Origin of the sequence: Streptomyces griseoluteus (assembly GCF_004784465.1) — a bacterium.
In the GTDB taxonomy this organism is placed as follows: domain Bacteria; phylum Actinomycetota; class Actinomycetes; order Streptomycetales; family Streptomycetaceae; genus Streptomyces; species Streptomyces griseoluteus.
On record NZ_SRRU01000001.1, the window covers coordinates 335110 to 449202 of the forward strand.

General features: G+C 71.8%; 103 protein-coding genes and 2 pseudogenes (2 of these 105 cut by a window edge). 57 read left to right on the forward strand and 48 right to left on the reverse strand.

Annotated features, from left to right (window positions below; translation table 11 throughout):
- A protein-coding gene (locus E5082_RS01715; protein WP_135789514.1) for an alpha-2,8-polysialyltransferase family protein crosses the window boundary here: on the reverse strand, positions 1-837 show its 5' portion. Its footprint begins 498 nt before the window's first position; only the first 837 of its 1335 coding nucleotides appear in the window; it begins with the start codon at positions 835-837; its stop codon lies beyond the left edge, outside the window.
- Positions 834-1811, reverse strand: coding sequence for a glycosyltransferase family 2 protein (locus E5082_RS01720; protein WP_135789515.1), 978 nt, complete (start codon positions 1809-1811; stop codon positions 834-836). Before E5082_RS01720 ends, E5082_RS01715 begins: the two co-directional genes overlap by 4 nt.
- 198 nt (positions 1812-2009) lie before the next feature.
- On the opposite strand from E5082_RS01720, the gene E5082_RS01725 reads away from it, so the two are divergent.
- The 4 genes from E5082_RS01725 to E5082_RS01740 are packed head-to-tail and all read left to right on the forward strand — an operon-like array spanning position 2010 to position 6720.
- Positions 2010-3344 (forward strand): DUF6716 putative glycosyltransferase, encoded by a 1335-nt coding sequence (locus E5082_RS01725; RefSeq protein ID WP_135789516.1) that lies wholly within the window; start codon positions 2010-2012, stop codon positions 3342-3344.
- Between the two features lie 35 nt (positions 3345-3379).
- The gene (locus tag E5082_RS01730) at positions 3380-4633 is read left to right on the forward strand and encodes an acylneuraminate cytidylyltransferase (RefSeq protein ID WP_135789517.1); all 1254 of its coding nucleotides are present in this window, start codon (positions 3380-3382) and stop codon (positions 4631-4633) included.
- A gap of 11 nt (positions 4634-4644) precedes the next feature.
- Positions 4645-5583 (forward strand): N-acetylneuraminate synthase family protein, encoded by a 939-nt coding sequence (locus tag E5082_RS01735; RefSeq protein WP_135789518.1) that lies wholly within the window; start codon positions 4645-4647, stop codon positions 5581-5583.
- Positions 5584-5628: 45 nt separating this feature from the next.
- Positions 5629-6720, forward strand: coding sequence for a hypothetical protein (locus E5082_RS01740; protein ID WP_135789519.1), 1092 nt, complete (start codon positions 5629-5631; stop codon positions 6718-6720).
- 4 nt (positions 6721-6724) lie between these two features.
- On the opposite strand, the gene E5082_RS01745 is transcribed toward E5082_RS01740, so the two are convergent.
- Positions 6725-7375: a class I SAM-dependent DNA methyltransferase gene (locus E5082_RS01745; RefSeq protein ID WP_135789520.1), complete on the reverse strand. Its 651-nt coding sequence runs from the start codon at positions 7373-7375 to the stop codon at positions 6725-6727.
- 233 nt (positions 7376-7608) lie between these two features.
- Between E5082_RS01745 and E5082_RS01750 the strand changes: the two genes are divergently transcribed.
- Positions 7609-8835 carry a M20 family metallopeptidase gene (locus E5082_RS01750; protein WP_135789521.1) on the forward strand — a complete coding sequence of 409 codons (1227 nt, stop codon included), beginning with the start codon at positions 7609-7611 and terminating at the stop codon, positions 8833-8835.
- 75 nt (positions 8836-8910) lie between these two features.
- On the opposite strand, the gene E5082_RS01755 is transcribed toward E5082_RS01750, so the two are convergent.
- Together E5082_RS01755 and E5082_RS01760 are read right to left on the reverse strand one after the other, a co-directional pair.
- Entirely contained in the window at positions 8911-9252 is a 342-nt protein-coding gene (locus E5082_RS01755; protein ID WP_135789522.1) for a hypothetical protein, read from the reverse strand.
- 47 nt (positions 9253-9299) lie between these two features.
- Positions 9300-9755 carry a hypothetical protein gene (locus E5082_RS01760; protein WP_135789523.1) on the reverse strand — a complete coding sequence of 152 codons (456 nt, stop codon included), beginning with the start codon at positions 9753-9755 and terminating at the stop codon, positions 9300-9302.
- Positions 9756-10002: 247 nt separating this feature from the next.
- Between E5082_RS01760 and E5082_RS01765 the strand changes: the two genes are divergently transcribed.
- The 8 genes from E5082_RS01765 to E5082_RS01800 all read left to right on the forward strand — a co-directional run bounded on the left by E5082_RS01765 (position 10003) and on the right by E5082_RS01800 (position 18011).
- Positions 10003-11052, forward strand: coding sequence for a BMP family lipoprotein (locus tag E5082_RS01765; protein ID WP_135789524.1), 1050 nt, complete (start codon positions 10003-10005; stop codon positions 11050-11052).
- 203 nt (positions 11053-11255) lie between these two features.
- Complete coding sequence (locus E5082_RS01770) at positions 11256-12782, forward strand: ABC transporter ATP-binding protein (protein WP_229918907.1); 1527 nt, start codon at positions 11256-11258, stop codon at positions 12780-12782.
- The gene (locus E5082_RS01775) at positions 12779-13906 is read left to right on the forward strand and encodes an ABC transporter permease (RefSeq protein WP_135789526.1); all 1128 of its coding nucleotides are present in this window, start codon (positions 12779-12781) and stop codon (positions 13904-13906) included. The genes E5082_RS01770 and E5082_RS01775 overlap by 4 nt, the downstream gene beginning before the upstream one ends.
- Entirely contained in the window at positions 13906-15192 is a 1287-nt protein-coding gene (locus tag E5082_RS01780; RefSeq protein ID WP_135789527.1) for an ABC transporter permease, read from the forward strand. Before E5082_RS01775 ends, E5082_RS01780 begins: the two co-directional genes overlap by 1 nt.
- Positions 15189-15584: a cytidine deaminase gene (locus E5082_RS01785; RefSeq protein ID WP_086695517.1), complete on the forward strand. Its 396-nt coding sequence runs from the start codon at positions 15189-15191 to the stop codon at positions 15582-15584. The genes E5082_RS01780 and E5082_RS01785 overlap by 4 nt, the downstream gene beginning before the upstream one ends.
- A 70-nt stretch (positions 15585-15654) precedes the next feature.
- Complete coding sequence (locus tag E5082_RS01790; RefSeq protein WP_135790097.1) at positions 15655-16938, forward strand: thymidine phosphorylase; 1284 nt, start codon at positions 15655-15657, stop codon at positions 16936-16938.
- Between the two features lie 100 nt (positions 16939-17038).
- Positions 17039-17620, forward strand: a complete 582-nt coding sequence (locus tag E5082_RS01795) for a Uma2 family endonuclease (protein ID WP_135789528.1) — start codon at positions 17039-17041, stop codon at positions 17618-17620.
- A gap of 10 nt (positions 17621-17630) precedes the next feature.
- Entirely contained in the window at positions 17631-18011 is a 381-nt protein-coding gene (locus tag E5082_RS01800) for an STAS domain-containing protein (protein WP_135789529.1), read from the forward strand.
- Here the strand turns inward: E5082_RS01800 and E5082_RS01805 are convergent.
- Complete coding sequence (locus tag E5082_RS01805; RefSeq protein WP_135789530.1) at positions 17895-18908, reverse strand: sigma-70 family RNA polymerase sigma factor; 1014 nt, start codon at positions 18906-18908, stop codon at positions 17895-17897. The genes E5082_RS01800 and E5082_RS01805 overlap by 117 nt on opposite strands.
- Positions 18909-19038: 130 nt before the next feature.
- Complete coding sequence (locus E5082_RS01810; RefSeq protein WP_135789531.1) at positions 19039-20343, reverse strand: MFS transporter; 1305 nt, start codon at positions 20341-20343, stop codon at positions 19039-19041.
- A gap of 63 nt (positions 20344-20406) precedes the next feature.
- On the opposite strand from E5082_RS01810, the gene E5082_RS01815 reads away from it, so the two are divergent.
- Complete coding sequence (locus E5082_RS01815; protein WP_135789532.1) at positions 20407-21360, forward strand: LysR family transcriptional regulator; 954 nt, start codon at positions 20407-20409, stop codon at positions 21358-21360.
- A 6-nt stretch (positions 21361-21366) separates the two neighbouring features.
- Here the strand turns inward: E5082_RS01815 and E5082_RS01820 are convergent, their stop codons facing one another.
- The gene (locus E5082_RS01820) at positions 21367-22128 is read right to left on the reverse strand and encodes an alpha/beta hydrolase (RefSeq protein WP_135789533.1); all 762 of its coding nucleotides are present in this window, start codon (positions 22126-22128) and stop codon (positions 21367-21369) included.
- Positions 22129-22152: 24 nt separating this feature from the next.
- On the opposite strand from E5082_RS01820, the gene E5082_RS01825 reads away from it, so the two are divergent.
- Complete coding sequence (locus E5082_RS01825) at positions 22153-22560, forward strand: hypothetical protein (protein WP_135789534.1); 408 nt, start codon at positions 22153-22155, stop codon at positions 22558-22560.
- A gap of 32 nt (positions 22561-22592) precedes the next feature.
- Entirely contained in the window at positions 22593-22946 is a 354-nt protein-coding gene (locus tag E5082_RS01830) for an ATP-binding protein (protein ID WP_135789535.1), read from the forward strand.
- Between the two features lie 119 nt (positions 22947-23065).
- Here E5082_RS01830 and E5082_RS01835 read toward each other — a convergent pair whose 3' ends face one another.
- From E5082_RS01835 to afsQ1, 5 genes and pseudogenes are all read right to left on the reverse strand, one after another.
- Entirely contained in the window at positions 23066-23269 is a 204-nt protein-coding gene (locus E5082_RS01835; RefSeq protein ID WP_030806720.1) for a PspC domain-containing protein, read from the reverse strand.
- A gap of 298 nt (positions 23270-23567) precedes the next feature.
- Positions 23568-24104: pseudogene (locus E5082_RS32765) on the reverse strand (VanZ family protein); the annotation flags it as partial.
- Between the two features lie 97 nt (positions 24105-24201).
- On the reverse strand, positions 24202-24813 hold the full coding sequence (locus E5082_RS01845) for a hypothetical protein (RefSeq protein ID WP_135789537.1): 612 nt from the start codon (positions 24811-24813) through the stop codon (positions 24202-24204).
- A complete protein-coding gene (locus E5082_RS01850) occupies positions 24810-26393 on the reverse strand; it encodes a sensor histidine kinase (protein WP_167513962.1) in 1584 nt (527 codons plus the stop codon). Before E5082_RS01850 ends, E5082_RS01845 begins: the two co-directional genes overlap by 4 nt.
- Positions 26390-27067, reverse strand: coding sequence for a two-component system response regulator AfsQ1 (afsQ1, locus tag E5082_RS01855; RefSeq protein WP_158707462.1), 678 nt, complete (start codon positions 27065-27067; stop codon positions 26390-26392). The genes E5082_RS01850 and afsQ1 overlap by 4 nt, the downstream gene beginning before the upstream one ends.
- Positions 27068-27339: 272 nt before the next feature.
- Between afsQ1 and E5082_RS01860 the strand changes: the two genes are divergently transcribed.
- Positions 27340-28119 (forward strand): SigE family RNA polymerase sigma factor, encoded by a 780-nt coding sequence (locus E5082_RS01860; protein ID WP_135789538.1) that lies wholly within the window; start codon positions 27340-27342, stop codon positions 28117-28119.
- Between the two features lie 217 nt (positions 28120-28336).
- Here the strand turns inward: E5082_RS01860 and E5082_RS01865 are convergent, their stop codons facing one another.
- Positions 28337-28972 (reverse strand): uridine kinase, encoded by a 636-nt coding sequence (locus E5082_RS01865; protein ID WP_229918900.1) that lies wholly within the window; start codon positions 28970-28972, stop codon positions 28337-28339.
- Positions 28973-29099: 127 nt separating this feature from the next.
- Between E5082_RS01865 and E5082_RS01870 the strand changes: the two genes are divergently transcribed.
- On the forward strand, positions 29100-29522 hold the full coding sequence (locus tag E5082_RS01870; RefSeq protein ID WP_135789539.1) for a hypothetical protein: 423 nt from the start codon (positions 29100-29102) through the stop codon (positions 29520-29522).
- Between the two features lie 59 nt (positions 29523-29581).
- Here E5082_RS01870 and E5082_RS01875 read toward each other — a convergent pair whose 3' ends face one another.
- The 3 genes from E5082_RS01875 to deoC are packed head-to-tail and all read right to left on the reverse strand — an operon-like array spanning position 29582 to position 32920.
- A complete protein-coding gene (locus E5082_RS01875) occupies positions 29582-30487 on the reverse strand; it encodes an aldehyde dehydrogenase family protein (RefSeq protein ID WP_135789540.1) in 906 nt (301 codons plus the stop codon).
- Entirely contained in the window at positions 30480-31916 is a 1437-nt protein-coding gene (locus tag E5082_RS01880; protein ID WP_135789541.1) for an aldehyde dehydrogenase family protein, read from the reverse strand. The genes E5082_RS01875 and E5082_RS01880 overlap by 8 nt, the downstream gene beginning before the upstream one ends.
- Before the next feature lie 5 nt (positions 31917-31921).
- Positions 31922-32920 (reverse strand): deoxyribose-phosphate aldolase, encoded by a 999-nt coding sequence (deoC, locus tag E5082_RS01885; RefSeq protein WP_190045332.1) that lies wholly within the window; start codon positions 32918-32920, stop codon positions 31922-31924.
- Positions 32921-33068: 148 nt separating this feature from the next.
- Between deoC and E5082_RS01890 the strand changes: the two genes are divergently transcribed.
- The 4 genes from E5082_RS01890 (at position 33069) to E5082_RS01905 (ending at position 45813) form a co-directional block, all read left to right on the forward strand.
- Complete coding sequence (locus tag E5082_RS01890) at positions 33069-33767, forward strand: PH domain-containing protein (RefSeq protein ID WP_135789542.1); 699 nt, start codon at positions 33069-33071, stop codon at positions 33765-33767.
- 119 nt (positions 33768-33886) lie between these two features.
- Positions 33887-34507, forward strand: coding sequence for a type 1 periplasmic-binding domain-containing protein (locus E5082_RS01895; protein ID WP_135789543.1), 621 nt, complete (start codon positions 33887-33889; stop codon positions 34505-34507).
- 220 nt (positions 34508-34727) lie between these two features.
- Positions 34728-45260 carry a LamG-like jellyroll fold domain-containing protein gene (locus E5082_RS01900; RefSeq protein ID WP_229918899.1) on the forward strand — a complete coding sequence of 3511 codons (10533 nt, stop codon included), beginning with the start codon at positions 34728-34730 and terminating at the stop codon, positions 45258-45260.
- A 7-nt stretch (positions 45261-45267) separates the two neighbouring features.
- A complete protein-coding gene (locus E5082_RS01905; protein ID WP_135789545.1) occupies positions 45268-45813 on the forward strand; it encodes a hypothetical protein in 546 nt (181 codons plus the stop codon).
- Between the two features lie 153 nt (positions 45814-45966).
- On the opposite strand, the gene E5082_RS01910 is transcribed toward E5082_RS01905, so the two are convergent.
- From E5082_RS01910 to E5082_RS01920, 3 genes are all read right to left on the reverse strand, one after another.
- A complete protein-coding gene (locus tag E5082_RS01910) occupies positions 45967-47106 on the reverse strand; it encodes a hypothetical protein (RefSeq protein WP_135789546.1) in 1140 nt (379 codons plus the stop codon).
- Between the two features lie 78 nt (positions 47107-47184).
- Positions 47185-48816, reverse strand: a complete 1632-nt coding sequence (locus E5082_RS01915; protein WP_135789547.1) for a phospho-sugar mutase — start codon at positions 48814-48816, stop codon at positions 47185-47187.
- Positions 48817-48861: 45 nt separating this feature from the next.
- Complete coding sequence (locus E5082_RS01920) at positions 48862-49686, reverse strand: purine-nucleoside phosphorylase (RefSeq protein ID WP_086694722.1); 825 nt, start codon at positions 49684-49686, stop codon at positions 48862-48864.
- Between the two features lie 232 nt (positions 49687-49918).
- Between E5082_RS01920 and E5082_RS01925 the strand changes: the two genes are divergently transcribed.
- Together E5082_RS01925 and E5082_RS01930 are read left to right on the forward strand one after the other, a co-directional pair.
- Entirely contained in the window at positions 49919-51367 is a 1449-nt protein-coding gene (locus E5082_RS01925) for an NAD(P)H-quinone dehydrogenase (RefSeq protein ID WP_135789548.1), read from the forward strand.
- Between the two features lie 179 nt (positions 51368-51546).
- Positions 51547-52452 carry a DeoR/GlpR family DNA-binding transcription regulator gene (locus E5082_RS01930; protein ID WP_229918905.1) on the forward strand — a complete coding sequence of 302 codons (906 nt, stop codon included), beginning with the start codon at positions 51547-51549 and terminating at the stop codon, positions 52450-52452.
- A gap of 177 nt (positions 52453-52629) precedes the next feature.
- Here E5082_RS01930 and E5082_RS01935 read toward each other — a convergent pair whose 3' ends face one another.
- Positions 52630-54402, reverse strand: a complete 1773-nt coding sequence (locus E5082_RS01935) for an acetyl/propionyl/methylcrotonyl-CoA carboxylase subunit alpha (protein WP_135789550.1) — start codon at positions 54400-54402, stop codon at positions 52630-52632.
- A 366-nt stretch (positions 54403-54768) separates the two neighbouring features.
- On the opposite strand from E5082_RS01935, the gene E5082_RS01940 reads away from it, so the two are divergent.
- Positions 54769-55326 (forward strand): hypothetical protein, encoded by a 558-nt coding sequence (locus tag E5082_RS01940; RefSeq protein WP_229918898.1) that lies wholly within the window; start codon positions 54769-54771, stop codon positions 55324-55326.
- Here the strand turns inward: E5082_RS01940 and E5082_RS01945 are convergent.
- From E5082_RS01945 to E5082_RS01955, 4 genes are read right to left on the reverse strand one after another with little or no spacing between them, the layout of a single operon-like run.
- Positions 55298-55912: a Maf family protein gene (locus tag E5082_RS01945; RefSeq protein WP_086693450.1), complete on the reverse strand. Its 615-nt coding sequence runs from the start codon at positions 55910-55912 to the stop codon at positions 55298-55300. The genes E5082_RS01940 and E5082_RS01945 overlap by 29 nt on opposite strands.
- Before the next feature lie 27 nt (positions 55913-55939).
- On the reverse strand, positions 55940-56068 hold the full coding sequence (gene mmpB / locus E5082_RS33370) for a morphogenic membrane protein MmpB (protein WP_267881259.1): 129 nt from the start codon (positions 56066-56068) through the stop codon (positions 55940-55942).
- Between the two features lie 60 nt (positions 56069-56128).
- A complete protein-coding gene (locus tag E5082_RS01950) occupies positions 56129-56338 on the reverse strand; it encodes an acyl-CoA carboxylase subunit epsilon (protein WP_135789551.1) in 210 nt (69 codons plus the stop codon).
- Between the two features lie 22 nt (positions 56339-56360).
- On the reverse strand, positions 56361-57962 hold the full coding sequence (locus tag E5082_RS01955; protein WP_135789552.1) for an acyl-CoA carboxylase subunit beta: 1602 nt from the start codon (positions 57960-57962) through the stop codon (positions 56361-56363).
- Between the two features lie 110 nt (positions 57963-58072).
- Here E5082_RS01955 and E5082_RS01960 point away from each other — a divergent pair, with 110 nt between their 5' ends.
- The 5 genes from E5082_RS01960 to hutH all read left to right on the forward strand — a co-directional run bounded on the left by E5082_RS01960 (position 58073) and on the right by hutH (position 64964).
- Positions 58073-58933, forward strand: a complete 861-nt coding sequence (locus E5082_RS01960; RefSeq protein ID WP_135789553.1) for a biotin--[acetyl-CoA-carboxylase] ligase — start codon at positions 58073-58075, stop codon at positions 58931-58933.
- A gap of 227 nt (positions 58934-59160) precedes the next feature.
- Positions 59161-60285, forward strand: coding sequence for an adenylate/guanylate cyclase domain-containing protein (locus E5082_RS01965; protein WP_135789554.1), 1125 nt, complete (start codon positions 59161-59163; stop codon positions 60283-60285).
- 1057 nt (positions 60286-61342) lie between these two features.
- On the forward strand, positions 61343-62137 hold the full coding sequence (locus E5082_RS01970; protein WP_135789555.1) for an enoyl-CoA hydratase/isomerase family protein: 795 nt from the start codon (positions 61343-61345) through the stop codon (positions 62135-62137).
- 69 nt (positions 62138-62206) lie between these two features.
- The gene (locus E5082_RS01975; protein ID WP_135789556.1) at positions 62207-63361 is read left to right on the forward strand and encodes a GGDEF domain-containing protein; all 1155 of its coding nucleotides are present in this window, start codon (positions 62207-62209) and stop codon (positions 63359-63361) included.
- Positions 63362-63425: 64 nt separating this feature from the next.
- A complete protein-coding gene (hutH, locus tag E5082_RS01980; protein WP_030806798.1) occupies positions 63426-64964 on the forward strand; it encodes a histidine ammonia-lyase in 1539 nt (512 codons plus the stop codon).
- Positions 64965-65015: 51 nt separating this feature from the next.
- On the opposite strand, the gene E5082_RS01985 is transcribed toward hutH, so the two are convergent.
- Complete coding sequence (locus E5082_RS01985; protein ID WP_135789557.1) at positions 65016-65366, reverse strand: hypothetical protein; 351 nt, start codon at positions 65364-65366, stop codon at positions 65016-65018.
- Positions 65367-65475: 109 nt separating this feature from the next.
- Between E5082_RS01985 and E5082_RS01990 the strand changes: the two genes are divergently transcribed.
- Both E5082_RS01990 and E5082_RS01995 read left to right on the forward strand, forming a co-directional pair.
- Positions 65476-65835 carry a hypothetical protein gene (locus E5082_RS01990; protein WP_135789558.1) on the forward strand — a complete coding sequence of 120 codons (360 nt, stop codon included), beginning with the start codon at positions 65476-65478 and terminating at the stop codon, positions 65833-65835.
- Positions 65836-66082: 247 nt separating this feature from the next.
- Positions 66083-67330, forward strand: coding sequence for a L,D-transpeptidase (locus tag E5082_RS01995; RefSeq protein ID WP_229918897.1), 1248 nt, complete (start codon positions 66083-66085; stop codon positions 67328-67330).
- 65 nt (positions 67331-67395) lie between these two features.
- Here the strand turns inward: E5082_RS01995 and E5082_RS02000 are convergent, their stop codons facing one another.
- The gene (locus E5082_RS02000; protein ID WP_135789560.1) at positions 67396-68283 is read right to left on the reverse strand and encodes a helix-turn-helix domain-containing protein; all 888 of its coding nucleotides are present in this window, start codon (positions 68281-68283) and stop codon (positions 67396-67398) included.
- 178 nt (positions 68284-68461) lie between these two features.
- Here E5082_RS02000 and E5082_RS02005 point away from each other — a divergent pair, with 178 nt between their 5' ends.
- A complete protein-coding gene (locus E5082_RS02005; protein WP_086695583.1) occupies positions 68462-69505 on the forward strand; it encodes an NAD(P)-dependent alcohol dehydrogenase in 1044 nt (347 codons plus the stop codon).
- Positions 69506-69564: 59 nt separating this feature from the next.
- On the opposite strand, the pseudogene E5082_RS02010 reads toward E5082_RS02005, so the two are convergent.
- Positions 69565-69678 (reverse strand): annotated as a pseudogene (locus E5082_RS02010) (peptide-methionine (S)-S-oxide reductase MsrA); the annotation flags it as partial.
- A 225-nt stretch (positions 69679-69903) separates the two neighbouring features.
- On the opposite strand from E5082_RS02010, the gene E5082_RS02015 reads away from it, so the two are divergent.
- Positions 69904-70548: a CBS domain-containing protein gene (locus E5082_RS02015; protein ID WP_135789561.1), complete on the forward strand. Its 645-nt coding sequence runs from the start codon at positions 69904-69906 to the stop codon at positions 70546-70548.
- Between the two features lie 70 nt (positions 70549-70618).
- Here E5082_RS02015 and msrA read toward each other — a convergent pair whose 3' ends face one another.
- From msrA to E5082_RS02035, 4 genes are all read right to left on the reverse strand, one after another.
- Complete coding sequence (gene msrA / locus E5082_RS02020) at positions 70619-71293, reverse strand: peptide-methionine (S)-S-oxide reductase MsrA (RefSeq protein ID WP_135789562.1); 675 nt, start codon at positions 71291-71293, stop codon at positions 70619-70621.
- Positions 71294-71332: 39 nt separating this feature from the next.
- Positions 71333-72484 carry a hypothetical protein gene (locus E5082_RS02025; RefSeq protein WP_135789563.1) on the reverse strand — a complete coding sequence of 384 codons (1152 nt, stop codon included), beginning with the start codon at positions 72482-72484 and terminating at the stop codon, positions 71333-71335.
- Between the two features lie 43 nt (positions 72485-72527).
- A complete protein-coding gene (locus E5082_RS02030; protein WP_135789564.1) occupies positions 72528-74162 on the reverse strand; it encodes a M48 family metallopeptidase in 1635 nt (544 codons plus the stop codon).
- 208 nt (positions 74163-74370) lie between these two features.
- On the reverse strand, positions 74371-75489 hold the full coding sequence (locus tag E5082_RS02035) for a hypothetical protein (protein WP_135789565.1): 1119 nt from the start codon (positions 75487-75489) through the stop codon (positions 74371-74373).
- Between the two features lie 130 nt (positions 75490-75619).
- On the opposite strand from E5082_RS02035, the gene E5082_RS02040 reads away from it, so the two are divergent.
- Positions 75620-76777, forward strand: a complete 1158-nt coding sequence (locus E5082_RS02040) for a cystathionine gamma-synthase (RefSeq protein WP_135789566.1) — start codon at positions 75620-75622, stop codon at positions 76775-76777.
- Here the strand turns inward: E5082_RS02040 and E5082_RS32605 are convergent.
- From E5082_RS32605 to E5082_RS02055, 3 genes are all read right to left on the reverse strand, one after another.
- Positions 76755-77039 (reverse strand): hypothetical protein, encoded by a 285-nt coding sequence (locus E5082_RS32605; RefSeq protein ID WP_135789567.1) that lies wholly within the window; start codon positions 77037-77039, stop codon positions 76755-76757. The two genes, E5082_RS02040 and E5082_RS32605, sit on opposite strands and share 23 nt — an antisense overlap.
- Complete coding sequence (locus tag E5082_RS32610) at positions 77036-77521, reverse strand: sigma factor-like helix-turn-helix DNA-binding protein (protein WP_190045325.1); 486 nt, start codon at positions 77519-77521, stop codon at positions 77036-77038. The genes E5082_RS32605 and E5082_RS32610 overlap by 4 nt, the downstream gene beginning before the upstream one ends.
- 121 nt (positions 77522-77642) lie before the next feature.
- Positions 77643-78137 carry a MarR family winged helix-turn-helix transcriptional regulator gene (locus E5082_RS02055; protein ID WP_190045331.1) on the reverse strand — a complete coding sequence of 165 codons (495 nt, stop codon included), beginning with the start codon at positions 78135-78137 and terminating at the stop codon, positions 77643-77645.
- A gap of 165 nt (positions 78138-78302) precedes the next feature.
- Between E5082_RS02055 and ilvA the strand changes: the two genes are divergently transcribed.
- From ilvA to E5082_RS02070, 3 genes are all read left to right on the forward strand, one after another.
- On the forward strand, positions 78303-79532 hold the full coding sequence (ilvA, locus tag E5082_RS02060; RefSeq protein ID WP_135789568.1) for a threonine ammonia-lyase: 1230 nt from the start codon (positions 78303-78305) through the stop codon (positions 79530-79532).
- A gap of 186 nt (positions 79533-79718) precedes the next feature.
- The gene (locus E5082_RS02065; RefSeq protein WP_135789569.1) at positions 79719-80720 is read left to right on the forward strand and encodes an ATP-binding cassette domain-containing protein; all 1002 of its coding nucleotides are present in this window, start codon (positions 79719-79721) and stop codon (positions 80718-80720) included.
- A complete protein-coding gene (locus E5082_RS02070) occupies positions 80717-81574 on the forward strand; it encodes an ABC transporter permease (RefSeq protein ID WP_135789570.1) in 858 nt (285 codons plus the stop codon). Before E5082_RS02065 ends, E5082_RS02070 begins: the two co-directional genes overlap by 4 nt.
- Before the next feature lie 60 nt (positions 81575-81634).
- Here E5082_RS02070 and greA read toward each other — a convergent pair whose 3' ends face one another.
- Together greA and E5082_RS02080 are read right to left on the reverse strand one after the other, a co-directional pair.
- Positions 81635-82135: a transcription elongation factor GreA gene (gene greA / locus E5082_RS02075; protein WP_086690718.1), complete on the reverse strand. Its 501-nt coding sequence runs from the start codon at positions 82133-82135 to the stop codon at positions 81635-81637.
- Positions 82136-82306: 171 nt separating this feature from the next.
- Positions 82307-82705 (reverse strand): DUF4307 domain-containing protein, encoded by a 399-nt coding sequence (locus E5082_RS02080; protein ID WP_135789571.1) that lies wholly within the window; start codon positions 82703-82705, stop codon positions 82307-82309.
- Positions 82706-82862: 157 nt separating this feature from the next.
- Here E5082_RS02080 and mca point away from each other — a divergent pair, with 157 nt between their 5' ends.
- Positions 82863-83744 (forward strand): mycothiol conjugate amidase Mca, encoded by an 882-nt coding sequence (mca, locus tag E5082_RS02085; protein WP_135789572.1) that lies wholly within the window; start codon positions 82863-82865, stop codon positions 83742-83744.
- Positions 83737-83976 (forward strand): hypothetical protein, encoded by a 240-nt coding sequence (locus E5082_RS02090; protein WP_078873247.1) that lies wholly within the window; start codon positions 83737-83739, stop codon positions 83974-83976. The genes mca and E5082_RS02090 overlap by 8 nt, the downstream gene beginning before the upstream one ends.
- A gap of 66 nt (positions 83977-84042) precedes the next feature.
- Here the strand turns inward: E5082_RS02090 and E5082_RS02095 are convergent, their stop codons facing one another.
- Both E5082_RS02095 and E5082_RS02100 read right to left on the reverse strand, forming a co-directional pair.
- Positions 84043-87246 carry a tetratricopeptide repeat protein gene (locus E5082_RS02095; RefSeq protein ID WP_135789573.1) on the reverse strand — a complete coding sequence of 1068 codons (3204 nt, stop codon included), beginning with the start codon at positions 87244-87246 and terminating at the stop codon, positions 84043-84045.
- Between the two features lie 87 nt (positions 87247-87333).
- Complete coding sequence (locus E5082_RS02100; RefSeq protein WP_135789574.1) at positions 87334-87885, reverse strand: GNAT family N-acetyltransferase; 552 nt, start codon at positions 87883-87885, stop codon at positions 87334-87336.
- 50 nt (positions 87886-87935) lie between these two features.
- Between E5082_RS02100 and E5082_RS02105 the strand changes: the two genes are divergently transcribed.
- Complete coding sequence (locus tag E5082_RS02105) at positions 87936-88529, forward strand: TetR/AcrR family transcriptional regulator (RefSeq protein WP_167513963.1); 594 nt, start codon at positions 87936-87938, stop codon at positions 88527-88529.
- A gap of 54 nt (positions 88530-88583) precedes the next feature.
- Here the strand turns inward: E5082_RS02105 and E5082_RS02110 are convergent, their stop codons facing one another.
- Both E5082_RS02110 and E5082_RS02115 read right to left on the reverse strand, forming a co-directional pair.
- Positions 88584-88991: a type II toxin-antitoxin system VapC family toxin gene (locus tag E5082_RS02110; protein ID WP_135789576.1), complete on the reverse strand. Its 408-nt coding sequence runs from the start codon at positions 88989-88991 to the stop codon at positions 88584-88586.
- On the reverse strand, positions 88988-89251 hold the full coding sequence (locus E5082_RS02115; protein ID WP_135789577.1) for a hypothetical protein: 264 nt from the start codon (positions 89249-89251) through the stop codon (positions 88988-88990). Before E5082_RS02115 ends, E5082_RS02110 begins: the two co-directional genes overlap by 4 nt.
- A gap of 56 nt (positions 89252-89307) precedes the next feature.
- Here E5082_RS02115 and E5082_RS02120 point away from each other — a divergent pair, with 56 nt between their 5' ends.
- Together E5082_RS02120 and E5082_RS02125 are read left to right on the forward strand one after the other, a co-directional pair.
- Positions 89308-91341: a thioredoxin domain-containing protein gene (locus tag E5082_RS02120; RefSeq protein ID WP_135789578.1), complete on the forward strand. Its 2034-nt coding sequence runs from the start codon at positions 89308-89310 to the stop codon at positions 91339-91341.
- Between the two features lie 108 nt (positions 91342-91449).
- Positions 91450-92331, forward strand: coding sequence for a prohibitin family protein (locus E5082_RS02125; RefSeq protein WP_229918896.1), 882 nt, complete (start codon positions 91450-91452; stop codon positions 92329-92331).
- A gap of 25 nt (positions 92332-92356) precedes the next feature.
- Here the strand turns inward: E5082_RS02125 and E5082_RS02130 are convergent, their stop codons facing one another.
- Both E5082_RS02130 and trhA read right to left on the reverse strand, forming a co-directional pair.
- Positions 92357-93094, reverse strand: coding sequence for a Mut7-C RNAse domain-containing protein (locus E5082_RS02130; RefSeq protein ID WP_135789580.1), 738 nt, complete (start codon positions 93092-93094; stop codon positions 92357-92359).
- Positions 93095-93137: 43 nt separating this feature from the next.
- Positions 93138-93821 (reverse strand): PAQR family membrane homeostasis protein TrhA, encoded by a 684-nt coding sequence (gene trhA / locus E5082_RS02135; protein ID WP_135789581.1) that lies wholly within the window; start codon positions 93819-93821, stop codon positions 93138-93140.
- Positions 93822-94190: 369 nt separating this feature from the next.
- On the opposite strand from trhA, the gene E5082_RS02140 reads away from it, so the two are divergent.
- The gene (locus E5082_RS02140; protein WP_135789582.1) at positions 94191-96023 is read left to right on the forward strand and encodes a phosphoenolpyruvate carboxykinase (GTP); all 1833 of its coding nucleotides are present in this window, start codon (positions 94191-94193) and stop codon (positions 96021-96023) included.
- A 6-nt stretch (positions 96024-96029) separates the two neighbouring features.
- Here E5082_RS02140 and E5082_RS02145 read toward each other — a convergent pair whose 3' ends face one another.
- Both E5082_RS02145 and E5082_RS02150 read right to left on the reverse strand, forming a co-directional pair.
- The gene (locus tag E5082_RS02145; protein ID WP_135789583.1) at positions 96030-96443 is read right to left on the reverse strand and encodes an SCO4983 family protein; all 414 of its coding nucleotides are present in this window, start codon (positions 96441-96443) and stop codon (positions 96030-96032) included.
- Between the two features lie 72 nt (positions 96444-96515).
- Complete coding sequence (locus tag E5082_RS02150; RefSeq protein WP_135789584.1) at positions 96516-97727, reverse strand: pyridoxal phosphate-dependent aminotransferase; 1212 nt, start codon at positions 97725-97727, stop codon at positions 96516-96518.
- Between the two features lie 125 nt (positions 97728-97852).
- Here E5082_RS02150 and E5082_RS02155 point away from each other — a divergent pair, with 125 nt between their 5' ends.
- The gene (locus tag E5082_RS02155; RefSeq protein WP_135789585.1) at positions 97853-98581 is read left to right on the forward strand and encodes a hypothetical protein; all 729 of its coding nucleotides are present in this window, start codon (positions 97853-97855) and stop codon (positions 98579-98581) included.
- 136 nt (positions 98582-98717) lie between these two features.
- On the forward strand, positions 98718-99542 hold the full coding sequence (locus tag E5082_RS02160) for a trypsin-like serine peptidase (protein WP_135789586.1): 825 nt from the start codon (positions 98718-98720) through the stop codon (positions 99540-99542).
- Between the two features lie 12 nt (positions 99543-99554).
- Here the strand turns inward: E5082_RS02160 and E5082_RS02165 are convergent, their stop codons facing one another.
- Both E5082_RS02165 and E5082_RS02170 read right to left on the reverse strand, forming a co-directional pair.
- Positions 99555-101165, reverse strand: coding sequence for an N-acyl-D-amino-acid deacylase family protein (locus E5082_RS02165; RefSeq protein WP_135789587.1), 1611 nt, complete (start codon positions 101163-101165; stop codon positions 99555-99557).
- Between the two features lie 12 nt (positions 101166-101177).
- A complete protein-coding gene (locus E5082_RS02170; RefSeq protein ID WP_135789588.1) occupies positions 101178-102455 on the reverse strand; it encodes an alanine racemase in 1278 nt (425 codons plus the stop codon).
- A gap of 136 nt (positions 102456-102591) precedes the next feature.
- On the opposite strand from E5082_RS02170, the gene E5082_RS02175 reads away from it, so the two are divergent.
- The 5 genes from E5082_RS02175 (at position 102592) to E5082_RS02195 (ending at position 107059) form a co-directional block, all read left to right on the forward strand.
- Complete coding sequence (locus E5082_RS02175) at positions 102592-103659, forward strand: sugar kinase (protein ID WP_135789589.1); 1068 nt, start codon at positions 102592-102594, stop codon at positions 103657-103659.
- On the forward strand, positions 103656-104420 hold the full coding sequence (locus E5082_RS02180) for an IclR family transcriptional regulator (RefSeq protein ID WP_030806910.1): 765 nt from the start codon (positions 103656-103658) through the stop codon (positions 104418-104420). The genes E5082_RS02175 and E5082_RS02180 overlap by 4 nt, the downstream gene beginning before the upstream one ends.
- Positions 104417-104827 carry a RidA family protein gene (locus E5082_RS02185; protein ID WP_135783908.1) on the forward strand — a complete coding sequence of 137 codons (411 nt, stop codon included), beginning with the start codon at positions 104417-104419 and terminating at the stop codon, positions 104825-104827. The genes E5082_RS02180 and E5082_RS02185 overlap by 4 nt, the downstream gene beginning before the upstream one ends.
- A 130-nt stretch (positions 104828-104957) precedes the next feature.
- Positions 104958-106439: a GntP family permease gene (locus E5082_RS02190; RefSeq protein WP_135789590.1), complete on the forward strand. Its 1482-nt coding sequence runs from the start codon at positions 104958-104960 to the stop codon at positions 106437-106439.
- A 101-nt stretch (positions 106440-106540) separates the two neighbouring features.
- Positions 106541-107059: a hypothetical protein gene (locus tag E5082_RS02195; RefSeq protein ID WP_135789591.1), complete on the forward strand. Its 519-nt coding sequence runs from the start codon at positions 106541-106543 to the stop codon at positions 107057-107059.
- 61 nt (positions 107060-107120) lie between these two features.
- On the opposite strand, the gene E5082_RS02200 is transcribed toward E5082_RS02195, so the two are convergent.
- Entirely contained in the window at positions 107121-108821 is a 1701-nt protein-coding gene (locus tag E5082_RS02200) for a chitinase (RefSeq protein ID WP_135790101.1), read from the reverse strand.
- 260 nt (positions 108822-109081) lie between these two features.
- Here E5082_RS02200 and E5082_RS02205 point away from each other — a divergent pair, with 260 nt between their 5' ends.
- The 6 genes from E5082_RS02205 to E5082_RS02230 all read left to right on the forward strand — a co-directional run.
- On the forward strand, positions 109082-109999 hold the full coding sequence (locus tag E5082_RS02205; protein ID WP_135789592.1) for a hypothetical protein: 918 nt from the start codon (positions 109082-109084) through the stop codon (positions 109997-109999).
- 61 nt (positions 110000-110060) lie between these two features.
- On the forward strand, positions 110061-110771 hold the full coding sequence (gene cpaB / locus E5082_RS02210) for a Flp pilus assembly protein CpaB (RefSeq protein ID WP_135789593.1): 711 nt from the start codon (positions 110061-110063) through the stop codon (positions 110769-110771).
- 12 nt (positions 110772-110783) lie between these two features.
- Positions 110784-112037 (forward strand): CpaE/TadZ family protein, encoded by a 1254-nt coding sequence (locus E5082_RS02215; protein ID WP_135789594.1) that lies wholly within the window; start codon positions 110784-110786, stop codon positions 112035-112037.
- 2 nt (positions 112038-112039) lie between these two features.
- Positions 112040-112426, forward strand: coding sequence for a pilus assembly protein (locus E5082_RS02220; RefSeq protein ID WP_135789595.1), 387 nt, complete (start codon positions 112040-112042; stop codon positions 112424-112426).
- Positions 112426-112785 (forward strand): TadE/TadG family type IV pilus assembly protein, encoded by a 360-nt coding sequence (locus tag E5082_RS02225; RefSeq protein ID WP_190045324.1) that lies wholly within the window; start codon positions 112426-112428, stop codon positions 112783-112785. Before E5082_RS02220 ends, E5082_RS02225 begins: the two co-directional genes overlap by 1 nt.
- Before the next feature lie 13 nt (positions 112786-112798).
- A protein-coding gene (locus E5082_RS02230; protein WP_135789596.1) for a TadA family conjugal transfer-associated ATPase crosses the window boundary here: on the forward strand, positions 112799-114093 show its 5' portion. 43 nt of this gene lie beyond the right edge of the window; only the first 1295 of its 1338 coding nucleotides appear in the window; it begins with the start codon at positions 112799-112801; its stop codon lies off the right edge, out of view.

Genomic DNA, 114093 nt, shown 5'->3' on the forward strand with positions numbered 1-114093 from the left:
CAGCACCGGGGTGTCCAGCACCGTGAGGTCGGCCCCGAGCCGCTCCGCCTCCTCCTCCAGGGTGCGGGCGTAGCGGGCCGGTGCGGTGGGATGCGGCTTGAACACCAGGCGGGTGTGGCCCAGTTGCACCGCGCCGCGCAGCATGCGGACGTGCAGCGCCTCCTCCTCGTCCGGGGTGAGGATGTCCAGCGCGGAGAGGTACTGGCCCAGCAGCAGCGCGGGTTCCTCGATGGCGGGCAACTTGTCGCCCGTGACCGCGAGTTCCGCCAGCACCTTGGTGAAGGCGGCGGTCGGCACCATCTCGGCCGGCACCCCGAACTCGGTGAGCAGCAAGGGCTGAAGGCCCGGTACGAGGTCGAGGTGGAGCAGCCGGTCCACGCGGGTGCCGACCAGCGGGTCGATCTTGTTGCGGGTGGGGCCGTAGCTCATCAGGCCGTCGGCGTAGACCGTGACCGGGGCGCCGGTGAAGATCTGCGCGAGCGCCAGCGACGGGCTGACCTGGATCGACTCGACCGCCAACTCGACCGGTCCGTCCCCGAGCCGCCACTCGTGGCGGAAGTACCGCTGCCACAGCGGCATGTCGTCCACGCGGGGCAGCCAGCCGCCGGGGTGGAAGGGGTGGATGGTCTCGTTGTAGGACAGCACGTCGTCGAACCGGTCCCGCAGCCGCTCGAAGCCGGGCATCTCGTCCAGCGGGGGCGTGGTCTCCGGGGTCGCCGCGTTGTTGCAGACCAGCAGCAGGCGCCGGTCGGCGGGGGCGAAACAGCCGGAGTCCAGGGCGGCGGCCAGCGTGGCCACGCCGTACAGCGTGGACGCCTGGAAGATCTGGGTGGTCACGCGGCGGCCCCGGCGGGGGAGGGGCGGCGGCGCAGCCGGCGCAGCCGGGTGGCGCGGGCGAGGTCCATCGAGTCCAGCGCCTCGTTCAGCACGTCCTGCGGCATGCGCCTGAGGGCGGCCGCGCTCAGGGATTTCAGTTTTCTCGCCACCGGGGGCTCGAACCTTTCGATGCTTCCCAGATGGTGGGAAATGATCGCGCAATAGGTGCGCACGGCCTTGGGCAGCAGTTCCTTCGCATCCCGGTCGGCGGCTGTTTCCGCTATGACCTGGTCGAAGGCGCGCAGGAAATCGAGCTGGCGGACATCGCCGATCTGGGTCAGCGAGGAGGCGACCCCGCGCCGGTAGAAGACGCCGAGCAGCCCGACCACGGCGAACGACTCCGCCTCCCGGTGCAGGCGCCAGATCCACGGCCGGTCCTCCGCCGTGCGCAGCCCGTCCGTGAAGTGCAGCAGCCCCCGATCCGCGAGCCGCCGGTGGTAGATCCCGGCCCAGGCGTACGCGTAGTCCACCGACGTCGACCGGTCCGCGGGCAGGATGGCCGCCCTCGGGTCCAGGACGACATCGCGCCGGCCGTGCGGCACCCGGTGCACCGACCGGGCCCGCGCGGTGCACTGGACATGGTCGGTGCGCAGGAAGTCGCACCCCAGGTCGTCCATGCGCGCGACCAGCTGGTCGTAGTAGCCGGGGGCGAGCCAGTCGTCGCCGTCGAGGAACGTCAGGTACTCGCCGCGCGCCCGGTCCAGACCGGTGTTGCGGGCGGTCGCCAGGCCGCCGTTGCGCTCGTGCCGGACGACGACGGCGCCCGGCAGTTCGCGTTCGGCGCGCTCGAGGATGTCCGGTGTCCCGTCGCGGGAACAGTCGTCCACGAGAATGAACTCGTAATCGTCCCGCGCGTTCGCACGAAGACTCCTCAATGTGTCCGGCGCGTATTGCTGCACGTTGTAGAACGGCACGATGACCGAGAGCTTGACCACGCCGAGGACGTTAGGGCGGGGCCCGGCATTCGTGTCGACGCTCGCCTTGATACCGGGTGAACGACGCGTGGCGAAGCCGTGAACCGGGTTTTCCCCGAGCCTGATCCGGGCCCGAATCCCCATTCGTCGATGTGCTGTTAACCGTTTGTTGAGTTCGGGTTGGGCCGGGGCTACGAATCGCTTCCTAGCGTCCTCTGCGTGCCAGCAAGTGCAACGAAGTCCCCGCGGATCGCCGTCCTCGCCGATTCCGACACCCGGTGGAAGTGGGGCGCGCTCACCGCGCGCCGTATCGCTCCCGCCGCTGCCGGACGGCTCGACGGCTACCTCCTGCGGGGCCGGGCCACCCCGACACCCCGCCAGCTCGCGGAGACCGGCGCCACCGCCGACTCGCTCCGCGAGGTCACCGGCGCCGAGTTCCTGCGCGCCATGACCGGGGAGTCCTACGACATCCTGGTCCTCGCGCTGGTCGGCGGCGGGGTGCAGGCCATGCTGCACGGCCTGAAGCACGCCTGGGGGAGCGGTCCACGCCCGGTCGTCGTCACCGGTTACGTCGGTGTCGTCTACGAGAAGCTCGCCGACGGCCTGCTGCTGCGGCACGGCGCCGACCTGGTCCTCGCCAACTCGGCCCAGGACGCCGACCGGTTCCGCGCGGTGTACGAGGGGGTCGGGGCGGACGCCGGGGCGGTCACCGAGGTGGCGCTGCCGTTCCTCGGCGGGGAGGCGTACGCGGGTGAAAGGGCGCCCTCCGCGGATCAGGGGCGGGGGCCCTGCACCGTGACGTTCGCCGCGCAGCCCTCCGTACCGGAGAACCGCGCTGACCGGACCTACCTGCTGGACCGGCTCATCGCCCACGCCCGGCGGCACCCCGAGCGCGAGGTGCTGCTCAAGCTGCGCTCCAAGCCCGGTGAACACACCACGCACATCGAGGAGCTGCCGTACCAGAAGCTGGTGCGGGGGCGGGAGCTGCCGGCCAACCTCCGTCTGGTGTACGGGCACATGGGCGAGGTGCTGGACCGGACCGACCTCCTGGTGACCGTCAGCTCCACCGCGGCCCTGGAGTCCCTGCACCGGCGCATTCCGACGGCCGTGCTGACCGACCTCGGGGTGCGGGAGGCGCTGGGCAACCACCACTTCCTGGGCTCCGGGTGCCTCACCTCCTGGGACCGGCTGGACGCCGGGCACCGGCCGGAGCCGGACCCCACGTGGCTGGCCCGGCAGGGGGTCGCCGCCGGGGACGGTTCGTACGAGGGCGCCTTCGACGCGGCCCGCGCCCGGATCGCCACCCTGCTGGAGAGGTCCGGCGCGCTGCCGCCGCTGGAGCCCTACTACACCCCCGGGACCGCGCCCGGCTATCTGCCCGGCATCCTCGCCCGCCACCACCTCGGCCCCGACGGCGCCCCGCTGCCCGGCAGCCCCGCCACCCGCGCGGAGGCCGGACCCGTCCGGCAGATCGTGCGCCGGGCCGCCCGAGGCGCGTACCGGCACGGCGTCCAGCGGGTCGCCCCGGTGATCCGGCGGATGGGCGAGCTGTGAGTACCGCACCTTCTTCCTCTCAAGGAGCTGACCCCATGACCCACTGGCCCGCCGATCCGGGCGACCCGCCGCGCCGGGTGCTCGCCGTGATCCCGGCGCGCGGCGGCTCCAAGGGGGTGCCGGCCAAGAACCTCGCCCCCGTGGGCGGCGTCCCGCTGGTGGCCCGCGCGGTGCGCGCCTGTCTGGCCGCCCCCGCCGTCACCGACGTCGTCGTCTCCACCGACGACGCGGCCGTGGCCGCCGCGGCCCGCGCGGCCGGCGCCGAGGTCGTCACCCGGCCCGCCGCCATCGCCGGCGACACCGCCACCTCCGAGGCCGCCGTCCTGCACGCCCTGGACGCCTTCGAGGAGCGCGCCCGGGCGGCCGTCGACGTGGTGCTGCTCGTGCAGTGCACCAGCCCCTTCCTGCTCGCGGACGACATCGGCCGGGTCGCCGAGGCGGTCGTCCGCGACGGCGCCGACACCGCCGTCACCGTCGCCCCGTTCCACGGCTTCGTCTGGCGCGACGGCGATTCCGACCAGCCCGGCGGCTTCGGCGTCAACCACGACAAGGCCGTACGTCCCCGCCGCCAGGACCGCCCGCAGGACCTGCTGGAGACGGGCGCCGCCTATGCGATGGACGTGACCGGCTTCCGCGCCCACGGCCACCGCTTCTTCGGCCGCACCGAGCTGGTCCGCACCGACCCGGCCCGCGTGCTGGAGATCGACGACCCGCACGACCTGGCCCGCGCCCGCGCCCTGGCCCCGCTGCTCGACACCGTCCCGGCGGGCGCGCTGCCCACCCTCGACGACGTCGACGCCGTCGTCCTCGACTTCGACGGCACCCAGACCGACGACCGGGTGCTGATCGACACGGACGGGCGGGAGTTCGTCTCCGTGCACCGGGGTGACGGGCTCGGCGTCGCCGCGCTGCGCCGCGCCGGGGTGCCGACGCTGATCCTGTCCACCGAGCAGAACCCCGTCGTCGCCGCCCGCGCCCGCAAGCTCCGGCTGCCGGTGCTGCACGGCATCGACCGCAAGGACCTCGCCCTCAAGCAGTGGTGCGAGGAGCAGGGCATCGCCCCCGAGCGGGTGCTCTACGCCGGCAACGACGTCAACGACCTGCCCTGCCTCGCCCTCGTCGGCTGGCCCGTCGCGGTCGCCGACGCCCACGACGCCGTACGCGGCGCCGCCCGCGCCGTCACCACCGTCCCCGGCGGATACGGCGCCGTCCGGGAGATCGCGGGCTGGCTCCTCGGACCCTCCCTCGACACCCCTCCCCACCCCGTCCCCACGTCCCACAGCAAGTAAGGAACACCCTGATGAGCACCAACTCCCGCCTGCGCAGCTTCGGTTCCCGCGAGGCCGGCCCCGGCCGTCCCGTCTACATCACCGGCGAGATCGGCATCAACCACAACGGTGAGCTGGAGAACGCCTTCAAGCTGATCGACGCCGCCGCCGAGGCCGGCTGCGACGCCGTGAAGTTCCAGAAGCGCACCCCGGAGATCTGCACCCCGCGCGACCAGTGGGACATCGAGCGCGACACCCCCTGGGGCCGGATGACCTACATCGACTACCGCCACCGTGTGGAGTTCGGCGAGGACGAGTACCGCGAGATCGACGCGTACTGCAAGGAGAAGGGGATCGACTGGTTCGCCTCCCCGTGGGACACCGAGGCCGTCGCCTTCCTGGAGAAGTTCGACGTCCCCGCCCACAAGGTCGCCTCCGCCTCCCTCACCGACGACGAGCTGCTGCGCGCCCTGCGCGCCACCGGCCGCACGGTGATCCTCTCCACCGGCATGTCCACCCCGAAGCAGATCCGCCACGCGGTCGAGGTGCTGGGCTCGGAGAACATCCTGCTCTGCCACGCCACCTCCACCTACCCGGCCAAGGCCGAGGAGCTGAACCTCCGTGTGATCAACACGCTGGAGAAGGAGTTCCCGAACGTCCCGATCGGCTACTCCGGCCACGAGACGGGCCTGCAGACCACGCTGGCCGCCGTCGCCCTCGGCGCCGTCTTCGTCGAGCGCCACATCACCCTGGACCGCGCCATGTGGGGCTCCGACCAGGCCGCCTCCGTCGAGCCGCAGGGCCTGATCCGCCTGGTCCGCGACATCCGCGCCATCGAGGCGTCCCTCGGCGACGGCGTCAAGAAGGTCTACAACTCCGAGCTGGGCCCGATGAAGAAGCTGCGCCGGGTCTCCGGTGTGGTCGCCGAGGCGGAGATCGCCGCCGCCGCGGGCGAGCCGGTCACGGTCTGACCCGACTCCCCCGACTGCTCTACGACGGGACGGTCACAACCCCCCATGAGCCCTCGCGCCGGACACCCCGGCCCCCCTGCCCGCACGCTCGCCTTCGTGGAGAGCCCGGTGCAACTGCTGAACGTACTGGAGTGGGCCCACGCGGTCGGGGTGCCGGCGCGCGAGGGGGCCGGGGCGGAGCTGACGCTCGTCGTGCTGGCCCCCACCGACCCCATGACCCGGGGCCAGCTGCGCCGCATGGCCGACCTCGCCCGGGACGAGGGGTACGAGGTGCGCTGGGAAGAGGCGCGGGGCGGCGCGAGCGCCCCGTTCCAGACCGTCGGCGCGCTGGCCGGGGCGCTCCGGCGGGCCGGCCGGATCGTCATGGGCGACCCCTTCTCCCGCTACGTACAGCTCCTGCTCACCATCACCCGGGCGCCCGAGCTGGTCGTGGTGGACGACGGCACCGCCACCATGGAGTTCGTCGCCCAGCTGGCCCGCGGGGAACGCCTGGTGCGCTGGCACCGCAAGGGCGGTCCGCCCGGTCCCCGTGACCTGCTCTTCGCCCCGGTCTCCGCCACCGCCCGGCGCCGGCTCACCCCGAGCGGCGGCCGGCGGGTGGAGGTCTTCTCCGCGATGCCGGTGACCGAGACCCCGGACGGCGTCACGGTCACCGCCAACGAGTTCGCCTGGACCCGCGCCCGCTTCGGCCCGCCCCGCGTGACGAAGAGCGCCGACCTGGTCGGCACCTCCCTGGTGGAGACCGGCGTGGTCGACGCCGGCCGCTACCTCGCGGCCGTCCAGGCCCTGGCGAAGGCCCACGGCGCCACCCGGTACTTCGCCCACCGCCGCGAGAGCACCCCGAAGCTGCACCGGCTGGCCGTCGAGACCGGCCTGGAGATCGTCCGCCCCGACCTCCCCCTGGAGCTGATCGCCCGCCGGGGCCCGATCGGCAGCACCGTGCTGAGCTTCCCCTCCACGGTCGTCCACACCCTGCCCCTCGCCCTGAAGGGCACCGGCGTCCGCGTGGCCGTCTGCGACATAGACCCCGCCTGGCTCACCGCCCACGCCTCGCCCCGCGCCCAGGGCTTCCTCTCCGGCGTGACGGGCACGGCCCGCGACACGCACCGGCTGACCACGGTGGTGCCGGGGACCTGAAAGGTCAGTCCTTCCGCGCCAGTACGAACCCCCGCGCCCGCGTCTCCTCGCCCTGCGGCTCGCGGACCACGGACGCGACCAGGGTCAGGCCCGCCTCCGTGAGGCCGGCGGCGATCGCGGCCGGGGAGCGCAGGTAGTAGTCCAGGTCGATCTCGTGGCCGAAGCGTTCCGTCAGGTGCAGGTGGTCGGCCTCGCCGGTCTGGAAGGCCAGCAGGACCGGCGCGCCGGGGCGCAGCGTGCGGTGGAACTCGGCGAAGGCGCGCGGGAGGGTGCCGTCCGGTACGTGGATCGTGGAGTAGAGGGCCAGGATGCCGCCGAGGGTGGCGTCCGGGAGGTCCAGCTCGGTCATCGAGCCCACGTGGAAGCGCAGACGCGGATGGGCCTCCCGGGCCAGAGTGACCATCGCGGGGGAGAGGTCCACCCCGAACACCGGCACGCCCAGGCTGTCCAGCAGGGCGGTGACGTACCCCGGCCCACTGCCCAGGTCTGCCACCGGCGCCGGGCCGTTCTCCTTGACGAGCTCGGCGAAAGCGCTGATCAGGGCGCGGTCCAGGGGGTGGGGGAGGCCCGAGGGGAACCGTTCGGCGTACTCCTTGGCGATGGCGTCGTAGGACGAGCGGGTGGTGTGCAGGAAGTCCGCGTTGCTGTCGGTCACGCCGCCGCACCCTACCGGCGCCGCCGCGCCGCGCGGGTCCGGTCCATGGACAAACCGAGCGCCGGGGCGGCGGGCGTGGTATCCGTGGAGGGAGAAAGAAAGGTTTTACCCAACCCAGTCCGCCGCCATGCGTCCGCCGGTCAAGTTTTCTTCCCTCCAACGGGCTTAACTTTTGTTGATCGAGGGTCAGTTGACCGTCCGGGCGTCCTACCCTTCAGAGGGTGAACCGATTGATGACCCGAGAGACCGTGGCCGACCTCCCCGGTGCTGTGCTCCCCGGCGCGCTCAGCGAGTCACTGCACGCCGAGCTCGTAGCCTTCCGCCGCGACCTGCACATGCACCCCGAGCTGGGCAACCAGGAGTTCCGCACCACCGCCGCCATCAAGGAGCGGCTGGAGCGGGCGGGCCTCAAGCCCCGCGTCCTGGTCACCGGAACCGGGCTCATCTGCGACATCGGGCACACCGAGGGCGAGCGCTCCGGCTTGCCGCTGCTGGCCCTGCGCGCGGACATCGACGCGCTGCCCATCCCGGACACCAAGGACTGCGCCTACCGGTCCACCGTGCCCGACCGCGCCCACGCCTGCGGCCACGACGTGCACACCACCGTCGTGCTCGGCGCCGGCCTGGTCCTCGCCGCGCTGCACGCGCAGGGCCTGCTGTGCCGCCCGGTGCGGCTGATCTTCCAGCCCGCCGAGGAGCAGCTCCCCGGCGGCGCCCTGACCGCCATCGCCGACGGCGCCCTCGAAGGCGTCAGCCGCATCCTCGCCCTGCACTGCGACCCCAGGGTGGAGTGCGGCCGGATCGGCCTGAGGCACGGCCCGATCACCAGCGCCTGCGACCGGCTCGACGTGGCCCTGGACGGCCCCGGCGGCCACACCGCCCGGCCGCACCTGACCACCGACCTGGTCACCGCCGCCGCCCGTGTCGCCACCGACGTGCCCGCGCTGATCGCCCGCCGTGTCGACACCCGCAGCGGACTCGCCCTGACCTGGGGCCGTATCGAGTCGGGCCACGCGGCCAACGTCATCCCGCAGCACGCCGAGCTCTCCGGCACCGTCCGCTGCCTGGACCTGGACGCCTGGCGGGACGCGCCCGACATCGTGCACGCCGCCATCGACGAGGTCGCCACCCTGCACGGCGCCAAGTCGGAGATCACCTACGTGCGCGGGGTGCCGCCGGTGGTCAACGACCGGGAGTCCGCCGAGCTGCTGCGCCGCGCCATGGTCGCCCGCTGCGGGCTGGACTCGGTGGAGAGCACCGAGCAGAGCCTCGGCGGCGAGGACTTCTCCTGGTACCTGGAGCACGTCCCCGGCGCCATGGCACGCCTCGGCGTCCGCCGCCCCGGTGAGCGGACCGTACGCGATCTGCACCAGGGTGACTTCGACGCCGACGAGAACGCGATCACCGTCGGCGTCGAACTCTTCACCGCGGCGGCCCTGATGGAGTGCCCCGAGGTCTGACCCGGCCCTGCCGGGAGGGCACAGCAAGAGGGCGGCACCCGTCGAGACCGGGTGCCGCCCACTTTTACCCCTGGGTCAGATGCGGTAGACGTAAGCCCCGACCTTGTAGACGCCGATGTTCGGGTCGTCGGCGCACTTCTTGCTGGACGTCTCCCCGTTGCCCTTGCCGGGACCGTAGAGGGTCCACTGCTTACCGTCGGGGCCCATGCAGATGACCTTCACTTGCACGCGTTCCACGAGCGGGAGCATTCCCGTGCACCGCGCGTACCCGGTCCAGGGCGCCTTGCTCGACTTCCAGACATCGCAATCGGCCTTCTGCACGCCCGTCTCCGCCGCGGTCGCCGCGGACGCGTTGGGCAGCATGCCGATGGACAGCGCGACACCGATTCCTGTCGCCAGGGAAAGCAGCTTCTTCATCGTTCCTCTTCTGTGTGGCCTGTCGGGGTGACCCCCGCTCCTGACGGTCAGTGGTCGAACGAGATGCCTACCTTGTAGACGCCGATGTTCGGGTCGTCGGCGCACTTCTTCTTCGACGTCCCGGTGTTGCCCGTCCACGGCCCGTAGGCGACCCACGTCTTGCCGTCAGGCCCCATGCAGGTCACCTTGACGCGGAACTTGTCGGTGATGCCCATTTTGCTGCAGTAGGCATAACCGGTCCAAGGAGCGCTGCTGCTTTTCCATGTGTTGCAGTCGCCGGCCGCCGACGCGTTCGGTGCGGAAATGAAGCTTCCGGCCAGCATCGCGAAAGCGAGGCCCGAAACCACACGAACTCTGTTTTTCATTTGTCCCCCGTGAGCGATCTGCTTTGGGCAAAGAATTTCTATCAGCTTCGTAAAGCGCTGGCAATAGGAATTACGTATTCCGCTTACTGGAATAGAGGCGCGAATATGGCCGCCATTTCCTTCGATGGGGAGATTCATCTAAATATGTCGGCTCTGATCGCGCTCCGGCGGGCGCCCCTGGCTCCCCCGCCGGGCGCGCCGGGGTGGTGCGGACGGCGCACCTGGCCCTGCCGTCCGCGCCCGGGCCGGCACCTGATCGTCAAGAACCGTTCGCGTCAAATCGATAACAGCTTCGGAAGGGGGCTGTATCGGGCATCTACGCGCGTTACGATGCGGCGAAACCAGCGCCGGAAGTGGCGCTTAGGTCAGGTTGAAGGAGCCTCCCTTGCGCCGGGTAGCCAAGCTTTCCGCTGCGTGTATAGCCACCGCAGCTCTCGCACTCTCCGCCACCGCGTGCGGCAGCACGTCCTCTGACAATGAGGGCTCGTCGGGTTCCGGTGACAAGGGAACCAAGATCGGCCTCGCCTTCGATGTCGGCGGCCGTGGCGACCAGTCGTTCAACGACTCCGCCGCGCGGGGTGCCGACAAGGCCAAGGATGAGTTCAACGGTTCCATCAAGGAGCTGACCGCGAAGACCTCGGACACCGAGGCCGACCGCGAGCAGCGCCTCTCGGATCTCGCTCAGGCCGGCTACAACCCCGTGATCGGCGTTGGCTTCTCCTACGCTCGCTCGATGAGCAAGGTCGCGGTCAAGTTCCCGAAGACCACCTTCGGTATCGTCGACTCCGCCGTGGATGCCAAGAACGTGGACAGCATCACCTTCACCGAGGAGCAGGGCTCGTACCTGGCCGGTGTCGCCGCCGCACTGAAGACGAAGAAGGGCAACGTCGGTTTCGTCGGCGGTGTCGACACGCCGCTGATCAAGAAGTTCGAAGCCGGCTTCGTTCAGGGTGTCCTTGACACCAACCCGAAGGTCAAGGTCGAGAAGCAGTACCTGAGTCACGGTACCGACCTGTCCGGCTTCTCCAGCCCGGACAAGGGCAAGGAGGCCGCGCAGGGCATGCTCGACCAAGGGGCCGATGTCATCTACACGGCCGCGGGCTCGTCCGGCAACGGTGCGATCGAGGCCGTCCATGGCGCAAAGGGTGCCTGGGCGATCGGCGTCGACTCGGACCAGTACAACGTGCCGGGTCTGGCGGCGTTCAAGAGCTCGATCCTGACCTCTGTGATCAAGAACGTCGACCTTGGCGTCTATGACTTGGTCAAGTCGGTGAAGGAGGGCAAGCCTCTGACGGGCGTCCACGCCTACTCGCTGAAGGAGGATGGCGTGTCGCTGTCCACCAGCGGTGGCTTCACCAAGGACATCCAGCCCAAGCTGGACGCCGCGAAGAAGAAGATCGTCGACGGCTCCATCAAGGTCAAGACCACCCCGTGATCTGACGGGTCCTCAAGGACCCAGGCTCGGCGTGGGGGTGCCGTGAGCGCGCTCCCCGCCGGGCCATAACAATGTGTCAACTCTACGCGTGTAGTACCGAGTTGCCGCGCTAGCGTCGCCGACGCCTGCCCTCCCTCCCCCGCATCCCCCTTCCCCGAGGAGAGTGCGCCATCAACGCGTCCAGCCCTCCCGCTGCCGTCGAACTGCGCGGCATCACCAAGCGTTTCCCCGGCGTCGTGGCCAACCGCGACATCGACATCACCGTCCGCGCGGGCACCGTCCACGCCCTGTGCGGTGAGAACGGCGCCGGCAAGTCCACCCTGATGAAGATCCTCTACGGCATGCAGCAGCCGGACGAGGGCACCATCACCATCCACGGTGAACAGGTCGTCTTCAGCACCCCCGGTGACGCCATCGCGCGCGGCATCGGCATGGTGCACCAGCACTTCATGCTCGCCGACAACCTCACCGTGCTGGAGAACGTCGTCCTCGGCGCGGAGAAGCTGCACGGCATCGGCGGCAAGGCCCGCAAGCGGATCAGGGAGATCTCCGACGCGTACGGCCTCGGCGTCCGCCCCGACGTGCTCGTGGAGCAGCTCGGTGTCGCCGACCGCCAGCGCGTGGAGATCCTCAAGGTCCTCTACCGCGGCGCCAAGACCCTGATCCTGGACGAGCCGACGGCCGTGCTGGTGCCCCAGGAGGTCGACGCCCTCTTCGACAACCTGCGGGAGCTGAAGGCCGAGGGCCTGACCGTCATCTTCATCTCGCACAAGCTGGGCGAGGTGCTGTCGGTCGCCGACGAGATCACCGTCATCCGGCGCGGCACCACGGTCGGCACCGCCGAGCCGAGCACCACCACGCCGAAGCAGCTCGCCGAGCTGATGGTCGGCAGCGAACTGCCCACGCCCGAGACCGAGGAGTCCACGGTCACGGACATCGCTCTCCTGGAGGTCGACGGGCTGCACCTGGCCCAGACCGACCTGGACGGCATCGAGCGCGTCATCCTCGACGAGATCTCCTTCACCATCCACAAGGGCGAGGTCCTGGGCATCGCCGGTGTGGAGGGCAACGGCCAGTCCGAGCTGGTCGAGGCGATCATGGGCATGCGCGACCCGGACGCCGGCACGGTCACGCTCGACGGCGCCGACGTCAGCCACGTCCCCACCCGCCGCCGCCGCGAGGCCGGCATCGGCTACATCCCCGAGGACCGCCACCGCCACGGCCTGCTGCTCGAGGCGCCGCTGTGGGAGAACCGCATCCTCGGCCATGTCACCGAGCGCCCCAACTCCCGCCGGGGCCTGCTGGACCCGAAGGCCGCCCGCACCGACACCGAGCGCATCGTCGCCGACTACGACGTGCGCACCCCGGGCATCGACGTCACCGCGGCCTCGCTGTCCGGCGGCAACCAGCAGAAGCTGATCGTCGGCCGCGAGATGAGCCACAGCCCCAAGCTGCTCATCGCCGCCCACCCCACCCGCGGCGTGGACGTCGGCGCACAGGCAGCGATCTGGGACTACATCCGCGCGGCCCGTCGCGACGGACTCGCGGTCCTGCTGATCTCCGCCGACCTGGACGAGCTGATCGGTCTCTCCGACACCCTGCGGGTGATGTACCGCGGCCGCCTGGTCGCCGACGCCGACCCCCGCACGATCACGCCCGAGGAGCTGGGCTCCGCCATGACGGGAGCGGCCTCCGGCCACCTGGAGCACACAGAGGACGACGCCCGATGAACAAGCTGACCTCACGGATCGACAAGGAGCGGCTGCTCCTCGGCATCGCGGCGCCGCTGCTGGCCATCGTCGCGGCCCTCCTGGTCACCGCCCTGGTGATCCTGGCCACCGGCAAGAGCCCTGGCGCCGCGTTCAGCGACATGGTGACGTACGGCTTCGCCTCCGACAGCCAGGTCTACATCCTGAACAAGGCGACGACGTACTACCTCGCGGGTGTCGCGGTGGCCATCGGCTTCCGCATGAACCTGTTCAACATCGGTGTCGACGGCCAGTACCGCCTCGCCGCGTTCGTCGCCGCCGTCCTCGGCGGCGCGCTGACCGTGCCTGGCTGGCTCGCCATCCCGCTGATCATCCTGGCCGCCATGGTGACCGGCGCCCTGTGGGCGGCCATCGCCGGCATCCTCAAGGTGACCCGCGGTGTCAGCGAGGTCATCGCCACGATCATGCTGAACTCGATCGCCACCGCGATCATCGGCTACCTCCTCCAGCCCAGCCAGCTCGGCCAGCTCGACAAGGCCGGCACCCTGGTCTCCACCAAGCCGCTGCCGGAGTCCTCCTGGTTCTTCCAGATCGACACCGGCCCGGCGGGCGTCCTGTGGGGCTTCATAGTCGTCGCGGTGATCGTCGGCATCGGCTACTGGTTCGTGCTCGGCCGCACCCGGTTCGGCTTCGACCTCCGCACCGTCGGCCAGTCCGAGACGGCAGCCGCCGCGAGCGGTGTGGGCGTGAAGAAGATGATCGCCACCAGCATGATCATCTCCGGTGCGGTCGCCGGTCTCATCGGCATGCCGACCCTGCTCAACGACAGCCACCAGTTCAGCAACGACTTCCCGGCGGGCATCGGCTTCACCGGCATCGCCATCGCGCTGCTGGGCCGCAACAACCCGGTGGGCATCGCGCTGGGCGCCCTTCTGTGGGGCTTCCTGGAGCGCACCACCAACCACCTGGAGTTCCAGGGCTACGACAAGGAGATCCTCGGCGTGATCCAGGGCGTCATCGTCCTGTGCGTCGTGATCGCCTACGAGGTCGTGCGCCGCTACGGCCTCAAGCGCCAGCAGCAGCGCGTCGGCGCCGAGCTGGCCGCCCGCGCCGCCGCCCCCACCGAGATGCAGGAGGTGGCGTGATGACCGCCACGATGACGGACGCGCCGCCGCCCGCGGCGCCCAAGGCGGACGACGCCGCCCGGCCGGCGGGCCGTTCGCTCGCGAAGATTCTTCTGATCGTCGGCGGCGCGCTGCTGCTCGTGGCCGTGGTCCGGGTCATCACCGGGGCCAACCAGCTCACCTCCGAGGGCCAGGTCAACGCCGCTCTCGGGCTCGCCGTGCCGATCGGCCTCGCCGGTCTGGCCGGTCTGTGGTCCGAGCGGGCCGGCGTGGTCAACATCGGCCTCGAGGGCATGATGATCCTCGGCACCTTCGGCGCGGGCTGGATCGGCTGGCAGTCCAGCCCCTGGCTCGGCCTGCTGTGCGGCATCGGCTTCGGCGTCCTCGGCGGTCTGGTGCACGCGGTCGCCACGGTGACCTTCGGGGTCGACCACATCGTCTCCGGTGTGGCGATCAACCTGCTCGCGCTGGGCGCCACCCAGTACCTCGCCAAGCTGTTCTTCGCCGAGGGAACGGCCGCCGAGGCGGGCGGCAACCCGAAGCAGTCCCCGCCGGTGAACTCGCTCGGTGACGTCACGGTGCCCGGCCTCTCCGACGCGCTGCACTCGGTCGAGCAACACCACTGGTTCCTCGTCTCCGACATCGCGGGCATTCTGGGCGGTATCGTCACCGACGTGTCCGTGGTGACGATCCTCGCCGTGCTGCTCTTCGTGGGCAGCTGGTGGGTGCTGTGGCGGACCTCGTTCGGCCTGCGCCTGCGCTCCTGCGGCGAGAACCCGGTCGCGGCGGAGTCGCTCGGCGTGAACGTGTACCAGTACAAGTACGCGGCCGTCGCCATCTCCGGCGGTCTCGCCGGACTCGGCGGCGCCTTCCTCGCGCTGGTCACCTCGCACACGTACCTGGAGGGCCAGACCGGTGGCCGCGGTTACATCGGCCTCGCGGCGATGATCTTCGGCAACTGGCGGCCCGGTGGCCTGGCCATGGGCGCCGCCCTGTTCGGTTACTCCGACGCCCTCCAGCTCCGCAACGGCGGTGTCACCGTGCACGCCCTGCTGCTCCTGCTGGTCGTGCTGCTCGCCGCCCTCGCGGGCTGGAAGCTGTACCGCAAGGCGCTCTGGCAGGGCGTGATCAGCGCGGTCATGGCCGTCCTGGTCCTGGCCTGGTACCTGTTCACCGACGAGGTCCCGAGCGACTTCGTCGGCGCCACCCCGTACGTCGTCACGCTGCTGGTGCTGTCGCTGTCCGCGCAGCGGCTGCGGATGCCGAAGGCGGACGGCATGCGGTACCGGAAGGGGCAGGGCAAGTGACCACCGCGTTCGACTGGGAGGCGCTGCGCGCCGAGGCCCGCGAGGCCATGGCCCACGCCTACGCCCCCTACTCGGGCTATCCGGTCGGTGTGGCCGCCCAGGTCGACGACGGCCGCACGGTCACCGGCTGCAACGTGGAGAACGCCTCCTACGGGATCGGCCTGTGCGCCGAGTGCGGGCTGGTCTCGCACCTCCAGCGCACCGGCGGCGGGCGGCTGACACACTTCACCTGTGTGGACGGCACCGGCGCCCTCCTCGTGCCGTGCGGCCGCTGCCGCCAGCTCCTGTACGAGTTCGGCGGGCCCTCGCTGCTGCTGGACACCCCCGAGGGCGTCCTCCCGCTCTCCGAGATGCTTCCGCAGGCCTTCGGCCCGGACCATCTCACCAAGTAAGTCCGTGCGGCCCCCCTGCCCGATCCGCGAGCAGGGGGGCCGCACATCTGCACCTCCCGGAAGGAACTCCCTGGCCATGGACGCCATCTCCGTCATCCGCAGCAAGCGGGACCGCGCCGCACTGACCGACGAGCAGATCGACTGGGTCATCGACGCGTACACCCGCGGCGAGGTCGCCGACTACCAGATGGCCGCCCTCAACATGGCGATCCTGCTCAACGGGATGGACCGCCGGGAGATCGCCCGCTGGACCGCGGCGATGATCGCCTCCGGCGAGCGCATGGACTTCTCCTCGCTGTCCCGGCCGACCGCCGACAAGCACTCCACGGGCGGCGTCGGCGACAAGATCACGCTTCCGCTGGCCCCGCTGGTCGCCGCCTGCGGCGCGGCCGTGCCGCAGCTCTCCGGGCGCGGCCTCGGCCACACCGGCGGCACCCTGGACAAGCTGGAGTCCATCCCCGGCTGGCGCGCGCTGCTCTCCAACGAGGAGATGCTGTCGGTGCTGGACAGCGTCGGCGCGGTGATCTGCGCGGCGGGCGACGGCCTGGCTCCGGCGGACAAGAAGCTGTACGCCCTGCGCGACGTGACCGGCACGGTGGAGGCGATCCCGCTGATCGCGTCCTCGATCATGTCGAAGAAGATCGCGGAGGGCACCGGCTCCCTGGTCCTGGACGTGAAGGTGGGCTCCGGCGCCTTCATGAAGACCCTGGACGACGCCCGTGAGCTGGCCTCCACCATGGTGGGCCTCGGCACCGACCACGGCGTGAAGACGGTCGCCCTCCTCACCGACATGTCCACCCCGCTCGGCCTCACCGCGGGCAACGCGCTCGAGGTCCGCGAGTCCGTCGAGGTCCTGGCGGGCGGCGGCCCGGCGGACGTCGTCGAGCTGACCCTCGCCCTCGCCCGCGAGATGCTCGACGCGGCCGGCCTCAAGGACGCCGACCCCGCCAAGGCCCTGGCCGACGGCTCCGCGATGGACGTCTGGCGCCGCATGATCGCGGCCCAGGGCGGCGACCCGGACGCGAGCCTCCCCGTGGCCCGCGAGCAGCACGTGGTCGTGGCCCCCACCTCCGGCGTCCTCACCCGCCTCGACGCCTACGACATCGGCATCGCCGCCTGGCGCCTCGGCGCGGGCCGCGCCCGCAAGGAGGACCCGGTGCAGGCCGGGGCGGGCGTGGAGCTCCACGCGAAGCCGGGCGACACGGTGGTCGCCGGCCAGCCCCTGCTGACCCTCCACACGGACACCCCGGACCGCTTCGGCTACGCCCTGGAGGCGACGGAGGGGTCGTACGACATCGCGCCCACGGGCACCGAGTTCACGGCTTCGCCGGTCGTGCTGGAACGTATCGCCTGATCAGGGGACTTCTTCGTTCGGGTGAACGGGATCGGTGGACCTCCGCCGGTCCCGTTCGTCATGCATGCTGGGATCGGTGACGCACTGATTGGAGACCGCCATGAGCGCACTCACCGTGCGCCAGGACCCCGACCGCACCTGGGACGACCTCGTCCGGTTCTGGGGCGAGTCGGACTGGCCCGAGGGCAGCAGCGTGGAGATCATCGAGGGGATCGTCACCGTGTCGCCCATTCCCGCGTACCGCCACAACGTGATGGCGGCGCGCATCCAGCGTCGCCTCTACTCCGTGATCCCCGAGGACTGGGAGATCTTCCAGACACTGTCCATCGCCGTGCCCTCCCGCCTGGGCATGTTCATCCCTGATCTGGTCGTCGCGCCGCTGCAGCCGTCCGAGACGGAGTCGCACATCCCGGCAGCCCTCGCCGAACTCGTCGTCGAGGTGACCTCGCCGTCCAACGCTCGGCACGACCGGATCAGCAAGGCGGCCGCGTACGCCACGGCGGGCATCCCGCTGTATCTGCTCGTGGACCCCTGGGCCCCGGGTGGCCCCACTGTCACCCTCTACGGTGAGCCGAAGGACGAGGTCTACCGGGTGCTCAGCGCGGTGAAGTCCGGTGACACCGTCCACCTGCCCAAGCCGTTCGACGTGGCGATCGACACCAGCGAGTTCCCCGTGGACTGATCACCGGGCGATGAGTTGTGGGGGTGCCCCCGGTCTACCCGACGTGGACCCCAGGACCGACCCCGTGCTCGTGCTGCGTGGCCCCGTCACCCGGGATGAGGTGGCGGGGCTGGCTGATGTGGTGCGGGGGCTGGCCCCCCGCAGCGGGGTTGTCGTCTGTGACGTGTCGGGGCTGGGGCCGCCGGGGCTGGCGCAGGTCGAGCTTCTCGCGCGGCTGGAGCTGGCCGCCCGCCGGGGAGGCGGGCGGACAGCGCTGCGCGGACCGGAGCCCGCGCTACGCGCCCTGCTCGGCCTCGTCGGGCTCGGGATCCAGGTGGAGGGGGAGGTCGAAGAGGGGGAACCAGCGGGGGGTGTCGAGGAAGCAGTGGAAACCGGTGATGCGGCCTCCTGAGATCTCCAGGACCTGGACGGCCCAGGGGGTGAAACCGCCCTTTTCCGGGTCGGGCTTGTAGTGGGCGAAGCCAGGGAGGCCGTTGACCTGGACCGGGAGGAGGCGGGACCCCGCGCAGGAGGCGCCCATGGTGGACATGAAGCCGGTGATGTCGGTCGGGCCGAGCAGCCAGAGGTCGAACGGCGGCATGGTCATCACCGCGTCCTCGTGGAGCAGGGCGGTCAGTGCCGTCATGTCGTACCCCTCGAACGCCTTCACATAGCGCTCCAGGAGCTGCTTCTGCTCCTCGTCCAGCGGGTCGGAGACCGCGGCCTCGGCGCCGGTGTCCGCGCGCTCGGCCAGGGTGGCGCGGGCCCGCTGGAGGGCGCTGTTGACCGAGGCGACCGTGGTGCCGAGCAGCTCGGCCACCTCACTGGCCCGCCAGGCCAGCACCTCGCGCAGGATCAGCACCGCCCGCTGCTTGGGCGGCAGCTGCTGGAGCGCCGCCATGAACGCCAGCCGGATCGACTCGCGGGCCACCGCCGCCTCCGCCGGGTCGGTCACCGCGGGCAGCACCCGGGCGTCCGGCACGGGCTCCAGCCAGGTGTGGTCCGGGCGCGGGGAGAGCGCTGCCTGCGCGAGCGGGGTCGGTTCGGTGAGGTCCATCGGGCGGGCCCGTTTCTTGCCCGCGGCCAGCATGTCCAGGCAGACGTTGGTGGCGATGCGGTACAGCCAGGACCGCAGACTGGACCGGCCCTCGAACTTGTCGTAGCTCCGCCAGGCCCGTACCAGCGTGTCCTGTACCGCGTCCTCGGCCTCGAAGGACGAGCCGAGCATGCGATAGCAGTACCCGGTCAGCTCGGTCCGGTGCTTCTCCAGCGCGACATCGAGGTCCGCCGTCGCCGTGCCGTCACTCATCGTCCACCCACCCCTGTGGCCGTCCCGTACGCGCGCCGTCGCGCCCCAGTACTCCGGAAGCTACCGCAGCCCACTGACAATGGCCCCCGGACTCGGAGAACCCGCAGCTCGGGCAGGCGCGCGCACCGGGTCAGTGCGCCGGTACGGCCTCCTGGCGCGCGGCGGTACGGGCCGCCGCGAGGGTGCCCAGCGCGGTGATCGCGACGACCCCCATGACGGCGAGCAGGCCCACGCCGACCGTGCCCGCCCAGCCGCCGGAGTGGAAGGCGAGCGCGCCGACGGTGCTGCCCGCGCTGGAGCCGATGTAGTACGACGACTGGTACAGGGCGGTCGCCTGGGCGCGGCCGTGCGTGGCCGTCTTGCCGACCGCCGAGGAGGCGACCGCGTGGCCCGCGAAGAAGCCGGCCGTGATCAGCACCAGGCCCAGCAGGACCAGCGGCAGGGACGGCACCAGCGACAGCAGCAGGCCCGCCGCCGTCGTAGCGCCCGCCGTGTACAGCGCGCCCCGGCGGCCGAGGCGGCCCACCAGCCGGCCCGCCGACGACGCGGAGACCGTGCCGACCAGGTAGACCAGGAAGATCGAGCCGATGATGCCCTGCGGCAGGGAGAACGGCGCCTCGGTCAGCCGGTAGCCGATCACCGTGTACACGCCGCCGAACACCGTCATGAACAGCGCGCCGATCGCGTACAGGCGGCGCAGCAGCGGGGAGGAGAGGTGGTCGCGGACCGCCCGGGCCAGCACGCGGGGGCGCAGCGAACCGGCCTCGAAGTGCCGGGGCGCGGGCAGCAGCAGCCGGAACGCCACGGCGCAGCCCACCGCGACCAGGCCGATCACCCCGACGGCGATCCGCCACCCCCACTCCTGCGCGACCCAGCCGGTGATGACCCGGCCGCTCATGCCGCCCACGCTGTTGCCCGCCACGAACAGGCCGATCGCCGTGACCAGCGCCTTCGGCCGGACCTCCTCGGCCAGGTACGCCGTCGCGGAGGCGGGCAGCCCGGCCAGCGCGGCGCCCTGCACGGCCCGCAGCGCGACCAGCGCGCCGATGGACGGCGCGAACGGCACCAGCAGGCCGACGCCGACAGCGACCATCAGGGACGCCGTCATCACGGTCCGGCGGCCGAACCGTTCCGACAGCGCGCTCATCGGCAGCACGAACAACGCCAGCCCGCCGGTGGCCGCCGCCACGGTCCAGCTCGCCTCGCCGGCCGCCACCCCGTAGTCGTCGGAGATCAGCGGCAGCAGGGCCTGCGTGGAGTACAGCAGCGCGAAGGTCGCCACGCCCGCGAGGAAGAGGGCGAAGCTCATCCGGCGGTAGCCGGGGCCGCCGGGCGTCAGCCGCGAGTCGGCCGGGGCCGGAGCGGAGGTCTCGGGGGAGGGGACGGGCGTGCGGGCGTCCACGCTGATGGACGCCCCGGTACTGGCGGGAGACATGCCTCGAAACTACGGACGCGGCCACTCATCCGTCCAATGCATGGAATCGCCATAATCGTTCCCATGGAGCATCAGCGAAGGTCACAGCCGCGCCTATCACCGTCCGGTGACACAGAAGACATGGCGCTGCTGCTCGCGCCCCGCCTCGCCTACTTCGCCGGGGTGGCCCGCACCGAGCACGTCACCCGCGCCGCGCACGAGATGAACGTCCCGCAGTCCACCCTCTCCCGCGCGATGGTCCGGCTGGAGCAGGACCTCGGGGTGGACCTGTTCGCCCGGCACGGCCGCACCGTCTCCCTCACCCCGGCCGGGCGGACCTTCCTCGGGTCGGTGGAACGGGCCCTTGCCGAGGTCGAGCGGGCCGCCGAGGAGGTCCGCGCGGACGCCGACCCGGCCACCGGCAAGGTCGCCTTCGGCTTCCTGCACACCATGGGCCCCGAGACCGTACCCGGTCTGCTGCACGCCTTCCGCGCCGACCATCCCCGGGTGCGCTTCAGCCTGGTGCAGAACTACGGCGAGGCCATGCTGGAGGGGCTCCGGGCGGGCGAGCTGGACCTCTGCCTCACCTCGCCGGTGCCGGACGCGCCCGACCTGGTCGCCCGGCGGCTGGACGAACAGAAGCTGCGCCTGGTCGTCCCGGCCGACCACCGGCTGGCCGGCCGCCGCCGCATCCGGCTCGCGGAGGCGGCCGACGAGACCTTCGTGACCCTGGAGCCCGGCTACGGCCTGCGCCGCATCACCGACGACCTGTGCCGCGAGGCCGGTTTCCGGCCCAGGGTCGCCTTCGAGGGGGAGGAGGCGGAGACGCTGCGCGGGCTGGTGGCCGCGGGCCTCGGGGTCGCCCTGCTGCCGCCGCCCACCGTGCCCCGGCCGGGCGTGGTGGAACTGACGGTGACCGCGCCGAGGGCGGTCCGCGAGATCGGCGTCGCCTGGCTGGCCGACCACACGGACACCCCGCCGGTGGCCGCCTTCAAGAAGTTCCTGCTCTCCAGGCGGGGCAGCCTGCTCCCCTCCTGAACCCGGTTACCTGCGCAGCGACTTCCCGAACCCCGACGCCAGCGGCATCCGCAGCCCTATCGGCGGCGGCGCCGCGAGCGCGTCCTCCACCGGGCGGGACAGCGGGCTGCCGAACAGAGCGCCCAGTGCGAAGTCCACGGTCAGGGCGAGCACTTCGTCCCGGTGCTGGTGCAGCCCGTGCCCGTCGGAGTGCACCTCGAACCGGCACACCTCCCGGTTCACCTTCTTCGCGCGGGCCGCCAGCCGGAACGACAGCTCCGGATCGCACCGTTCGTCGTTCGTGCCGTGCGCGATCAGCACCCGGCGCCCCACCAGCTGCTTGACCGGCTCGTCGGCGTCCGCGCCCTCCCCCGGAAGCCAAGGGGCGATCGTCACCACGGAGTTGACCGCCTCGTGGCCCCCGGCGCCTAGCGCGGCCCGGCCGCCCATGTCCAGCCCGACCAGGCACACCGGCACGTCCCCGTACCGCCGCACCACCTCGTCCGCGGCCCAGTTGGCGTCCGCCGCGAGGTGGGCCTCGGCGCCGTTCCAGCCGCGGTAGCGGTAGTGGACCGGGTGGACGGCGAGCCCTTCCTCCCGGCCGGCGCGGGCCAGGCTGCGGGCCAGGGCGCGGGCGAAGGTGCCGGGCAGGAACGGGGCCGGCCGGCGGGTGGAGACCTCGTCCCCGCCGGGGAGCACCAGTACCGCTCCGCTGACCGCGCCCGGCGCGCGGCCGACCGCCTTTCCGAGCCTGGCCGTCCGGACCGGCGTCGTCGCTTGCTGTCCCATGGCAGAACACTGTCAGAAGGCGCGGTGTACGAAACCCTTCCCGGCGGTCACCATTGCGTATCGACGCGCACGGGGTACGGATCGCGCCACCGCGTGAACGGCCGGAATGCGCGCATCCTGTCGAGGAGTCCGTCCGCACGCTCGATTTCCGGTGCCGGTTGTGAAGTCAATGCGATGAAATCAAGGTTCATTCCTTTCGATGAACGGTCCACTGCAGTCCAGGACTTCACCCACCCTCGGCGTGAAGGGCAGCTGCCCGAACGAGCGTTCCTGCCCGCCGCTGTCACCAGCGCGGATAGGGAAGAGGATGTCTGTATTACTGATCGCACGCCCGGAGAATACGTACAGACATTCCCCGGCCGTCCGCATTTCGGTGATTGCGGTGGGCGACCGGTGATGTTTACGGTCATGAACCGCTCGGATCATCAGTGATCCATGTCTCCGCATTCAAGGACGCATTTACCATGAAGCAGTCTGCTGCCAAGACCCTTGGTGTCGCCGCCCTCGGTGCCGCTTTCGCCGCCGCAGGCGCGGGCGCTGCCGACGCGGCTCCGCTCGCCCCGGACGCCCTCCCCGTCGTGGGTTCCGCCGCCCACACGCTGCCGGCCGCGAACGTCACCCAGGTGCTGCCCGGCGCCGCCGAGGCCGTCTCCCAGGGGCAGGGTGTGATCGGCGGCGGGCTGAACACCGCGCGCCCCGCAGTGCAGAAGGTGCTCGCCCAGGGGCCGACCGCGCCCGTCGCCGGACTGCTCGGCGGGCTGCCGGTGCAGGGCCTGCCCACCCACGGCCTGGGCCTCAACGGCATCCCGCTCGGCTGACACCCGCCCCGCGCGCCGCTCCCCACGCGGCCCACACACGACGCCGCCGAGGCCGTCCGGTGCTCTCCGGGACGACCTCGGCGGCGTTTCGCGTGAGCGGCAACCGGCCGGGGGCTCGCTCACCAGGCGGTGGTGCGGGCCTTGTCCTCGGAGGGCAGCAGTATCCACAGGGCTATGTACAGCAGGAACTGCGGGCCGGGCAGCAGGCAGGACACCAGGAAGATCACCCGCATCGTCCCCGCCGACATACCGAAACGCCGGGCCAGCGCGGCGCAGACGCCGCCGATCATGCGGCCGTTGGTGGGGCGGGCAAGGGCGGTCATGGCGGGCTCCTCCGTCGTCGTCGGCCCGCGACCGGGCCGGCTGCCGGGGCGGGCCGAGTGCGCGCCCCCGTCTGTCGTCGTATGCCCAACGGTACGGAGACGAAGCGGGAGAAGCATCACTCTAAGGGGCGATACCGACCCTGGGAATCGTCGGGGTGCGCCCCTGAGAAAGCTCCCCGCGCACGCTCACCGCACCACCTGCCGGACCCGCGACGCCAGCCCCGGCAACCCGGTCGGCCCCGTGTACCTCCCCGCCCGGATACCCCTCGCAACCCCCGGACGCGCCCTGGGAGATGCCCTCGGGGACACCCCCCAGTCCGCCGCGCCCGCCCCGGTGCCCGTACCCCTCCTCCGGCACACCGCCCCCGCCCAGCCGCCTCCGCAGCCAGGCCCGCCCCGCCGGGACCACCGTCAGATGGGCCAGCAGCACACCCGCCGTGTTCAGCAGCAGCACGTCCACATCCACCACCCGCCCCGGCACCCCCGTCTGCAACAGGGCGATCCCCAGCGAGATCAGGGCACCGGCGGCGGCCGTACGGAACAGGGACGCCAGGCCGGACACCCTGAGCCTGCCGGCAGTCATGGGCAGCAGGACGCCCAGCGGAGCCAGCAGCGCCAGGCCCTCGCCGATGCGGCGCCCCGCCTCGGGCCAGCCCAGCGCCAGGTCGGCACGCAGCCCGGTCAGGGGGTGGAGGTTCGCGGGGCGTACCCACGGCACGTCCAGGGGCCGCAGCGTCAGCCAGGCGACGAGCGCGAGATGCGCGACGAGGAGGATTGCCCCGGTCACTCGGATGCGGTTCGCGGCGCTGCCGCCGATGGAGCCTTGACGCTGCACGTCCCCCAAGACGCCACGCCGCGCTGGAACGGTTCCGCTTCGGCGCCCCCCGCCCCGGTGAGGCGTGCGCCACACGGGCACCGGGCGGTGTCTTGGCTCAGTTCAACGCGACGGAGCTGGACGGGGGCTGGACCCGCCCCGGATGGTCGCGCACGCCCTCCGTGCACTCGTACCGGCGCGGCGCGGCCGGGGCCGGACCCGCCAGGATCACCGAGCCGTCGCCCTCCGCCGCCGCCGAGTCGGAGAAGGTGCACACCACCTGGGCGAGCGCGGGGGAACCCAGCTTGTCCGGGGCGGTGCTCAGGCGCAGCGCCTCCTCGGGCTCCGCGTGGCCCGGCCCGGTCACGGTGATGCCGCCCGGTACCCGCGTCTGGTAGCCCGCAGCGCGTTCCCCGGCGGAGGGCGCCGAGGCGAGCTGGTCCAGCAGACCCTGCGCGACCATGACCCGGCGCCGCGCGTCCGGCGTGCCCTCCGGCACCCGCACCGAACGGTCCACGGTCACCAGCGAGGCCCCGCACAGCAGGAACACCTGCACCGGAACCCCCTCCGGCGACTGGGTGGCCTGCCCGGACCCGGCCGGTGAACAGGGCACCCGCGACGGCGCGCTTCCGAAGTCGGTCGGCACCTCCGTCGGCCGGATGCCGCAGCCGGTGAGCAGCGCGCCCAGCAGCGGCAGCGCCAGCAGCCCTCGTACCGCCCGCCCGCTCACGCGCCCTCCCCGCCGCTGCCCCCGGCCAGGGAGCCGCCCTTCTCGTCGTCGCCGGACTCCTCCGTCAGGCGGGAGGCGTCGCGCGGCAGCCGGAGCGTGAACACCGCGCCGCCGTCGGGAGAGTTGGCGGCCGTGATCTCACCGCCGTGGATGTGGGCGTTCTCCAGCGCGATGGAGAGGCCGAGCCCGCTGCCCTCCGACCGGGGACGGGAGGCGCTGGCCTTGTAGAAGCGGTCGAAGACGTGCGGCAGCACCTCCTCGGGGATACCGGGACCGTGGTCGCGTACCGCGATCAGCAGGTCGTCACCGTCGATACGGACCGAGACCCGCACCGGGGAGCCACCGTGCTTGAGGGCGTTGCCGATCAGATTGGCGAGGATGACGTCCAGGCGGCGCGGGTCGAGCCGGGAGTGGATGCCGCGCTCGGCGTCCAGCTCGACCGCGTCCAGCCAGGCGCGGGCGTCGATGCAGGCGGTGATCTGGTCCGCGATGTCGACGTCGTCCAGGACCAGCCGGGCGGTGCCCGCGTCGAAGCGGGTGACCTCCATCAGGTTCTCGACCAGGTCGTTCAGCCGCTTGGTCTCGCTGACCACCAGGCGTACCGCGGGCTCGATCATCGGGTCGATGCCGCCGCCCTCGAACTCCAGCTCGTCCTCCAGCACTTCGGTCACGGCGGTGATGGCGGTCAGCGGGGTACGCAGTTCGTGCGACATGTCGGCGACGAAGCGGCGGGAGGACTCGTCACGGGCGGCCATGTCCGCGACCCGCTTCTCCAGCGCCTCGGCCGCTTTGTTGAACGTCCGTGACAGGTCGGCGAGTTCGTCCGTGCCGGTGACCCGCAGCCGGGTGTCGAGCCGTCCCTCGCCAAGCCTTCGCGCGGCGACTCCGAGGCGGTGCACGGGTTTCAGCACGGTCGTGGCGGCGGCCTGCGCGAGCAGGGCCGAGCCGATCAGGGCGAGCGCGGTCGCGATACCCAGCGACCAGGCAAGGGAGTTGAGGTCCTTGGCCTCCGGCTCCAGCGACTTCGCCATGTAGCCGGTCGAGCCGCCGTCGACCACCTTGGTCCCGGCCACCAGGAAGGGCGTGCCGCGCTCGGTGACGCGCTGCCAGTACAGGTGGTACGGCGACTTGCCGGAGCCGCTCGTCTTCTGCCGCTTGTTCACCGCCGCACGCAGCGACGGGGGCACGTCCTTCAGCGAGAAGCCGCTCAGGCCACCCGAACCGCCGTACACCGTGCGGCCGTCGGGGTCCCGGGCGACCAGCAGCACGCTGAAGCGCTGGCTGCTGCCCGCCATCTGTCCGGCGGCACGCTGGAGTTCGTCCTGCGTGGGGCGCGCGGGCAGCGCGCCCGCGCGGTTCTGCATCTCCTGCCGGAAGTCGCGCAGCACCGCGTCCTGGGCGCGGGTGAGCACCGCCTCCCGGTTGAGCCAGTACGCGATGCCCGACGCGGACACCGCGGCCGTCAGCGCGACCAGCCCGAAGACCAGCACCAGCCGCAGCCGCAGGCTGGTGAACCGCAGTCCGGCCAGCTTCCTCCCCCGTTCGGCCGCCCAGCGGCCGAATCCCCCGCGCTCGCTCACTGAGGGGCGTCCAGGCGGTAGCCGACACCACGGACCGTGCGGATCAGGGTCGGGGAGGACGGCACGTCCTCGACCTTCGCCCGCAGCCGCTGCACACACGCGTCCACCAGGCGCGAGTCGCCCAGGTAGTCGTGCTCCCACACCAGCCGCAGCAACTGCTGCCGGGACAGCGCCTGCCCCGGCCGGCGGCTCAGCTCCAGCAGCAGCCGCAGCTCGGTCGGGGTGAGCTGGAGGTCCTCGCCGTTCTTGGTCACGGTCATCGCGGACCGGTCGATGACGACACTGCCGAAGGTCGCCGAGTCGCTGGACTCGCGCTCCCCGCGCCGCAGCACGGCCCGGATACGGGCGTCCAGCACGCGGCCCTGCACCGGTTTGACCACGTAGTCGTCGGCGCCGGACTCCAGCCCGACCACCACGTCGATGTCGTCGTTCCGCGCGGTCAGCAGGATGATCGGCAACTGGTCGGTGCGCCGGATGCGGCGGCACACCTCGAACCCGTCGATGCCGGGCAGCATCACGTCCAGCACGATCAGGTCGGGGCGCTGCTCACGCAGCAGTTTCAGGCCGTCCTCGCCGCTCGCTGCGGTGGCGACCCGGTGCCCCTGGCGCGTCAGGGACAGCTCAAGGGCCGTACGGATGGCGTCGTCGTCCTCGATCAGCAACAGGGAAGGCACGGGCTCATTCTGGCCCATGCACCGCCTGTCGTACGACCCGTGCCGCCCCGCGTTCTCCGGTGGCGGACGCGAGCCGGACACGGCGTACCAAAACGGCCCTTTGCCAGCTCCGGCCCGCCGGGATCGGGTACGACCCGCCCGCTCCGGCCCCTGTGACAGGTCTGTGACAGTCGCCGGACACGGCCATGAAGGACGGTCGGCAAGCTTTTCGGCAGGCGGGAGAGCATCACCGGCCACGCAGAGCACCGGAAGTCCACGACGGGGAGCGCGAGATGAACACGCCGCACGGCATGAGCACCAGCGCAGTGGTCACGCGTCTGCACGACGCACACCGGGGGGCAGAGAATTCCGGGAAGTCCGGTGCCGGGACCACGCTGCCGGTACGCGGCCGCGAGTCCCAGGGAATACGGGGGTGCGCCCGCGGCACCGGGCGTCAGCACACCGGTTACATGACGGTGGTCGACGCCCGCACGGGGGAGGGGCACGGGGGAAGCGCGCACAGGGAGGAACCGGGGGAGCGTCGCTCGCTGACGGAGGCGGAGTTCACCGCCTACGTCCAGGAGCGCCGCGCCTCCCTGTACGCGACCGCCTACCACCTGACCGGCGACCGCTTCGAGGCCGAGGACCTGCTGCAGAGCGCGCTGTTCTCGACCTACCGGGCGTGGGACCGGATCAGTGACAAGGCCGCGGTCGGCGGGTACCTCCGCCGCACCATGACCAACCTGCACATCAGCGCGTGGCGCCGCCGCAAGCTGAACGAGTACCCGACCGAGGAACTGCCGGAGACGCCCGCCGGCACGGACGCGATGCGCGGCACCGAGCTGCGCGCCGTCCTGTGGCAGGCGCTCGCCCGGCTGCCCGAGCCGCAGCGCACCATGCTGGTGCTGCGGTACTACGAGGGCCGTACCGACCCGGAGATCGCCGACATACTCGGCATCAGCGTCGGCACGGTGAAGTCCAGCATCTGGCGCTCGTTGCGGCGCCTGCGCGAGGACGAGGTCCTGAGCTTCGGCCGGGACCACGAGGACGCCTTCGGCGAGCTGGTGGCCTGAAGGACGGGTCCGTCGGGGGACGGACCCACGGGGGAACGGGGGGAACGAGCCGTCACGGCTCGGCCCGAGGGGAAACGGGGAATCGCGGGGGCCCACCGGGGGGAGGGTCCGCCCGGGAACCCGTAAGGGGAGACACGGGGGAAACGGGGGATCACCCGGAAGCGGGGCTGGACGGCTGGGGGGCCGCACAGTCCCGCTTCCGCATGTCCCCGCCCGGTCACGCCGCCGTCTGCTGCCGTACCTGCCGGCCCGCCGCGGCCGCCGCCATCCGGCTCAGTGCCTCGTCCCGGCCGCAGGCGTGGGCGCCCAGGGCCACCTGGCGGGACACGATCGAGTGTTCCGCGCGCAGCAGCCGCCAGCCCCGGCGCAGCAGGAACGGCACCGACTTGCGCCCCTCCTTCAGATCGCGCAGGAAGCGGCGCCGGAAGGTGGTGACCGGACCCCGGGTCAGACACAGCGCGTCCGCCAGCAGCCCGAGTTCGCGGCAGCGCTCGACGATCTCCGCGGCGAAGATGCCCTCGGCGATGAACAGCGGGGTACGGCCGATGCTCAGGGTGTCCTCGCCGGTACGGGCGCTCAGCGAGATGTCGTACACCGGTACCGGGGTCGCGCCGGACGCGCACAGGCGGGCGATCGCCGCGAGGGCCGCGTCGGCGTCCCAGGACTCCGGATGGTCCCAGTCGATGTCCGAGCTTCCGTCCACCAGCGGCAGGGTGGGGTCGTCGCCCTCCTTGTAGAAGTCGTCGAGGCGCAGCACGGGCAGCCCGGAGAGGGCGGCGACGAGTGACTTGCCCGAACCGGAGGGGCCGCACAGCAGCACCACGCGGGCGGGGGACGGAGGATGGATGCTCACGGAACACCAGTTTGACGCATGGTGGCCGTCCTGCCGACCCCGCGGGTCCGCATTGGAGCGTGCGTCACATCTCAACTACCCTACGTGTCGACCGTATTACCCTGCGCACCAGAAGGCGGCACCACCGATGGCCCGACATTCCGCACCCCGGTCCCCCCGTCAGCCCGCCGCGCGGCGCGCCCTGATCGCCCTCGCCTCGGCCGGGGCCGCCCTGGCGGCGGGCGCGAGCACGGCCCATGCCGAGACGGCCGCACCGCTGGTGGACGTGCCGCCGCTGCGCTCCGCCGACATCGGCGACATCGACCCGCAGTCCGGGGTGAACGCGCTGACCACGTCGGTCGGTTACGCCACCGGCACCATCGCCGGCCTCAAGCCCAACCCGCTGGCCGGCACCGGCACCGACCCGCTGGACAACGGCATCGGCACCACCGTCGCCGACTTCAAGCCGCTCAACACCCTGGCGCTGACCGCCCCGATCGCCCAGGCGCCGTCCTTCGGCGCGGTCCCGGTCGTCGGGCAGGCTCTGGGGCTCCTCACGCCGAGGGGCTGACCGACGCGAAACCGCGCCGCCCCTACGAGGTGAAGGGGCGGCGCGGCTTTCGTGCGTGCTCAGTACGACGAGCCCGACGCGCCCAGCGCCCCGGTCGGGTGCCAGACCGTCTTGGTCTCCAGGAACGCGGTCATGCGGTCGATGCCAGGAGTCGCCGTGTAGTCCACAGGCTGTGGACGGAGAACGCGCTTCAGGTTGTCCGCCGCCGCGATCTCCAGCTCCTTCGCCAGCTCGGCGTCGGCGCCCGCGAGGTCGATCGCGTTGACGTCCTGGTGCGCGGCGAGCGGCGCGCCCAGCTCGGCCGTGCCGCCCGACAGGATGTTGACGACACCGCCCGGCACGTCGGAGGTGGCCAGCACCTCGCCGAGCGACAGGGCGGGCAGCGGCGCCTTCTCGGAGGCCACGACGACCGCCGTGTTGCCGGTGGCGATCACCGGGGCGAGTACCGAGACCAGGCCGAGGAAGGACGACTCCTGCGGGGCGAGCACGGCGACGACGCCGGTCGGCTCGGGCGAGGAGAGGTTGAAGTACGGGCCCGCGACCGGGTTGGCGCCGCCGACCACCTGGGCGATCTTGTCGGTCCAGCCCGCGTACCAGACCCAGCGGTCGACCGTGGCGTCCACGACCGCGGCCGCCTTCGACTTCGACAGGCCCTCGGCGTCCGCGACCTCCCGGACGAACTGGTCCCGGCGGCCCTCCAGCATCTCGGCCACCCGGTACAGCACCTGACCGCGGTTGTACGCGGTCGCGCCGGACCAGCCGCCGAACGCCTTGCGGGCGGCGACGACCGCGTCACGGGCGTCCTTGCGGCTCGACCGCGGTGCGTTCGCCAGCCAGTTGCCCTTGGAGTCGGTCACCTCGTACACCCGGCCGCTCTCGGAACGCGGGAACTTCCCGCCGACGTACAGCTTGTAGGTCTTGAAGACCGACAGCCGCGGCTCGGTCTTTTCGGTCTTCTCAGACATCGAGGTACGCCTCCAGGCCGTGGCGGCCGCCCTCGCGGCCGAAGCCCGACTCCTTGTAACCGCCGAACGGCGACGTCGGGTCGAACTTGTTGAACGTGTTGGACCAGACGACCCCGGCGCGCAGCTTGTTGGCGACGGCCAGGATGCGGGAGCCCTTCTCGGTCCAGATGCCGGCCGACAGCCCGTACTGGGTGTTGTTGGCCTTGGCGACGGCCTCGTCCGGGGTGCGGAAGGAGAGGACCGACAGCACCGGGCCGAAGATCTCGTCGCGGGCGATGGTGTGCGCCTGGGTGACGCCTGTGAACAGCGTCGGGGCGAACCAGTAGCCCGACGACGGGAGTTCGCACGCCGGGGACCAGCGCTCGGCGCCCTCCGCCTCGCCCTGCTCCGCCAGCGCGGTGATCCGGGCCAGCTGCTCGGCGGAGTTGATCGCGCCGATGTCGGTGTTCTTGTCCAGCGGGTCGCCGAGGCGCAGCGTGGACAGGCGGCGCTTGAGGGCGTCCAGCAGCTCGTCCTGGACCGACTCCTGGACCAGCAGCCGGGAGCCCGCGCAGCAGACCTGGCCCTGGTTGAAGAAGATGCCGGTGACGATGCCCTCGACGGCCTGGTCGATCGGGGCGTCGTCGAAGACGATGTTGGCGCCCTTGCCGCCCAGCTCCAGGGTGAGTTTCTTGTTCGTGCCCGCGACCGTGCGGGCGATCTCCTTGCCGACGGCCGTGGAGCCGGTGAAGGCGACCTTGTTCACGTCGGGGTGTCCGACCAGCGCCGCGCCCGCGTCGCCGTAGCCCGGCAGGATGTTGACGACACCCTTGGGCAGGCCAGCCTGGCGGCAGATGTCCGCGAAGAACAGGGCGGACAGGGGGGTGGTCTCGGCCGGCTTGAGGACGACCGTGTTGCCGGTGGCCAGCGCCGGGGCGATCTTCCACGCCAGCATCAGCAGGGGGAAGTTCCAGGGGATGACCTGGCCGGCGACGCCCAGCGGACGGGGGTTCGCCCCGAAGCCGGCGTGATCGAGCTTGTCGGCCCAGCCCGCGTAGTAGAAGAAGTGGGCGGCGACCAGGGGGAGGTCCGCGTCGCGGGTCTCCTTGATCGGCTTGCCGTTGTCCAGCGTCTCCAGCACGGCCAGCTCGCGGCTGCGCTCCTGGATGATGCGGGCGATGCGGAACAGGTACTTGGCGCGCTCGGAGCCGGGCAGCGCCGACCATGTGGCGAACGCCTTGCGGGCGGCCCCGACCGCGCGGTCCACGTCCGCCTCGCCGGCCCGGGCGACCTCGGAGAGGACCTCCTCGGTGGCGGGGGAGACGGTCTTGAAGACCTTGCCGTCGGCGGAGTCGGTGAACTCGCCGTCGATGAAGAGGCCGTAGGAGGGGGCGATGTCGACGACGGCGCGGGACTCCGGCGCCGGTGCGTACTCGAAGAGGGAACCCATGGTGATCAGTCCACCGTCACGTAGTCGGGGCCGGAGTAGCGGCCGGTGGCCAGCTTCTGACGCTGCATCAGCAGGTCGTTCAGCAGCGAGGAGGCGCCGAAGCGGAACCAGTGGTTGTCCAGCCAGTCCTGGCCCGCGGTCTCGTTGACCAGCACCAGGAACTTGATGGCGTCCTTGGTGGTGCGGATGCCGCCCGCGGGCTTCACGCCGACCTGGACGCCGGTCTGGGCGCGGAAGTCGCGCACCGCCTCCAGCATCAGCAGGGTGTTGGCGGGGGTGGCGTTGACCGCGACCTTGCCGGTGGAGGTCTTGATGAAGTCCGCGCCCGCCATCATGCCCAGCCAGCTCGCGCGGCGGATGTTGTCGTACGTGGACAGCTCGCCGGTCTCGAAGATGACCTTCAGGCGGGCGCTGGTCCCGCAGGCCTCCTTCACGGCGGTGATCTCGTCGTACACCTTGAGGTAGTCGCCCGCGAGGAACGCGCCCCGGTCGATGACCATGTCGATCTCGTCGGCGCCCGCCGCAACCGCGTCCCGCACGTCGGCCAGCTTCACGCCGAGGGCGGCGCGACCGGCCGGGAAGGCGGTGGCGACCGAGGCGACCTTGACGCCGGAACCGGCGACGGCCTCCTTGGCGACGGCCACCATGTCGGGATAGACGCAGACGGCCGCGGTCGTCGGGGTCGTCCGGTCCGTGGGGTCCGGGTGGACCGCCTTGGCGCCGAGCGCCCGGACCTTGCCGGGGGTGTCCGCGCCTTCCAGGGTGGTCAGGTCGACCATCGAGATGGCGAGGTCGATGGCGTACGCCTTCGCGGTGGTCTTGATCGAACGGGTACCGAGCGACGCGGCACGCGCCTCCAGGCCGACCGCGTCGACGCCGGGCAGCCCGTGGAGGAAGCGGCGCAGCGTGCTGTCGGACGCGGTGACGTCGGCGAGAGACTGTGCGGGGGACGCGAGGGGGGCACCGCCCTGTTCGAGCGACGCCGAGGACTTGGGGGAGGGCATGGTCACCAGACGAGCATATCTACGCGCGTAGCGGCTGTATAGCCCCAGGGGCGAGGTTGTGGGCAGTCACACCGTCGCAGGTCACGGATGCGTTCCTCTCTGGGGCCAGGTGGTGGTGGTCGCGTCCCCTTCGTGCAGAATCGGGGCCATGACGACCCCGGACCACCAGACACCCGCTTCGCGGCCCGTGGTGCCCGCCGCCAGGGACCGGATCTACCGTTCGCCGATGGGACTCGTGGGCGGTGTGCTCGTGCTGGCCCTCGTCGTCTGGCTCGGCTGCGACGCGCTGTTCCGCGGCCACGGCCGGGTGCCGTGGCTCGCGCTGGCCGTGATGATCCTGGTCGTACCCCTGGTGACGGCGTTCACCCTGCGCCCGGCGGTCTTCGCCAACCAGGAACGCCTCCGGGTCCGCAACCCCTTCCGGGTGATCGTCCTGCCCTGGGGCGAACTGGCCACCCTGCGCTCGGGCTACTCCAACGAGGCGCTGGCCACCTCCGGCACCAAGTTCCAGCTCTGGGCGATCCCCGTCTCGCTGCGCGCCCGCAAGCGCGCGGCCAACAAGCGGGCGAAGGCGGCGGCGCAGGCGGCCCGCGGCGCCCAGGGCGGCAACCGCTTCGGCGGGGTCTTCGGCGGCGGGGGAGCGAGCGCCTTCGGCGCCGCCGAGGCGGGGGACGCCCCGGTCCGCGCCGAGACGGACAAGATCATGGACGACCTCCGCGACCTCCACGAACGCCACGGCGAGGCGGAACACGCCCAGGGCGAGATCACCATCCGCTGGTCCTACGAGATCCTGATCCCGGCCCTGGCGGGCGCCGTACTCCTGGCGGTCCTGCTGATCACGGGCTGACCCCGGCCACGGTCGGCGGCGGACGGAGACAATCCGGCCGCCGCCGATTTTTGTGCCCCGCTCTCTCCGCGCCCCCGCGCGCACCCCATCCGACACCCGAAGGACAGAGGAAGACGGCAGTGAAGACCCGGCGCGGTTGGCGCGCGAACAAGAAGGCGCCGGAGAACCGGTACAAGCTGGGCCTCCTGCGCGCGATGACGGCCGCGGCCCGGCTGTCGCGCGACCGGAGGGCGTGGATCGCCGCCGGTGCCGTACTGGTGGTGGCGGTGGTGGCAGGGGTGTGGGTCCACCTCGCCGGACGCCAGGACGGCCCGCCGGACACCCGCGCCCGCCAGTACAAGGAGTTCGACGCCTGCCTGCTGACCGGCGACAAGGGCATCGCGCAGGGCACCGACGCCGCCTCGGCGTGGCAGGGCATGCAGCGGGCGTCGCTGGAGACGCGTGCCCGGATCAACTACGTGCCGGTGACGGGCGCGCAGTCGGTGGCCAACACCCGTCCGTTCCTCAACAGCCTGATGCAGCGTCAGTGCGATGTCCTGGTCGCGGTCGGCACCCCCCAGGCGCGAGTCGCCCGCGCGGCGGCCGCCGAACACCCCGAGGTGCGGTTCGTCCTGGTCGACGGAGCGTCAAGTGCGGGCGGCAGCAAGGCTGGCAACGTCACCGAGGCCGAGCCGGGTACCTCGCTCCCGGAGACGGTGGCCGACGCGATCACACGGGCCGTTGACGCCTCCGGGCAGTGACACGCGGCGTGTCGAAGTAAAGATCAGCTAAAAGTGAGGGACTCGTGTAGGTCAAATGCTCGAAGGTGAGAAAAGCTTACGAAGTTTTGCTGACTTCTTAAGTTAAGGCTCCCCCATGCGTGTTCGCTGGGTCCGTAGCCCTCGCTTGTTCCCGCCGGGCGGTTCCGGCAGACGTCGAGCGAGGGCTACGGCTCTTTCTGTACTTGTCTCTCTCACCTTCATGCTCACCACCGAGACAGCGGCGGCCACCGGCGCCACCCTGCCGGCGCTGAGCATGCCCGAACTGTCCTTCGCCGGCCTGGTGAAGTGGGCCCACAGCTCCTCCCTCGACACCCCCGACCAACAGGGCGGCACCGCGCGGGGCAAGAGCCACCACGCCTCGGCGGCGGCCACCAGCACCCACCGCACGGCCGGCCACAAGCCGGGCCGCGGCAAGGGCGAACTCGGCGCCTACCAGCGCCATGTGAGCCGGCCCCAGAAGACCACCACCAAGGCCCTGGCCTCGGCGAAGAGCTTCAACCCCCGAACCAGCGAGCGGAACGCCAGGAAGTCCACCGCGACCTCGGACTACTTCGTCAACGCCGACGGCTCCACCACCGTCCGCCACTACGACGTACGGGCCAACTTCAAGTCGGCGGACGGCACCTGGACGCCGATCGACACCAGCCTGAAGAAGGGCGACGACGGCCGGTTCGAGCAGACCGCCAACTCCGTCGACGTCGACTTCGCCCCGGACGCGGCCGACGACCGGCTGGCCTCGCTCGGCCTCGGCAGCGGCCGTTCGGTGGGGTACTCCCTCATCGGCGCCCGCGAGACCAAGGCGTCCGAGGACGAGAACGGCACCCTGCTGTACGCGGACGCCCTGCCCGGCACCGACGTGCAGCTCGCGCCGATCGCGGACGGCTTCAAGGAGAACCTCGTCCTGCGGTCCAAGGACGCGGACAACTCCTGGCTGTTCGCGCTGGACGCGAAGGGCCTGACCCCGCGCATCGGCAAGAACGGTGACGTCGAGTTCACCGGCGCCGAGGGCAAGGTGGCCGCGACCGTCCCCCACGCCTACATGGAGGACTCGCGCATCGACCGCCGCTCCGGCGACGGGGCCCGGTCCCCCGAGGTCAGGTACGAACTGACCACCGTGGACGGCGGGCCCGCGCTGCGGATGACCGCCGACCGGGACTGGCTGGACGACCCCGAGCGGGTCTACCCCGTCACCGTCGACCCCACCACGGTCATGGGTGCCAGCCAGGCGACGTACGTCCAGAACGACTACAGCTCCAACCGCTCGGCGGAGAGCCAGATCAAGGTCGGTTCGTACGACTCGGGCACCACGAAGGCGAACTCGTTCCTCCAGTTCTCGTCGCTGGGTTCAACGATCGCCGGCCGGCAGGTCTCCGCCGCCACGCTCAACGTCTGGGCGCTGTGGTCCGCGACCTGCACCCCGGAGGCGTTCTCCGTCTATCCGGTGACCCAGTCGTGGTCCCCCTCGACGACCACCACCTACCCCGGCCCGTCCTACGGCTCGGCCATCGGCTCCCTCACGCCCGACCCGGGTGCCTCCTGCACCAACAGCACCGGCAGCACCGGTGTCGGGGTGAAGATGCCGGTGCCGCTGTCGACGTCCTGGTTCACCCAGGTCGCCGCGGGCGGGATCAACTACGGCCTGGCGCTGGCCGCGCCGACCGGTGACGGCCTGCACTGGAAGAAGTTCCACTCCGACGACTCGGCGACTTCCGGCTGGCGTCCCTCGCTCGACCTGACCTACGGCACCAATGTCGAGCCGCAGGTCAACGCCTCGTACCCGCCGGAGAACTTCCAGGCCAACACCCTCCAGCCGGAGCTGCTCGTCTACGCGAGCGACGCCGACAAGTCGCCCAACGCGGCGCTGTCCTACAGCTTCGAGGTGTACGACGCCGACTCCGGCAGCACCACGCCCGTGGTCACCTCCGGCGCCCTGACCAAGGGAAGCTGGAAGATACCGGCGGGCAAACTCAAGTGGTCCAAGAACTACGCCTGGTACGCGGGGGTGAGCGACGGACTCGCCGAGACGACGTACTCCAGCCGCTTCACCACCGCCGTGCCGCAGCCGCCGGTCACCTCGGGCCTCGCCCAGAACACCGACGGCCACGACTTCGACCCGAGCGACGCCAACTACACGACCGACGACTCCGACGCGGACGTCGAGGTGGTCGGCCCCTCGCTGCAGATCGACCGCTCGTACAACAGCATCGACCCGCGGGTCGACGGTGCCTTCGGCGCCGGCTGGTCGACGGTCGCCGACATGAAGGCCGCCGAGGTCAAGAACCCCGCCGGCACCGTCACCAGCGTGATCATCACCTACCCCGGTGGTGAGCAGGTCGCCTTCGGCCGCAACACCGACGGCACCTTCCAGCCCCCGCTCGGCCGGTACGCGCGCCTCCAGCCGGTCACCGGCGGCTACGCGCTGACGGACAAGGACTTCACCGAGTACGCCTTCACCCAGCCCACCGCCAAGGCGGGCACGACGGCGATATCCAGCATCAAGGACTACGCGGGCCGCACGGAGACGTTCACCTACAACACCTCCAAGCAGCTCACGAAGATCACGAACGAGAAGTCGAAGCGCTCGCTCGCCCTGACCTGGGTCACGCCGTCCGGCGCCACCACGGCGCACGTCGCCTCGGTGGCGACCGACGCGGCGGTCGCCACGGACTCCTCCACGGTCCAGACCTGGAACTACGGCTACAGCGGTGACCAGCTCACCTCGGTCTGCCCGCCCAACACCCCCACCAAGTGCACCACCTACGGCTACGCCACCGGCAACCACTACCGCACCACGGTGCTGGACGCCGACCCGTACGCCTACTGGCGGCTCGGTGAGGCGTCCGGTGCCACCGTCGCGGCGGACTCCGTCGACAACAACCAGGGCCGCTACAACGGCCTGTTCCACAACGTGACGCTGGGCGGGGCTTCCGTCCTCGCGGGCTCCACGCAGAAGACGGCCGGCTTCAACGGCACGACCTCCTACGTGGAGATGCCGAGCGCGCCGGGCGCCACGCCGTCGTACATGACGGTCTCGCTGTGGTTCAAGACGACCACCGCGGGAGGTGTCCTCTTCTACTACGGCGACAAGCCGCTGAGCGACTCCGACCCGGTCGCCAACACCAAGAAGAACACGCCCGCCGTGTACGTCGGCACCGACGGCAAGCTGCGCGGCTGCCTGGCCATGTCGCCGGGATGCATGTCCACCATCACGTCGGGAGCCTCGGTCACCGACGGCCAGTGGCACAACGCCGTGCTCACCGGCATGGCCACCAGTCAGACGCTGTACCTCGACGGTGTCTCCCAGGGCTCGCTGAGCGGCACCATCAACGACTGGGAGCAGCCCTACCTCTCCCTCGGCGCCGGTGTGAACACCGACGGCTGGCCCTCGATGAACCCGAACGACAAGCTCGGGCACTACACGGGCCAGATGGCCGAGGCCGCCGTCTACTCCGAGCCGCTCGACCCCTCGGTGATCACCGCGCAGTACCAGGCCGCCAAGCGGTCCGCCGGTCTGCTGAACAAGATCACCACGCCCGGCGGGAAGACCGAGGCGTCGGTCGTCTACGGCACCACCGACGACCTGGTCAAGCAGGCCACGGACTCCGAGGGCGGCACCTGGAAGCTCAACCCGCCCACGGTCACCGGCTCCTCGCAGGTCTACCGCTCGGCGGTGATGGGCTCGGTCCCGGCCGGCTACTGGCGGCTCTCCGACACCCTCGGCGCGCAGCAGGCGGCCAACGAGGTGCACACCGGATTCGGCACGTACAACACCGTCACGCAGGGCGTGGCCGGTCCGTTCGGCGCCGGTGACGTGACCGCGGCGTCCTTCGACGGCACGTCGTCGTACGCCGAGATCCCGTACGGCCCCTGGCACCGCTCGGGCGACCGCGCCGTCGAGCTGTGGTTCAGGACCAGTGCCCCCGGTGTGATCCTCTCCGACCAGGCACAGGCGCCCGCCGGCACCCCGTCCGGCTCCTGGACCCCGCTGCTGTACGTGGGCTCCGACGGCAAGCTGCACGGCCACTGGTGGAGCGCCACCGGTTCCGCCGCCTTCGGCTCCACGGCCGCCGTCACCGACAACACCTGGCACCACGCGGTGCTGTCGGCCTCCGGCACCACCCAGACGATGTACCTGGACGGCGCCAAGCAGGCCGACTTCACCGGCGCGGCGGGCGACCAGAGCAACACCCGGTCGTTCGTCGGCGCGGGCTTCGCCAAGACCTGGGAGGCCTCTCCCGGTGACCTGAGCTTCTTCAACGGCTCCATCGCGGAGGTCGCCACCTACGGCCACCCGCTGACCGAGGACCAGGTCGAGCAGCACTGGTCGGCGTACAAGGCGTCGTCCGGGGTCGCCCCGGTGCGCACGGTCACGCTGACCGACCCGACCGACAAGACGCTGAAGTACGTCTACGACGCGGAGATGGGCAACCGTCTGCTGGCCGCGATCGACACCGAGGGCAACCGGACGACCTACGGCTACGACACGGGCGGCTTCCTGCACACCGTGACCGACGCCAACGGCAACCGGAGCACCACGGGCTACGACGTGCGCGGCAACACGGTCTCGCAGACCAGTTGCCAGGACACGACGGCGGACAAGTGCGCCACCGAGTACTACACGTACTACCCGGACGCCACGACCGCCTTCCCGACGATGGACCCGCGCAACGACCTGCTGCTCACCGAGCGGGACGGCCGTTCCTCGGGCCCCACGGACAACACCTACCTCACCAGCTACTCCTACGACACCGGCGGCAACCTGCTGTCCGTCACCGGGCCCCCGGTCCCCGGCAGTCCGGGCGGCCGTACCGCCACCACCACCTACACCACGGCGTCCACCGTGGCCGCCGAGGGCGGCGGAGCCCTGGCACCGGCCGGCCTGACGGACACGGTCACCACACCGGGCGGCCGGACGACGAAGTACACCTACTTCTCCACCGGCGACCTGGCCTCGGTCACCGATGCCAACGGCGCGAAGATCACCTACACCTACGACAAGCTGGGCCGGCAGATCTCCCGCACGGAGACCTCCGACTCCCAGCCGTCCGGTCTCACCACGACCCAGACGTACGACAAGAACGACCAGGTCGTCACCGAGACCAGCCCCGCCGTCACCAACCGCGTCACCGGCGCGGTGCACCAGGCGAAGACCACCACGGGCTTCGACGACGACGGCAACGTGCTCTCGCAGACGGTGGCCGACGTCCGGGGCGGTGACGCCCCCCGGTCGACGTCCATGACGTACGACGCCTACGACCGGCTCGCCTCGCGGACGGACCCCGGCGGCGGCACCACGTCGTTCGAGTACGACGTCTACGGCAACAAGGTGAAGGAGACCGACCCGCTGGGGACGGTCAACACCTACACCTACGACGCCCAGCAGCGGCCGCTCACCACCAACCTGCTCGACTACACCGGCGACCCGGACAACCCGTCGGCGCCCACCACCCTGGTCCAGGAGTCACGGGCGTACGACCCGGCCGGCCGGCTCGCGTCGGTCACCGACGCCATGGGCTGGGTGACCGCGTACACCTACACCGACGACGGCCTTTCCGCCTCGGTCACCCGCAAGGACCCGGAAGGCGGCAAGCAGTTCGTCGAGGAGGCCAACACCTACGACCCGGCCGGAAACCTGATCAAGCAGGTGACCAACGACGGCCGGACCACCTCCACCTTCGTGGTGGACGCGGCCGACCGCGTCGCCTCGTCCGTGCTCGACCCGACCGGCGTCAACCGCAGCACCAAGGTCTCCTACGACCCCGACGACAACGTCGTGACGGAGACCGAGACCGACCCGGCCACCGGTGACGTCGACCGGACGGACACCCGCTACGACGCCCTGGGCAATGTCACCGGCTACACGGAGCACGACGGCACCACCGCTCCCGTGGCCCGCTGGAAGCTGTCGGAGCCCAGTGGCCTCACCGCCCAGGACTCCTCCGGCGGCAACAGCAAGGTGACGCTGGGCAGTTCGGTCACCCGGTCCACCGAGAAGGGCGGCTCCGCCGTCCTCAACGGCACCGCCACCGCCTACGGGCAGGCGGACGGCCCGGCGGTCAACACCAGCGGCGACTTCACCGTCTCCGCCTGGGTCAAGCTCACCACCACCGCCGCCAACAGCACCTTCCTCGCCCAGGACGGCAAGCTCAACAGCGGCTTCCAGCTCTACTACTCCACCACCTACGGCTGGACCTTCAACCGCCACTCCACGGACGCCGTCGGCGCCGCGACCGTCCGGACCAGCTCCGGCACCGCCGCGGTCAAGACCGGCACCTGGACCCACCTCACCGGTGTGTACGACCAGGCGTCCGCCTCGCTGAAGCTGTACGTCAACGGCGCCCAGTCGGGCACCACCACGTCCTTCACCTCACCCTGGGAGGCCACCGGCCCGCTCCAGATCGGCCGGCGTCTGTTCAACGGCACCTACGCCGAGAACGCGCAGGGCTCCGTCGCCGACGTACAGGTCTACGGTGACGCGCTGAGCGCGTCCCAGGTGTCCGCCCTGGCGGGCGGCACGCTTCCGGCGGCCGGCAGCTCGGTGCGCACCAACACCTGGAAGCTCGACCAGCGGGGTCTGCCGCTGTCCTCGACCGACGAGCTCGGCAACACGACGGACTACGCCTACGACGAGGCCGCCCAGCAGACCACGGTCACCGAGCCGGTCGTCAACGCCGAGAAGGACGGGGGCTCACCCACTGCCCTGCGGCCCATCTCGATGACGGGCTACAACACCTTCGGCGAGGCCACCGAGACGTCCGACCCGTCGGGCAACGTCACGACCACGGCGTACGACGCCGAGGGCCAGGAGACCTCGACCAGGCTGCCGGACTACACCGCGCCGGGTGCCTCCACGCCGATCACGGCCACGTCCTGGAACGAGTACAACAAGCTCGGCCAGGTCACGGCGGAGGTCGACCCGCTGGGCAACCGCACGTCGTACACGTACACCCAGCTCGGCGACGTGGCCTCGGTCACCGAGCCGGGCGGCGGCAGGTCGACGATGGTCTACGACGCCAACGGCGACCTGCTCTCGTCGAACAGTCCCGGCGGTGCGCGCCAGGAGTCCACGTGGGACTACCTCGGCAACGAGCTGACCAGCACGGACATCGTCCGCCAGCCCACACAGCGGGCGTACACGGCGATCAACGAGTACAACGCGCCGGGCGGTGACCTCTCCCGGAGGGTGAGCCCGACCGGGGTCTCGGAGTCGTACAAGTACAACGCCCTCGGCGACGTCACGGAGGTGACCGACGGGGCGGGCAACACCTCGAAGTTCACCTACACCATGGACGGCGACGTCCTCACCGCGACCGACCCGGACAACACCAGCACCAAGAACACCTACGACGGCTTCGGCCAACTGGTCGGCACCAGCGAACTGGACGCGGGCGGCGCGGTGCTGCGCACCAGCAACTCCACCTACGACCGCGCCGGCAACCCGCTGTCGGTGACCGACTACCGGCGCCACACCACCACCTTCACCGTCGACCCCACGGGTCTGGTGACCAAGGCGGTGGAGCCGGTCTCCGCGACCGAGTCGATCACCACGTCCTTCGGCTACGACGTCGCGGGCAACCGCACCCGCTTCACCGACGGCCGGGGCAACCCGTTCATCACCACCTACAACAAGTGGGGGCTGCCCGAGTCCGTCATCGAGCCGTCCACCCCGGACCAGCCCGCCGCGGCGGACCGCACCTACACCACGGTGTACGACGCGGGCGGCCGGGTGGCCGAGCAGCGGTCACCGGGCGGGGTGACCATCACCAACGAGTACGACGCGAAGAGCCGGCTGGTGAAACAGACCGGTTCGGGTGCGGAGGCCGCGACGGCCGACCACACCTACGCGTACGACGCCGACGACCGCGTCACGGCCGTGGCCGGTGCGGGAGAGGACGACGACCACTTCACCTACGACGACCGGGGAGCGCTGCTCACGGCGTCCGGACCGTCGGGCAGTTCGTCGTTCGCCTACAACGGCGACGGCGCGATGACGTCCCGCACGGACGCCTCGGGCACGTCGTCCTACGGGTACGACACCGCGGGCCGCCTGAAGACGGTCGACGACGCGGTCACCGGCTCCCGGGCGACCTACACCTACAACGTCGACAACGCCGTCACACAGGTCGACTACGGCACCGGCAAGTCCAAGCGCGCGTTCAGCTACGACGCGCTGCAGCGCATCACCGGTGACAAGCTGACCTCGCCCGGCGGCAAGGTCCTGTCGTCCATCACCTACGGGTGGGACGACAACGACAACATCACGTCGAAGACGACCACCGGGGTCGCGGGCGCGTCCACCAACACGTACGCGTACGACTGGTCGGACCGGCTGACGTCCTGGAACAACGGCACCACCACGGAGGTCTACGGCTACGACGCCTCGGGCAACCGCACGAGGGTCGGCGGCGACACGTACACGTACGACGCCCGCAACCGGCTCACCTCGGACGGCCACAGCACGTACGCGTACACCGGACGCGGCACGCTGAGCTCGATCACGGACGAGTCCGGGACCCGGACCCAGATGAAGGCCGACGCCTTCAACCGCGTGATCAACGAGGGCGACCGGACGTACACCTACGACGGTCTGGACCGCGTCCTGAAGGCCAGGGACGGAGGCGGCGCTGACGTCTTCTCCTTCCAGTACAGCGGCGACGGCAACGACGTCGCCTCCGACGGCTCGGCGACGTACAGCCGCAGTGCCGACGGTTCGCTGCTGGGCATCAGGTCGGGCACGTCGTCGGTCCTGGCGCTGACCGACATCCACGACGACCTGGTCGCGCAGTACACCGACTCCGGCGAGACCCTGAGCGGTTCGGCCAGTTACACGCCGTTCGGCAAGGTCTCCGCCTCGGCGGGCATGCTGGGCAACCTCGGTTACCAGTCCGGCTGGACGGACCCCGAGACCGCCCAGGTCAACATGGCCGCGCGCTGGTACTCGCCGCAGACCGGCCAGTTCAACAGCCGGGACACCGTCGGCAACGATCCGCTGCCGGACTCGGTGAACGCCAACGCGTACGCGTACGCCAACCAGAACCCGATGACGGGTGTCGACCCCACCGGGCACTGGTTCGGCTTCGTGAAGAAGGCGTTCCACAAGGTCGCCAAGAAGGTCAAGAGCAAGGCCAAGTCGGCCTGGAAGAAGACCAAGCACGCGGTCAAGGCCGTCGCCAAGAAGGTCCGCAAGGCGGCCAAGCACATCAAGAAGGCCGTCAAGAAGGTCGTCCACAAGGCCCGCCGGGCGGTGCGCAAGGTCGTGCACTACGTCCACGACAGCGTCAAAAAGGTCAAGAGATACGTCAAACGCACCTATAAGAGCGTCAAACGCTATGCCCACAAGGTCGTCCAGCACGTTAAACAGAGGGCCCGGCAGGTCGCCAAGGCCGTCAAGCACGTAGCCGCCAAAGCCGCCGATCTGGGCAAGAAGGCCCTGAAGAAGGTCGGCCGGGGCGTCAAGGCGGCGGCCAAGGCGACGGGCAACTTCGTCAAGCAGCACGCCGCGACGATCGTCTCGGTCGCGGTCGGTGTGGCGGTCTTCGCCGGGTGCACCGCCGCGACCTGGGGTGTCGGAGCGGTCGGCTGCGCGGCCCTCGCGGGCGCGGCGGCCAACGGCGTCGGCTACCTGATGAGCGACGGCCCCAAGTCCGTCGGCGGCTTCATCGGGTCGGTGGCCATCGGCGCCGCGACCGGTGCCCTCGGTGGCGCGGCCGGTGGTGCGGCCTCCGGCGCGGTGGGCCGACTGCTCGCCAACGCCGGCGGCAAGGCGCTCCAGGGCGCGGCCATGGGCGCCGCAGGCGGCGCGGCCGAAGGAGCGGTCGGCTACGGCATCTCCTGCGCGTCCAGCGAGGAGGGCTGCAGCGCGAGCGGCGCGGCGAAGGCCTCGGCGGTCGGCGCGGTGACGGGCGGCATCTTCGGCGCCGCGGCGAGCAAGTACGGTCGCAAGTCGGACCCCTCCAAGGCCGACAAGCCGACGACCTGTCGTTTCCCCAGGCACAGCTTCACCGGGGCGACCGGCGTCCTGATGGCGAACGCCCTCACCAAGCCGATCTCGCAGGTGAAGGCCGGGGACTATGTCCTCACGGCCGAACCGGGCAAGAAGAAGCAGGAGAAGCACAAGGTCAAGCGAACGATCGTCACCAAGACCGACCGTGACTACGTCGATGTCGTCGTAGCCACCAAGTCGGGGCCGAAGGCGATCCAGACCACCAAGCATCACCAGTTCTACGAAGTCAGCCGTAATGTCTGGACCCAGGCCGGCGACCTCAAGCCGGGGCAGAAACTCCAGAACAGTGGTGGCACCGCTACCCGGATCGTCGATGTCAGGGCCTATACGGCGAACCGAGTGACGTACGACCTCAGCATCGAGGGCCTCCACACGTACTATGTGCTGGCAGGGACCGCGCCGGTCCTGGTCCACAACTGCCCGGCGTCCGGAGACGGCCCGCAAGCCGCAAAGCGTGGCCGTGCCGAGGATCTGCCTCCGCACAAGGATGCGGAGGGCGATCACACTGTTCTGGAGCGGAATGCCGATGGTGTCGTAACGCGCTATCAGACCTGGCTCAAGAACGACAGGGCCCCTTCCGGATGGCAAAAGGGTCCGAGGTTCCGCGGCACAGGTGGCAGCCATTCCGGTATGGAGCCGCCGCTGTACTATCCCAAGGGCAACGGAAAGGCGTTTCCCGGAGCTCAGGTCCCAGAAAATATTCCACCGGGGTATCTGGACGGGAAGTGAGGAAGAAATGGGTGACGACGCCGTAGCCGGTCGCATTCTGCAGCAGTTGTATCCGGAAGTGGGGTCCAGCGATCCCGTCGCGTACGTGAGTGAGCTTGGCGATTCGGTGCAGGCTCTCGTGTATTCACGGCTTTTTTGGCCCAAACTCGTGGAGATCGAGGGAGCTGTTTTCGTGGCTCTCTGGGGTGACGACGAGGAATACATCTCCGCGCGACTTCGGACGCCCGCGGCAAGCTCGAACTGGGCGCCCATGTCGTGGCCTCAAGCTGTCGACAGCTTCAACAAGTTCGAAGTCGCGCACATCTTCCGGCAGAACAGAGGGTCCGAGGAAGTAGTCGAGGACGCCAACCGTGAACTGGCCTCCATCCTGGTTCAGGTGTGGAAGGCCAGGCTGGCGACAAGCTATCCGGAGCGAAAGTTCAGCGTGCGGTTCGTGGATGGAGATGAAACCATGGACTCCCGCGTCGAAGTGACTCAGGATCATCCGCCTCTTGCGACGCCGAAAGGATGGAGCGATGAGCTGCGTGCCATCGTCCCGGAGGTGTCTCCTTGACACCGGTGACGTCTCCACGGCGAGCCCGCGAGTGGGCCGTGTGAAGGTGCCACTCTCTTCGTGATCGCTTGGTCGGATTCTGCCGACCCTGCAAAACGCCCGGCTGGGGTTTCCCAGCCGGGCGTTTCGCGTGAGCGGCGACAGAAGCGGAGATCAGACCTTGTAATAAAGGTCGAACTGCCTGTTGCTCCCCGAGTTGTTCGTGATGCCGAAGCACAGGCGTGGGGCGCCCGCGCCCGTGTAGATCGCCATGCCTTCCGGCTCGCGGGGGTCCGCCGCCGCGTCCGCCTCCGAGTGGGTGCTGGCGATGTAACCCGTCGTGGGGTTGTTCCCCGTGCCGTTGAGGTCGAAGGACGTGGTGTGGATGGCCCACTTGTCGACGCCGGTCAGGGTGCTGGACGGGGTCGTGGTGCGAGGGTCGCCGTCGAGCATGTAGACGTACTGGCCGTACGACGTGAAGCCCTGGAAGGTGGCCGGGGTGGTGGGGTCCGGGGTGCCGTCGGCCTTGTACTTGTACAGCGGGGGCTGCTTGATGCGGGCCAGGGGGGCCGGGAGCGTGCCGGTGCCGGCCGTGGCCGCCGCCGCGGCCAGGTCGTACGCCGCGAACCAGTGGTCGGAGCCCAGCGCGTAGCGGATCAGCAGGATGTTGTGGTCCACGTCCACCGACGGCGTCATGGAGGTCGCCGCCGGGTCCGGTGAGCCGAAGCGCTGCACGGACGGGTGGCTGGTCCACAGCACCGTCTTGGTGACGAAGGGGAAGCGGACGAACTCCTGCCCGTACCCGCTGCGCCCGGCCCCCGCCTCGGTCCACACGTACGCCGGGTTCCCGCCGCTCGCGGGCTGCACGCCGAGGGAGACCCCGTGGCCGAAGCCCAGCAGGTACATGTATCCGTTGACCGCGCCGGTGGCGATGTCGTGCCGGGTCAGACAGAGGTCGCCCGACTCCGCGTGGTCGTCCCCGCCGATGGAGGCCGTCACCGCGACCTGGCTGCCCGAGCGGAGGTAGGCCACCTGGCTCGCCCCGGCCACCTGGAGCGTGTAGAAGTGCCCCGCCGCCGAGTCGAAGGCGATGCCCTGGAGCGTGGTCGAACTGTCCTGGTTGGCCACACCGGCCAGCCAGCGGGTGGAACCGGCGGCGACGTCGATCAGCGCGGTCCCGCCCGGCACGTTCGCCGGGTTGTCCAGGGGCGCGGCCACCGCCGCCCGGGCGGGCAGCCCCAGCCCGGCGGCGGCACCGGCGGCGAGGCCGGTACCGCCCCGTATCAGGCTGCGACGAGTCATGTTCATGGTCATGACCTGGACACTAGTGGCCGGGGCCGCCCCGGCCACCAGCCTCTTGTGCAGATCTTGACCTCGCAGGCCGCCCCCGCGTCAGATCCCCGCCGCCTCCGACAGGTCCCGCTTGATCGCCGTCAGCAGTTCGGTCGCCCGCGCACGGGCCGCCGGGAGGGCGGAGCGGTCCGCGACCGGGATCACGACCTCCAGGTAGCACTTGAGCTTGGGCTCGGTGCCGCTCGGGCGGACGATGACGCGGGCGCCGTCCAGGGTGTAGCGCAGGCCGTCCGTGGGCGGGAGGGAGGCGGTGCCGCGGGTCAGGTCCTCCGCCGAGGTGACCGTGAGGCCCGCCAGGGCGGTGGGCGGCTGCTCACGCAGGCGGCGCATCGCGTCGGCGATGACCGACAGGTCCTCCACCCGTACCGAGAGCTGGTCGGTGGCGTGCAGACCGTGCTCCAGCGCGAGGTCGTCCAGGAGATCGAGCAGGGTCCGCCCGGACTCCTTCAGCTCCGACGCGAGCTCGGTGATGAGCAGGGCCGCCGTGATGCCGTCCTTGTCCCGCACGCCCTCGGGGTCCACGCAGTAGCCGAGCGCCTCCTCGTACCCGTACCGCAGGTCCTCCACGCGGGCGATCCACTTGAAGCCCGTCAGGGTCTCCTCGTAGCCGAGCCCGGCCTTCTCGGCGATCCGGCCGAGCAGGGAGGAGGAGACGATGGACTCCGCGAAGGTGCCCGTGACGCCCCGGCCCACCAGGTGCGCGGCGAGCAGCGCGCCTACCTCGTCACCGCGCAGCATCCGCCAGTCGCCGCCGTCGCGTACGGCCACCGCGCAGCGGTCCGCGTCCGGGTCGTTGGCGATCACGAGGTCCGGCTCGGTGACGGTCGCCCGCTCGAAGGCGAGGTCCATCGCGCCGGGCTCCTCCGGGTTGGGGAAGGCCACGGTCGGGAAGTCCGGGTCGGGCTCGGCCTGTTCGGCCACCAGCACCGGCTCCGGGAACCCGGCCCGCGCGAACGCCGCGAGCAGCACGTCCTTGCCGACGCCGTGCATCGCCGTGTAGACGGTACGGGCGCCACGGGCCGACCCCTCGGCCAGTATCGCGTCCGTACGCGCCAGATACGCGTCCAGTACCTCGTCGCCCAGCACCTCCCAGCCGGACTCCGGCCGGGGCACGTCGGCGAGCGCGCGCACCGCGTCGATCTCGGCGGCGATCTCCGCGTCGGCGGGCGGCACGATCTGGGAGCCGTCGCCGAGGTACACCTTGTAGCCGTTGTCGCGCGGCGGGTTGTGGCTGGCCGTGACCTCCACACCCGCGACCGCGCCCAGGTGCCGTATGGCGAAGGCGAGGACCGGGGTGGGCAGCGGGCGCGGCAGCACGGCGGCGCGCAGTCCGGCGCCGGTGATCACGGCGGCGGTGTCCCGTGCGAAGTCGGCCGACTTGTGCCGGGCGTCGTAGCCGATGACCACCAGGCCGTCCGTCTCGCCCTTGGCCTTCAGATACGCGGCGAGACCGGCGGCCGCGCGGATCACGACGGCGCGGTTCATCCGCATCGGGCCCGCGCCCAGCTCGCCGCGCAGCCCGGCGGTGCCGAACTGGAGCGTGCCGCTGAACCGGGCGGTCAGCTCCGCCGTGTCCCCGGCGTCGACGAGCTTCGCCAGCTCCTCGCGGGTTTCCGGGTCGGGGTCCTCGGCCAGCCACGCCTGGGCCCGTGCGATCACTTCGTCCTGCACCTCGGGTGAACCTCTCTCTCGATTCCGTCCGCTGCCGCCGTCGGGCTACAGCCGGTTCAGCACCTGTCCGAGCAGCTGGCCCATGCGCGCCGCCGAGTCGCGGCCCGCCTGGAGGACCTCCTCGTGGTTCAGCGGCTCGCCCGTCATACCGGCGGCGAGGTTGGTGACCAGGGAGATGCCCAGCACCTCGGCACCGGCCTCGCGCGCGGCGATGGCCTCCAGCACCGTGGACATGCCGACCAGGTCCGCGCCGATGACGCGGGCCATGCGGATCTCGGCCGGGGTCTCGTAGTGCGGGCCGGGGAACTGCGCGTAGACGCCCTCCTCCAAGGAGGGGTCGATCTCCTTGCACAGGGCGCGCAGGCGGGGCGAGTACAGGTCGGTGAGGTCGACGAAGTTGGCGCCGACGATCGGGGAGGTGGCCGTCAGGTTCAGGTGGTCGCTGATCAGCACCGGCTGGCCGGGGCGCATGCCCTCGCGCAGGCCGCCGCAGCCGTTGGTGAGCACGATGGTCTTGCAGCCGGCGGCGACGGCGGTGCGGACCCCGTGCGCGACGGCGGCGACGCCACGGCCCTCGTAGTAGTGGGTACGGCCCAGGAAGACCAGGGCGCGCTTGTCACCGAAGGTGTACGAGCGGATCTTGCCGCCGTGCCCCTCGACGGCCGGCGGCGGGAAACCGGGCAGCTCGGTGACCTGGAACTCGGCGTCGGGCTCGCCCAGGGCGTCCACGGCCGGTGCCCAGCCGGAGCCCATCACGAGGGCGACGTCGTGGGTCTCGGCGCCGGTGAGTTCGCGCAGGCGCGCGGCGGCGGCGTCGGCGGCGGCGTGCGGGTCGCCCTGGCGGTCGTCCGGAAGGAGAGATGCGTTCACGCGGACGAGGGTAGCCGGTGTTCTCCTACGCGCGTAGATGACAGAGCCCACAGGAATGCGATCGTTGTCATGCAGATTTCGACAAAGGATGGGCAAAACGGCTGCGCCACGTCTGACCGACGGTGCCGTCAGTGCCGTGCGAGCCCTCCCGGCGCTGTGAAAACTCCGCTCCCACCAGCCCGTATCGACGCGTGTGCCCCCGGCGCGCCCGCTTCCGGCCGGGTGCGGGACAATGGGGTACGTGACTCGGATCGTGATCATCGGTGGCGGACCCGGCGGATACGAGGCGGCGTTGACGGCCGCCCAGCTCGGCGCGGAGGTGACCGTCGTGGACTGCGACGGTCTGGGCGGGGCGTCGGTGCTGACCGACTGCGTGCCGTCGAAGACCCTCATCGCCACGGCCGAGGTGATGACCACCTTCGACTCCTCCTACGAGGAGCTGGGCATCATCGTCGCCGACGACACCCCGCACATCGAGCAGGCGGCCCGCGTGGTCGGCGTGGACCTCGGCAAGGTCAACCGCCGGGTGAAGCGGCTCGCGCTCGCCCAGTCCCACGACATCACCGCCTCCGTCACCCGCGCCGGTGCCCGTGTCATGCGCGGCCGGGGCCGCCTGGAGGGCATGCAGGCCCTCGACGGCTCCCGCAAGGTCGTCGTCACCGCCGCCGACGGCACCGAGGAGACCCTCACCGCCGACGCCGTGCTCATCGCCACCGGCGGTCACCCGCGCGAGCTGCCCGACGCCCAGCCGGACGGCGAGCGCATCCTGAACTGGACCCAGGTCTACGACCTCACCGAGCTGCCCGAAGAGCTGATCGTGGTCGGCTCCGGCGTCACCGGTGCCGAGTTCGCCGGTGCCTACCAGGCGCTCGGCTCCAAGGTCACCCTGGTCTCCTCGCGCGACCGCGTGCTGCCCGGGGAGGACCCGGACGCCGCCGCCGTGCTGGAGGACGTCTTCCGCCGCCGGGGCATGAACGTGATGGCCCGCTCCCGCGCCCAGTCCGCCAAGCGGGTCGGCGACCGGGTCGAGGTCACCCTCGCCGACGGCCGCGTGATCACCGGTACGCACTGTCTGATGGCGGTCGGCGCGATCCCGAACAGCGCGGGCCTGGGTCTGGAGGAGGCCGGGGTCAAGCTGCGCGACTCCGGGCACATCTGGACCGACAAGGTCTCCCGCACCAGCGCGCCCGGCGTGTACGCGGCCGGAGACGTGACCGGCGTCTTCGCGCTGGCCTCCGTCGCGGCGATGCAGGGCCGGATCGCGGTCTACCACTTCCTCGGCGGCGCGGTGGCCCCGCTCGACCTCAACACGGTCTCCTCCAACGTCTTCACCGACCCCGAGATCGCCACCGTCGGCTACAGCCAGGCGGACGTGGACGCGGGCAAGATCGACGCGCGGGTGGTGAAGCTGCCGCTGCTGCGCAACCCCCGCGCCAAGATGCAGGGCATCCGGGACGGCTTCGTCAAGATCTTCTGCCGGCCGGGCACCGGGATCGTGGTCGGCGGCGTGGTGGTCGCGCCGCGCGCCTCTGAACTCATCCACCCCATCTCGATCGCCGTCGACAACAATCTGACGGTCGAGCAGATCGCCAAGGCGTTCACGGTCTACCCGTCGCTGTCCGGCTCGATCGCCGAGGTGGCCCGGCAGTTGCAGACCCGCAAGGCGGGTGGCGCGGGCTGAGCGGCGGGGCCCGGGCGGCCCATGCGGGCGGCATAGTCGGCCGGTAGGTCCCTATATCACTTCCAGGGTCCGGTTGCGAACAACTTCTGCTATTCGGCGCAAACTGCTGAAAGCAGACGGTCGTTGGGGTTACTGTCAGTTTCGTGTTCGCTGCAGAACGTCGTCAACTGATCCTCGAAATGGTGCGAGCGAACGGGGCCGTGTCGCTCCGTGAACTCGCCCGCGTCGTCCAGACCTCCGAAGTGACCGTACGGCGGGACGTGCGCGCGCTGGAGGCAGAAGGACTCCTCGACCGCCGGCATGGCGGTGCGGTACTGCCGGGTGGATTCACGCGAGAATCCGGCTTTCCGCAGAAATCCCATCTCGCGACAGCGGAGAAGACGGCCATCGCCGACGTCGCCGCAGGGCTGGTCGAAGAGGGCGAGGCCATCGTGGTCGGCGCCGGTACGACCACCCAGGAGCTGGCCCGCAGACTGGCCCGGGTACCGGGCCTGACCGTGGTCACCAACTCCCTGCTGGTGGCGCAGGCGCTGGCCCATGCCAACCGGGTGGAGGTCGTCATGACCGGTGGCACCCTTAGGGGCTCCAACTACGCCCTGGTCGGCTCCGGCGCCGAGCAGTCCCTCCAGGGTCTGCGCGTCTCCAAGGCGTTCCTCTCCGGGAGCGGCCTGACCGCCGAGCGCGGGCTGTCCACGTCCAACATGCTGTCGGCCTCCGTGGACCGGGCCCTGGTCCAGGCCGCCTCCGAGGTGGTGGTCCTCGCCGACCACACCAAGCTGGGCACGGACACCATGTTCCGCACGGTGCCCACCGAGGCGATCACCCGCCTGGTCACCGACGAGCCCCCGGCCCACGACGACCGCGCCGCCACCGAGCTCCAGGCCCTGGCCGACCAGGGCGTGCAGATCACGGTGGCCGGAGCGGCCGGCGCCCCGGCCCCGGACCAGCCCCAGGCCCCCCGCGGCCAGCGCTCCTCCCAACTCCCCGGCCCCCGCCGGGGCCAGGTCCCCGGCTCCGCCCTCCGCGGAGTCCTCAGCGACCAGCCCACCGACCGCCCCCGAGTGGCCGACCTGCGCCGCAGGTAGCACCTCGACGGGGCGTCAGGGCCGGCGGGGTGCGCCGGCGCAGTAACGGGCCCCGGTCCCCGGGGAACCGTTCCTTCGGCCGGTGCTGCGCCGAGCGTGCCCTTCAGAGACGGCTGGGCAGAAGCCGACGCCCGGCGGACCATGTTCGGTCGCCGGGCGTCGGGTTGTGACGTCGGGTCAGTCCTTGATCTCGCAGATCGGGGCGCCCGAGGTGATGGAGGCGCCCACCTCGGCGAGGAGGCCCTTGACGGTGCCGGCTCGGTGGGCGTTGAGGGGCTGTTCCATCTTCATGGCCTCCAGGACGACGATGAGGTCGCCCTCCTGGACGGTCTGGCCCTCTTCGACGGCCACCTTGACGATGGTGCCCTGCATCGGGGAGGCGAGGGTGTCGCCGGAGGCCACGGGGCCGGACTTCTTGGCCGCGCGGCGCTTGGGCTTGGCGCCCGCCGCGAGGCCGGTACGGGCCAGGGACATGCCGAGCGACGAGGGGAGGGAGACCTCCAGGCGCTTGCCGCCGACCTCGACCACGACCGTCTCACGGCCCAGCTCCTCGTCCGCGTCCGCGTCGGCGGGTGCGGTGAAGGGCTTGATCTCGTTGACGAACTCGGTCTCGATCCAGCGGGTGTGGACCGTGAAGGGGTCCGCGGAGCCGGTCAGCTCCGGCGCGAAGGCCGCGTCCCGGACCACCACACGGTGGAACGGGATGGCCGTGGCCATGCCCTCGACCTGGAACTCGTCCAGCGCCCGCGCGGCGCGCTCCAGCGCCTCCTTGCGGGTGCGGCCGGTCACGACCAGCTTGGCCAGCAGGGAGTCCCACGCCGGGCCGATGACCGACCCGGCCTCCACGCCCGCGTCCAGCCGGACACCGGGGCCGGCCGGGGGGTCGAAGCGGGTGACGGTGCCGGGGGCGGGCAGGAAGCCCCGCCCCGGGTCCTCGCCGTTGATGCGGAACTCGAAGGAGTGCCCGCGCAGCTCGGGGTCGCCGTAGCCCAGCTCCTCGCCGTCGGCGATGCGGAACATCTCGCGGACCAGGTCGATCCCGGCGACCTCCTCGGTCACGGGGTGCTCGACCTGCAGGCGGGTGTTGACCTCCAGGAAGGAGATCGTGCCGTCCTGGCCGACCAGGAACTCACAGGTGCCGGCGCCCTCGTAGCCCGCCTCCTTGAGGATGGCCTTGGACGCCCGGTACAGCTCCTCGACCTGGGCCTCGGAGAGGAACGGCGCCGGGGCCTCCTCCACGAGCTTCTGGTGGCGGCGCTGGAGCGAGCAGTCACGGGTGGAGACGACGACCACGTTGCCGTGCTTGTCGGCCAGGCACTGGGTCTCCACGTGCCGGGGACGGTCGAGGTAGCGCTCCACGAAGCACTCGCCCCGGCCGAAGGCGGCGACCGCCTCGCGGACCGCCGAGTCGTACAGCTCCGGCACCTCTTCGAGGGTGCGGGCGACCTTCAGGCCACGACCGCCACCGCCGAAGGCGGCCTTGATCGCGATCGGCAGGCCGTGCTCCTTGGCGAAGGCCACGACCTCGTCCGCGCCCGAGACCGGGTCCGGCGTGCCGGCGACCAGCGGGGCACCCGCGCGCTGCGCGATGTGCCGGGCGGCGACCTTGTCACCGAGGTCCCGGATCGCCTGCGGCGGCGGGCCGATCCAGGTCAGACCCGCGTCCAGCACGGCCTGGGCGAACTCGGCGTTCTCCGAGAGGAAGCCGTAGCCGGGGTGGATCGCGTCCGCGCCGGACTCCCGCGCGGCGTTCAGGACCTTCCCGATGTCCAGGTAACTGGTGGCCGGAGTGTCACCGCCCAGGGCGAACGCCTCATCCGCGGCCCGGACGTGCAGAGCGTCCCGATCCGGGTCGGCGTACACGGCCACGCTCGCAATGCCTGCGTCCCGGCAGGCCCGCGCCACACGGACAGCGATTTCGCCACGGTTGGCGATGAGCACCTTGCGCACGATTGAGGCTCCCTCCTTGAAACAAGCCGAGTTTAGGGACAGCCGACACGGCACATCGACCCGTCCCCAATGGTGAGCTTGCCCACACGGAGCGTGATGCGTGGCCCGCTCGACCCGCGAAAGCCCTTGTCGCACCTCGGTACGCAGGACTCCACCGGAAAACCCTAGCCCCGCCATGTGGCCAAGGTCTCTGTGAGAGCGTGCTGCGGGCCACGCGGTTTCTTTGTGGAGTCCCTACGAATGGCCCAATGATTCTTTGCCGCCGGCCGAGGTCTTGTCCCCCGTCCTACCCGTTAGTAGCGTTCGCGCTGATCCGGCGTACTGCCGGTAACAGGCGATCCGCGCGGGGGCGGGGGCGAAGGTGGGGTGGGGCCGGTGGTGCGCAGACCGGTGGCATGGATCGTGACGGTCGTCCTGCTGGCCGAGGCGGTCGGCATCGCGGCGGTGAACTGGCTGCTCGGCGTCGTGGTGGACAACCAGCGGATGTCCCTGGCCGGCCTCGACCCCGATGTGATGGCGACGTCCTCGAAGGTGGGAGCCGTGGTCTTCGGGCTCTACTTCGCCTTCTGCGCCCTGGTGGCCCTGCTGGTCGCGGTGCGCGACCGCGCCCCGGCCGGCCTCGGCCGGGTCCTGCTGATCAGCGCCGCCGTGGTGCACGGCCTGCTGGGCGCGGTCGCGTGGGGCCTGGTGGGCCCGGGGGCGTTCGTGGCGATGATGGTGGTGCTCGCCCTGCTCGTGCTGCTGCTGGTGACGTACGACCGTCCGCGTGACACGGGGGCCCGTCCGGCCGGCGACACGCCCGGCGCGGGAGGCGCCCCGGAGGCCGCCCCGGAACCGAAGCCCACGTCCACCCCTACGGGTGACCCTCAGGACCGTACGGCCGACACGCCGAACATCACTCGGACGGCGCCCACAACTCCGTGATCCCGACACCCAGTTCGCGCAGCAGCTTGCGGACCAGGGGGAGGCTGATGCCGATCACGTTGCCGTGGTCGCCGTCGATGCCCTCGATGAAGGGCGCCGAGCGGCCGTCCAGGGTGAAGGCCCCGGCGACGTGGAGGGGCTCGCCGGAGGCGACGTAGCGGGCGACCTCCTCGTCCGTGGGCTCGCCGAAGCGGACCACGGTGGAGGCGGTCGCGGAGACGTACCGCTTGGCGGCGGTGTCCCAGACGCAGTGACCGGTCTGGAGGACCCCGGCGCGGCCGCGCATCGCCTTCCAGCGGGCGGTGGCCTCCTCGGCGTCGGCGGGCTTGCCGAGCGCCTGTCCGTCCAGCTCCAGCACCGAGTCGCAGCCGATCACCAGCGCGCCCTGCACCTCGGGCCGGGCCGCCACCACGGACGCCTTGGCCTCGGCGAGGGCGAGGGCCAGCTCGGCCGGGGTGGGGGCGGTGACGGCGTCCTCGTCGACTCCGCTGACGATCACCTCGGGTGCCAGCCCGGCCTGCCGCAGCAGACCCAGCCGGGCGGGGGACTGGGAGGCGAGAACAAGGCGGCGCCGCTGGTCTGTCATGCGATCAGCCTAGCGCCGGACCTCCCCTCACCTCAGCCCGATGACGATCATCGCCAGCACCATGGCCAGGGCCATGAAGAGGCCGAGCCGCCTGAGCTTCTCCTCCATGTGACGGAGTTCCTCGGGCGGCTCGTCCTCGGGGTCTGACCACAGCATGGCTCCAGCGTGGCGCGCGGCCCGGCCCGCGCGCCTGAGTACCCGTACTCAGGTTCCGGCTCAGCCCGGCCAGTAGGTCCGGGACCAGGCCACCGGCCCCGGCAGGGGCAGGCGCCGGGTGGCGATGCGCGCCGGGTCCGACCACGCGTCGCGCGGCCCCTCCGCGCCGGACGGCGGCTCGGCCGCGGCCACGGCGCGGGCGCGGACCACCGCCAGGGCGGCGGCCAGCTCCTCCGGGGTCGGGTTGCCTCGTACGACCTTGATGTTCATGACGGCTCCCGTCGGCGCTGTCCTACAGGGGGATGTTGCCGTGCTTCTTCGGAGGGAGGGATTCCCGCTTCGTACGGAGCTGACGCAGCCCCCGGACGATGTGCCCGCGGGTCTCCGACGGCATGACCACCGCGTCCACGTAGCCGCGCTCGGCCGCCACGTACGGGTTGAGCAGCGCGTCCTCGTACTCCTGGACCAGCCGCGCCCGCGTCTCCTCGCCCGTGCCGGCGGTCTCCGCCTCGGCGATGGTGCGGCGGTGCAGGATGTTGACCGCGCCCTGCGCGCCCATCACCGCGATCTGCGCGGTCGGCCAGGCCAGGTTGAGGTCCGCGCCCAGGTGCTTGGAGCCCATCACGTCGTACGCGCCGCCGAACGCCTTGCGGGTGATGACGGTGATCAGCGGGACGGTGGCCTCGGCGTAGGCGTAGATCAGCTTGGCGCCGCGCCGGATGATGCCGTCCAGCTCCTGGTCCACGCCGGGCAGGAAGCCGGGCACGTCCACGAAGGTCAGCACCGGGATGTTGAACGCGTCGCAGGTGCGCACGAACCGGGCGGCCTTCTCGGACGCCTTGATGTCGAGGCATCCCGCGAACTGCATCGGCTGGTTGGCGACCAGACCCACCGGGTGCCCCTCGACCCGGCCGAACCCGGTGAGGATGTTCGGCGCGAACAGGGCCTGCGTCTCGAAGAACTCCCCGTCGTCCAGGACGTGTTCGAGCACGGTGTGCATGTCGTACGGCTGGTTCGCGCTGTCCGGCACGAGGGTGTCCAGCTCGCGGTCCTCGTCGCTGAGCGCGAGGTCCGCCTCCTCCGGGTAGACCGGGGCCTCGCTGAGGTTGTTGGACGGCAGGTACGACAGCAGCTGCTTGACGTACTCGATCGCGTCCTTCTCGTCGCCCGCCATGTGGTGGGCCACGCCGGAGTTGGTGTTGTGGGTGCGGGCGCCGCCCAGCTCCTCGAAGCCGACGTCCTCACCGGTGACCGTCTTGATCACGTCGGGGCCGGTGATGAACATGTGCGAGGTCTGGTCGACCATCACCGTGAAGTCGGTGATCGCCGGGGAGTAGACCGCGCCGCCCGCGCACGGGCCGACGACCAGGCTGATCTGCGGGATCACCCCGGAGGCGTGGGTGTTGCGGCGGAAGATCTCGCCGTACGCGCCCAGCGAGGCGACACCCTCCTGGATGCGGGCGCCGCCGGAGTCGTTGATGCCGATGACCGGGCAGCCGGTCTTCAGCGCGAAGTCCATGACCTTGACGATCTTCTGGCCGTACACCTCGCCGAGGGCACCGCCGAAGACGGTGAAGTCCTGGGAGAACACGGCCACGGGGCGGCCGTCCACCGTGCCGTACCCGGTGACGACACCGTCGCCGTACGGGCGGTTCGACTCCAGGCCGAAATTGGTGGAACGGTGGCGGGCGAATTCGTCCAGCTCGACGAACGAGTCGTCGTCCAGGAGGAGTTCGATGCGTTCACGGGCCGTCAGTTTGCCCTTGGCGTGCTGCTTCTCCACCGCGCGTTCCGAGCCGGCGTGCGTCGCCTCGTGGATACGCCGCTGGAGATCCGCGAGCTTCCCGGCGGTCGTGTGGATGTCGGTGTCGTGACGCTCTTCCGGCTCGGACATCGGGATGCGGCTCCCTGCCTGCTCAAAAGGGGGGACGATTACTCATCCGTAGCGTAGTGCGGGGCCCGCCTCTCAGGAGTGCGGTCTTTCCCACACCTAGGGTTACTTGCATGACGCCGCACAATGCCTCAGGTCCCAGCCGCTGGTCCGACCTGGACCGTCCGCCGCTCAACGTGACCGCGCTGCGCCGCGGGCTCCTCCACGAGGGCGGCCTGTGGACCTCGGTCGACGTGGTCCAGCGCACCGGCTCCACCAACTCCGACCTCGTCGCCCGCGCGGCCTCCGGTGCGGCGGACGAGGGCGCGGTGCTGGTCGCGGAGGAGCAGACGGCCGGACGCGGGCGGCTGGACCGCCGCTGGACGGCTCCGCCGCGCTCGGGCCTGTTCTTCTCCGTCCTGCTGCGCCCCGCCGAGGTCCCCCTGGAGCGCTGGGGCTGGCTCCCACTGCTGACCGGCGTCGCCGTGGCCACCGGCCTGTCCCGCGCGGCCGGGGTCGACACGGCCCTGAAGTGGCCGAACGACCTGCTGGTCACCGTCGGCGGCGAGGAGCGCAAGGCGGGCGGCATCCTGGCCGAGCGCGCCGGCGAGGACGGCGTGGTGGTCGGCGTCGGCCTCAACGTCTCCCTGCGTGCCGACGAACTCCCCGTCCCGCAGGCGGGCTCGCTGGCGCTGGCCGACGCGGTGTCCACCGACCGCGACACCCTGCTCCGCTCGGTGCTGCGCTCCCTGGAGACCTGGTACGACCGCTGGCGCTCCGCCGGTGGCGACCCCGTCACCAGCACCCTCCAGGAGACCTACGCGGCCGGCTGCGCCACCCTCGGCCGTCAGGTCCGCGCGGAGCTGCCCGGCGACCGGGCGCTGGTGGGCGAGGCGGTCGCGATCGACGGCGACGGACGGCTGGTCATCGCCACGGCGGAGGGTGTGCGGGAGGCCGTGGGAGCGGGGGACATCGTGCATCTGCGCCCGGCGTAACGGGGGTGTCCGGCGATCGAACGGGCGTTCCAGGCCCCGGAAAGCGGGCAGAGGGGCGTGGGGACACCGGGCCGCGCCCCCGCCGTGCGCGGTGCGCGCCGGGCGGTGCTTCCGGGGGGTGAAGGGTGCGTCCGGTGGGAGGTCCCGGCGGAGTGAGCTGGCGCACACCTGCCGTAGAGTTGAGGCCGGTCGGTACCTGACCGCGGCAGATCGGAAGGGCAGCAGGCGTGAGCGTCGACGACACGGGCTCCGGCGCGGGCGCGGAGGGCCGGGTGGACCCCGATGCCCCCGATCCCGGCGACGACCCGCTCGCCCTCCGCCTCGAACAGCTCATCCTCGGCGCCGAGCGCCGCTACACCCCCTTCCAGGCCGCCCGCAGCGCCGGTGTCTCCATGGAGCTGGCGTCCCGTTTCTGGCGGGCGATGGGCTTCGCCGACATAGGCCAGGCGAAGGCGCTCACCGAGGCCGACGTGCTCGCCCTGCGGCGGCTGGCCGGTCTGGTCGAGGCGGGGCTGCTCAGCGAGGCCATGGCGGTGCAGGTGGCACGCTCCACCGGGCAGACCACCGCCCGGTTGGCCGAATGGCAGATCGATTCTTTCCTGGAGGGGCTGACCGAGCCCCCCGAGCCGGGCATGACCCGCACCGAGGTCACGTACCCGATCATCGAGCTGCTCCTGCCCGAGCTGGAGGAGTTCCTCGTCTACGTCTGGCGCCGCCAGCTCGCCGCGTCCGCCGGGCGGGTGGTGCAGAACGTGGACGACGCGGAGATGGTCGACCGGCGGCTCGCCGTCGCCTTCGCCGACCTCGTGGGCTTCACCCGGCTCACCCGGCGGATGGAGGAGGAGGAACTCGGCGAGCTGGTCGAGGCGTTCGAGACCACCGCCGCCGACCTGGTCGCCGCGCGCGGGGGCCGGCTCATCAAGACCCTGGGCGACGAGGTCCTCTACGTCGCCGACGACGCGGCCACCGCCGCGGACATCGCCCTCCGCCTGGTCGAGACGCTCTCCCACGACGAGACGATGCCCGAACTGCGGGTCGGCATGGCCTTCGGCACGGTCACCACGCGCATGGGCGACGTCTTCGGCACGACCGTGAACCTCGCCTCCCGGCTGACCTCGATCGCTCCCCGCGACGCCGTCCTCGTCGACAGCGCCTTCGCGGAGGAGCTCGTCCGCACGGGCGTCGCCCCCGCCTCCGAGGCGGAAGCGGCCGAGGCCGCCGCGGCGGCCGAGAAGGAGGGCGAGACCCCTCCCGACTACCGCTTCGCCCTCCAGCCCATGTGGCAGCGCTCGGTGCGTGGCCTGGGCATGGTCGAGCCGTGGCTGCTGGCGCGGCGCGACGAGACGGGCTGAGGGCTCCTACCGGAGTTCCAGACACACGCCGAGTACGGGCACACACAGGCCCTTGTGGTCCGGCGGAGGCGCTGAGGCGCTCGCTGTGGGTGTCGGTGTCGTCGGTGGTGTGGGCACCGGTGGGGTTGTGGCGGGGGCTTCGGGCGCGGTGGAGGTCTGCGGTACGACTGCTCGCGGCGTCTCGCTGGACCGCGCGGTGGGCGTAGCGCTCGCTTCGGCACGGGGGCTGCCGGGATCGCTGCCCGCACTGCTGAGTGTGGGCAGCGCGGACGCTGGGGCGGAGGCCGCGGCCTTCGAGGCCGACGGTACGGCGACGACGGTGGCGGGAACCCCGGCGGAGGGCTCGACAGTGGGCCTGGCCGGATGCCGTGGCTCGGCCTCGGCAGTGCCGGGCCCGGAATCGGGAGCGACCCGCACGAGACTCAGTACCGCCACCGCGAGGGCGGCCGCCAGCCCGAGAAGCAGCACGACTCGGGCCCGCCCCCGCCGGTGCCGGCCGTGGCGCAGGGCGACCAGGGCGCGCCGGGTCCACGAGGCCGGGGGCAGCGGCGGTTCCCCTGCGGAAGCGGCCAGAGCTGCGCCGCTCTGCTGCGGCTGGTCGCTTCCCTTGCCCCGCCCGGTCCTCGCGCTCACCGGCGCCTGCGCCCGGTCGCCGGCCCCGGCACCCTTCGTCCCCGTACCCGGCGCCTGCGGCTGACCGTCCCCCTTGTCCCGCCCGGCCTCGCCCGTCTGCGGTCGCCCCACCGCCGTCCGTACCCGGAAGGACACCCCCGGGTGCTTGGTCGGGTCGGTCGGGATGCGGGCCGCTGAGCTCAGGGGAACCGATTCCGCAGGGAAGGGCGGCGGAGGCTGGACTCTTCGTGGCACGGGCTCCGCTCCTTCCCGGTGTCTGCTGGGGGCGTCAGCCGAGGGGGACGTTAGGCCCTCGTGTGGGTGGTGGGGGTGGAGTCGGGAGGGGGGTCACCCGAACGGGTGGGGGCGGGGCTTTTCCGGGGAGCGGGTCTGCTGGGATGATCGGGGGCACAGTCAGTTAACCCGCGTTAACCGGGAGGGTGTCATGGGCGAGGAGCGGTACGGGGAGTTCGTGCTGGTGCGGAGGCACGGGCACGTGGCCGAGCTGGTGCTGGACCGGCCGAAGGCCATGAACGCCGTGTCGACGGAGATGGCCCGTTCGCTCGCGGCGGCCTGCACGGCACTCGGCACGGACCGGGACGCCCGCGTGGTCGTACTGACGTCCTCCAGTGAACGCGCGTTCTGTGTCGGTGCGGACCTGAAGGAGCGGAACTCGTTCACCGACGCGGACCTCCTCCGGCAGCGCCCCGTCGCGCGCGGGGCGTACACCGGTGTGCTGGAGCTGCCGGTGCCGGCCATCGCGGCGGTGCACGGCTTCGCACTGGGCGGCGGCTTCGAACTGGCGCTGGCGTGCGACCTGATCGTGGCGGACGAGACGGCCGTGGTGGGGCTGCCCGAGGTGTCCGTGGGCGTCATTCCCGGCGGCGGTGGTACGCAGTTGCTGCCGAGGCGTGTCGGCGCGGCCCGCGCGGCCGAACTGATCTTCACCGCGCGCCGGCTGGAGGCGCCGGAGGCGGCCGCCCTCGGTCTGGTCGACCAGCTCACCGGGGCGGGCCAGGACCGCGAGGAGGCGCTCGCGCTGGCCGCGAGGATCGCCAGGAACTCGCCGGTGGGCCTGCGCTCGGCCAAGCGGGCCCTGCGTCTGGGTCAGGGTCTGGACCTGCGAGCCGGTCTGGAGGTCGAGGACGCGGCCTGGCGGGCGACAGCCTTCTCCGGCGACCGCGCCGAGGGCGTCGCGGCCTTCAACGAGAAGCGCGCCCCCGAGTGGCCGGGCGAGTGACCCCGCGGTGACCACCTGATCGCCCGCGCCAATGCCCCTGATGTGCCCATTCGTCCCTAACCTGGGGTGATGGGTGAGGATGATCGGCTCGCTGCCGTGGTGGGGCTGGCGCAGGGGATGGCGGCCGCGCACACCGCGCCGGAGTCCTGGCGGGCGGCGGCGCTCGGTGCCTGCCGGGCGCTGGCCGGGAACTTCGCCGCGCTCTCGGTGTGGGAGCGGGAGCGCGGCCGCCTCCGGGTCCTGGTGAACGTCGGCAAGCGCGCCGAGGACGAGGAGGAGTTCCCCGAGGCGGAGGCGTACCCGGTCCACCAGTTCCCGGAGATCACCGAGTTCCTGCACGAGCGCTGGGCCGGGGGTGGCGGCCCCAACGCCTGGGTGGAGACCGCGCAGGGCCCGGCCGCCGGTACCCCCGGCTACATCCACCAGCGGGTCGCCGCCCTGCGCCGCCGGGGGAGGGGCTGTTGCGTGGTCGCGCCCGTGGTGCTGCACGGCCGGGCCTGGGGCGAGCTGTACGTGGCCCGCGCGATGGGGACACCGGTCTTCGACCGGGGCGACGCCGACTTCGCGACCGTACTGGCGGCGGTCGTCGCGGCCGGGCTCGCGCAGACGGAACGGCTGGAGGAGGCCCGCCGCCTCGCCTTCACCGACGCCCTCACCGGCCTGGCCAACCGCCGCGCGGTGGACGTACGGCTGGAGGAGGCGGTGGAGCGGCACCGGGCGGAGGGGGCGGTGGTCAGCCTGGTGGTCTGCGACCTGAACGGGCTGAAGAAGGTCAACGACACCCAGGGGCACGAGGTCGGGGACCGGCTGCTGGAGCGGTTCGGGTCGGTGCTGTCGCTGTGCGGCGCGATGCTGCCGGGCGCGCTCGCGGCGCGGCTCGGCGGGGACGAGTTCTGTCTGCTGGCGCTCGGGCCGTCGGCCGAGGACGTGGTCGGTGCGGCCGTGGAGCTGTGCCGCCGGGCGGGCGCGCTGGAGCTGGGCGAGGGGGTGGCCTGCGGGGTCGCGTCCACCGGCCACGACATCGGCCCGGTGCACGACGCCCGGCGGCTGTTCCGGCTGGCCGACGCCGCGCAGTACCGCGCCAAGGCCGACCGCGCCGACCTGCCCGTGGTGGCCGGCCGGCTGGGCCCGGACGACCCGGTCGTCCGGCTCGCGGACGAGACGCCGCCGCCGGCGAAGAACGAGCGCCGCCGCTTCCGGGGCCGCCGCGCCAAGGATCGGTAAGGGGCGCGGACGCAATCCACTAGTGACACCGCCGCATTCAATGCGTACGCTCCTGAATATGGATATGCACTCTGTGGTGGTGGGGACCACCGGCGTCACCGCGCACGACGTCCTCGCCGTCGCGCGCGCCGGGGCCCGCGTGGAACTGTCGGAGGAGGCCGTGGCCGCGCTCGCCGCGGCCCGCGAGATCGTGGACGCGCTGGCCGCCAAACCCGATCCGGTCTACGGCGTCTCCACCGGCTTCGGCGCGCTGGCGACCCGGCACATCAGCCCCGAGCTGCGGGCGCAGCTCCAGCGCAACATCGTCCGCTCGCACGCCGCCGGCATGGGCCCGCGCGTCGAGCGCGAGGTCGTCCGGGCGCTGATGTTCCTGCGGCTGAAGACGGTCTGCTCCGGGCACACCGGCGTACGCCCCGAGGTCGCGCAGACCATGGCGGACGTGCTCAACGCCGGGATCACCCCGGTCGTGCACGAGTACGGCTCCCTCGGCTGCTCCGGCGACCTCGCCCCGCTCTCGCACTGCGCGCTGGCCCTGATGGGCGAGGGCGACGCCGAGGGCCCCGACGGGGTCGTACGCCCGGCCGGTGAGCTGCTGCGCGAGCACGGCATCGAGCCGGTCGAGCTGCGCGAGAAGGAGGGCCTGGCCCTCCTCAACGGCACCGACGGCATGCTCGGCATGCTGATCATGGCCCTCGCGGACCTCGACTCCCTCTACAAGTCGGCCGACATCACCGCCGCCCTCAGTCTGGAGGGGCTGCTCGGCACGGACAAGGTCCTCGCGCCCGAGCTGCACGCCATCCGTCCGCACCCCGGCCAGGCCGCCTCGGCCGCCAACATGCTCGCGGTGCTCAAGGGCTCCCAGCTCACCGGGCACCACCAGGACGACGCGCCCCGCGTCCAGGACGCCTACTCGGTGCGCTGCGCCCCGCAGGTCGCCGGCGCCGGCCGCGACACCCTGGCGCACGCCCGCCTGGTCGCCGAGCGCGAGCTGGCCGCCGCCGTCGACAACCCGGTGGTGCTGCCCGACGGCAGGGTCGAGTCCAACGGCAACTTCCACGGGGCGCCGGTCGCCTACGTCCTGGACTTCCTCGCCATCGCCGCCGCCGACCTCGGCTCCATCGCCGAGCGTCGCACCGACCGGCTGCTGGACAAGAACCGCAGCCACGGCCTGCCGCCGTTCCTCGCCGACGACGCCGGCGTGGACTCCGGCCTGATGATCGCCCAGTACACGCAGGCCGCGCTGGTCAGCGAGCTGAAGCGGCTCGCCGTACCGGCGTCCGCGGACTCCATCCCGTCCTCCGCGATGCAGGAGGACCACGTCTCCATGGGCTGGTCGGCCGCGCGCAAGCTGCGTACCGCCGTGGACAACCTGACGCGGGTCATCGCGGTCGAGCTGTACGCGGCCGCCCGCGCCGTGGAGCTGCGGGAGGGGCTGGAGCCCGCGCCCGCCTCGCGCGCGGTGATCGAGGCCGCGCGGGCCGCCGGGGTGGGCGGTCCGGGCCCGGACCGGTTCCTGGCGCCCGACCTGGCCGCCGCCGACGCCTTCGTGCGCGGGGGCGGGCTGGTGGCGGCCGCCGAGACGGTCACCGGACCGCTGCGCTAGACGCCGGCAGGGGGCCTCACCCACGGGTGGGGCCCCTTGTGGATTCCGGTGCTAGAACTCCAGCCGTTCCCGGCGCACCGAATACACCACGAAGCCCGCGCCCACGGCGAGGAACAGGGTGCCGGAGACCACGTACGGCGTGGTGTCGAAGCTTCCCGTGTCCGCCAGCCGGGTCGGGTCGGAGGCGGTCTGACCGGCCAGGCTGGACACCGTGGTGACCTGCTCGGTGATCCCCGAGTCCGGGTTCCCGGAGTCCGCCGACCCGGAGACCGCCGTACCCGCGGCGGTGGCGCCCGTGGAGGGGCTGTCCTGCGAGGCGTTGGCGGACGGGACGAACCACAGGGCGCACAGCAGCGTGCCCGCGGCGGTGGCGGTCAGCAACGGACGGCGAGCGGATGCCACGGAATATCGATCCCCTTGTGACGCTGGCGAATTGGCCGTGCGGAGCGATGTTAGTGAAAATCGCGGGTCACAGGAAAGTCACGACAGGTTTCAGTTCTAGGCTCGCCTTATGGACGCTGAAGAGACATCACGATTTGTACGCCTTCGAGTGGAGCTGGTCCTCGAGGTGCTCGACGACGACGAGCTGACCAAGGCCGCACTGCGCCGCATCGCCACCGATCCGGAGCTGCCGGACGCGGAACGGGCACAGGCCGAGGGCGCTGTGACGGAAGACACCGCCGAGGCGCTGGCCTATCTCGTCGACCCATTCGACCTGGTCAGCGAGGTGCCCGGCGTGGAGCTCGCGCAGGCTTCCTGGTCCAGCGAGCACTCCGAGTATGACGCGGACTCGCCCGAATGGGACCTCGGCGGGGATGATGAGGACGACGACGAACCGGCCGACGACGCGGACGGCCGGAACGAGCGGTAGGCAGCCCGGCGGCTTCGGCCGCCGTATCCGGGGCACGGATGACCCGGACGGCAACCGCCGTCCGGGTTTTCTCGTCTCACAAGTGGCGCACGGAGGCCCGCGCACCGCCCGTCCCGAAGACAGGACGTGGTGTGCCCCACAGAACCCCTCTCCGGGGAACGGGAAGGCGCGGCCGTGACGTTGAGAGAGTTCAACGGGGAAGATTCTCGGGGTTCTGGCGGATTCGGCAACGATGGAGAAACGTGTGATGACGGACAGTAAGCGGCGCAAGGGCCTGACGGTCGCGTCCGCACTGCTCGGTGGTGTGCTCGTGCTCACGGGCTGTTCCGGCGGTGGTAACGCCAGCGCGTCCGACGGCGGTGAGAGCTCGCAGGCGAAGGCCGACGAGGCGGCGGCGCAGAAGTCGTCCGAGGCGCAGATCACGATCACGCCGAAGGACGGCTCCAACAACGCCTCCATCAACAACTCGGCCACGGTCAAGGTCGCCAAGGGCACCCTGACCGGCGTGAGCATGACCACCGCGGACGGCAAGCCGGTCGAGGGCGCGCTCTCCGCCGACAAGCTGAGCTGGAAGCCGACCACCCAGCTGGAGCGGTCGACCACCTACAAGCTCGCCGCCGAGGCCAAGGACTCCGACGGCCGCGTGGCCCACGAGAACGCGTCCTTCACCACGGTCTCCCCGTCCAACAGCTTCATAGGCAACTTCACCCCGGACAACGGCAGCACCGTCGGGGTGGGCATGCCCGTGTCGATCAACTTCGACAAGGCGATCACCGACAAGGCCGCCGTGCAGAAGGGGATCACCGTCTCCTCCTCCAGCGGTCAGGAGGTCGTCGGTCACTGGTTCAACGCCAACCGGATCGACTTCCGCCCGGAGACGTACTGGAAGGAGAACTCCACCGTCACGCTGAAGCTGGCGCTCGACGGTGTCGAGGGCGCCGACGGCGTCTACGGCGTCCAGCAGAAGACGGTCACCTTCCACGTCGGCCGCAACCAGGTCTCCTACGTCGACGCCAAGACCAAGCAGATGAAGGTCACGCAGGACGGCAAGGTCGTCAAGCAGATCCCGATCTCCGCCGGTTCCCCCGAGAACAAGACCTACGCCGGCGTCATGGTCATGTCCGAGAAGTTCGAGCAGACCCGGATGAACGGCGCGACCGTCGGCTTCACGGACGACGACGGCAAGGGCGAGTACGACATCAAGGACGTGCCGCACGCCATCCGCCTCACCGGCTCCGGCACCTTCCTGCACGGCAACTACTGGGGCGCCAAGTCCATCTTCGGCAACGAGAACACCAGCCACGGCTGCGTGGGCCTCTCCGACACCAAGGGCGCCAAGGACCCGAACACCCCGGCCGCCTGGGTGTTCAACCACTCCCTCGTCGGTGACGTGGTGGTCATCAAGAACACCGGTGACAAGACCGTCGCCCCGGACAACGGCCTCAACGGCTGGAACATGGACTGGGCGCAGTGGAAGGCCGGTTCCGCCGTCTGATCACGCAGCGGAACCCCTGAGCGCACAAGTGCCGCCCCTCTCGGCTGAGGGGCGGCACTTTCGTCTCAGAGTGTCGGCACCGCCGCCGCGCCCCAACTGGCCAGCAGACGAAGCGACTCGGCGGAGGCGGAGTCCGGTTCGGCGTGGTAGACGATCAGGTTGAGGTCCGCGTCGCCGGTCACCCGCAACCCCTCGAAGCCCAGGGCGAGTTCTCCGACCAGCGGATGCCGCAGCCGCTTCACGCCGTAGAACTGCTCCTTCACGTCGTGCGTGGCCCACAGGCGGCGGAACTCCTCGCTCTTGACGGAGAGTTCACCGACCAGCGCGGCCAGCCTGGCGTCGTCCGGGAAGCGTCCGGCGTCCATGCGGAGCCCGCAGACGATGTCGATCGCCTTCTGCTCCCAGTCGACGAACAGCTCGCGGTACTCCGGACAGAGGAACACCAGCCGGGCCCAGGTGCGGTCCTCGGGCGCGAGCCCGCCCCAGTCGCCGAACAGCGCGGTCGCCATCCGGTTCCAGGCCAGGATCTCCGTGCGCCGCCCCGTGATGTACGCCGGGACCGCGTCCATCGAGGCCAGCAGGTGCTGGAGCGCGGTCCGCACCTGGGGGCGGCGGGCCGGCGGGCGCTTCTTGTGCGGGGCCGGCTTGGCCAGGTGGGTCAGGTGCGCGTGCTCGGCGTCGGTCAGGCGCAGGGCGCGGGCGATGGAGTCCAGCACCTCCGCCGACACGTTCCGCCCGTTGCCCTGCTCCAGCCGCGTGTAGTACGCCGCCGACACCCCGGCCAGCTGCGCCAGCTCCTCCCGGCGCAGCCCCGGCACCCGGCGGCGTCGGCCGAAGTCGGGCAGGCCCACGTCCTCCGGCTTGAGCCGGGCCCGGCGGCTGCGCAGGAACTCGCTCAGCTCGGCCCGCCGGTCCAGCGGGCGGCTCACGGCCGCCTCCGCCTGTTCGTCCATGCCCCCAGTATCGAGGGCGCCGCCGGAGCGTACGCTCCGGAGCCTGTCCCCGCCAGTGGTAGGAACAGCGGTCGTACGCAAAGCCGTGACCTGGGTGGGAGCGGGAGTTGGGGGCACGCTGGGAGAGTGCCCGGTCGAGACCGTGTCCGGGCCACGGCGAAGCTTAGGAGAACCCGGCATGACCACTGTTGCTGCGTACGCCGCGCCCGCCCCCAAGGCGCCGCTGGAGCGGACCACGATCGAGCGGCGGCCGGTCGGCGACCATGACGTCCTGATCGACATCAAGTTCGCGGGGATCTGCCACTCCGACATCCACCAGGCCCGCGACGGCTGGAGCGAGGGCATCTTCCCGATGGTGCCCGGCCACGAGATCGCCGGTGTGGTCACCGAGGTCGGCCCCGAGGTCACCAAGTTCTCGGTGGGCGACCGGGTGGGCGTCGGCTGCATGGTCGACTCCTGCCGCGAGTGCGACAACTGCAAGGCCGGACTGGAGCAGTACTGCACGGGCACCGGCACCGTCTGGACGTACAACGCCGTCGGCAAGGACGGCGAACCCACCTACGGCGGCTACTCCGAGCAGATCGTCGTCGACGAGGGCTTCGTCGTCCGCATCCCCGACGGGCTGGGCCTGGACGTGGCCGCGCCGCTGCTGTGCGCGGGCATCACCACGTACTCCCCGCTCAAGCACTGGGGTGTCGGTCCCGGCAAGAAGGTCGCCGTGGTGGGCTTCGGCGGACTCGGCCACGTCGGCGTGAAGCTGGCCCACGCGATGGGCGCCGAGGTCACCGTCCTCTCGCAGTCGCTGCGCAAGAAGGACGACGGCCTGCGGCTCGGCGCCGACCACTACTACGCCACCAGCGACCCGGAGACCTTCGAGAAGCTGGCCGGCACCTTCGACGTCATCCTGAACACCGTCTCGGCCCCGCTGGACTTCGCGGCCTACATGTCCCTGCTGCGCCTGGACGGCGCCATGGTCAACGTCGGCCTTCCGGAGGAGCCGGTGCAGGTCACCCTCCAGTCCATCTTCGGCAACCGCCGCAACCTCACCACCTCCAACATCGGCGGCATCCCCGAGACCCAGGAGATGCTCGACTTCTGCGCCGAGCACGGGGTGGGCGCCGAGATCGAGCTGATCGGCGCGAGCGAGATCAACGACGCCTACGAGCGCGTGACCGCCAGCGATGTGCGGTACCGGTTCGTGATCGACACGGCGACGATCTGACCTTCCAGGGCATGAAGAAGGGCCGCCCGGCCGGAGCCGGGCGGCCCGTTCCCGCGTGATCAGCCCTGCGCGGGGGCGACGCCGATCGGGCAGGAGACGCCCGTGCCGCCGATGCCGCAGTACCCGGCGGGGTTCTTGTCCAGGTACTGCTGGTGCCTGCTCTCGCTTGACCAGGCTCAGGCCCGCGCCGCCGGCTGCTCATCCCTCGGCGAAGCGCGTCGGCCGTGTGGCGGGCGGCCCGCTGGACGCCGCCATGGGACGGCCGGCCCTCCCCGCGAGGCCGAACGTCACTGGTTGCCGGAGCGGCGCGGTGTTGTCATGGGTAGGGAGACGGGTGTGGACGAGCGGCCGGGAAGGCCGCAGCTCCGCCTCGTCGCGAAGTGGAGGAGGCCGATGCCATGCTGCACCGCCGCACGGTCGGTGACGTGATGACCGAGGAGGTCATCACCCTCCGCCCCGACACACCGGTCCACGAGATCGCCGCCTCGATGGACGCCAACGACATCGCCGCGGCCCCGGTTGTCGACGACGAGGGCGCTCCCATCGGCGTCGTGTCCGCGTCCGACGTGCTGCGGCACGAGACCGGCATGCCCGACCCGCAGGGGCAGGACGGGAATGACGAGCACGCATGGGGCAAAGCTCGAGCCCGGACCGCGGGCGCGCTCATGAGCAGCCCCGTCTTCACGGCCCGCGCTGACTGGACGATCCCCCGGGCCGCCCGGGAACTCCTCGGGCGGCATGTCAAACAGTTGCCGGTGGTCGGCGACCACGGGAGCCTGACCGGCATCGTCAGCCGCAGCGACCTGCTGGATACCTTCGTCCGCTCCGACGTCGAGATCCGCGGCGAGGTCGAGCGGGACGTCCTGGGGCGCATCCTCGGTCTGGAAAAGGGCACTGTCGCGGTCGAGGTCCGGGAGGGCGCCGTGACGCTGCGGGGCAATGTCCCGGACCCGCGTCTCGTCCCAGTGGCCGTGGGCCTGTGCCAGGGCGTCGAGGGTGTCGTTGCCGTGGACGCCCACCTCGCGGCCGTTGGGGCGGACTAGTCGTCGTCCGCCCCGCGGAATCGGGGGATCAGGCCGTACCGGCTGATCCGATCTTCGGAAAGCGAGTCACTCATTCTTCGGCGAAATTCGCGACACCGATCGGGCAGGACACCCCGGTTCCGCCCAGCCCGCAGTACCCGCCCGGGTTTTTGCTGTCGGAAAGATACTGCTGGTGGTAGGCCTCGGCCGGGTAGAAGGGGCGGCCCTCGGCGGGGAGGATCTCCGTGGTGATCGTGCCGTGTCCGGAGCCGGTGAGCACCTTCTGGTACGCGGCACGGGACGCCTCGGCCGCGGCCGCCTGCTCGGGGGTGTGGGTGTAGATCGCGGAGCGGTACTGGGTGCCCACGTCGTTGCCCTGGCGGAAGCCCTGCGTGGGGTCGTGGGACTCCCAGAAGGTCTTGAGCAGCTGCTCGTACGAGATGACCTTCGGGTCGTAGACCACGCGGACCGCCTCGGTGTGGCCGGTCAGGCCCGAGCACGCCTCCTCGTAGGTGGGGTTCTCGGTGTAGCCGCCCTGGTAGCCCACGAGCGTGGTGTAGATCCCCGCCGGGAGCTGCCAGAACTTGCGCTCCGCGCCCCAGAAGCAGCCCAGCCCGAAGTCGGCGACCTCCAGCCCCTCGGGGTAGGGGCCGGCGAGCGGGTTGCCGAGGACGGTGTGCCGGGCGGGGACCTCGAAGGCGGGCACGTCCCGGCCCGCGAGCGCCTGCTCGGGGGTGGGGAGCTGCGGTGTGCGGCCGAACAGCATGGGGTCTCCCTGGTCGGTCTCGGTGCGGACGGGCACTGCTTACAACGACTCGGCCGCCCCGGACATTCCGGCTCGGGCCGCCGCTCCGGCCTCCAGTACGGCGGTGTCGCGGACCTGGCAGAAGTACTCCGCCTTGTCGTTCCGGTACCGCCACGGCAGCGCGTCCACATGGCCGTCGACCAGCCGGAAGTGCTCCACGGCTGCCTCGTTGCGGCCCTGGAGGTGCAGGTAGTAGGCGAGCAGGTGGCGCAGCTCCGGCAGGCGCGGGTGCGCCGGGTCGGCGGCGGCCGCGTCCTTCAGGGCCGCCTCGACCCGCGCCACCATCTCCGGGGTGTTGTCGGCGGCGGTGTCGTCGGAGTCGTCGTGCTCGAAGTGCGCGATCAGCGGCAGCGCCGTCAGCAGGCTCCCGGCGGGCGCCCCGGCGGCGGCCCGCTCGGCGAACTCGGTGGCCAGCCGCTCGGAGCCGCGCCACTTGGCGCACCAGTACTGCAGGGCCGAGAAGTGCGCCTCGTAGTGGTGCGGGGCGCGGGCCGTGATCTCGGTCCACAGGTCGTCCATCTTGGCGTTCGGGTAACCGAGGCCGAGGGCCAGCCAGATCTCCGCGACGTACGGCGTCGGGTCGTCCGGGTTCAGCGCCGCCGCCCGCGCGACTTCCTCGCGGGCCTCCAGCAGTGTGCGGCGGAACCCGTCGAACTGCTCTCGCGTGGTGTGCTGCGCCCGCTGTCCGCCCCGCACCCGCCAGGCCAGGATCACCGCGCTGCGGGCCCGGACCACGGCCGCGTCCGGGTCCTCGGGACGCGCGGCCTCCCAGGCCAGCAGCCAGGTGTCGTCGTCGGCCGCCCTGTCGGCCAGCCGGAACGTGAGCAGGGACCGGCGCTCCCAGTCCCGGCCGACGGCCGCCATCAGGTCGGCGGCGGGGCGCCAGTCGCCGCCCCGGACCGCGGCGAGGGCGGCCTTCGTCTCCGGGGTCGACGGGCCGGCCGAGTCGGTGTTCTGCCGCTCGGCGGGCAGCAGGCCGAGCGCCGCCGAGGCGGCGGCCTTCTCGGCGGCGGTCGCGGCGGCCTCCTCGGCCTCGATGGCGGCCTCCGCGTTGCCGGAGAAGAACTCCTTCAGGAACACCTTGGCCATCCAGGCTGCGAAGAGCACGAAGGGGAGCGCGAGGGCGGCCAGTATCCAGAGCAGGACGGTCATGGTCGGGCGGGGTCCGTTCGGGTCGGGGGTGGGTTCGGGTGGCTCAGGCGGGCTGGACGGCCGTCGGCGGGAGGAGGGCGCGCAGCGGGGCGGTGTCGGGCACGTCGGCCAGGGCCGCGTCCACGGCCGCCTCCAGCGCGTCCTCGGGGCTCGCCCCGGTGTCGTCGGCCGCGCCGGGCAGCCGCAGCACCGCCGCGCGGGACCAGGAGAACTCCCAGTTCAGCAGCGAACGCGCGCTGAACTCGGCCAGCACCATCGTGCGCAGCGAGTCGCCCAGCGCGGGCCGCACGAACTGCCGGAACGCCCGCCCCTTCGCCGCGGCCGCCTCCTCGGACAGCGGCAGCCGCTCGGCCACCCGCCACAGCCGGCCCTCGTCGATGGCGTCGAGCACGTCCGTCAGGGTCGCGGGGCGCCCGTTGTAGGCGGTCAGCGCGCGGTGCAGCGGGGTCCGCGCGGTGGTGATGCCCTCCGCCATGGCGACGTTCAGCAGTTCCGGCCAGTCGGCCGTGCGCCGGAAGCCGAGCGCCTCGGCGGTCAGGACGGCTTCCTCCAGCGCGGTCAGGGTGTGCTCGGGGTCGGTGAGCAGGGCCAGCGCCGGGCCGTCGCCCTCGGGGCCGCGTCCGTCGGCGGGCAGTGCCTCGACACGGCGTACCCGCTCGGCCATCGGCGGGTGGGAGTCGTACCGGGACTCCGGCTCCTCGGGCAGCCCGGCGCGCAGCTTCTCCAGTTCACCCGCACGGGCCGTCAGCAACGCGCCGAAGCCGCCGAAGAACTGACCGCGCGGCGGCAGCGTGCGGGCGGGCAGGCCGAGGGTGGCGTACGAGTCGAGGTAGAAGCCGTGGGCCGCCGAGAGGACCGGGATCTCACGCAGTGCGGCGGCGGTGGCGTCGCGTCCGGCGATTCGGGCGGCGGCCAGGTCGGCGGCGAACTCCTGCCCGCGCGCGGTGCTCAGCGAGGCCCGCAGATAGACCGTGGCGTACCAGGTGTAGAGCCGCGCCATCCCCCGGTACAGCGCGCCGGTGTGCCGGGTGTCCACCTCGCGGGCCTTCTTGCCCTTGGCGATCCGCTTGGCGGCGGTCCGCTCCTGGCGCTCGCGCTCGTCGGCCACCTTGCCGTCGGCGGTGGCGTGGAACTGCTCGACGACCCGGCTGATCTGTGCCCGGCCGCGCACCACGATCGCGGAGAGCCGGGTGTCGCCGGCGGTGAAGTGCCCGTATTCGTGGCCCAGGACGGCACGCAACTCGGCCTCGCTCAGCCCGGTCAGCAGCGGCACGCCGAGGGTGAGGGTGCGCGGTCCGGGACGCAGGCCGAGCAGCTTGGCGTCCTCGCGCACGGAGGCGTTCACATCCGGGGTGAGCAGGATGCGGGCCGGGGCGTGGGTGCCGCTCGCGTCGGCCACCTCGCGCACCAGCGCCCACAGCCGGGGCTCGTCGGCCTCGCCGACCTCGACGGCGGCCGGGTCCTCGGCCGCCGGGATGCGCAGCATGAACATGCCGCGTACGACGGGGACGGCGAGCAGCACCGTGACGATGGCGATCTTGACGGCCCCGATGCCGCGCAGCCCCCAGTGGTACAGGGCGATGTCGACACCGGCCAGTGCCGCCAGCAGGACGAGGCTGATCAGATAGAAGCCGGACAGCAGGACGAGGGCGCGCAGCGCGCGCAGGGTTGCGCCCATCGGAAAAGATCCCCCCACAGGAAACCGGGCGAGCCGGAGCAAGACGAACGAGGCGCACACCGCCGTACGGTGCCGCCGCCCGAGTGTGGGGGATCTCGGGGCCGGGCAGAGCAGGGGCAGGGCCCAGGGCAAGCGGAGTATGCCCCACCGCAGGTCAGCGGGGCAATATCTGTTCTTCGAAGTGCCCGGTCCGCCGGGTTGGCCGGTGTCAGCCCGGCAGGGTCGCCGGGTTGCCGCCGTTGGCCTCGTAGCCCGCGACCGCCAGGGCCCGGTAGACCGCGAACGCCTCGGCCGGGTCCTCGGAGAGGCTCCACGGCAGGGCACCGACATGGCCGTCCACGTGCACCAGCTGGTCCATGGCCTCGGCCCAGCGCTCGGCCCGCACCAGGAAGAACACCAGCAGATGCCGTACGTGCGCCAGCATCGGGTCGTCCGGCCGGGCGGAGTGCACCGCGTGCAGTGCGCCGTGTATCGCCCTGACCACGACCTCGCTGCGGTAGAACCCCGCGACCAGGTTCACCTCCGGCAGATGCTCGAAGACCGCGAACAGCGGCAGCGCGGCCAGCAGCGATCCCTCGGGCGCGCGGGCGGCGGCGGCCTCGGCGAAGGCGTACGCCTCCTCGCGCGAGCCGTGCCACTTCTCGCAGGTGTAGTGCAGCGCCGCCAGATGGGCGCCCATGTGGTGCGGGGCGAGGCCGAGGATCTTCCCCCACAGCTCGTCGAAGTCCGGCCGGGACCAGCCCAGTCCGCGCGCCACGGACAGCATCACGAGGTGCGGCACCGGGTCGCCGGGGGCGGCGAGCGCGGCCCGCTCGCACGCGTCGCGCGCCTCCTCCATGATGATCCGGAAGTCGTCCGTGCCCGGCACCGAGGTCCGCCACGCCTGCTGGGCCAGGAACTCGGCGTGCACCGCGGCACCGCCCGGGTCCTTCGGCTGCTCGGCCCGCCACACCCGCAGCCACTGGCCGCCCGGTGTCTCATGCACCCCGCCCGGCCGCTCGCGCAGCTCCAGCGAGGCCGCCCCGGCGAACGCCTGCACCCGCTGCCAGCGCCGCTCGCCCTCCGTCTCCGTACCCGCGAGGAGCTGGGCGGCGGCGCGGTAGTCACCGGTGCGGCCGACCAGGTCCAGCACGTCCAGGAGGTCCTGGTCCGGGCCCGGCATCCGCACGTCCAGCTCCTCCTGGCGCAGGAAGCCGTACCGCTCGGGGTCGGCGGCGTCCGGGTGGCCCGGATGCACACGCTCGATCCCGCCGCGCCCGCGCCGGATCAGCGGGAGCAGCGCGAAGGCCAGCAGGGCCAGCGCCAGGAGCAGCCAGAGAGTCGCCATGCGTCAAGCGAACCAGATCCCGCCGACACTTGGCCAACCCCTCCGGCGAGCCTGTGGAAAACTCCCGCCGGCCCCCGCTCCGAGCCCGGCGTCCGTCATCATCCCCGCGAGCGCATTACGCTCGGTGCACATGAGCGACAGGCACATCAGCGAGCACTTCGAGACTCTGGCGATCCACGCGGGCAACACCGCCGATCCCCTCACCGGCGCGGTCGTCCCGCCCATCTACCAGGTCTCGACCTACAAGCAGGACGGCGTGGGCGGACTGCGCGGCGGTTACGAGTACAGCCGCAGCGCCAACCCCACCAGGACGGCGCTGGAGGAGAACCTCGCGGCGCTGGAGGGCGGCCGCCGCGGTTTCGCGTTCGCCTCCGGCCTCGCCGCCGAGGACACCCTGCTGCGTACGCTGCTCAGCCCCGGCGACCACGTGGTCATCCCGAACGACGCCTACGGCGGCACCTTCCGGCTCTTCGCCAAGGTCGCCTCCCGCTGGGGCGTGGAGTGGTCCGTCGCCGACACCAGCGACCCGGCCGCCGTGCGCGCCGCGATGGGCCCGCGCACCAAGGCCGTCTGGGTGGAGACCCCCTCCAACCCGCTGCTCGGCATCACCGACATCGCCGCCGTGGCCCAGGTCGCGCACGCCGGCGGGGCGAAGCTGGTCGTGGACAACACCTTCGCCACCCCCTACCTCCAGCAGCCGCTGGCGCTCGGCGCGGACGTCGTCGTGCACTCGCTGACGAAGTACATGGGCGGCCACTCCGACGTGGTCGGCGGTGCGCTGATCGTCGCCGACGAGGAGCTGGGCGAGGAGATCGGCTTCCACCAGAACTCGATGGGCGCCGTCGCCGGACCGTTCGACTCCTGGCTGGTGCTGCGCGGCACCAAGACCCTGGCGGTGCGCATGGACCGGCACAGCGAGAACGCCACGAAGGTCGCCGACATGCTGTCCCGGCACCCGCGCGTGAGCAGCGTGCTCTACCCGGGCCTGCCCGAGCACCCCGGCCACGAGGTCGCCGCCAAGCAGATGCGGGCGTTCGGCGGCATGATCTCCTTCCGGGTCACCGACGGCGAGGAGGCGGCCGTCTCGGTGTGCGACCGCACCCAGATCTTCACCCTCGGCGAGTCCCTGGGCGGCGTGGAGTCCCTCATCGAGCACCCCGGCCGGATGACGCACGCCTCCGTCGCCGGTTCGCTGCTGGAGGTCCCCTCCGACCTGGTCCGTCTCTCCGTCGGCATCGAGAACGCGGACGACCTGGTCGAGGACCTCAAGCAGGCGCTCGACAAGTAAGCGACATTCCGGCCTGCCAGCCGGACACGGGCGGGGTCGTCAGCGACGGCGGCTCCGCCCACGGCCTGGTCAGCGCGGCCCAGGTGAGGAAGGCGGCCGCCGCCGCGCACAGCACCAGCCACAGCAGCCGCCGCCCGGCCCGCCGCAGCCGCAGCAGCCGGGCCCCCCGGCGCACCGCCTCGCCGGGCAGCTCCGGCGGCACGCCCACCGGCACCGCCTCCATCAGCCGCCGCACCGCGGCCTCGCGCTCGGGCCGGATCACGGCTGGAGCCGTCTCAGGAGCGGGCCGCCCGCGCGCGGGACGGCTCCGGGCGGGGGATGCAGCACCGTGGCCGTCGCCCGGTCGCAGAGCGCGCGCACCCGGTCGGCGGGCAGGCCCAGCAGGGCCGCCGTCTGCTCGTCGGCCAGCCCCTCGTAGAGGCGCAGCACCAGGACCAGCCGTTCGCGCGGGCTCAGCGCGGCGAGCGGGCCGTGCGGGCGGGAGCGGTGCCAGACCGCGTGCGCGTAGTGGGTCGCCAGATGACCGCGGGCGCGGTCGTAGGGGTCCTCACCGGGCGGGTGATCCCAGTGGGCGTAGGTGTGGGCGAGCGCCCGGGTCAGCAGACGCCGCGCGCGCGGGTTGGCGTCCGGCGCCTCGGCGGTGAGCAGGGTGGCCGTGAGCAGCAGCCGGCCCGCCGCGCCCGCGATGAACCCCCCGAACTCCTGTGCCCTGCGGGCGTCCCGTACGCCCCGCCGATCGCGCACCCCGCCTCCCCCCAGCGCACCCTGCGGCGCGAGAAGAACCTCAGGGTCCCGGACACGCGGGGCCCGGTCTCATATGAGGCCCGAGGCGGCCCGGGGGTCAAGAGCCGCGTCGGAGCCGCCTTCAGGAGGCGGTGGGCGGCTGCGGCTGGACGGTCATGCGCGCGGACAGCGCGGTGTTGAACCGGGTGAGCAGATCGCAGAAGCTCTCGCGCTCGGCCGGGGTCCACTCCTCGGTCAGCTCGGCCATCAGCTGGCGCCTGGAGGCCCGTACTTCCGCCAGCCGGGTGGCACCGCGCGGGGACAGCTGAAGGACCACCGCGCGCCCGTCCTCGGGGTGGGAGGTGCGCTTGACCAGGCCCGCGTCCACCAGCGGGGCCACCTGCCGGGTGACCGTGGAGGAGTCGATGCCCATGCTCGCGGCCAGCGCCTTGACGCCCATCGGGCCCTCGTTGTCGAGGCGGTTGAGCAGCAGATAGGCGGCGCGGTCCATGGAGTTGCGCGCCTGCCCGACCCCGCCGAGCCGCGTCTGTTCGGCGCGGCGCGCGAACACCGCCACTTCGTGCTGGAGGGTGTCGAGCAGACCGCTGTCACCGACGGTTGTCATGTCCATCGACATATCGGGTGTTGTGGGCATGGCCGGAGGCTCGCTTCAGAGAGGGGCTGCTGGGTTGGGGGACAGGGTACGCGGCTCGGCGGCCGCCCGTACGGGCGCCGGGAAAACCGGTGCTCGCGGGGCCGGGCGCGGGCGCCGCACGCGGGCCCGAACTGCGAGACTTGGGCCATGAGCTACCGCACGGCCCACCCCTTGCGCTCCGTGACCCTCGACGACGTGCGCGGAGCGCAGAAGATGCTCTCGGGGGTGGCCCGCACGACCGCCCTGGAGAGCAGCAGACACCTCTCCCGCACGGTGGGCGCGCCGGTGCACCTGAAGTGCGAGAACCTCCAGCGGACGGGCTCGTTCAAACTCCGCGGCGCCTATGTGCGCATCGCCGGGCTGCTGCCGGAGGAACGGGCCGCCGGAGTGGTCGCCGCGAGCGCCGGGAACCACGCCCAGGGCGTCGCGCTCGCCTCCTCCCTGCTGGGCGTGCACTCCACCGTGTTCATGCCGCAGGGCGCCCCGCTGCCCAAGGTCAGCGCCACACGCGAGTACGGCGCCGAGGTGCGCCTGCACGGCCAGGTGGTGGACGAGGCGCTCGCGGCGGCCGAGGAGTACGCGGCCAGGACGGGCGCGGTGTTCATCCACCCCTTCGACCACCCCGACATCATCGCGGGCCAGGGCACCGTCGGGCTGGAGATCCTGGAGCAGTGCCCCGAGGTCGGCACGATCGTCGTCGGCATGGGCGGCGGCGGGCTCGCGGCCGGGATCGCGGTGGCGGTGAAGTCGGTACGGCCCGACGTGCGGATCATCGGCGTGCAGGCCGAGGGCGCCGCCGCCTACCCGCCCTCACTGGCCGCCGGGTATCCGGTGACCGTGGGGAGCCCGGCGACCATGGCCGACGGGATCAGGGTCGGTACGCCCGGTCCGGTGCCGTTCGGGATCGTGGAGGAGCTGGTCGACGAGGTGCGTACGGTCAGCGAGGACCAGCTCTCCGCCGCGCTGGTGCTGTGCCTGGAGCGGGCCAAGCTGGTGGTGGAACCGGCGGGCGCCAGCCCGGTCGCGGCGCTGTTGGCCGACCCCGGCGGCTTCTCGGGGCCGGTGGTCGCGGTGCTGTCCGGCGGCAATGTCGACCCGGTGCTGCTCCAGCGGGTGCTGCGGCACGGCATGGCCGCCCAGGGCCGGTACCTCGCGGTCCGGCTGCGGCTCACCGACCGCCCCGGCGCCCTCGCCACCCTGCTCGGCGTGCTCTCGGCCGCCGACGCCAACGTGCTCGACGTCAGCCACATCCGCACCGACCCGCGCCTCGGCCTCAGCGAGGCGGAGGTGGAGCTCCACCTGGAGACCCAGGGCCCCGCCCACCGCGCCGAAGTCGCGGCCGCGCTGGGGGAGTCGGGGTACATGATCATCGACTGAGCGGTGCCGGCCGGGGCCGGTCGGCCGCCGTTCACTCGTTCGGGGAGGGAATCCGAAAACCCATTGAGGGACGCGATACATCGCGTTACGGTGTGTGACGTGGGGGTCGGACCGCCGCTCGCTCGACGGTCGGTGCCGGGTCCGCGTGCCAGTCATCCGCCTGCACACCGACGACGGGGAGAGATCATGCCGGGCGCCATCCATGCCGAGGGTCTGGTGAAGACCTTCGGGGACGTAAGGGCACTGGACGGCGTCGACCTCGACGTGCCCGAGGGGACGGTCCTGGGGCTGCTCGGGCCGAACGGCGCGGGCAAGACGACGACCGTCCGCTGTCTGACCACCCTGCTGCGCCCCGACAGCGGCCGGGCGGTCGTCGCGGGCGTGGACGTGCTCAGACACCCCGACACCGTCCGCCGCTCCATCGGCCTGTCCGGCCAGTTCGCGGCGGTCGACGAGTATCTGACCGGCCGGGAGAACCTCCAGATGGTCGGCCGGCTCTACCAGATGCGCGGCAAGGCGGCGAAGGAGCGCGCGGCCGAGCTGCTGGAGCAGTTCCACCTCGCCGACGCCGCCGACCGCCCCGCCAAGACCTACTCCGGTGGCATGCGCCGCAGGCTCGACCTCGCCGCCGCGCTCGTGGTCTCACCGCCCGTGATGTTCATGGACGAACCGACGACCGGCCTCGACCCGCGCAACCGCCAGCAGCTCTGGGAGGTCATCCAGCAGCTCGTCTCCGGCGGCACCACCCTGCTGCTCACCACGCAGTACCTGGAGGAGGCCGACCACCTCGCCCACGACATCGCCGTGGTCGACCACGGGCGGGTCATCGCCCAGGGCACCTCCGACGAGCTCAAGGCCCGCACCGGCGGCGAGCGCGTCGAGGTCGTGGTGCACGACCGGGACCGGATCGCGGGCACCGCCGAGGTGCTGCGCACCCTCGGCAAGGGCGAGACCACCGTCGAGCAGCACACCCGCAAGCTCACCGTCCCCGTCACCGGCGGCGCCAAGCTGCTGGCCGAGGTCATCCGGGAGCTGGACGGCCGGGGCATCGAGATAGACGACATCGCGCTGCGCCGCCCCACCCTCGACGACGTGTTCCTCTCCCTGACCGGACACACCGCCGAGGCCCGGCCGGGCGCCGCCGAGGACACCGAGAGCACCACCGACACCGAGGGGGCCGTGAAGTGAGTGCCGTCAGCGAGAGCGCGCGTACCGTGGCGTCCGCCAACCCCTTCGCCAGAGCCGTCCGCGACTCACTGATCGTGGCCCAGCGGAACCTCATCCGCATGGTCCGGATTCCCGAGGTGGTCATCTTCGGGCTGATCCAGCCGATCATGTTCGTGGTGCTGTTCACCTATGTCTTCGGCGGGTCGATGAAGATCGGCGGCAGCACCAGCGCCACCGCCTACACCAACTTCCTGATGGCCGGGATCTTCGCGCAGACCGTCACCTTCGCCACCGCGGGCGCCGGCGCGGGCATCGCCGACGACATGCACAAGGGCCTGGTGGACCGCTTCCGCTCGCTGCCCATGGCCCGTGGCGCGGTGCTGACCGGGCGCACCCTGGCCGACCTGGTGCAGACCGCACTCACCCTGCTGGTGCTGGCCGCGGTCGCCGTGCTGGTCGGCTGGCGGGTGGGGTCCAACGGCGACACGAACGCCCTGAGGGTGCTCGCCGCCTTCGGCCTGCTGCTCCTGCTCGGATACGCGTTCACCTGGATCGGCGCCCTCATCGGGCTCTCCGTACGCACCCCCGAGGCGGCCACCTCCGGCGGCCTGGTGTGGCTCTTCCCGGTGACCTTCCTGTCCAACGCGTTCGTGGACACCAGCAACATGACCCCCTGGCTGCGGCACATCGCGGACTGGAACCCGTTCAGCGCCACCGTGGAGGCGGCCCGGGTGCTGTTCGCCAACCCCGGTGAGTCCACGTCCACCGCCTGGCCCATGCAGCACCCGGTGTGGGCCTCGCTGATCTACTCGATACTCATCGTCGTGGTCTTCCGCACCCTGGCGGTCCGCAAGTACCGCTCGGCCACCGCCTGACACGACGAGGCCCCCGATGCCGCGAGGGCGCCGGGGGCCGGTCGGGAAAAGGCGTCGGAATCAGCCCGAGTACGGCTCGGCCTTGAGGATCTTCACCGTGGCCTTCTTGCCGTTCGGCAGCTCGTACTCCGCGTCCTCGCCGACCTTGTGGCCGATCACGCCCGAGCCGAGCGGGGACTGCGGCGAGTACGTCTCGACGTCGGAGCTGGCGTACTCGCGGGAGGCGAGCAGGAAGGTCATCGTGTCGTCCTCGTCGCCGTCGAAGGCGATCGTGACGACCATGCCCGGAGCAACGGTCCCGTCGGTGGAGGCAGGGGCCTCGCCCACCTGGGCGTTCTCCAGGAGCTGGGTGAGCTGGCGCACGCGCAGCTCCTGCTTGCCCTGCTCCTCCTTGGCCGCGTGGTACCCGCCGTTCTCGCGCAGGTCGCCCTCCTCGCGCGCAGCCGCGATCTTGGCCGCGATCTCCGTGCGCGCAGGACCAGTAAGGTACTCAAGCTCGTCCTTGAGCTTGTTGTACGCCTCCTGGGTCAGCCAGGTGACGTTCTCGCTGGTCTGGGTCACAGGGTGCTCCTCGTCGGTACTGGGGATACAAAGCATCGCCCTACCCAGAAGCATGTTCTCTCTTGGATGGGCGAAACCACGAGCCTAACAATTCACGGGCGAAAGGGGGAGGACATAAGCCATCAGAATCGCATCAGTGCAGGTCACGCCGTACGCATTCCAGGTGATGCCTCAGCCCGCGTGGCACCCCAGCAGTTCGGCGGTGCCGCCCTTGGCGGTCGTACGCAGCGTGACGACCTTGTCGACCCGCGTGTCCGGCCCGGAGAAGCGGAAGTCGGCCCGGCCGACCTCGGCCCCGTCGGCCGACTGGGAGCGCAGCGTGCAGTAGCCGTCGACGCCGGCGTCCCGGTGGACCTCCAGGTGCACCCGGACCGCATGATCGGTGGCCTGGAAGGTGATGACCTGGGCGCTGATCTCGTTCTTGGCGACGTAGTGGTAGGCGAAATAGCCCAGCAGCGCGAGCAGGGCCACGCCCAGTACCGCGCCGAGGATCTTGAGCCGGTGGTCGGCACGCTCGTCCGAGGAGCGGCCGTAGCGGCCCTCGGGCAGCCGCGTGCTCGCCGTAGCCATGATCGTCCTCTCCGCGGAATTATTCGCCCCCCGATTCGGTCACTATAGAAGCCTGCCGCCCGCCCTCCGACCGCCGCCCCATGGACGACGTGCCCCAGGCACGGCACCCGTTGACTGCCCCACCGACCGCGGGGCGCCGACCAACAAGGAACGAGTCTTGACTGACCAGCTGCGACTGATGGCCGTCCACGCGCACCCCGACGACGAGTCGAGCAAGGGCGCGGCCACCATGGCGAAGTACGTGTCCGACGGGGTGGACGTGCTGGTGGTGACCTGCACCGGTGGAGAGCGCGGTTCCATCCTCAACCCCAAGCTCCAGGGCGACGCGTACATCGAGGAGCACATCCACGAGGTGCGCAAGAAGGAGATGGACGAGGCCCGCGAGATCCTCGGGGTCAAGCAGGAGTGGCTCGGCTTCGTCGACTCCGGCCTGCCCGAGGGCGACCCGCTGCCCCCGCTGCCCGAGGGCTGCTTCGCGCTGGAGGACGTCGACAAGGCGGCCGGCGAGCTGGTCCGCAAGATCCGCGCGTTCCGCCCGCAGGTGATCACCACCTACGACGAGAACGGCGGCTACCCGCACCCCGACCACATCATGACCCACAAGATCTCGATGGTGGCGTTCGAGGGCGCGGCGGACACCGAGAAGTACCCGGAGGCCGAGTTCGGCCCCGCCTACCAGCCGCAGAAGCTGTACTACAACCAGGGCTTCAACCGCCCCCGCACCGAGGCCCTGCACCAGGCGATGCTGGACAACGGGCTGGAGTCGCCGTACGGGGACTGGCTCAAGCGCTGGAAGGAGTTCGAGCGGGTCGAGCGCACCCTGACCACGCATGTCCCGTGTGCGGACTTCTTCGAGATCCGGGACAAGGCGCTGATCGCGCACGCCACCCAGATCGACCCGGACGGCGGCTGGTTCAAGGTCCCGATGGAGCTCCAGAAGAAGGTCTGGCCCACCGAGGAGTACGAGCTGGCGAAGTCCCTCGTGGACACGTCCCTCCCCGAGGACGACCTCTTCGCGGGCATCCGGGACAATGCCTGACATGAGCGCAAGCGTGAGCCTCGCAGTGACGCATCTCGTCCCTCTCGCCAAGGAGATCGACGAGAACAAGGTCACCCCCGGTGTCCTCGGCTTCATCGTGTTCGCGGTGATGGCCCTGGCCGTCTGGGGGCTGATGAAGTCCATGAGCAAGCACATGGGCAAGGTCGACTTCAAGGAGGCGCCCGCCGAGGGCGAGACCTCCGCCACGAAGACCGAGTCCCGGCAGGGCTGACGCCGCCGGGCGGAACCCACCGACGGGCGCGACCGGAACGACGGCCGCGCCCCGCCGGTGCTTCGCTCACCCCTGGTCCGGTACCGGCACGCCCAGCACATCGCGGGCGTGCCGGGCCGGGGTCATGCGCAGCCGCCACGCCTGCCATCCCGACTCCAGGCTCACGCCCCGCTCCAGCAGCAGGGCGTACGCCGGCGCGCAGTCGGTGAGCCGCTCGTCCCGCGCGGGATGCGTGGCGCGGACCAGGCGGGCCAGCTCCTCCTGTGCGACCGCCGTGCCCACCTCGGTGCCGCCCGGCGCCGCGTACGGCAGCAGGGTGCAGCGCAGGAACCGCGCCCAGTCCTCCCCGCGCCGGTCGCCGTAGGCGGTGAACAGGGTGAGCGCCTCGTCGCACAGGGCCAGCGCCTGCTGGGTGCGCTCGTTGCCCGCGTCCACCACCGCCAGCTCCAGGCAGGTCCACGCCTCGCCGTGGGGCACCCCGACCCGCTGGAAGTCGGCGCGGGCGTCGACCAGCAACTGGCGGGCGAACCCGGAGTTGCGCAGCGAGCCGGTGTGCGCGGCGCGCTGGTCGCGGGTCACCCGGGCCGAGTGGTGCCGGGCGCAGGCCAGCCCGTACACGTCCCGCATCCGGGAGAACATCGTGCGCGAGCGCTCCAGCTCCCGCACCGCCCGGTCCAGGTCGCCGGTCTCCTCCAGCGCCTGTCCCAGGTGGTGCAGCGTCCATGCCTCGCCGCGCGCGTCCTCGTTGTCCCGGTGCTTCACGGCCGCCTGGCGCAGCCCTTCCACGGCGGGCGCCGCCTCCCCGTCGACCAGCCGGGCCCGCGCGAGCTGGGTCAGCGCCCACGCCTCGCCGCGCGCGTCGCGGGTGCGCCCGTAGCGCTCCAGCGCGGCCCGCAGTTCGTCCTCGGCGCGGGGTACGTCGCCCAGGCACAGGGCGAGCTGGCCGAGCTGGTAGTGGGCCCACGCCTCGCCGTGCACCGAGCCGCCCGCCCGGTGCAGCACCAGTGAGCGCTTCAGCAGGTCCAGCGCCTCCGGCAGCCGGGCCCGGTCGCGCTGCACGGCGGCCAGCGCGTGCATGGTCCAGGCGCGGTCGGTGGCGAGCTGCGGGGGAGCCTGGAGGTCCATCGCCTCCTGCAGCTTGGCCGCGGCCTCGGTCAGGTTGCCCTGGTGGTGCAGGGTGATGCCGAGCGAGCACAGGGCACGGGCGGCGCCCGCGTCGTGGTGCGCCTCCCGGTACAGGTCCACCACCGAGGCCAGCGTGGTGCGTGCCTTGTCCAGCTCACCGAGCTGCCGGGCCGCGATGCCGGTACGCCACTGCACCGAGCGCACCAGCAGCCCCTCGTCCACGGCCTGCGCCAGCTCGTTGATCTCCCCGAGCCGGTACAGGTCGCCGCGCAGCAGGCAGTAGTCGCACAGCGCGCCCAGCAGGTTCAGCACCGCGCCCTGGTCCACGCCCTCGGCCTGGCGCAGGGTGGCCGTGATGAAGCTGGTCTCGTCGTCCAGCCAGCGCAGCGCCTCCTCCAGGGAGACGAAGCCGTGCGAGCCGAACCGGTCCGACCGCGTCGACATGTTGCCGTCGACCAGGCGCAGCACCGAATCGGCCAGCTCGGCGTAGTTCACGATCAGCCGTTCCTGCGCCGCCGTGCGCTCGGCCTGCTCCTCCTCGTCCAGCAGCCGTGCCTCGGCGAAGGCGCGGACCAGGTGGTGCAGCCGGTACCGGTCGCCGCGCACATGGTCCAGCAGCCCGGCGCGGGCCAGCGCGGCCAGGTGCCGGCCCGCCTCCTCCTCGCCGGTGCCCAGCAGCGCGGCGGCCGCCGCCACGCCCAGCGAGGCCCGGCCGGCCAGCGCGAGCCGGCGCAGCAGCCGGCGGGCGGGGTCCGGCTGGTCGGAGTAGCGCAGCCACAGCGCCCGCTCCACCGGCCCGACGGGACCGTACGCGGCGAGGTCCGCCGCGAGTCCGCTCGCCGAACGGGCTCCGAGCGCCGAGCCCGCGCAGCGCAGCGCCAGCGGCAGCCCGCCGCACAACTTGGCGATCCGCGCGGTGGATTCGGCGTCATAGGGATGATCGGAGTCCTGCGCGGAGGCGGTCAGCAGCTCCTCGGCACCGGCCGCGTCCAGCGCCTCGACGGGCAGGTGGTGCACCCAGGCGGGCAGGTCGGCGTCCAGTTCCAGCGGGGTGCGGGAGGTGACCAGGACCAGGCTGTCGGAGCGCTCCGGGATCAGCGCGCGGACCTGGGCCGGGTCGGAGGCGTCGTCCAGCACGATCGTCACGGGCAGCCCGGCCAGGTGCTGGTGGTACAGCTCGCCGAGCCGTTTGACCTGCTGTTCGGGGGAGGAGTGCTCGCGGAACAGCAACTGCTCGCGGGGCGCGCCGAGCCGGTTCAGCAGATGCAGCAGGGCGTCGCGGGTGGGCAGCGGACGGGTCTCAGGGCCGTCGCCGCGCAGGTCGACGACGACCGCGCCCCGGAAGTGGTCCCGCAGCTCGTGCGCCGCCCGTACGGCCAGCGTGGTGCGGCCCGAGCCGGGCTCCCCGTGCAGGACGACCACCGTCGGCCGGGTCTCCGACTCCGCGCGGGCGGCCCGCGCCCACTGCCCGATCCGCGCCAGCTCCTGCGAACGGCCCGCGAACAGGTCCGCCGGTTCGGGGAGTTGGCCGAAGGACTGTTCCAGTACGGTCCGGCGCCGGGCCGCCGCGCTCTTGTCCGCGCCGCGCAGCGCCGGGCCGGTCTTCCTGCCCGGCGCGGTGGAGGCGGCGAGCATCCGCTGCTGGTCCAGGAAGGGGCGGATGCCGCGTACCTCCAGTGCGGTCAGCCACTGCAGCCGCAGCTGCTCGGGGCCGCCAGGCTGGCTCGCCGCGCCCTTGCGGTGGTGGGCGGCGGGCAGATGCGTACCGGCCACCTTCACGACCGTGGCGGCGGCCCCGACGACGCCTACGACGACGCCCGCGCCGAGCGCGGTGCCCGCACCGGTGCCGAGCGACAGGTCGGCGACGGCCGCGGCGACCGCCGCGACGGCGGCCACCAGCAGCGGGGTGCCGGCGCCCTCGCGGGCGTAGCGCCGGCCGAAGCTGAGCCGGTCCGCCTCGGACTCGTCGAGCGCACGGGTGTACGCGGCGTACTCCTCCGCCGCCGCTCCCGCCATCCCGTCCAGCGCGGCACGCGCCCGCGTGAGCAGCAGCTGCCCGTCGGTCCGCCCACCCGACCGCCGCACCTCCTCCTCCACCGCCCGCACCACCAACCGCTCGGCCTCACCCCGATGCCCGTCCCGCATACGTCCCCCTCCCCGCCAACTCCTGTGCGGAACAGTGTGCTTCGGGGGAGGGGGGAGCGCGAGGGGGCGTGAATCAGGAGGAGCTGCTCACCGCTCCAGGGCGCGCCACTCCGGGGCGAGCACCGCCCACACCTGCTTGTCGTGCCGCACGCCGTCGTACGGCCACGCCTCGCGCCGCACCCCCTCCAGCGTCATACCGAGCCGCTGGGCGACCGCCGCGCTGCGGTCGTTGTCGGCCCGGCAGTGCCACTCGGCCCGGTGCAGGCCCCGAGTGCCGAACGCCCAGTCCAGGAGCGCGGTGCAGGCCAGGGTGATCAGGCCGTGGCCCTCGGCGGCCGGCTCCAGCCAGCAGCCGACCTCGCACGAGCCGGACGTCGTGTCGAAGGCGGTGAACATCACGCCGCCGACCAGGGTGTTGTCCCGCCAGATGCCGTACAGCCGGGCGCCGTCGACGGCCTGGCGGGCGCCGTACCGCTCCAGGGTGGCCCGGGCGCCCGCCACGTCGACGGTGACGAACGCGGCGCCGACCCAGGGGCGGATGTGCTCGCGGGCGCGGTCCAGATGCCGGGCGAACTCCTCGGCGTGCCAGGACTCCAGCGGGGCGAGACGAGCGCCGTCGCGCAGTGCCAGCGAGAACATGAGGGCCTCCCCTTTGCATAACAAGTGTTACGGAAATGTACCGTGGCGGCATGCCACGTACCAAGGGAGATCACGAAGCGCGGCGGCGGGACGTCTCCGCGGCGGTCTGGCAGGTCATGGCGACGCGCGGCTTCGCCGGGCTGACGCTGCGTGCGGTGGCCGCCGAACTCGGCGCGACCACCGGCCTGCTCACCCATTACTTCCCGACCAAGCGGGCCCTGGTCGAGTACGCCCTCGACCTGCTGGAACAGCGCACCCTCGCCCGTCCGCGGCGCTCTACCGGCGCCGGGCTCGCGGCGCTGCGGGACGCGTTGCTCGACATCCTGCCGCTGACCCCCGAGGCCACCGACAGCAACCGTGTCTGGGTCGCCTCCTGGGACACCGCCCTCGCCGACCCGGCCATCGGTGCGGACCATGCCCGCAAGTACGCGGAGGGCCGGGCCCGGCTGGCCGAACGCGTGGCCGCCGCCCAGGCCCTCGGTGAACTGCCTCCCGGCGACCCGGACCGCGTCGCGGCCGGCGCCCAGGCCTTCGTGCTCGGCCTCGTGGTGCAGAGCCTGCTCGACCCGGCCCGGTTCCCGCCCGAACGGCAGACGGAGCTGCTGGACGACCACCTCGCCGGCCTGACGACCCGTCGCGCATGACCCCTCTCGCGCCAGGCGGGCTTCACTGCCCGCCCCCGGAGGCGTTCGCGGTGCTCACACCTCTCTGATGATCACGCGGTTCCCGCACAGCTTCGACCAGTCGTCAGGGTCGGAGGTCAGAACGATCACAGGAGCCGGGACGCGGAGCGCGAGCGCGGCAACGAGAGCGTCGATCGCGTACTCGTGTCCGTGCAGGCCACCAGCGTCCCGAGGCAACGTCACCGCGGTCAGGGAGTCTTCCTGGCTGACCGGTTCCACCCGCAGCCGGGAGAGCGGCCATCTCAAGCGCGCCAGGTCGGTCTTCCCCCGTACGCCTTCAACAATGGTCAGCGCAGACACGAGCACGGGAATCCCGGCCTGGCGGGATGCCTCGACGCGAGCCGCCATCCGGCGATCGTCGCGCAGAAGCAGGCAGAGCGCCTCGGAGTCGAGTACCAGCGAGCGGGCCGGCCGCTCCTTCACGCGGCGTCCCGCTCGGTGTTCTCGTCTCCGAACAGCTCTCGTCGGGCGACTTCGATCTCCTGCTCAGTGAGCGCGCCGTGCTCCTCTTCATGGGCCGCGACGATCTCGGCCAGCCCGTCCATGGCGAGCTGATGTCTGACAGCTTCGGTGACGTAGCTGGACAGCCCCCGGCGGCCGGTTCGAGAGCGGAGCCCGCTGACCAGCTCGGCAGGCATCGACACGGAGATGTTCTCGGTGGTGCCAGACCGGGTCGGCTTCATGCCCCGCGCTGTCGGAGCGCCCGATTCGGGATGGCCCCTGTGAGAGGCTGGATCGTATGAACCGGCTAGCCGACGTGACCTCGCCGTATCTGCTCCAGCACGCTGACAACCCGGTCGACTGGTACCCCTGGGGGCCGGAGGCGTTCGAGGAGGCCCGGCGCAGGGACGTGCCGATCCTGTTGAGCGTCGGGTACTCCGCCTGCCACTGGTGTCACGTCATGGCGCACGAGTCCTTCGAGGACCAGGCCACCGCCGACTACCTGAACGAGAACTTCGTCAGCGTGAAGGTCGACCGGGAGGAGCGGCCCGACGTCGACGCGGTGTACATGGAGGCGGTGCAGGCGGCGACCGGGCAGGGCGGGTGGCCGATGACCGTGTTCCTGACGCCGGAGGCCGAGCCCTTCTACTTCGGCACCTACTTCCCGCCCCGCCCCCAGCACGGCATGCCCTCCTTCGGACAGGTGCTGGAAGGCGTGCACCAGGCGTGGGAGGGCCGGCGGGACGAGGTCACCGAGGTGGCCGGGAAGATCACGCGGGACATCGCCCAGCGGGAGATCGTCCGGCAGGCGGCCGGGGTGCCCGGCGAGGAGGAACTCGCGCAGGCCCTCCTCGGCCTCACCCGCGAGTACGACCCCCAGCGCGGCGGATTCGGCGGCGCGCCGAAGTTCCCGCCCTCCATGGCGCTGGAGTTCCTGCTCCGCCACCACGCCCGCACCGGCTCCGAGGGCGCCCTGCAGATGGCGAGCGACACCTGCGAGCGCATGGCCCGCGGCGGCATCTACGACCAGCTCGGCGGCGGCTTCGCCCGCTACTCCGTGGACCGCGACTGGGTCGTGCCGCACTTCGAGAAGATGCTGTACGACAACGCGCTGCTCTGCCGGGTCTACGCCCACCTCTGGCGCACCACCGGCTCCGACCTCGCCCGCCGCGTCGCGCTGGAGACCGCCGACTTCCTCGTCGCCGAACTCCGTACCGAAGAGGGCGGGTTCGCCTCCGCGCTGGACGCCGACAGCGACGACGGCACCGGCAGGCACGTCGAGGGCGCGTACTACGTCTGGACGCCCGAGAACCTGCGCGCCCTCCTCGGGGACGAGGACGGCGACCTCGCGGCCGAGTACTTCGGCGTGACCGGTGAGGGCACCTTCGAGCACGGCCAGTCGGTGCTCCAACTGCCGCAGGCGGAGCGGGTGTTCGACGCCGGGCGGATCTCCTCGGTCAGGGAGCGGATGCTCGCCGAGCGGTCCCGGCGCCCCGCCCCCGGCCGGGACGACAAGGTGGTCGCCGCCTGGAACGGCCTCGCCATCGCCGCCCTCGCCGAGACCGGCGCCTATTTCGACCGCCCCGACCTCATCGAGGCCGCCGTGGCCGCCGCCGACCACCTGGTCCGGGTCCACCTCGACGAGCACGGCCACCTCACCCGGACCAGCCGCGACGGCCGGGCCGGGGCCAACTCCGGGGTGCTGGAGGACTACGCCGACGTCGCCGAGGGCTTCCTCGCGCTGGCCTCCGTCACCGGCGAGGGAGTGTGGCTGGACTTCGCCGGGCTCCTCCTCGACCAGGTCATGACCCGCTTCACCGACCCGGAGAGCGGCGCGCTGTACGACACCGCCTCCGACGCCGAGCAGCTCATCCGCCGCCCGCAGGACCCGACCGACAACGCGACCCCCTCCGGCTGGTCCGCCGCGGCCGCCGCCCTGCTGTCCTACGCCGCGCACACCGGCTCCGACGCCCACCGGACCGCCGCCGAGCGGGCCCTCGGCGTGGTCAAGGCGCTCGGGCCGCGGGTGCCCCGGTTCGTCGGCTGGGGCCTGGCCGCCGCCGAGGCGCTGCTCGACGGCCCCCGCGAGGTCGCCGTCGTCGGCCCGTCCCTCACCGACGGGCGCACCGCGGCCCTGCACCGCACGGCCCTCCTCGCCCGTGCCCCCGGCGCGGTCGTCGCGGCGGGCACCCCGGACGGGGAGGAGTTCCCCCTGCTCGCCCACCGCCCCCTGGTGGACGGCGCCCCGGCCGCGTACGTCTGCCGGAACTTCACCTGCGAGGCCCCCGTCACCGACCCCGACGCGCTGCGCGCGGCGCTGGACGGCAACTGACCGAACCCGGCACCCCGCACGGCTACTTCCCGGACACCCGCGCCCGTTACGATGCGCTGCCCGCCGCCCGGACGGGGTGGCGCATCCTGTGGGGGGAAGCCCGTGTTCGTGCTGTCCATACTGCTGCTCATAGCGGCCGTGGTCCTGTTCCTCGTCGGACGCGGCAGAGCCGAGGCCGGCTGGAAGATTGGGGCCGCGATCGGCGCCCTGGGTGGGGTCCTGGCCGGCCTGTTCGCCTGTTTTCATGTGGTGAGCGCCTATGAGGTCGGCGTCCCGGTGACCTTCGGCCGGGTCGGCACCCCGCTGACCTCGGGCATGCACCTGAAGTCGCCGTTCACCGACGTCACCTCCTTCTCCACCCGGCCGGTCGACCTCGACCTGGGCGGCGAGGACCGGGTGGAGGTGCGCTCCTCGCAGGGCGGGGTGCTGTACGCGGACGTCACCATCAAGTGGGCCGTCGTCCCGCGCAAGGCGGTCGAGCTGTACCGGCTGGCAGGCAGCGAGGACGCGGTGCAGGAGCGGCTGGTGCTGCCGGACAGCCGCGAGATCATCCGCAACGTCTTCGCCCGGCACACCAGCGAGGAGGGGTACGCCTCCGCCCGCGAGCGGATCAGCGCGGAGATCGAGCGCCAGGTGAAGGAGCGGCTGGCGCCGCGCGGGATCGACGTGACCACCGTCAACCTGCGCAACGTGCGGCCGTCGAAGCAGTTGCAGGGCCAGATCGACAAGAAGATCCAGCAGGAGCAGGCCACCGAGCGCGCCGTCGAGGGCGCGCGGACCGCCAAGGCGGAGGCCGAGCGCAAGCGGATCGAGGCCGAGGGCACCGCCCGCGCCAACAAGATCCTGGAGCGCTCCCTCAGCGACAAGGTGCTCTACAACGAGTGCCTGGACGCCTACCGCGAGGCCGCCAAGGCCCACCCGGTGTACGCCGTCCCCTGCGGCAGCGGCTCCGGTGGCACCCCGGTCATCGTGGACGGCACCAAGAACTGACGGTACCGAGAACTGACGGCACCGGTCAGGGCTGGCCCAGCTCTGACCGGAACCGCACCGCCTCCGCCACGATCGCCTCCAACTGCTCGTGGTGCGCCCCCTTCCAGTACGCCCGACCGCACTCCTCGCACGCCGCGAACACGTCGTACGTGTCCCGCGTGCCGGCCTGGAGCCGGTCGGCCACCTGGGACTTGGTGGCCGGACGCAGCGGGCCGTTGCAGGCGGTGCAGCGGGACCAGGGGGCCAGCTCCGGGGCGAACCGCTCCAGGACGTCCCGGAGCTGCTGGTCGGGCCGGGTGCTGTACACGTACGCCCCGGCCCACAGCTCCCGGCGGCGCAGCAGACCCCGGTCCCGGCTCAGCAGGACCCGGCGTTCGGCGGCCGAACGCGCGGCGAGTGCCGGGTCGCCGATGTCGGTGGACTCGTACGCCGCGTCCACGCCGAGCAGACGCATCCGGCGGGCCAGGGTGCCCAGGTGCACGTCGAGCAGGAAGCGCAAGGGGGCGCCGGGCACCCGCTGGGGGCGGGGGACCGGGCCGACGTGGACGGACTCGCCGTCGGCCGGGACGCGGGAACGGGGCACCTCGCGGCCGTCCACGGTGAGGGTGCCGACCTCGGTCAGCGGGATGCCGAGGGACTCCACCACATGGCCGAGGGAGGAGACGCCGTCGGTGCCGAGTTCGGCGGGGCCCGCGCGGTGGGCGTGCGGCACGAACAGGTGCAGGTCCGGGGCGACTTCGAGGTGGATCACGGGTCCGTTCACCCGGTCAGGATGGCACGGGCACTTCACCGGCCCCGTACGGCCTTCAGGCGTGCTGGTAGGCCACCAGCGAGATGCCGATGTAGTGCACGATGAACGCGGCCAGCGTGAGGGAGTGGAAGACCTCGTGGAAGCCGAACCAGCGCGGTGAGGGGTTCGGCTTCTTGATGCCGTAGACCACGCCCCCGGCGCTGTACAACAGGCCGCCCACGACCACCAGGACCAGGACGGCGACGCCGCCGGTGCGCATGAAGTCGGGCAGGAAGAAGACGGCGGCCCAGCCCATGGCGATGTAGCACGGGGTGTACAGCCAGCGGGGCGCGCCGACCCAGAAGACGCGGAAGGCGATCCCCGCGAGGGCGGCCGCCCAGATGCCCCACAGCAGCCCCTCCCCCTTGTTGCCCGGCAGGAGCAGCACGGTGAGCGGGGTGTAGGTGCCGGCGATGATCAGGAAGATGTTGGAGTGGTCGAGGCGGCGCAGGATGCGGTCGGCCCGGGGGCTCCAGTTGCCCCGGTGGTACAGCGCGCTGACACCGAAGAGCAGGCATGCCGTCAGGGCGTAGATCCCGCACGCGACACGGCCGCGGGTGGAGTCGGCCAGAGCGGTCAGGACCAGGCCGGCGATGAGTGCGGCCGGGAACATGCCCAGGTGCAGCCAGCCACGGAGCCGGGGCTTCACGGGGTCCGGCAGGTTGAGCGCGGCGGAAACGGACGCAGTCATGAAACGCATCGTACCTACGGAACCGTAAGTTACGAATCGGTCCCCCTGGGTGGCGGGGGTCATGCCCATACCAAGATCCATCGTCTCACGCCCGTCGCGGGTCCCGCGCGCAAAGAATTCGCCATGTGTGGGCCAGGTGGGCGTAAAGAGGTGCGCATGTCAGCAGGGCGGACGCGGAACACGCCGTTTCGGGGGTACTCGCTCACCTGTGACGCCCTCTGGACATATGCGCACTCGCATCGGATGATCAAATGAGTGCGGTCGGTACCGGATGAGCGTCGACCCTGACCGGGGTTGCCGCCTGGCATCCGGGCCGCAGCCCCCAAGGGGCCGAGAAATCCCTCACCCAGGGCCATAAACCCTCACTTAGGAGCGATCGTGGCGCGCGACAACGCGGCTCCCACCGTCATCCCGACCACCCATCAGGAACTGATCTCGTGGGTCGACGAGATCGCCGAACTGACCCAGCCGGACAACGTGGTCTGGTGCGACGGCTCCGAGGCCGAGTACGAGCGCCTGTGCGAGGAGCTCGTCGCCAAGGGCACCTTCACCCGGCTCGACCCGGTCAAGCGTCCGCACTCGTACCACGCGGCCTCCGACCCGACCGACGTCGCGCGGGTCGAGGACCGGACCTTCATCTGCTCCGAGAAGGAGGCCGACGCCGGCCCGACCAACCACTGGAAGGACCCCGCCGAGATGCGGGAGATCTTCCAGGGGTCCGGGGGCGAGGGCGGCCTGTTCCGGGGCTCGATGCGCGGCCGCACGATGTACGTCGTGCCCTTCTGCATGGGCCCGCTCGGCTCCCCGCTCTCCGCTCTCGGTGTGGAGATCACCGACTCCGCCTACGTCGCCGCCTCGATGCGCACCATGACCCGCATGGGCAGCGCCGTGCTGGAGCAGCTGGGCGAGGACGGCGAGTTCGTCAAGGCCGTGCACACCCTGGGCGCCCCGCTGGCGGCGGGCGAGCAGGACGTGCCGTGGCCCTGCAACTCCACCAAGTACATCTCGCACTTCCCCGAGTCCCGCGAGATCTGGTCCTACGGCTCCGGCTACGGCGGCAACGCGCTGCTCGGCAAGAAGTGCTACGCCCTGCGCATCGCCTCCGTCATGGCCCGCGACGAGGGCTGGCTGGCCGAGCACATGCTGATCCTCAAGCTCACGCCGCCGCACGGCGAGTCCAAGTACGTCGCCGCCGCCTTCCCCTCCGCCTGCGGCAAGACCAACCTCGCCATGCTGGAGCCCACCGTCTCCGGCTGGAGCGTGGAGACCATCGGCGACGACATCGCCTGGATGCGCTTCGGCGAGGACGGCCGGCTCTACGCGATCAACCCCGAGGCCGGATTCTTCGGCGTCGCGCCCGGCACGGGTGAGCACACCAACGCCAACGCGATGAAGACCCTGTGGGGCAACGCGGTCTTCACCAACGTCGCCCTCACCGACGACGGCGACGTGTGGTGGGAGGGCATGACCGAGGAGCAGCCCGCGCACCTCACCGACTGGAAGGGCAACGACTGGACGCCGGAGTCCGGCACCCCGGCCGCCCACCCCAACGCCCGCTTCACGGTCCCCGCCGACCAGTGCCCGATCATCGCGCCCGAGTGGGAGGACCCCCGCGGGGTGCCGATCTCCGCGATCCTCTTCGGCGGCCGCCGGGCCAGCGCGGTCCCCCTGGTGACCGAGTCCTTCGACTGGAACCACGGTGTGTTCCTGGGCGCCAACGTGGCCAGCGAGAAGACCGCCGCCGCCGAGGGCAAGGTCGGCGAGCTGCGCCGCGACCCCTTCGCCATGCTGCCGTTCTGCGGCTACAACATGGGCGACTACATGGCCCACTGGATCGACGTGGCCAAGGACAAGGACCCGGAGAAGCTGCCGCGGATCTACTACGTCAACTGGTTCCGCAAGGACGGCGAGGGCAAGTTCGTCTGGCCGGGCTTCGGGGAGAACAGCCGCGTCCTGAAGTGGATCGTGGACCGCCTGGAGGGCCGCGCCGAGGGCGTGGAGACCGCCATCGGCGTGCTGCCGGCCAAGGGCTCCCTGGACACCGAGGGCCTGGACCTCACCGACGCCGAGCTGGACTTCCTGCTCACCGTCGACGAGGAGGTCTGGCGCGAGGAGGCGTCCCTGGTGCCCGGGCACCTCGAGACCTTCGGCGATCACACGCCCAAGGAGCTGTGGGACCAGTACCGGGCGCTGGTGGAGCGCCTCGGCTGAGCGAGATCAGTGGGCCGCGCTGAGTTCCCTCGGCGCGGCCAGGGCCGCCGTGTGGGCGTCCATCCGCTCGGCGGCCAGGATGGCGGCCGCCGTGTCCGCGCGGGAGGCGGCGACGACCAGGGCGCGGCCCGCGATGGTGAGCGCCCGGCGGTGCAGCGGCGCCGGATCGGCGGCCGTTCCCGGCGCCGCCCGTACCGGGGCCCGGCCGCCACGCAGCCGGGCGACCTGGGCGGCGAGCCGCTCGGCGGCCGTGTCCAGCTCGGGGCCGGCTGCCGGACCGCGCAGCTCGTCGGTGACGGCGAGCAGGGCGGCGAGGTGTCCGGCCAGCTGGATGTCCAGCTCCTCGTCGCGGGAGCGGTGCGGGAAGTCCGGGGCCGCCGGGGTGCTGTGGACCGACTTGGTGCGGATCGGTTCGTACATGGGACGGCCTCCTCTGCGCTGACAGGAAACCATCCTAGCTTGGATCGAGTCTAAAGTTGAGTCGAGTCAGTCCTACGGCTGGCCGTAGCCGTCCAGGAAGGTCCCGATCCGGGTCACCGCGTCCGTCAGATCGGCCACGTTGGGCAGGGTGACGACCCGGAAGTGGTCCGGCTCGGGCCAGTTGAAGCCGGTGCCCTGGACCACCATGATCTTCTCCTGGCGCAGCAGGTCCAGGACGAGCCGCCGGTCGTCCTTGACCTTGAACACCTTCGGGTCCAGGCGAGGGAAGAGGTACAGCGCGCCCTTGGGGCGGACGCAGCTCACGCCGGGAATCCGCGTGAGCAGCTCGTACGCCGTGTCCATCTGCTCCTTCAGCCGCCCGCCCGGCAGCACCAGGTCGTTGATCGTCTGGCGGCCGCTGAGGGCCGCGACCACGCCGTGCTGGCCCGGCATGTTGGCGCACAGCCGCATGTTCGCCAGGATCGTCAGGCCCTCCAGGTAGGAGTCGGCGTGCGCGCGCGGGCCGGAGACGGCCATCCAGCCGACCCGGTACCCGGCCACCCGGTACGCCTTCGACATGCCGTTGAAGGTGAGGGTGAGCAGGTCGGGGGCGACCTTGGCGGTGGGGGTGTGGACGGCGCCGTCGTAGAGGATCTTGTCGTAGATCTCGTCGGAGCAGACCAGCAGGTTGTGGCGGCGGGCCAGGTCGGTCAGGCCCTTGAGCATCGCCTCGTCGTAGACCGCGCCCGTGGGGTTGTTCGGGTTGATGATCACCAGGGCCTTGGTGCGGTCGGTGATCTTGCGCTCGATGTCCGCGAGGTCGGGCATCCAGTCGGCCTGCTCGTCGCACCGGTAGTGCACCGCGGTGCCGCCGGACAGCGAGACGGCCGCCGTCCACAGGGGGTAGTCCGGAGCGGGTACGAGGACCTCGTCGCCGTCGTCGAGCAGGGCCTGCATGGCCATCACGATCAGCTCGGAGACGCCGTTGCCGATGAAGACGTGCTCGACGTCGGTCTCGATGCCGAGGGTCTGGTTGTGCATCACCACCGCGCGGCGTGCGGCCAGCAGGCCCTTGGCGTCGCCGTAGCCGTGGGCCGTGGAGACGTTGCGGAGGATGTCCTCCAGGATCTCCGGGGGGCACTCGAAGCCGAAGGCGGCCGGGTTGCCGGTGTTGAGCTTCAGGATGCGGTGACCGGCCGCCTCCAGTCGCATCGCCTCCTCGAGCACCGGGCCCCGGATCTCGTAACAGACGTTGGCGAGCTTGGTCGACTGGATCACCTGCATGCCCGCGAGCTTACGGCCCCCGGAGGGGTGGCGCGTGTGTTCTCCACCACGTGGGACGTGTCGGTTTGCGCGGGTTTCGCGGAGGGGTGTTCGGGACGCGTCCGCCTCCCTACAATTCGACGATCATGTCTACCGAACGCGAGTGCGGGTCGGAGGTGTACGGCGCGCACGACGCGGTCGGTGCTGCGCCGGTCCCGCCGATCGTCTTCCGCCCCCCGGCCGCCCCGGCTCCTTCCTACGAGGGGTACGCCGACCCCGCCGCCGCCCACGGCTGGCAGAGCGCCTACGACGAGACCCGTGAACTGCCCGCCCTGACCGAACTCTCCCCGCTCTCCGGCCCGTTGGGTCCCGGCGCCGCGGAAGTTCCCGGTGCGGCCGGCGGGCGCTCCGGGCGCGGGCGGCGGCCGGCCGGGCGGCGCCGCCGGGTCGTGGTGGCCGGGGCGGTCGCCGGCACGGTCGGGGCCGCCGCCGTGATCGCGGGCCTGGTGGCCTCCTCGTCGCCGTCCGGTGACGACCGCCCGGCGACCACCGGACAGTCCACCTCGGGCGCGTCCGAGGTGCCGGCCACCTCGGGCGCGCCGGACCCCACGGCCCCGGCGGGCGCGGTGGTCGTCGGCGGCGGGCCCTCGGCCACGCCGCTGCGTGCCACCCCGGCGCCTGCCACCACGGCGGTGTCCGCTTCCCCGGCCGGGCCGTCGGCCGCGCCGTCGGTCGTGCCCGCGGGCGCCACCGCCGTCGAGGAGGCCCCGCCGTCCACCACTCCCGCGACGACGGCCACCGTGCCGGCGGTCTCCCCCACCCCGGCCCCCACCGGTACGCCCACCCGCGGCGGCAAGCGGCACCGGCACCGCTGAATCCGACGGGCCGTCGGCCCGGCGTCCTCCGGGCGACGCCTCCTTGTCCTCTCTCGCCAACCCGATAACAATGCGCATGACAATACGGGCGGCCGGAGGCTCTCCGGCCGTCCGCTTCCGCAGAGAGGACCCCCACATGAACAAGCCTCTCCTGGCCGCGCTCTCCGCCGTGGCGCTCGCCGGGTTCGGCGCGACTCCGGCCGTGGCCGCGTCGCACGTCAAGGCGGTGACCGTCGACTTCGCCGGAACCGTGTCGCTCAGCAACTGTTCCGGCTCCGTCGTCCGGCTGCCGAACTCGGCGGACAGCGACCCCGCGCTGGTGCTGAGCAACGGGCACTGCCTGGAGACGGGCTTCCCGCAGCCCGGCCAGGTCATCACCGGCCAGTCCTCCAGCCGCACCTTCGGCCTGCTGAACTCGGCCGGCACCAAGGTCGCCACGCTCCGCGCCAACCAGGTCGTGTACTCGACCATGACCGACACCGACGTCACCCTGTACCGGCTGACCACCAGCTACGCGGCGATCCGGAGCTCGTACGGCATCAACGCGCTGCCGCTGAGCGACACCCACCCGGTGGCCGGCAGCGGCATCAAGGTCGTCTCCGGCTACTGGAAGCGGATCTACTCCTGCAACGCGGACGGGTTCGTGTACCGGCTGAAGGAGGGCGGCTGGACCTGGAAGGACTCGCTGCGCTACACCGCCGCCTGCGACACCATCGGCGGCACCTCCGGCTCCCCGGTGATCGACACCGCCACCGGCAAGGTCGTCGCCGTCAACAACACGGGCAACGAGGACGGCCAGTCCTGCACCGAGAACAACCCGTGCGAGGTCGACCAGAACGGCAAGGTCACGGTCCGTCAGGGCATCAACTACGCCCAGGAGACCTACCAGATACCGGCCTGCTTCACGACCGGCAACAAGCTCAACCTCGCCGCGGCCGGCTGCACCCTGCCCAAGCCCTGACCGCCCCGGCCGTCACACCGGGGTACGGCGCACCGACCGGCCCGCCAGCACGTCGGTGCGCCGCCCGTCCTCGATGACGAACCGTCCGTCCACCAGGACGTGCGGAATCCCGGTCGGCAGCGTCCTCGGCTCCGCGAAGGTGGAGCCGGCGGCCACGGTGGCCGGGTCGAACAGCACCAGGTCGGCGCGGTAGCCCTCGCGCACCAGGCCCCGGTCCGGCAGCCGCAGCCGGGCCGCGGGCCGCGAGGTCAGCCGGGCCACGCACTCCTCCAGCGACAGCACGCCCAACTCGCGGACGTACGTGCCGAGATAGCGCGGGAAGGTGCCGTAGGCGCGCGGATGCGGCTTGCTGCCCTGCAGGATGCCGTCCGAGCCGCCGGTGTGCGCGCGGTGCCGCATGATGGCGCGGACGTTCTCCTCGTGGCCGACGTGCTGCAGGATCGTGGTGCCGAGCCGGTCATCGACCAGCAGGTGCCGGACGGTCTCCCACGGCTCCTCGCCGCGCAGCCCGGCCACCTCCTTCACCGTGCGGCCCACGTACTCGGCCAGCGCCGGGTTGGTCACGCCGGAGATCTCGATCGTCTCCCACTCCGCCGGTACGCCGTGGCAGCCGTCGGAACCGGTGACCTCCAGGTGGTGCCGGACGCGCTCGGCGGTGGCCGGGTCGGTGAGCCGGGCCAGGATCCGCGCCGGGCCGCCCTCGCTCGCCCAACTGGGCAGCAGGGCCGCGAGGGTGGTGGAGCCGGGGGTGTAGGGATAGGTGTCCAGGGTGAGGTCGGCGCCCGCGTCCAGGGCCGCGTCGAGCAGGGCGAGCAGCTCGGGGGCGCGGCCCTCGTTGACGCCGAAGTTCATGGTGGCGTGCGCCAGGTGCAGCGGGCAGCCCGCCTCCCGGGTGAGGGCGACCATCTCGGCGTACGCCTCGAGGGCGCCCGCGCCGTAGGAGCGGTGGTGCGGGCAGTAGTAGCCGCCGTAGGAGGCCACCACCCGGCACAGCTCGGTCAGCTCGGCGTCGTTCGCGTACATGCCGGGGGTGTAGGTGAGGCCGGAGGAGAGGCCGACCGCGCCCTGTTCCAGGCCCTCCGCCACCAGGTGCCGCATCCGGTCCAGTTCGGCCGGGGTCGCCGGGCGGTCCTCCCAGCCGACGACCAGCGCGCGGACCGTGCCCTGCGGGATCAGGTAGGCCGCGTTGACCGCGATGCCCTGATCCAGCCGGTCCAGGTACTCGCCGACCGAGCGCCAGTCGAAGTCGAGGTCGTCGCCGTAGCCGTTCCAGCCCGTGATGGCCCGGCGGACCTCCTGAAGGGTGCGGTCGTCGACGGGGGCGTACGACAGGCCGTCCTGGCCCAGGACTTCGAGAGTGACGCCCTGGGCGGCCTTGGCGCTGTGGTCGGGGTCGCGCAGCAGGGCCAGATCGGAGTGGGCGTGCATGTCGATGAAGCCGGGGGAGAGGACCAGGCCCTCCGCGTCCAGCTCGCGCCGGGCGCGCGGGCGCTGACAGCCCGCCGCCGCGGCCTCCTTGACGATGGAGGCGATCCGGCCGCGGTCGACCACCACATCGGCGCGGTAGGCGGGCGCCCCGCTGCCGTCGACCACGTCGGCGTCCCGGATGACGAGTTCTTCCATGGCCCTGCCCTCCTAGAAGAACGTACGGATGTACTGCACGACCGTGCCGTCCGCCTCGGCCACCGGGATGAGCTGCCATTTGTCGAAGCTGGTGCAGGGGTGGGACAGGCCGAAGCCGATCCAGTCGCCCACCATGACATCGGCCTCCGGTGTGGTGGCCAGCCACATGTGCTGGTCCGACAGGGCGGTCACCGTGATGCCGGTGGCCGGGTGTTCGGCGCCGTCCCGGCGTACGACCTGCGCCTCGGGCCTGTCCAGGTCGTAGGCGGCGTCGCGCTTGCCCGCGTTGACGAACGCCTGGCCGGGCTCGGGGCGGGAGACCACCTGCGCCCACAGCCGGAACGCGGGCTCCAGCGCGCCCTCCTGGGGCACCCGGTTGAAGGGGGTGATGCGGCGGTAGTGGCCGTCGTCGTGGGAGACGTAGGCGCCCGAGCGGAGCAGCTTCAGCACCGGGCGGGACAGCTCGGGGACCCCGGCGAACACCTCGGCCACCGTGTCGAACCAGGCGCTGCCGCCCGCGCTGACCACGATCTCGTCCGCCCTGCCGAAGAGGCCCTCGGCGTCCAGCGCGGCGGCGAGCGCGGTGAGCCGGCGCAGGTAGGCGGCGACCCGCTCGGGATCGGCCTTCGGCACCTCCCCCTCGTACCCCGCCACGCCGACCAGGCGCAGGGTGCCGGTGGCGGCCACGGCGGCGGCGACCGCCGCGCACTCCGCCTCGGTACGGGCACCGGTGCGGGCGCCCTCGCCGGCCGCCAGCTCCACCACCACGTCCAGCGGGCGGGCGGCGCCGGTGAGGGCCGCGTCCATCAGCTCGACCCCGCGCACGGAGTCCACGTAGGTCACGAGGCGGAAGTCCGGGTCGGCGGCCAGCTCGGCGGCGATGCGGCGCAGCGCGGCTGCGTCCACCAGCTCGTTGGCGAGGAAGATCCGCTGGACGCCGAACTCCCGTGCCACCCACATCTGATGAGGTGCCGCGACCGTGATGCCCCAGGCGCCGTGCTCGATCTGCCGGGCGAAGAGCTGCGGCGCCATCGAGGTCTTGCCGTGCGGGGCGAAGGCGAGGCCGTGCCGGGCCGCGTACGTCTCCATGAGCGCGAGGTTGTGCGCCAGGCGCTCGGCGGACAGGGCGAGGACGGGAGTGGCGAAGCCGCCGGTGAACAGGTTGCGGCGCTCGGCGGCCAGCTCGCCCACCGTCAGCCCGGCGGCGTCCGGCGGAAGGCCCTTGAAACGGTGGTCGACCCGCTCCCCGGCGAGCTGTGCCAGGGCGTCGGAACCGGTCTCATGGGCCATACGAGCCTCCTGATCAGCGTCGTTGCACTCTCTGCAACATCCATTGCGTATGTCGCTCCATGCTGTCTAACATCTCGGCCAACACGGGGTCAACGAAGTCGTCACCCCGGACCACCGACGAGGAGCCGAGACCATCGTGACCGCCGACGGACCGTCCAGCGCCGCCCCCGACACCGTGGATGTCGTGGACGTCGTCGCCCTGGGCGAGTCCATGGTCACCTTCCTCCCCGACCGCCCCGGCCGCCTCGCCGACGTGCCCGCCTTCCGACGGGGCATCGGCGGCGCCGAGTCCAACGTGGTCTGCACCCTCGCCGCCGCCGGGCACCCGGCCCGCTGGGTCAGCCGGGTCGGCGCCGACGGTTTCGGGCAGCACCTGGTGGAGCGGATCGGCTCCTACGGCGTCGACACCGGCGCGGTACGCGTGGACCCGGCCCGGCCCACCGGCGTCTACTTCCGCACCGCCGCCGACCGGGCCACCGACGCCCACGAAGTCGCCTACTACCGCGCCGGATCGGCCGCCTCCGCGATGTCGGCCGACAACACCGACCTCGCCGCGCTGGACGCGGGCCGCGTGCTGCACCTGTCCGGGATCACCGCCGCGCTGTCACCGGGGTGCCGGGAACTGCTGCACACCCTGACCGCGCCGCGCGAGGGGCGCCCGGTGGTGTCCTTCGACGTCAACCACCGCCCCGGCCTGTGGCGCGAGGCCGAGGACGCCCTGGTGCTGCTGGACCTGGCCCGGCGGGCCGACATCGTGTTCGTCGGCACCGACGAGGCGGAGGACGCCTGGGGCACGCGGGGCGGGGTCGAGGCGGTCCGGCGACTGCTGCCCGAACCGCGGGTGCTGGTCGTCAAGGAGGGCCCGCTCGGCGCGACCGTGTTCGCGCGCACGGACACGGGTGAGTCCGCCGTGCACGTGCCCGCCCTCACCGTCGACGTGGTGGCCACCGTCGGCGCGGGCGACGCCTTCGCCGCCGGGTTCCTCTCCGCCACCCTGCGCGGGCTCCCCGTACGCGACCGGCTGCGGCACGGCCACCTGATGGCCGCGGCCGCCCTCACCGTCCCCGGCGACCTCGCCGGCCCGCCCGCCCGCGACCACGCCGACCGGCTGGCCGCCCTGGACGACGAGGCGTGGGGGAGACTGCGACTCGGCCCCGGCTGGACCGGAGCCGACCAGGTCACCGAAGGGACGAGCACCGCATGAGCCAGACCGTCGACCGCGCCCTGAGCATCCTCCCGCTGCTCGCGGAGGGCCCCGCCGACCTCGGCCAGGTCGCCGAACGGCTCGGGGTGCACAAGTCCACCGCGCTGCGCCTGCTGCGCACCCTGCACGAACACGGCCTGGTCTACCGCCAGTCCGACCAGCGCTACCGGCTCGGCGCCCGCCTCTTCGCCCTCGCCCAGGAGGCGATGGAGAACCTCGACATCCGCGAGATCGCCCACCCCCACCTCGTCCGGCTCAACGAGGCGTGCGGGCACACCGTGCACCTCGCCGTGCACGAGGAGAACGAGGTGCTCTACATCGACAAGGTGGACAGCCGCTACCCGGTGCGCATGTACTCGCGCGTCGGCAAGCCGGTCGCCATCACGGTCGCCGCCGTCGCCAAGCTGCTGCTGGCCGATCTGCCCGAGGGCGAGCGCCGGGCGCTGGCGGAGAAGCTCGAATACCCCCTGTACACGGCCCGTTCCACCCCCAACGCGGGTGCTTTCCTGCGCGAGTTGGAGAAGGTGCGCGAACAGGGCTGGGCCACCGACCTCGGTGGCCACGAGGAGTCCATCAACTGTGTCGCGGCCCCCATCCGGGGCGCCGACGGCCGGGTGGTCGCCGCGATGTCGGTCTCCGCGCCGAACGTCGTCGTCACCGCCGACGAACTCCTCACCCTGCTCCCGCGGGTGCGCCGCACGGCGGACGCGATCAGCGGTGAGTACTCCGGAAGAACCCCAGTGAAGGACCCCACCGCATGACCGACAAGACCGCGCTCACCCCGAAGACCCACACGGTGCCGCCCGCGAAGTTCTCCCACGGCGTCAGGAAGGGCAACATCCTCCAGGTCGCCGGCCAGGTCGGCTTCCTGCCCGCCGAGGAGGGCAAGGCCCCCACCCCCGCCGGTCCCACCCTGCGCGAGCAGACCCTGCAGACCCTCGCCAACGTCAAGGCGATCCTCGAAGAGGGCGGCGCGAGCTGGGACGACGTGATGATGATCCGCGTCTACCTCACCGACGTGGACCACTTCGCCGAGATGAACGACATCTACAACACCTACTTCGGCGAGCAGGGCCTCACCCAGCCCCCGGCCGCCCGCACCACGGTCTACGTCGGGCTGCCCGCCGGACTCCTGATCGAGATCGACGCGCTCGCCGTCCTCGGCTGACCGCCGCCCGGCAGACCGCACCACCCGCACCACGCACACGGCACGGCACCCCCTTCGGGTGCCGTGCCGCGCTCCACCCTGCCCGAAAGCCGGATGTTCTTACCTCACTCACGCAGAGGACCGCCCTCTCATGTCCCTTCCGCTCGCCGCACCCGCACCCGCGCCCGCCGCGCCACCCCACACCGGAGGACTGCTCCTCCTGCTGGACGGCACCCCCGGCCTGCTCACCGTCGCCGGCCTCGGCATCGCCCTGCTGCTCTTCCTCATCATCAAGGTCCGGCTGCAGCCGTTCGTCGCGCTGCTCACGGTGTCCATAACCGTCGGCCTGCTCGCCGGTCTCTCGGTCACCGAACTCTTCGGCACCGTCCAGCGCTCCGACGCCGTCTCCACCATCGAGTCCGGCATGGGCGGCATCCTCGGCCATGTCGCCATCATCATCGGCCTCGGCACCATGCTCGGCGCGATCCTGGAGGTCAGCGGCGGCGCCGAGGTCCTCGCCGGACGCCTGCTGCGGCTGTTCGGCGAGAAGCGGGCACCGCTGGCGATGGGTCTGACCGGCCTCATCTTCGGCATCCCGGTCTTCTTCGACGTCGGCATCTTCGTCCTCGCGCCACTGGTCTACGCGGCCGCGAAGCGGGGCGGCAAGTCGATCCTGCTGTACTGCCTGCCGCTGCTCGCGGGCCTGTCCATGACGCACGCCTTCCTTCCCCCGCACCCCGGCCCGGTGGCCGCGGCCGGACTGCTGCACGTCCAGCTCGGCTGGGTCGTCCTCATGGGCGTGGTCTGCGGCATCCCGGCGGTGCTGGCCGCGTGGGCGTTCTCCGCGTGGGTCGGCCGGCGCATCTTCGTCCCCGTCCCGCAGGACATGGTCGAGGCGGCGGAGGAGGCCCGGCAGGCGGTCCTCGCCGAACAGCGCGCCTCGGGCGTGGAGCCGGCCGAGAAGCCGGTCCCGCTGGGCACGGTCCTCGCCATCATCGGTACGCCGCTGATCCTGATCCTCGCCGCCACCTTCTCCTCGGTCGCGCTGGACCCGTCGACCGTGCGCTCGGTCATCGAGTTCTTCGGGCACCCCTTCGTCGCCCTCACCATCGCCCTGGTGCTCGCCTACTACCTGCTCGGCATCCGGCGCGGCTGGTCCCGCAAGTCGCTGGAGAACGTCTCCACCGCCTCCCTGAAGCCGGTCGGCAACATCCTGCTGGTGGTCGGCGCGGGCGGGGTCTTCGGCGCCGTCCTCAAGGCCAGCGGGGTCGCCCAGGCGCTCTCGGACACCTTCCACGGCGTCGGCCTTCCGGTGATCGTGCTGGCGTACCTGATCTCGCTGGTGCTGCGGGTCGCCCAGGGCTCGGCCACGGTCGCCATCGTGACGACGGCGGGCATCGTCGCCCCGCTGCTGACCGAGGGGCACCACTCCCAGGCGTTCACCGCCCTGGTCATCATGGCGATCTCCGCCGGTTCCATCTTCGCCTCGCACGTCAACGACGGCGGGTTCTGGATGGTCGCCAAGTACTTCGGCATCACCGAACGCGACACGCTGAAGACGTGGACGGTCCTCGAATCGGTGCTCTCCGTCGCCGGGTTCGCGGTCGCGGCGGTGGTGAGCCTGTTCGTCTGACCGTTCCTCATGCGGACTGGACGGGGGACGTACCGGGGGGATACCGGCGGGAATGGAGCGCCGGGTGGTTCCGGCACAGGGAAGTCGTCCATACTGCCGCCGTGGAGCAGCGCATAGGATCGAGCAGCCAGCCCCTGAAGGGCGAGCCCGTCACGGGTGCCGGGTTCGACCCGGCCTTCATCCCCGGTCTGACGGGCTCCGCCGCCCAGGGGGAAGCGGAGGACGCCGAGGCGACGGCCGAAGCGGCCGACTCGGCCGAGGCGGAAGGGAGCTCGGCGCCCGCGGACTCCGTTCCGGAGGCCGAGGCGGCCGACGCCGGGGAGGAGCCCGCCGAGGAGGGCGGACCCGTCTTCGAGGCCGCCGACCGCCGGGCGCGGATAGTCGCGGACCGGCGGGGCGTGCGCCTCGCCCTGGACGCGGAGGAGTGCGAGTTCACCTGGCCGGAGATCGCCGCCGTGGAGACGGAGACGGCCCGGTTCGGCAAGCGCTTCACCGTCACGGTGCACACCCCGGACCGCCGCTGGTACCCGATCGAGATCGAGGCCCCCTCCCGCTCGCAGTTCGCGGAGTGGGACGCCTCGATGGACGCGGTACTGGACGCCTACTTCGAGTCGGAGTGAGGAACGGCGGTGCCCCGGCCTCCCCTTGTGGGAGGCCGGGGCACCGCCGTTCCCGGTAGCGCTACGACATCCCGTGCACGTGCGGGCCGACCGCGCCGGACCAGGCGTTGCCCGCCGTCGCGTCCCAGTTGGTCGACCAGGTCATCGCGCCCCTGAGGTCCGGGTAGGTCCGGGCCGGCTTGAAGGAGCCGCAGCCGGTGCCCTTGGCCAGGCAGTCCAGGGCGCTGTTCACCACGCTCGGCGCCACATAGCCGCTGCCCGCGCCCCGCGTGGAGGCCGGCACACCGATGCCCACCTGCGAGGGCGCGAGTCCGCCCTCCAGCTGGATGCAGGCCAGCGCGGTCAGGAAGTCCACCGAGCCCTGGCTGTAGACCTTGCCGTCGCAGCCCAGCATCGAACCGCTGTTGTAGTACTGCATGTTGACGACCGTGAGGATGTCCTTGATGTTCAGGGCCGTCTGGAAGTAGGAACCGGACGTCGACTGCATGTCGATCGTCTGCGGCGCCATCGTGATGATCAGCGACGAGCCCGCCTTCGACGACAGCGACCGCAGCGCCTGCGTCATGTACGTCGGGTTGAGCCCGTTCTCCAGGTCGATGTCGACCCCGTCGAACCCGTAGGTCTGCATCAGGGAGTACACCGAGTTGGCGAAGTTGTTCGCCGAGGCGGTGTCGCTGACCGCGACCGTGCCGCGCTCGCCGCCGACGGAGACGATCACCTTCTTGCCCGCGGCCTGCTTGGCCTTGATGTCGGCCTTGAACTGGTCGACCGTGTAGCCGTTCAGCCCCGCCGAGTCCAGGCTGAAGCTCACCGCGCCCGGCGTGGAGGTGGCGTCGGCGAAGGCCACCGCGATGATGTCGTAGGCCGAGGGCACGTCGGAGATCTTCTGCACGGCCGCGCCGTTGTTGAAGTTCTGCCAGTACCCGGTCACCGCGTGCTTGGGCAGGTCGCCCTTGGGGACGGTCCCCCCGCCCGACGTGGTGGTCGCGCTCACGGTGGCCGACTTCGCCGACTCACCGGCCGCGTTGGTCGCGGTGACCTGGAAGGAGTACGAGGTCGACGCCGCGAGCCCGGTGACCGTGGCCGAGGTGCCGCTCACCGCGGTGACCTTGGTGCCGTCGCGGTAGACGTTGTAGCCGGTCGCGCCCGACACCGTGTTCCAGGCCAGCGAGACCGAGGACGAGGTGGTGCCGGACACCGCGAGGCCGCCCGGCGCGGCCGGCTTCGTCGGCGCCGGGTCACCGCCCCCGCCGCCGTCCGGGCCCTGCACCTGCACATCGTCGGCGTAGTACGCGGCCTGCCCGTACCAGCCGTGGGTGTACACGGTGACCGAGGTGGTGGCGGAGCCCGTGGTGAACGTCGTCGAGAGCTGCTTCCACGACGAGCTGTCCGGCGTCCAGGTCGACACGTCGGTGGTGCCGGTGCCGGTCGCCCCCAGGTAGGCGTACCCGCCCTGCACCCAGGCGCTCAGCGTGTACGTGGAGTTGGGCTTGACCGCCACCGACTGGACGCACTGGGCGTTGTCCTGCCCGGCCGGGGTGGCCTTCAGCGCGGCGGAGCCGCCGTGCACCGGGGACGAGACGGTCGTCCCGCTGCCCGCCGAGCAGGTCCAGCTGGACAGGCCCGACTCGAAGCCGGCGTTCCTGGCGTTGTTGACGTCCGCCGCCGAGGCGGGAGCGGCGGCCAGCCCCGCCACGGCGAGGGCGAGAGCGGCGGTCACCGCCCGGGCACGGGTCCGGCCGCGCCGGCCGCGCGCGGGCATGGCAGATACGAGGTCCAACTGGAGCCTCCAGTGGGGGAGATCGTGGGGGAGAGGGGATGAGCACCTCTGTGCGCCCACGTTGGTCCAGACCAATTCCGCTGTCAAGGGGTGGCGTACGGACGGCTCCCGGCCCGCCCGTGCAACCTGTCCCGTTTTGAAGCAAGTTGTGACCGGAGAGTTCCCCACGAGCTACACAAACGCTGTTCTCCCGTGATCCAGGCGTGGATACAGTGCTCACGTAGTCACGCAACGAAGTCGTCATGGCCCGAGGGGAACCGTGCCGGTGGGCCGGAGGGTGTGAGAGCGGGGAGCTGCGCGTGCCAACTGCCATCGCCGTGACCAGTGCCGACCTGGCACTGCCGGCGCAGGACGAGCGGACCATGCCCGCCGTCGTGCTGCGCGACCTCGACAGCCGCCCGCTGGACCAGACCCTCTTGGAAGTCCAGGGCGTGATCGACCAGTTCGGCCATCTGGTGGTCCTGTGCTCCAAGGCCACCCCGGAGCCCGTATTACGCCGGGTGCACACCCTGCGCTCCCTGCTGGAGAGCGACCGGATCGCCGTGTTCCGGCCGGAGTTGCCGCCGCTCGGGGTCGCGGTCCTGGCCCGGCAGTTACGGCAGCTCGCCACCTGCGACCTCAGCCCCGGTGTGCTCGCCTCGGCCGGGCGGCTGCTCACCCACTACATCCACGCCGGTGCCGTACTCGGCTCGGTCGCCCGCCTCGACCACGTGCCCGTGGGACTCAAGGCGCACGCCAAGTCCTGGGTGCCCGGCGCCCAGTTCGCCGTCGTCGCCCATCCCGAACCCCAGCTCGTCAAGGCCGTGCAGGGCGCCACCCTCAAGGGCCCGGAGTTCAGCACCTGGATGCTGCTCGCCCGGGGTCAGCTGCAGTCCGACTGGATCACCGGCTTCGCCAAGGACTGGGGGGTGCACGGGCTGCGCGAGACTCCGCTGCCCGCCGAGTCGCCCGCCTGGTGGGGCACCGGCCGGATGATCGAGTTCTGCGGCTACCTCGCCGACCTCTCCGTGCTCTACCAACTCGTCACCTCGGTACGGCAGTCGAGCTGCCACTGGTGCGGGCTCGACGTCATCGGCGACCGCTGCGTCTTCTGCTCCGCCTCCCCGCCCGAGCACCCCTTGCCGCCGCCGCGCGCCCTTCAGGGGCGTACGCCCGCCTGAACCGATACGGACCCCGCTCCCGTCCCGCACGACCGATTCCCCCAATGAGGTTGCACGGTTCATGAACTCCCGTCAGCGCCGCGGCGTGATACTCCTGATCCTCTCCGTCCTGTGCGCCCTCGGCGCCTTCGCGGGCGTGCTGTCCGTCATCAGCGACGTACGCTCCAAGGTCGGCCCCGAGGTCACCGCGTACCGGGTCAAGTCCGCGGTCCAGCCGTACACCGCGCTCGGCGCGGACCAGTTCGAGAAGGTACGGATGCCCAAACGGTGGCTGTCCGCCAACGCCGTCACCGACCTCTCCCAGCTGCGCGGCAAGATCGCCGTCACCACCCTGCGCGCGGGCTCCCTGCTCCAGACCGACATGGTGGTCGACCAGCCCGAACTGCGGCCGGGCCAGCAGGAGGTGGCCATCATGATCGACGCGGCCACCGGTGTCGCGGGCAAGATCACGCCCGGCGCGCGGGTCAACGTCTACGCCACCTTCGAGGGCAAGAAGGAGAGCGACCCCGACCAGTCGAAGATCATCGTCACGGACGCGCGGGTCCTGGACGTCGGGAAGATCACCGCACTGGACCCCGACCGGGACCGCGACCAGCAGCGCCAGCCCTCCGAGGCCGTCCCCATCACCTTCGCGCTGTCCGCCCTGGACGCCCAGCGCGTCACCTACGCCGAGTCCTTCGCCCAGCGGGTCCGGCTCGCCCTGGTCGCCCCCGGCGGCGAGTCGGAGATACCGGACCGCGAGCGCACCTACGAACTAGCGACGGACAAGTGAGAGGCGGCCCGCATGCCCACCAGGATTCTGCCGGCCGGCGCGGACCCGGATGCCGTCCGGTCCCTCACCACCCTGCTCAGCCAGCTCCCCGACGCCGAGCCGGTCCCGCCGGTCACCGACTCCACCCGGCTGATCGACACCCTGGCGCGGCTCGCCGCTGAGTCGGTCGACGAACTCCCCGAGGTCGTCGTCGTCCATGAACGCATCGGCCCCGTACCGGCGCTGGAGCTGATCCGGGAGATAGCGCTGCGCTTCCCGGCCGTCGGCGTCATCCTGGTCACCACCGACGCCGGGCCCGCCCTGTTCGCCGCCGCGATGGACGCCGGCGCCCGTGGCCTGGTCGGGCTGCCGCTGGCGTACGAGGACCTCGCACACCGGGTGCAGGCCGTGGCCCAGTGGTCCACCGGGGTGCGCCGTCACCTCGGGCACGGCGGGGCCGACGTGCTCAGCGGTCCCGGCGGCACGGTGATCACGGTCAGCGGGGCCAAGGGCGGCACCGGCGCCACCACGGCCGCGCTCCAGCTCGCCCTCGCCGCCCAGGCGTCGGGCCGGGCCACCGTACTGGCCGACCTCGACCTCCAGACGGGTGACGTGGCGTCCTTCCTGGACATCCAGTTCCGCCGCTCGGTCGCCGACCTCGCCGCCATCGCCGACATCTCCCCACGGGTCCTGGCCGACGCCGTCTACCGCCACGACACCGGGCTCGCCCTGCTGCTGGCGCCCGGCGAGGGCGAGCGCGGCGAGGAGGTCACCGACCGCGCCGTGCGCCAGATCGTCCACGCCCTGCGCGCCCGCTACGAGGTCGTCGTCCTGGACTGCGGTGCCCAGCTCACCGGGGCCACCGCGGCCGCCGTGGAGGGCGCCGACACCGCGCTGCTGGTCACCACGCCCGACGTGGTCTCGGTACGAGCCGCCAAGCGGACCGTGCGGATGTGGGACCGGCTCCAGATCCGCAAGCCCGAGGAGACCACGGTCGTGGTCAACCGCCACACCCGCGTCACCGAGATCCAGCCCGCGCTCATCCAGCGCATCACCGGCACCGCCCTGGCCCGCACCACCGTGCCCGCCGCCTTCAAGGAACTGCAGGGTGTGGTGGACGCCGGACGCGTGCACGAACTCGACGCCCGCAGCACCGTACGCCAGGCCCTGTGGGCGCTGGCCGGGGAACTGGGCCTGGCCCGGGCCGCCGACGGCCCCGCCCACCGGGGCGCCCGTCAGCGCGGCGGCGACCGGGGTGCCGTGGGCTTCCGGCGGCGGAAGGAGTAGGCATGAGGCGCCGCGGCAGGTTACGCGAGGACCGGGGGCAGGTCGCCGTCGAGTTGCTCGGCATGACCCCGCTCATCGTGCTGACCCTGGTCCTGATGTGGCAGTGCGTGCTGGTCGGGTACGCCTTCGTCCTCGCCGGGAACGCCGCCGACGAGGGCGTACGGGCGGGTACGGCGGCCCCTCGGGGCGCGCGGCAGGGAGCGTGCTCGGAGGCGGGGCTCGAGCATCTGTCCGGGGCCTGGCGGGACGGGGCGTCGGTGCGGTGCGGGGGCTCCGGCTTCGTCACCGCCGACGTGGACCTCAAGGTCCCCGTCCTCTTCCCCGGCTCCATCGACTTCCCGGTCACGGTGCACGGCCACGCCGGTGCCGTGGAGGAGGTGAAGGACTGATGCCTGGCATGCGCCGCGGCGGTACCCGCGACCGGGGTCAGGTCGCCATCGAGTACCTGGGGTTCGTCCCGGTGCTGCTGATCGTCGGCCTGGCCGGCATCCAGATCGGCGCCGTCGCCTACGCCGCCGAGCAGGCCGGCACCGCCGCACGGGCCGGGGCGCGGGCCGCCTCGCTGCGCCAGGACGCGCAGGGGGCGTGCGCCGGCGCGGTCAGCGGCGGGCTCAGCGTGTCCTGCTCGGGCGGCGGCGGGGGCGGCGACTCGGTCACCGTGACCGCGACCGTCAAGATCCCCCAGGTCGTGCCCGGCTGGAACCTGGGGACCGCCGTCAAGTCCGCCACCATGCCGGTCGACCACTGAGGAGGGCCGTCTCATGAGCCTGCGGGCACGCATCAACTCCCCCGAGGAGCACGGCAGCCGGGGAGAGGACGGACACCTGGTCGCCTCCTACCGGGCCAAGCTGCTGGAGGAGATCGACCTCGCGGAGATGAGTTCGCTGGCCGCCGCCGAGCGCCGGGCCCGGCTCGAACGGGTCCTCGGCCACATCATCAGCCGCGAGGGCCCGGTGCTCTCCACCGCCGAACGCGCCCAGCTGATCCGGCGCGTGGTGGACGAGGCGCTCGGCCTCGGCATCCTGGAACCCCTCCTGGAGGACGCCTCCGTCACCGAGATCATGGTCAACGGTCCCGACTCGATCTTCGTGGAGCGCGGTGGCCGGGTCGAACGGCTGCCGCTGCGCTTCGCCTCCGCCGACCAGCTCATGCAGACCATCGAACGCATCGTCTCCACCGTCAACCGCCGCGTGGACGAGTCCAATCCGATGGTCGACGCCCGGCTGCCGTCCGGCGAACGCGTCAACGTCATCATCCCGCCGCTCTCGCTCAGCGGTCCCGTCCTCACCATCCGCCGCTTCCCGCGCTCCTACACCCTGAAGGAGCTGATCGGCTTCGGCTCGCTCGACGACCACATGCTGCTGCTGCTCGCCGGGCTGGTGCAGGCCAAGTTCAACGTGATCGTCTCCGGCGCCACCGGCACCGGCAAGACCACCCTGCTCAACGCCCTGTCCGGACTGATCCCGGCGCACGAGCGCATCATCACGATCGAGGACTCCGCCGAACTCCAGCTCCAGCAGACGCACGTCGTCCGCCTGGAGTCCCGCCCGCCCAATGTCGAGGGCAGCGGCCAGGTCACCATCCGCGACCTCGTCCGCAACTCCCTGCGCATGCGGCCCGACCGCATCGTGGTCGGCGAGGTCCGCGGCGGGGAGTCCCTGGACATGCTCCAGGCCATGTCCACCGGCCACGACGGCTCGCTCGCCACCGTGCACGCCAACAGCGCCGAGGACGCCCTCACCCGGCTCCAGACGCTCGCCTCCATGTCCGACGTGGAGGTGCCCTTCGCCGCGCTGCACGACCAGATCAACAGCGCGGTCGACGTACTGGTCCAGCTCACCCGCTTCGCGGACGGCGCCCGCCGGATCACCGAGGTCGCCCTGCTGGACAGCCACGGCGGGGAGCCGTACCGGCTGGCGACCGTGGCCCGCTTCGACGCCCGCCCCATGACCGCCGACGGCCAGGTCCACGGCGCCTTCCAGTACTTCCCGCTGCCCCGCCGTACCGCCGACCGCCTCTACATGGCCGGCCAGCCCGTGCCCCAGGCGTTCGGCGT

Bases quoted from the DNA above. Each gene is read 5' to 3' on its own strand.
- E5082_RS01730 (WP_135789517.1), top strand. From the start codon at position 3,380: ATGACCCACTGGCCCGCCGATCCGGGCGACCCGCCGCGCCGGGTGCTC.
- E5082_RS01735 (WP_135789518.1), top strand. From the start codon at position 4,645: ATGAGCACCAACTCCCGCCTGCGCAGCTTCGGTTCCCGCGAGGCCGGC.
- E5082_RS01740 (WP_135789519.1), top strand. From the start codon at position 5,629: ATGAGCCCTCGCGCCGGACACCCCGGCCCCCCTGCCCGCACGCTCGCC.
- E5082_RS01750 (WP_135789521.1), top strand. From the start codon at position 7,609: ATGACCCGAGAGACCGTGGCCGACCTCCCCGGTGCTGTGCTCCCCGGC.
- E5082_RS01755 (WP_135789522.1), bottom strand. From the start codon at position 9,252: ATGAAGAAGCTGCTTTCCCTGGCGACAGGAATCGGTGTCGCGCTGTCC.
- E5082_RS01760 (WP_135789523.1), bottom strand. From the start codon at position 9,755: ATGAATCTCCCCATCGAAGGAAATGGCGGCCATATTCGCGCCTCTATT.
- E5082_RS01775 (WP_135789526.1), top strand. From the start codon at position 12,779: ATGAACAAGCTGACCTCACGGATCGACAAGGAGCGGCTGCTCCTCGGC.
- E5082_RS01780 (WP_135789527.1), top strand. From the start codon at position 13,906: ATGACCGCCACGATGACGGACGCGCCGCCGCCCGCGGCGCCCAAGGCG.
- E5082_RS01795 (WP_135789528.1), top strand. From the start codon at position 17,039: ATGAGCGCACTCACCGTGCGCCAGGACCCCGACCGCACCTGGGACGAC.
- E5082_RS01800 (WP_135789529.1), top strand. From the start codon at position 17,631: ATGAGTTGTGGGGGTGCCCCCGGTCTACCCGACGTGGACCCCAGGACC.
- E5082_RS01805 (WP_135789530.1), bottom strand. From the start codon at position 18,908: ATGAGTGACGGCACGGCGACGGCGGACCTCGATGTCGCGCTGGAGAAG.
- E5082_RS01810 (WP_135789531.1), bottom strand. From the start codon at position 20,343: ATGTCTCCCGCCAGTACCGGGGCGTCCATCAGCGTGGACGCCCGCACG.
- E5082_RS01815 (WP_135789532.1), top strand. From the start codon at position 20,407: ATGGAGCATCAGCGAAGGTCACAGCCGCGCCTATCACCGTCCGGTGAC.
- E5082_RS01820 (WP_135789533.1), bottom strand. From the start codon at position 22,128: ATGGGACAGCAAGCGACGACGCCGGTCCGGACGGCCAGGCTCGGAAAG.
- E5082_RS01830 (WP_135789535.1), top strand. From the start codon at position 22,593: ATGAAGCAGTCTGCTGCCAAGACCCTTGGTGTCGCCGCCCTCGGTGCC.
- E5082_RS01835 (WP_030806720.1), bottom strand. From the start codon at position 23,269: ATGACCGCCCTTGCCCGCCCCACCAACGGCCGCATGATCGGCGGCGTC.
- E5082_RS01860 (WP_135789538.1), top strand. From the start codon at position 27,340: ATGAACACGCCGCACGGCATGAGCACCAGCGCAGTGGTCACGCGTCTG.
- E5082_RS01870 (WP_135789539.1), top strand. From the start codon at position 29,100: ATGGCCCGACATTCCGCACCCCGGTCCCCCCGTCAGCCCGCCGCGCGG.
- E5082_RS01875 (WP_135789540.1), bottom strand. From the start codon at position 30,487: ATGTCTGAGAAGACCGAAAAGACCGAGCCGCGGCTGTCGGTCTTCAAG.
- E5082_RS01880 (WP_135789541.1), bottom strand. From the start codon at position 31,916: ATGGGTTCCCTCTTCGAGTACGCACCGGCGCCGGAGTCCCGCGCCGTC.
- deoC (WP_190045332.1), bottom strand. From the start codon at position 32,920: ATGCCCTCCCCCAAGTCCTCGGCGTCGCTCGAACAGGGCGGTGCCCCC.
- E5082_RS01890 (WP_135789542.1), top strand. From the start codon at position 33,069: ATGACGACCCCGGACCACCAGACACCCGCTTCGCGGCCCGTGGTGCCC.
- E5082_RS01900 (WP_229918899.1), top strand. From the start codon at position 34,728: ATGCTCACCACCGAGACAGCGGCGGCCACCGGCGCCACCCTGCCGGCG.
- E5082_RS01905 (WP_135789545.1), top strand. From the start codon at position 45,268: ATGGGTGACGACGCCGTAGCCGGTCGCATTCTGCAGCAGTTGTATCCG.
- E5082_RS01910 (WP_135789546.1), bottom strand. From the start codon at position 47,106: ATGACCATGAACATGACTCGTCGCAGCCTGATACGGGGCGGTACCGGC.
- E5082_RS01925 (WP_135789548.1), top strand. From the start codon at position 49,919: ATGGGGTACGTGACTCGGATCGTGATCATCGGTGGCGGACCCGGCGGA.
- E5082_RS01930 (WP_229918905.1), top strand. From the start codon at position 51,547: ATGGTGCGAGCGAACGGGGCCGTGTCGCTCCGTGAACTCGCCCGCGTC.
- E5082_RS01945 (WP_086693450.1), bottom strand. From the start codon at position 55,912: ATGACAGACCAGCGGCGCCGCCTTGTTCTCGCCTCCCAGTCCCCCGCC.
- mmpB (WP_267881259.1), bottom strand. From the start codon at position 56,068: ATGCTGTGGTCAGACCCCGAGGACGAGCCGCCCGAGGAACTCCGTCAC.
- E5082_RS01950 (WP_135789551.1), bottom strand. From the start codon at position 56,338: ATGAACATCAAGGTCGTACGAGGCAACCCGACCCCGGAGGAGCTGGCC.
- E5082_RS01955 (WP_135789552.1), bottom strand. From the start codon at position 57,962: ATGTCCGAGCCGGAAGAGCGTCACGACACCGACATCCACACGACCGCC.
- E5082_RS01960 (WP_135789553.1), top strand. From the start codon at position 58,073: ATGACGCCGCACAATGCCTCAGGTCCCAGCCGCTGGTCCGACCTGGAC.
- E5082_RS01970 (WP_135789555.1), top strand. From the start codon at position 61,343: ATGGGCGAGGAGCGGTACGGGGAGTTCGTGCTGGTGCGGAGGCACGGG.
- E5082_RS01975 (WP_135789556.1), top strand. From the start codon at position 62,207: ATGGGTGAGGATGATCGGCTCGCTGCCGTGGTGGGGCTGGCGCAGGGG.
- hutH (WP_030806798.1), top strand. From the start codon at position 63,426: ATGCACTCTGTGGTGGTGGGGACCACCGGCGTCACCGCGCACGACGTC.
- E5082_RS01990 (WP_135789558.1), top strand. From the start codon at position 65,476: ATGGACGCTGAAGAGACATCACGATTTGTACGCCTTCGAGTGGAGCTG.
- E5082_RS01995 (WP_229918897.1), top strand. From the start codon at position 66,083: ATGACGGACAGTAAGCGGCGCAAGGGCCTGACGGTCGCGTCCGCACTG.
- E5082_RS02000 (WP_135789560.1), bottom strand. From the start codon at position 68,283: ATGGACGAACAGGCGGAGGCGGCCGTGAGCCGCCCGCTGGACCGGCGG.
- E5082_RS02005 (WP_086695583.1), top strand. From the start codon at position 68,462: ATGACCACTGTTGCTGCGTACGCCGCGCCCGCCCCCAAGGCGCCGCTG.
- E5082_RS02015 (WP_135789561.1), top strand. From the start codon at position 69,904: ATGCTGCACCGCCGCACGGTCGGTGACGTGATGACCGAGGAGGTCATC.
- msrA (WP_135789562.1), bottom strand. From the start codon at position 71,293: ATGCTGTTCGGCCGCACACCGCAGCTCCCCACCCCCGAGCAGGCGCTC.
- E5082_RS02025 (WP_135789563.1), bottom strand. From the start codon at position 72,484: ATGACCGTCCTGCTCTGGATACTGGCCGCCCTCGCGCTCCCCTTCGTG.
- E5082_RS02030 (WP_135789564.1), bottom strand. From the start codon at position 74,162: ATGGGCGCAACCCTGCGCGCGCTGCGCGCCCTCGTCCTGCTGTCCGGC.
- E5082_RS02035 (WP_135789565.1), bottom strand. From the start codon at position 75,489: ATGGCGACTCTCTGGCTGCTCCTGGCGCTGGCCCTGCTGGCCTTCGCG.
- E5082_RS02040 (WP_135789566.1), top strand. From the start codon at position 75,620: ATGAGCGACAGGCACATCAGCGAGCACTTCGAGACTCTGGCGATCCAC.
- E5082_RS02055 (WP_190045331.1), bottom strand. From the start codon at position 78,137: ATGTCGATGGACATGACAACCGTCGGTGACAGCGGTCTGCTCGACACC.
- ilvA (WP_135789568.1), top strand. From the start codon at position 78,303: ATGAGCTACCGCACGGCCCACCCCTTGCGCTCCGTGACCCTCGACGAC.
- E5082_RS02065 (WP_135789569.1), top strand. From the start codon at position 79,719: ATGCCGGGCGCCATCCATGCCGAGGGTCTGGTGAAGACCTTCGGGGAC.
- E5082_RS02080 (WP_135789571.1), bottom strand. From the start codon at position 82,705: ATGGCTACGGCGAGCACGCGGCTGCCCGAGGGCCGCTACGGCCGCTCC.
- E5082_RS02090 (WP_078873247.1), top strand. From the start codon at position 83,737: ATGCCTGACATGAGCGCAAGCGTGAGCCTCGCAGTGACGCATCTCGTC.
- E5082_RS02095 (WP_135789573.1), bottom strand. From the start codon at position 87,246: ATGCGGGACGGGCATCGGGGTGAGGCCGAGCGGTTGGTGGTGCGGGCG.
- E5082_RS02100 (WP_135789574.1), bottom strand. From the start codon at position 87,885: ATGTTCTCGCTGGCACTGCGCGACGGCGCTCGTCTCGCCCCGCTGGAG.
- E5082_RS02105 (WP_167513963.1), top strand. From the start codon at position 87,936: ATGCCACGTACCAAGGGAGATCACGAAGCGCGGCGGCGGGACGTCTCC.
- E5082_RS02115 (WP_135789577.1), bottom strand. From the start codon at position 89,251: ATGAAGCCGACCCGGTCTGGCACCACCGAGAACATCTCCGTGTCGATG.
- E5082_RS02120 (WP_135789578.1), top strand. From the start codon at position 89,308: ATGAACCGGCTAGCCGACGTGACCTCGCCGTATCTGCTCCAGCACGCT.
- trhA (WP_135789581.1), bottom strand. From the start codon at position 93,821: ATGCGTTTCATGACTGCGTCCGTTTCCGCCGCGCTCAACCTGCCGGAC.
- E5082_RS02145 (WP_135789583.1), bottom strand. From the start codon at position 96,443: ATGTACGAACCGATCCGCACCAAGTCGGTCCACAGCACCCCGGCGGCC.
- E5082_RS02150 (WP_135789584.1), bottom strand. From the start codon at position 97,727: ATGCAGGTGATCCAGTCGACCAAGCTCGCCAACGTCTGTTACGAGATC.
- E5082_RS02155 (WP_135789585.1), top strand. From the start codon at position 97,853: ATGTCTACCGAACGCGAGTGCGGGTCGGAGGTGTACGGCGCGCACGAC.
- E5082_RS02160 (WP_135789586.1), top strand. From the start codon at position 98,718: ATGAACAAGCCTCTCCTGGCCGCGCTCTCCGCCGTGGCGCTCGCCGGG.
- E5082_RS02165 (WP_135789587.1), bottom strand. From the start codon at position 101,165: ATGGAAGAACTCGTCATCCGGGACGCCGACGTGGTCGACGGCAGCGGG.
- E5082_RS02170 (WP_135789588.1), bottom strand. From the start codon at position 102,455: ATGGCCCATGAGACCGGTTCCGACGCCCTGGCACAGCTCGCCGGGGAG.
- E5082_RS02180 (WP_030806910.1), top strand. From the start codon at position 103,656: ATGAGCCAGACCGTCGACCGCGCCCTGAGCATCCTCCCGCTGCTCGCG.
- E5082_RS02185 (WP_135783908.1), top strand. From the start codon at position 104,417: ATGACCGACAAGACCGCGCTCACCCCGAAGACCCACACGGTGCCGCCC.
- E5082_RS02190 (WP_135789590.1), top strand. From the start codon at position 104,958: ATGTCCCTTCCGCTCGCCGCACCCGCACCCGCGCCCGCCGCGCCACCC.
- E5082_RS02200 (WP_135790101.1), bottom strand. From the start codon at position 108,821: ATGCCCGCGCGCGGCCGGCGCGGCCGGACCCGTGCCCGGGCGGTGACC.
- E5082_RS02205 (WP_135789592.1), top strand. From the start codon at position 109,082: ATGGCCCGAGGGGAACCGTGCCGGTGGGCCGGAGGGTGTGAGAGCGGG.
- cpaB (WP_135789593.1), top strand. From the start codon at position 110,061: ATGAACTCCCGTCAGCGCCGCGGCGTGATACTCCTGATCCTCTCCGTC.
- E5082_RS02215 (WP_135789594.1), top strand. From the start codon at position 110,784: ATGCCCACCAGGATTCTGCCGGCCGGCGCGGACCCGGATGCCGTCCGG.
- E5082_RS02220 (WP_135789595.1), top strand. From the start codon at position 112,040: ATGAGGCGCCGCGGCAGGTTACGCGAGGACCGGGGGCAGGTCGCCGTC.
- E5082_RS02225 (WP_190045324.1), top strand. From the start codon at position 112,426: ATGCCTGGCATGCGCCGCGGCGGTACCCGCGACCGGGGTCAGGTCGCC.